This window comes from Saccharopolyspora taberi, assembly GCF_039534165.1.
Classification (GTDB): Bacteria; Actinomycetota; Actinomycetes; order Mycobacteriales; family Pseudonocardiaceae; genus Saccharopolyspora_D; species Saccharopolyspora_D taberi.
Genome location: NZ_BAAAUX010000011.1, coordinates 599,110 through 711,309, shown reverse-complemented (window position 1 = coordinate 711,309; position 112,200 = coordinate 599,110). Strand labels below are relative to the sequence as shown.

Here is a 112,200-nt window from a genome sequence, read left to right as displayed (position 1 = left end):
TGACCGACTACTTCAGCGCCACCGTCTCCAGCGCCGAGGTGCCCAGCGGCAAGCCCAGCCCGGACGTCTACCTGGCGGCCGCGGGCAAGCTCGGCCGGGACGCGGCCGAGTGCCTGGCGGTGGAGGATTCCAGCAACGGGTTGCGCGCGGCAGCGGCCGCGGGCATGACCGTGGTGGCCATCCCCAACTCCGACTACCCGCCCGCCGAGGACGCGCTGGCCGGGGCCAGCCACATCGCCACCGACCTGGACGACGTGCGGCGGCGGCTGGTGTCGTCGCTGCCCGAACCGGTCGGCAACTGACCCCGCTCGCACGCCGGAAGACAAAGGAGTCCTCATGACCAGTGTTCTCGCCGCAGGCGACCACTTCGTCGCTCCCGAGGTGTTCGTCGAAGCGCTGCGCAACCGCGCGGGCGACCACTCGCTGGAGTTCAGCGAGCTGAAGCTGCCGTGGCCGGTGGAGCCCTTCGGCCCGGTCGGCAACGTCCAGGAGGCCAGCGGCACCGAGCAGCAGCTGCTGGAGGCGCTGGCCGGGATCGAGGTCGTCGCCACCCAGATGGCGCCGTTCACCGCGGACGTGCTGGCCAAGAGCCCCGACCTGAAGTTCGTCGGCGTCTGCCGGGGCGGCCCGGTCAACGTCGATCTCAAGGCCGCGACCGAGGCCGGCGTGGTCGTCAGCTACGCGCCGGGCCGCAACGCCGCTGCCGCCGCCGAGTTCGCGGTCGGTTTGATCCTGGCCGCGCTGCGCCGCATCCCGGGCTCGGACGCCGAGCTCAAGTCGGGCAACTGGCGCGGGGACTACTACGCCTACGAGAACGCCGGGATCGAGCTGGAGGGCTCCACCGTCGGTCTCGTCGGGTACGGCGCGATCGGCCGGATCGTCGCCCGGGTGCTGGCCGCCTTCGGCTCGTACGTGCTGGTGGCCGACCCGTTCGTCAAGGCCGAGGACGCCGCGCGCGACGGTGTCGAGCTGGTCGGGCTGGACGACCTGCTGCGCCGCAGCTCGGTGGTCAGCCTGCACGCCCGGCTCACCCCGGAGACCAAGCACCTGCTCAACGCCGAGAACCTGGCGCTGCTGCCGGAGGGCGCGGTGCTGGTCAACTCCGCCCGCGGCGGGCTGCTGGACTACGCGCCGCTGCCCGGGCTGCTGAAGTCCGGCAGGCTCGGTGCGCTGGCCGTCGACGTCTACGACATCGAACCGCCGCCGCGCGAATGGCCGCTGTTCGACGCCCCCAACGTGATCACCACCCCGCACCTGGCAGGCGCGACCCGCCAGACCGCGCACCGCGCCGCCGACATCGTCGCCGGCGAGGTCGCCCGGTTCCTGTCCGGCGAGCAGCCCCGCTTCGTGGCGAACCCGGAGGTGCTGGACCGGATCGAGGGTCTGCGCCCATGATCCTCGGAGTCGACGTCGGAACGTCGGTGACCAAGGCGTCGTTGCTGGGCCGCGACGGCGCGGCGACGGTCACCCACGGTGTGCGCAGCACCCTGCGCAGGCTGCCCGGCGGTCGGGTCGAGCAGGACCTCGACGAGGTCCTCGAGACGGTCCTCAGCGTCGTGCGCTCGGTGGCCGCGGAGGCGACCGAGCCGATCGAGGCGCTGGCCATCACCGGTCAGGGCGACGGGCTGTGGCTGCGGGACCGGGCCGGTCACCAGGTCGGTCCGGCCATCTCGTGGCTGGACGCGCGCGCCTCGGGTGTGCTGGACCGCTGGCACGACGCCGGTGTGCTGCGCCGCGTGCACGAGCTGACCGGGGCCGGCATGTTCCCCGGCTCGGCCGGTCCGCTGCTGGCGCACCTCGCCGAGCACGATCCGGAGCGGCTGGAGCGGGCCGAGGTCGCGGGCTACTGCGTCGACGCGATCATCCAGCGGCTCACCGGGGAGATCACCGTCGACGCCTCCGACGCGTCGCTGCCGTTCCTGGACGTGCCCACCCGCACCTACTCCGCCGAGGCGCTGGCCGCGTGCGGGCTGGAGTCGCAGCGCAGGCTGCTCGCCGAGCCCGCGCCTCCGGGCAAGCTGTTCGCGCTCGACAGCGCCATGGCCCGCCGGCTCGGACTGCCCTCGGGGCTGCCGGTGTCGGCAGGCCCGTTCGACCTGCCCGCGTGCGCGCTCGGCTCCGGCATCGCCGCGGTCGGCGACGGCTCGCTGGTGATCGGCACGACGCTGGGCTGCCAGGTGCTGCGGGACGAGGTCGGCATCGACCCGGGCGAGGAGATCGCAGGCATGTGGCTGGCGACCCCGCGCGCGGACCGGTTCCTGCGGGTCATGCCCGCGATGGTCGGCACCGCCAACCTGGACTGGGTGCTGTCGATGGTCGGCGCCGAGGTCGGCGAGCTGGAAGCGCTGCTGGCGGCCAGCGAGCCCGGCGCGGGCGGGGTGTCGGCGCTGTCGTTCCTGTCCAGCTCCGGCGAGCGCGCGCCGTTCGTCGAGCCGCGGGCCCGCGGCCAGTTCACCGGGCTGTCGCTGGAGACCAGGCCCGCCGACCTGGTGCGGGCGATGTGCGAGGCGGTGGCCTACGCCGCCCGGCACAACCTCGAAACCGCCGGTCTGACCGGCACCGTCTCGGCCTGCGGTGGTGGGGCCCGTTCCGCGGCGTGGAGCCAGATCTTCGCCGACGTGCTGGGAAGGCCGCTGCACGTGCCGGACGAGCAGTGCGTCGGCGGCCGCGGTGCGGCCATGACCGCGTGGGACTCGCTCGGCGAGCCGGTGGACCGCGCTCAGTGGGCCGCGGACCGGCACGTCGTGCAGCCGCACCCGCGCGCCGTCGAGTTCTACGAACGCGGTTACCGCGAGTACCTGGCGGCCATCGACCGGGCGCGGCCGGTCTGGCAGGAAACCCAGAAGGAGGCGGGCGAATGACTCGCTTGTACGACGACCCCGCGTCGTTCACCGAAGACATGGTGGCCGGATTCGTGGCCGCCCACCCCGGTCACGTCCGCGCGGTGCCCGGCGGCGTGGTGCGCTCCCGGCGCGCGCGGCGGGGCAAGGTCGCCGTGGTCACCGGCGGCGGTTCCGGGCACTATCCGGCGTTCTGCGGCGTGGTCGGCCCCGGCTTCGCCGACGGTGCGGTGATCGGCAACATCTTCACCTCGCCGTCGTCGGAGGACGCCTACTCGGTGGGCCGCGCCGCCGACAACGGCGGTGGCGTCGTGTTCTCCTTCGGCAACTACGCCGGGGACAACATGCACTTCGGCCTCGCCGTGGAACGCCTGGAGCGCGCAGGCATCCGCGCGCACAACGTCGTCGTCACCGACGACATCGCGAGCGCCCCGGCCGAGGAACGCGCCAAGCGGCGCGGTGTGGTCGGCGACTTCGTGGTCTTCAAGATCGCCTCCGCCGCGGCCGAGGAGGGCTACGACTTCGACGAGGTCGTCCGCGTCGCCGAGCACGCCAACCACCGCACCCGAAGCCTCGGCGTGGCCTTCGACGGCTGCACCCTGCCCGGTCAGCGCGAGGCGCTTTTCCACGTGCCCCAGGGGAAGATGGGCCTCGGGCTGGGCATCCACGGTGAACCGGGAGTGTCCGAGCGGGACATGCCGTCGGCCTCGGAGCTGGCGAAGATCCTCGTCGACGGCGTGCTCGCGGAGGCGCCGGAGGGCGTTCCGCCGCGCGTCACCGCGATCCTCAACGGCCTCGGCGCGACCAAGTACGAGGAGCTGTTCGTCGTCTGGGCGACCGCGTCCCGGCTGCTGGCCGAGGCCGGGGTCGAGGTCGTCGAACCCGAGGTCGGCGAGCTGGTGACCAGCCTGGACATGGCGGGCTGCTCGCTGACGCTGACCTGGCTGGACCCGGAGCTGGAGCGGCTCTGGAGCGCCCCGGCGGACACCCCCGCCTACCGCAAGGGCAACGCCGTGACGGTCTCGGAGCCGGACAGCGCCGAGGTCGTCGAGTCCGCGCCGGTGGACGAGCCGGTCGTGGTCGTGGCCCCGGAGGAGGGGCAGGCGACCGCCGCGACCGTGGTCCGCGCGCTGCACTCGGTGGCCGACGTGCTGCGCGCGGCGGAGGACGAACTCGGGCGGCTCGACGCCATCGCCGGCGACGGCGACCACGGCCGGGGCATGACCAAGGGCAGCAGCGCAGCGGTCGAGGCCGCGGACGCGGTGGTCGCGCAGGGTGTCGGACCTTCCGCGGTGCTGGTGGCCGCGGGTGACGCCTGGGCGGCCAAGGCCGGCGGAACTTCGGGCGCGCTGTGGGGAGCCGCGCTGCGCTCCTTCGGCGATCTGCTTCCGGACCACCGCCCGGCGACCGCCGAGGACCTGGCGGCCGGAGCCGCCGCCGCGCTCAACGCGGTGCAGCGCCTCGGGCGCGCGGAAGCGGGGGACAAGACCCTCGTCGACGCGCTGATCCCGTTCGTCGAGGCGTTGCGGAGCGCGGTCGCCGACGGTTCGCGCGGGCGCGACGCGTGGCAGCAGGCCGCGCGGGAGGCGACCCGGGCCGCCGAGCGGACCGCCGAGCTCACCCCGCGCACCGGCCGGGCACGGCCGCTGGCCGAGCGCAGCGTCGGCACCCCCGACCCCGGAGCCACCTCGCTGGCGCTGGCCCTCAACGAGATCGCCGGTGTGCTGACCGGCGAGGGCGCGCGCTGAAGCTTTGTCCACAACGGACATTCGAGATGTGATACGAGGAGTGCGAGCATGACCGAGCAGGCGACCTGGCGGATCGTAGTCGGTTCCGACGACGCCGGACTGTCCTACAAGGACGCGCTGAAGAAGGACCTGGAGAACGACCCGAGGGTCGCCGAGGTCGTGGACGTCGGGGTCGGTACCGACGACCACACCGCGTACCCGCACGTCGCGGTCAACGCCGCGCGGATGGTCGCCGAGGGCAGGGCGGACCGGGCGCTGCTGGTGTGCGGGACCGGGCTCGGGGTGGCGATCAGCGCGAACAAGGTCCCCGGGATCCGGGCGGTGACCGCGCACGACAGCTACTCCGTGCAGCGCTCGGTGCTGAGCAACAACGCACAGGTACTGTGCTTCGGCGAGCGGGTGATCGGCCTGGAGCTCGCCAGGACGCTGGCCTCGCAGTGGCTGGACCACCGGTTCGACGAGTCCTCGGCCTCGGCGGAGAAGGTCGCCGCGATCGGGTCCTACGAGTCCACTTCGGACTCATCGGGAGTGGCGTGTTGAGCGAGTTCGAGGAGCGGCGCCGGGAGGTCATCGACATCGCCCGGCGGATGACCGCCGACGGCCTGGTCGTCGGCACCTCCGGCAACGTGTCGGTCCGCTGCGGCGATCTGGTCGCGGTGACGCCGTCCGGGGTCGGCTACGACCGGCTGGCGGTCGAGGACATCCCGCTGGTGGATCTCGACGGGACCGTGGTGTCGGGTGGTCTGAAGCCGACATCGGAACTGCCGATGCACCTGACCGCCTACCGCGACCACGACGCCGGAGCGGTGGTGCACACCCATTCCCTGCACGCGACCGCGCTGTCCCTGCTGCGCGACGACGTGCCCGCGGTGCACTACCAGCTCGCGGAGTTCGGCGGCAGCGTGATCGTCGCCGACTACGCCACCTTCGGCAGCGATCGCCTGGCCGAGACGATGTCGGCGGCGCTGACCGGCCGCGGCGGGTGCATCCTGCGCAACCACGGCACGGTCACGGTCGGCGCGACGCTGTCCCAGGCGTACGGGCGCGCGCAGCAGCTGGAGTGGCTGTGCCAGCTGTGGCTTACGGCGTCCCGGGTCGGCGAGCCGAAGGTGCTCGACGACGCCGAACTCGCCCGGTGCGCCGAGCGGTTCTCGACCTATGGTCAGAAGCGGTGAACCTGGTCACCGTTTAACAGCTGCGTCACCGCGGGCGAAGTCGCAGCAACAAGCGCCGCCGATGATGGCGGCATGACTCCCAGGAAGAACTCGCACGACACCGACGTCCACTCGGCGCAGCGGGGCCGGGGAGACTGGACCCGCGAACTCGTCGAGCTGGCCGCGCTGTTCCTCGCGGCGGGTGCGGCGCACCTGTTCGTCGCCGGGATGCAGACGCATTCCAGCGGTTCCTACGCGCTGATGGCGCTGGGCGGGGTGCTCATCGTCGCCGCGCTGGTCCGGCGGCTGTGGCGGCGTCGCCGGCGCCGCCCGGTCGCGCGGCCGGTCGAGGTCGAGGACGTCCACGACCGCTCCCGCAGGCTGTGGCGCCTGCGCGCCTCGGTGACCGACAGCCCCGGTCGGCTGGCGCACCTGGCGGCCGGTCTCGCCGCGCTCGGCGGCAACATCCGCACGGTCCACGTGCACCCGACCATCGACGGTGCGGTGGACGAGGTGCTGCTGCACGTCCCGGCGAGGGTGACCGAGGGCGAGCTGATCGCCGCCGTCATCGAGGCAGGTGGCCGCGACGCGACCGCCACCCCGGCCGACGTGCACGAGCTCGACGACGTGCCGACCCGCGTCCTGAACCTGGCCGCCGACCTGGTCAACGGGCGCTCCGAGCTGGTCCGGGTGCTGCGCCGGGTGCTCGGGGAGATCGACGTCCACTGGCAGGAGGAGCAGTCCGCCGACGAGCTCGACGACGCGACGATCACCCTGCCCGCCCCGGGAGGTGGCGTTCTGGTGCTGGAGCGGGCCGGGGCCGCGTTCACCCCCGCCGAGTACGCGCGGGCGCGGGCGATGGCGGAACTGGCGCAGGACTGCCGCACCCGGATGCGCAGGGACGCTGACCGGATCACCGTCGGCGGCGCGGACCTGGCGGTGCGGGTCGCGGACCGCGACGATCTGCCGCTGGTGTCGGAGTTCCACGAGCGCTGCTCCAGCGCGGCCCGCTACCGCCGGTACTTCAGCCCCGGACCGTCCGGGGAGAAGGGCCTCCAGCGGCTGCTGACCCCGGCGCTAGGGCGCGCCCTGCTGGTCCAGGCGCCGGACGGCGACGTGATCGCGCTCGGGAACCTGATGTACGACGACGACATCGGCGAGCTCGCGCTGATCGTCCGCGACGACTGGCAGCGCAGGGGCGTCGGCTCGGCACTGGCCGAGAAGCTGGTCGAGGAGGCAGCGGCCATGGGCATCAGCACGCTGAGCGCCCACACCCACGTCGACAACACCGCCATCGCCCGGACCCTGCGCAAGGCGGGCCTCAAACTGGTCGGCGCTCCCGAACCGGGGGAGTGGGCCTGGATGAAGGCCACCGCTCCCGCGGTGTAGTCAGGACGTTTTCGCCGCCGTGGTGCGGGATTTCCGGGGGGAGACGCGCATCGTGATGTCGGCGGTGACGACGGTTTTGTCGGCGGTGTCGAGGATGCGGACCGGGACGACCCAGTCGCGGGCGGTGTCGTCGGCGGCGGGTAGCGGGTCGAGTTCGGCGACCGCGCGGAGGTCGGTGGCGGCCTTGGCGACGTAGCGCACCGTCATGCCGGTCGGGATCCAGCGGTGGGTGGTGGGGATGCTGGCTTCGGTGAGCACGCCCGCTGCGACCTCGGCCATGTTGCAGGCGGCGATGGCGTGGAAGGTGCCGATGTGGTTGTGCACGCGCCTGCGCTTGGCGGCGTGGACCTCGCAGTAACCGGGGCGCAGTTCGGTGATGTGCGGGCGGATCGTGCGGAAGTAGGGGGCGCGCCAGCTCACCCCCCAGGAGAAGATCCTGGTTCCCAGCGGCAGTTTCGCCAGTTTCCGCCACAGCGCCAGTGTTGTCCCGGTGGTGCTCATCGCCGAATCCTTCGTTTCGCCGGCGGGCGCGGTGCCCGCCCGTGTTACTGGCCGGTAACTTACGGGGTCGGGGTGCTCCGGTCAACCACGCCCGGACGAGTGGTGGCACCACTGCCGGGGCGATGTCAGGATGACCCGATGGACGAGGAAATCATCCCGATCCTGCGGGTGGAGGAAGCCGACGTCGCGGTCAAGTGGTACGAGCTGCTGGGCTTCACCGCCCAGTGGGAGCACCGCTTCCAGCCGGAGCTGCCCGCCTTCGTCGAGATCGCCCGCGGGAACCTGCGGCTGTTCCTGTCCGAGCACGAGGGCGACGCGCAGCCCAACACCCTGGTTTATCTCCGGGTGCACGATGTCGAGGCCATCGCCGCCGAGTTCGGCATGACGCCCGAGGATGCGCCTTGGGCGCGCGAGATCGAGCTGCGCGATCCGGACGGGAACCGGCTTCGGATCGGCACTCCGCTGGGGTGAGGCCGGGTGAGCCCGGGTGGGTTCTGGGCTGTGGCAGCCCTGGGGCGGGCCGAATCCCGGCTGGCTGAGCTCCGGGCTGGGGGGCCTGGCTGGACTCGGGTTGGGCTGAGTCCGTGCCGTGCCGTGCCGTGCCGTGCCGTGCCGTGCCGTGCCGGGCCGGGCCGGGCCGTGCCGGGCCGAGCCGAGCCGGGTTGGGCTGGGCGGCCGTGCCGGGCTGGGCTGGGCGGAGGTGCCGTGTCGGGCCGGGCGGCTGTGCCGAGCCGTGCGGAGCCGTGTCGGGCTGGGCGGCCGGATTCAGTCCGCTGGCGCCGGAATCAGCACCGGGGCTGGAGCCGGACTCAGGTCCAGACCCGGGCCGGGCGCCGGGTTCAGGCCCGGGCGAGACGGGCCGGGCGCCGGAATCAGCTCCTGGCCGGGTTGGACACCGGATTTGGCTCCGCAGTGCGGGAAATCGCTGTGCGGGAAATCGCGGTGCGAAATCAGTGCGCGCGGGCGGTTGCCGCGACGATCAGGGTGCCTAAGACCTCGCGGACGTCGTCGGGCACCGGCATGTCGTGCAGGGCCCGCCAGGCGGCGTCCACGTGGCGGTCGATCAGTCGCTCGGACTCCGCCAGGGCGCCGGTGTCGGTGATCAGCGACTGCAACCGCGCGGTCTGCTCGTCGTCGAGGTCCGGGCCGGTGAACAGCCGGTCGATCTCGGCTGCCTGTGCCGCGTTCGCGCGCTCCCGCGCGGTGGCGACCAGGACGGTCGCCTTGCGGGTGCGCAGGTCGTCGGCGACCGGCTTGCCGGTCACGGCCGGATCTCCGAAGGCGCCCAGGACGTCGTCGCGCAGCTGGAACGCCTCGCCGAGCGGCAGTGCGTAGGCGGTGTAGGCGTCGAGCAGTTCGGCGGGCGCACCGGCCAGCACGCCGCCCAGGTGCAGCGGGCGTTCGATCGTGTACTTGGCGGTCTTGTAGTGGATCACCGTGCGGGCGCGGTGCACCGAGTGCTCCGAACCGGCCTGCTCGGCCACGTCGAGGTACTGGCCCAGCACGAGTTCGTTGAGGCTGTGCGCCAGCAGCGGCCGGGCCTCGCGGACCCGCTCGGCGGGCAGCCCGCTGGTGGCGAGCAGGTCGTGGAACCACGCCAGGCACAGGTCGCCGAGCAGCAGCGCGATCGAGGTGCCGAACAGCTCCGACGAGCCCCGGCCGCCGGACCGGCGGTGCAGGTCGGCGTGGTGGCGGTGCAGCGACGGGGCACCGCGGCGGGTGTCGCTGGCGTCGATGATGTCGTCGTGCACGAGCGCGAACGAGTGCAGCAGCTCCAGCGCCGCCGCCGCGCCGACGATCCCCTCGTCGTCGGCCGCACCGCCCGCTCCGCGCCAGCCCCAGTAGCAGAACGCGGGCCGGATCCGCTTGCCCCCGGCGAGGAATCCGCGCAGGCTCGCCGTCGCGCCGCGCCACTGCGCGCGGCTTCCCGGATCGGTGATGAGGTCGTCGAACCGCCCCTCCTGCTCGTCGAGGAAGCGCATCAGCGCGGTGTCCACGCGGTCGCGCAGGTCGTCGACGTCGATCGGGTGCGTGGTGGGGGAGTAGGCGACGGTCATCTCGGGCTCCTCGGAAGTGGGCTGACACTCCCAAGGTAGGGCCGATGATCAGCGGACCGGATCGGCCGAAACGACCTGACCTGGTCCGCCGATGGGCCAAACGGTCAGCGCCGGCCTCGTACTTTCGGCCGAGGCTGAACGCCGGTCAGCGCGCCGCGGCGGGCAGTTCCGCCTCGGACCCCACCGGCCAGCCCGCCGGGTCGCCGCCGAGCCCGGCCAGCTCGCCGACCTGCTGCGCGCACCACGGCGAGACGTCGGTCTCCGCCGCCAGGACCTCGTCGCGGAACCGCGCCCAGTCCGTCCAGTGGGTGTCGGCCACCTCGTCGGAGTTGGGCCGCGGCTCGCCGTCGGCGAACGCGACGAACACCGGGCACATCTCGTTCTCCACCACGCCGTTGGGCATGACCGCCCGGTAGCGGAACCGGGGCAGCGCCAGGGCCAGGCCGTGCACCGACAGCCCGAGCTCCTCGGCCAACCGCCGGGTGATCGCCTCCGGGAGCGGCTCGCCGGGGGCGGGGTGTCCGCAGCAGGTGTTGGTCCACACCCCCGGCCAGGTCCGCTTGTGGTGCGCCCGCTGGGTCAGCAACAACTCGCCGCGGTCGTTGAAGACGTAGCAGGAGAACGCGAGGTGCAGCGGTGTGTCCTCGTGGTGCACGGTCGCCTTGTCGGTGACTCCGATCGCCTGCCCGGATTCGTTGAGCAGGACCACCTGTTCCAAGGGAAACTACCTCCCGCCGACGCCGAAGCGTCCCGTGTGCCGCCGGCAGCCGATGCCCTGCCAGGCCCGGCAGCCGATGTCCGGTTCACCCTTCACTCTAGGAGCTCTGATCCACTTCACGGATCGGCCGATGGGCCGATTGGTCCAGTGGAGTCCGCACACGCAGGGTGACCATCCGGTCAGGGCCGCAGCACCAGCTTGCCGAACGTCCGGCGGTCCTCCAAGGCGGTGTGCGCGGCGGCGGCCTCGGCCAGCGGGAACGGCGGCCCGACCAGCGGTGCGAGCCTGCCCTCGGCGAGCGCGGCCATCGACTCCTCCTCCAGCGCGCGCATGCCGCCGGGCACCCGGAGCAGATTCGGCCCGAGGGCGACGGTCGCGGTCAGCGCGCGGGCGATGAGGTCGTCGGTGGTGAAGGCGCGCTCGCCGAACGGGCGGCCGAACAGCACGATCCTGCCTCCCGCGCCGAGCAGGTCGAAGGCCGCCCGGCCGGGAGCACCGCCCGCGCCGTCGAGGACCGCGGTGACGTCTCGGCCGTCGAGCGCCTGCCGGACCTGGTCCGGCCAGTCGTCGCGGGTGTAGTCGGCGGCGATGTCGGCACCGGCCGCGGTCACGTGTTCGAGCTTCGACCCGCTCGCGGCGCCCACGACGGTCGCGCCGATCGAGTGCGCGTGCTGCACCGCCAGGTTCCCGATCCCGCCCGCGGCGGAGGTCACCACGACCACGTCGTCGGCGGTCAGCTCCGCCTGGCGCAGGATCGACATCGTGGTCCGGCCGGTGCCGATCATCGCCACCGCCGCCTCGAACCCGACAGCGCCGGGCAGCTCGTGCAGCGCCTCCACCTCGCGGACGGCCAGCTCGGCGTAACCGCCGCTGGCCGGGCCGAGGTGCGCGACCACGCGCCGCCCCAGCCACACCGGGTCCACGCCCTCGCCGAGCTCGTCGACGACCCCCGCGACCTCGCGGCCCGGCGTCATCGGCAGCTCCGGCCGCGGGAACGGGCCCGGCTCGCCCCGGCGGATGGCCGTGTCGACCAGGTGGACCCCGGACGCGGCGACCGCGATCCGGACCTGGCCGGGGCCGGGGTGCGGGTCGGCGACCTGCTCGTAGCGGAGGGTCTCGGCCGGGCCGAAGGTGTGCTGGACGATCGCGTGCATGGTGGTTCTCCCAGGTGTTGGTGCTTGCGGAACCGAACCTAGGAGTTCCACTTATGTGGAGGTCAAGGCTGCGGGTCGTCCTCGAGGCGGAGATCGGTGCGGTCGCGGGAGTCCGGGACGTCACCGGGCAGCCGCAGCGACTTCGGCAGCGGTCCCGGTGACCAGTTGCCCCAGTGGGTCTCGGTGTGCGTCTTCATCGCCGACTGCGCGGGCAGCGCCTCCGGCGCGTACGGGTCGACCACGTACAGCGAACCCCAGTCGCGGTTGATGTCGTTGCGCAGGTAGGTCGGCAGTTCGCGCACGCTCGCCGCGACGTTCATCCAGCCGAACGGCCCGCCCGCGTCCGGTGAGGACCAGCCCTGCCCGACCGCGCGGACGTCGCCGCCCCCGGCGACCCGGAACCGGGGCACCTCGGCGATCCCGTCGCGCTGCCGCACCGTGTGCAGGCACGGGTGCAGCAACGCCGCGGGCCACTCCACGAAGGTCGGCGCGTCCCCGACCACGTCGGTCATCCTGGTCAGCTGCGGCACGCGCGGCGCGCTGACCGCGAGCCAGCCGTTGGGCCCGAGGGCCTGGTCGGTGGCCACCACCCGCAGCTTGGTCGCCCCTTCCGACGGGCCGCCCACCAGCACCCGGTGGTCCCGCCAGTGCGGGGCGTTGCCCTGCGCGACCGGGTAGCGCTGCATCGTCTCGAAACCGGCGTCGGTGTCCCGGCCGAACTCGACGTACACCGAGTTCGCGCCCAGCTCCCAGCCCGCCAGGGTGAGCACCACCGGCACCTCGCCGGAGGCGGCCCGCTCCGGGATGTCGTACCAGGGCGTGCGCAGTTCGCCGGTGCCGGTCGCGGTGGGTTCGTAGCTGCCCCAGAGCGGCGCGCGGTCGTCGCCGAAGCCGGACGGCGGCCGCCAGTCGGGCTCGCCGGGATCGGTGCCGTCGCCGGGAGGGAGGCCGTTGCGGCGGAATCCCTCGGTCCTGCCGCGCAGGTACTGGTCGGCGTTCTCGGCGTTCTCGTTGCGCTTGGGCACCTTCGAACCCGGGACCGCGGTCTGCGGCTGCTGGGCCGAGGGCGCCAGCATTCCGGTGCGCGGGTTCGTCTCGACGTAGACGTAGTCCGACAGGCCGCAGCTGGAGCCGGTGAGCTGGCGGATGTTGTCCTGGCCGAGGCTGTAGCTGCCCCACTGCTCCTGGATGACCTTGCCGAAGGTCGCGACCTCGCCCAGCATCAGCAGCGCGCAGATGATCGACAGCGGTGCGGTGCCCAGCCGCAGCGCGCGGCTGTGCTTCTCGGCGGCCACCTCCGGCCGGTGCTCGTCGATGCGCACATGCTCGACGAACGCCACGACCAGCGCGACGCCCGCGGCGGCGAGCAGCAGGGTGCTCGCCTGGTAGCCCATGATCGACGGCGGCTTGTCGAACCACGGCACGCCCCAGCCCGAGACGTACCACCAGGCGTTCGTGCTGGTCGCGGCGAAGGCCAGGATCACCATCAGCCCGGCGAAGAACACCGCGCGGTTGCGGCGGGAACGCAGCACGGTGCTGCTGGTCGCCAGTGCGGTCAGCGCCGCCACGGGGCCGCCGACCGCGGCGAACACGCCGAAGTGGTGGGTGTGCTTGGTCGGGGTGAGCGCGAGGATGACGAACGACAGCGCGGCGATCGCGAGCATCCGCTGGCTGGGGCCGAGGGCCGCGCCCCGGATCCGGCCCCGGCGCAGCAGCACCACCAGGCAGGTCACCAGGCACAGGATCACCAGCAGCACCGGGAAGCGCCGGGTCAGCGAGCCGTCCTGGGTGGGGCTGAACAGCAGGTTGTAGCGGTGCAGCTCCTGGAACCACTTCAGGCTCGGCCCCAGTTCGGTGCGCAGCTCCATCGAGTCCAGCGTGGACTGCCAGGTCTGGTCGGCGAACATCACGACCAGGACCGCCAGGCCGCTGGCCAGGATCGGCGGGAGCACCGTCGCCCAGCCGACGTCGCGCGCCCGCTCGCGCAGCAGCCGCAGCAGCGGTTTGAACGCGACGACCAGCGGCAGGACCGCCACCGCGCCGTGCGGGTTGACGCCGACCGACAGCGCGGCGCCCACCAGCGCAAGCACGGCGGGCAGCAGCCGCCTGCCGGCCACCGCCCGTTCCACGCCGCACATCACCAGCAGGGCGAGGACGACGACCACCGGTTCCGGCCGCAGGCCGTTGTTGTACGGCATCCAGAACGCCATGAACACCGCCGCCGCGGCCCAGCCCGCCGCGCTGCTGCGGCGGACCTGCCGCCCGAGCCGGGGCAGGATCTCCCGGCTGATCAGCAGCCAGCTCAGCACGCCCATGCCCAGCGCGGGCAGCCGCACCCACGGCGTCGACGTCGAGATCTGCACCCACCACGAGTAGAGCTCGATGAACCAGCCCATCGGCGCGTAGGCGGTGGAGAACCAGCGGTAGAAGTCGCTGACGTAGCCCAGGTCGTCGCGGGCGCGGGCCATGGTCAGGAAGTAGCCGTCGTCGGCGGTCATCGCGCCGATCAGCCACCACGCGACGAGCGCGGCGACCACGGCGACGTCGCGGGAGGTCGGTTTCCACCAGCCCGCCGCCACGAGCTTGCGGGGCTTGCGCGGGGAGCGGGCGTCGATGCGGTGGACCGCGACGAGCGAGGCGAGGAACGCCAGCACCGCGAGGACGATGGCGACGAGCTTGAGCGGGGTCGCGTAGCTCTGGTAGCGGTTGTCCAGCCGGGCCTCGAACGACACACCGCGGACGTCGTCGATCCGCGCGTCGAGGTCGGAGTGGATCCCGGTCAGCTGCGGCCTGCTGTCCCCGGCGACGTCGATCAGCTTGTGCTCGCCAGCGTAGGACTTGATGCCGTGGGCGTCGGACCGCACCGAGATCGAGCAGCCCTCGGGCAGCGGGACCTGCCCCAGCTGCTTGCCGCGCGACAGCAGGCTCAACTGTCCGTTGTCGACTTGCAGGGTCATGCCGGTCAGGCCGCCGTAGTGCGACGACGGCGGATTGGTGCTCAGCAGGACGGCGGGCCGGTCCAGGCGCGCGTCGAGCCCGCGCGCGGTGTCGCACGGGACGTCGATGGCCAGCTCGACGGGGGAGTAGTCGACCAGCGGGGCCGAGATCGGCTTGGTGCCGTTGGCCGTCGGCCACTTCAGCGTCGTGATGTCGTAGTGCACGGGGAGAAACGGCACCGCGACGGCGAGGACCGCGCCGAGCAGCCCGGCGACGAAGGCGAATCGTTTCAACCGCCGCTCCGGCGGCGCGGTCGTTTTCTCTTCCCCAGCAAGCACGTCGCGAGCTTACGTGACGGCTTTGCCTTGTCCTTTCAGGGTCAATGCACCTGAAGGGTGGTTTGTCCGCGCAGCGCACAGCAGTTTGCGGACGTGCGCTGCGCGGACCGGGTTCAGGCCACCAGGATCCCGGCGATGGTGGCGCTGACGAGGTTGGCCAGGGTGCCCGCAGCGACGGCGCGCAGGCCGTACTTGGCGATCATCGGCCGCCGGGCGGGGACCAGACCGCCCAGGCCGCCGAGCAGGATCGCCAGCGAGCTGATGTTGGCGAAACCGCACAGCGCGAAGGTGATGATGGTGGCGGTCTTGTCGCTGAAGTTCCCGATCTGCGGGCCGAAGTCGGCGAACGCGACGAACTCGTTGATCACCAGCTTCTCGCCGAGGAAGCTGCCCGCCGCGACCGCCTCGTGCCACGGCACCCCGGTCAGGACCATCACCGGGGAGAACACGTAGCCCAGGATCTGTTCCAGCGTCAGGTCCGCGACCCCGAACAAGCCGCCGACCATGCCGATGAACAGGTTGACCAGCGCGACCAGCGAGACGAACGCGAACAGCATCGCCGCCACGTTCAGCGCCAGCTTCAGGCCGTCGCTCGCGCCGCTGGCCGCCGCGTCGATGAGGTTCTGCGGCTTGTACTCCGGCTCGCCCGCGGCCTCCTCGGCCCCGTCGGCGTCCTCGCCCGCCACTTCGGCGTCACCGGCGGTCTCCTCGGTCTCCGGCATGATGATCTTGGCCATCAGCAGGGCGCCCGGGGCGGCCATGAAGCTCGCGGCGATCAGGTGCTGGAGGTTGGCGCCGAGCGCGGCGTAGCCGACCAGCACGGTGCCCGCGACGGTCGCGAGCCCGCCGACCATCACCGCGAAGAACTCCGACTTCGTCATCCGCGCCAGGTACGGCCGGACCACCAGCGGCGCCTCGGTCTGGCCGAGGAAGATGTTCGCGGTCGCGTTGAGCGACTCGGCCTTGCTGGTGCCCAGCAGCTTCTGCAGGCCACCGCCGATGATGCGCACCACCCACTGCAGGACGTGCAGGTGGTACAGCACCGCGGTCAGCGAGGCGATGAACACGATCAGCGGCAGCACCTGGAAGGCCACCACGATCCCCTCCGAGGGGAGGATCGGCCCGAAGAGGAACTCGATGCCCTCCTTCGAGGAATCGATCACCCGCTGCACCGCACCGGCGACGCGGGCCAGCACCATCCGGCCCGTTTCCCAGCGCAGCACGACGAAGGCGAACACCAGCTGGATCGCCAGCGCTCCGATCACGGTGCGCGGCTTGATCGCCCGCCGGTTCGTCGACATCGCGAACGCGATCAGCAGCAGCACGAGCATGCCGCCGAGACCCCACAGGACCTGCAACCCCGACCCCTTTTCTCCTCGCCGCGCGCTCGTCATCGGGTGAGCGGATTCACCGCGGCGCCATCTGCCGTTCGGGTGATGCTCGCACCCGCTCAGGTCAGAGCACGCACCGGGCACGGCCTCGGTATCGGCCGTGTGAGCTGGGTCTCCATCGATATCTGGGAAAAGGCGACTTTCCGCCACGGAGGCCGACAGATCGTCGCTCACAGTTACGTTCCCGACACCGGATTGCGTGAACCGAACGGGAGCGGAGCATGCGGAAACGACCTCTTGCGATGACTGTGACCGCGCTTGCCGCGGTGTCCGGGGTGGCGCTGCTGCCCGCGTACGCGGTGAGCGCCCCGGCCCCGACCGGGGCCGCGGCGGCGCAGGAGCACCTGCAGGAGCTGCAGAAGATCGCCGAGGCCAACGGCGGCAACCGGGCCTCCGGCACGCCGGGTTACCAGGCGTCTCTCGACTACGTGAAGTCGAAGCTGGACGCGGCCGGGTTCGCCACCACGGTCCAGGAGTTCGACTCCATGGGCGGCAAGACCTTCAACCTGATCGCCGAGACCAAGGGCGGCGACGCCAACAACGTCGTGATGGTCGGCGCGCACCTCGACAGCGTCAGCGACGGCCCGGGCATCAACGACAACGGCACCGGCAGCGCGGCGATCCTCCAGGCGGCGCTGGACCACGCCGCCGGCGGCGCGCAGCCGAAGAACAAGCTGCGCTTCGCCTTCTGGGGTGCCGAGGAGGAGGGCCTGGTCGGCTCCACGCACTACGTCAGCGAGCTGCCGCAGGCCGAGCGGGACAAGATCGCGCTCTACCTGAACTTCGACATGGTCGGCTCCCCCAACGCCGGCTACTTCACCTACGACGGCGACGACTCCGACGGCGAGGGCGCAGGCCCCGGCCCGGAGGGCTCGGCGCAGATCGAGAAGGTGCTCAACGACGCCTTCGGCGGCGCCGGGGTGCAGACCGAGGGCACCGACTTCGACGGCCGTTCCGACTACGGCCCGTTCATCGAGGTCGGCATCCCGGCGGGCGGCACCTTCACCGGCGCCGAGGGCACCAAGACCCCGGAGCAGGCGCAGAAGTGGGGCGGCGAGGCCGGCCAGGCCTACGACTCCTGCTACCACAGCTCCTGCGACACGGTCGACAACGTCAACCAGGAGGCGTTCGACCGCAACCTCAAGGTGATCAACCAGGCCGTGGCGTCCTTCGCGGAGCAGACTCCGGTCAGCTGAGCCGAATTCCGGCCCACCGGACCCGTGCGCCCACGCGGCGCACGGGTCTTCGCTTGTCCGGTGGCGGTTTCGCGCGGCGGGTTCCACGATGCGGGAGCTGGGTTCAGGAGATCAGCTGCGCTAGTATCCCCGCGCGGGCAGGGCCACGAGGACGGTGACATGCGGACAGGAAGCGGCGGCCATTCCGGTGGAATGGTGAGCATCCGGGACGTGGCCGAGCGTGCCGGTGTCTCGGTGGCGACCGTGTCCAACTCGATCAACCGGCCCGACCGGGTCTCGGACTCCACGCGGGACCGTGTGCTGGCCGTCATCGACGAGCTCGGCTACGTCCGCAGCGAGTCGGCCCGGCAGCTGCGCACCGGCCACAGCCGGATGGTGGCGCTGCTGGTCCTCGACATCGCCAACCCCTTCTTCGTCGACGTCGCGGGCGGCGTCGAGGACGCCACGCGCGCGCAGGACCTGGGTCTGATGCTGTGCAACAGCGGGCAGGACGAGGACGCCGAGGCGCTCTACCTGTCGCTGTTCGCCGAGCAGCGGGTGCGCGGGGTGCTGGTGACCCCGGCCGACGTGGCAGGCCGCAACCTGGATTCCTTCCGCCGGCACGGAATTCCGCACGTGCTGGTCGACCGCGAGCTCGACGTCGAGCTGGGCTGCTCGGTGTCGGTCGACGACGTCAGCGGCGGTGCGATGGCGGTGGGGCACCTCATCCAGACCGGGCACACCCGGATCGCCTACGTCAGCGGCCCGGCCAGGCTCACGCAGTGCCGCGACCGGCACGAGGGCGCGCTGCGGGCCCTGCGCAACGCCGGGATGGACGAGTCGGTGCTGTCCGTGCTGGAGGTGCCGTCGCTGGACGTCGCGTCCGGCCGGGACGCGGGCGCGCGGGTGCTGGGCATGCGCAACCGCCCGACCGCCGTGTTCTGCGCCAACGACCTGCTCGCGCTGGGCGTGCTGCAGGCGATGTTCAGCGCCGGGGTGCGGGTGCCCCAGGAGATGGCGCTGATCGGCTACGACGACATCGAGTTCGCCGCGGCCGCGGCGGTTCCGCTGACCTCGGTGCGCCAGCCCGCGTTCCGGATGGGCCGCACCGCCGCGGAGCTGCTGCTCAACGAGACCTCCGGGGATCCGCACACGCACGAGCGGGTCGTGTTCGAGCCGGAGCTGGTGGTGCGTGCCTCGACGCTGATCGACCGCTCCTGAGGACGGGTCCTGCGCGGCGCAACCTCAGCCGCCCTCCGGCATTGCCCTTCTGGCGTCATTTTCCCGTCGCCGGCTCCTCCTCCGCGCGTTGCTCGGGTATACCCGCAGAAACGCCTGAGGGGAGAACGTGATGACCACTGGTCCCGACGACGGCAGACCGACCCGGCAGCACTGGCGGTGGGCCGCGCTGGCGGCGATGGCGTCCTACATCGACGCGGGGTCGATCGTGGCCGCCGCGGCCGGGCTCCCGCTCTGGGAGTCCTACCTCGGCCTCGGGTCGACGACCGTGGGGCTGCTGGCCGCGTTCAGCTCCAACGCGATCTCGGCTGCGGTCGGGGCGCTGATCGGCGGCAGGCTCGGCGATCTGTTCGGGCGCAAGCGGATCTACGCGTGGGACCTGCTGGTGTTCGCCTTCGGCATCGCCTGGATCGTGTTCGCGGTCAACCTGCCGATGCTGTTCGTCGGTTACGTGATCGTCGGTCTCGCGGTGGGCGCCGACCTGCCGACCTCGCTCGCGCTGGTCGCGGAGTTCTCGCCGGGGCGCTCGCGGGGCAGGCTGCTGGGGCTCGCGCAGTTCGCCTGGACCCTCGGGCCGATGCTGACCCTGCTGCTGGCGTTCGTGTTGGCACCGCTGGGTTTGCTCGGCATCCGCATCGTCTTCGCGCACCTGGCCGTGGTCGCGGTCGTCACCTGGTTCCTGCGCCGGGGAATCGTCGAGTCCGCGCGGTGGACCGAGGCGGCCGGTGCGGACGCGGTGGCCGCGAGCAGGCTGCGCGACCTGCTGACTCCGCGCTACCGCAACGCCCTGCTGTTCACGGGCTCGGTGTACCTGCTGTGGAACATCGCCGCGGGCACCAACGGCGCCTTCCTGCCCTACATCCTGCAACGCGCGGGCGCGGTCGATCAGGCGACGAGCGTGGCGTTGCAGAGCCTGAACTCCGCGGTGACCATGCTCGCCGTCGTCTTCCTGTTCATGCCGCTCAGCGACAGCCGCCACCGCAGGCCGGTGTTCGTTGTGGGTGCGCTGCTGCAGGTGGTCGCGCTCGGTGCGTTCGTGCTGTTCCCGGTCGGCGTCGGCGTCGCGGCGGTCAACGTCGTGCTGTTCGGCGTCGGCGCGGCGTGCGCGGGGGAGTCGTTCTACAAGCTCTGGTCGCAGGAGATGTTCCCGACGATGCTGCGCGGCACGGCTCAGGGCCTGACCTTCGCGGTGTCCCGGATCGCGCTCGGGTTCTGGAGCATGCTCGTGCCCGCCATGGTGACGTCGTCGTTCGGCGTCGCGGGCATGTCGGCGGTGATGATGGCGATGCTGGTCCTGTTCGGAGTGATCGGCGCGGTGTTCATGCCGGACTCCGCGGGGCGCTCGCTGGACCAGCTGCACGGCGGCGAACGCACCGATCCACAGCGGATCTGACGGGTTGAGCCGCCGTTCGGCGCAATCGGCCTCGTTCCGGCGGCGGGCGCCCCATGGCGCCGTTGCCCGCCGGGAACCGGGCGTTACTGGCGGGTATACGCCAAGTTCTCCTGGATGATCGGAAATTCTCGTTCAATCGGCGCGTCCCGTTTGTTCTTCCCGTTTTCCGAATCCCGGAGGCTGTATGCGCTACTTACGGGAGACCCTGTGCGCCACCGCGGCGGCGACCATGACGCTCGCCCTCGCCGCCCCGGCGCTCGCCGCCGAAGCCGCCCCCAACTACGTCGCCCTCGGTGACTCGTACTCCTCCGGCGTCGGCAGCCGGGAGTACTTCGAGGACAGCGGGGACTGCCTGCGCAGCCCCAAGTCCTACGCCCAGCTGTGGGCCGACGCCAACGGCGCGGCCCTGACCTTCAACGCCTGCTCCGGTGCGACCACCGACGACGTCAACGCCGACCAGCTCTCCGGCCTCGGCGCCGACACCACGCTGGTCACGATCTCGGTCGGCGGCAACGACGTCGGGTTCTCCGGCGTGGTCCAGGACTGCCTGCTCGGCAGCGACGACAGCTGCGACAGCGCGGTCTCGGCGGCCGAGGAGAAGGGCCGCTCGGAGCTGCCCGGCAAGCTCGACACCACCTACGCCAACATCAAGCAGGCCGCGCCCAACGCCCAGGTCGTCGTGCTCGGCTACCCGCGGCTGAACCAGCCGACCGGGGACTGCGGCATCCCGGGCTTCTCGGAGGCCAAGCGGCAGCGCATCAACGCCGGTGCCGACGTGCTCGCGGGCGTCATCAGCGAGCGGGCCGAGGCGGCGGGCTTCACCTTCGCCGACCCCCGCGAGGTCTTCGACGGCCACGGCGTGTGCAGCGACTCGGAGTGGATCAACGGCCCGAGCAACCCGTTGCAGGAGTCGTTCCACCCCAACGCCAGCGGCTACTCGGAGGGCTACCTGCCGACCCTCACCGCCGCCATCGGCTGAGGGTTGAATCTCGCACCCGTCTTCGGTAGCGGTGCGGGTAGCGGAACCTCAGGCGCCCTCTGGCTGCGGGATCTTTTGCGCACGTATGTCCGATACGAGCGAAAAAGCTGTCCTCGCCAGAGGGCGCCTGAGAACCCGCGGCGGTGCCGGTTGCCCGGGTGGGCCAAGCGGCTGCGCCGCTTCACCAGCCTTCAGTCCGATGCGGTGCCCGGTTCGGATTCGCGGGACCGGGACGGCCGGTCGTCCTGGTCGGTTTCGGTCGCCGTGCCCGGCTCGTCGAGCCAGCGGCCGAGCCGGTACGCGCCCGCGTACCCGGCGAGCGCCACCGCGAGCACGCTGGCCACCGGTACGAGTTTCCTCATCACTGCGCCACAGCCTTCACGTTTCCGGGTCAGGTCCGCGAGGAACATACAGCCGGAAACCGCCGCGGAGACCGCTCTCGAACCTCAGTCACCACTTCGGATGAAGCGCAGGTAGCGCTCGGCGGAGCGGTGGACCGCCTGCTTGGCGTCGGAGTCCACGACCTTGCGCCACCACGCACCGTAGAGGCGTTCGAACGCCAGCGGCTCCAGCCTGCGCACCGCCTCGCGGACCACCTCCGGGCGTTCCGGGATCAGGTTCGGGTAGCTGTACATGAAGCTGACCCACCTGCGGTCCTCGACCACCTGCACGATGTCGCCGGTGAGCAGCGCGCCGCGCCCGCCCTCGCCGTCCCGCCAGTGCAGGACGCTGCCGCCCGCGAAGTGCACGCCGAGGTTGACCAGCGTGAGGCCGTCGGCGATCTCGCGGCTGGTGCCCTCCCAGAACACCACGTGGTCGTCGACGCGCGGCGCCCACTGCCGGTCGGCCGCGTGCAGGTAGACCGGCACGTCGAAGGTCTGCGCCCAGTCCACGATCGCGCTGTAGTAGTGCGGGTGGCTGATCGCGATGGCGGTGAGACCGCCGAGGTCGCTGATCCGCTCGATCATCTCGTCGTCGAGATAGGGCACGCAGTCCCACAGCACGTTGCCGCCGTCGGCCCGCACGAGCAGCGCCCGCTGTCCGATGGCGAACCTCGGTTCGACGCCGACCCCGATGACGCGGTCGCCCTCCGGTTCGATCCGGGGGCGGTGCTCGCCCGCGTGCAGCTCGCGCAGCGAGGTCCACAGCTGACCGTCCCAGCGGACGTACTGCCGTTCCTCGTCGCAGATGAAGCACGTGGACCGGGGGCTCGGGTACTGCACGCCGCACTGGGCGCAGAGCGGGAAGTCGACCCCGCTGACCGTGTTCTCCATGGCCGCGATTATCGCCCGTACGGGGCTTGTGACGAGGTGCGGCGGGAATGGCCTCCACTTACCTTGACGTCGACCTGATCAGCACTTTTTCCGGGAGGAACGGATGATTTCTGCGCTCCGGACGGCGGCGGTGGTGGCGGTGGTGGCGGGCAGCGCGCTGGTGCCTCAGCCGGCGATGGCGGCGGCGGGCGACCCGATCGTGTTCGTGCACGGCTACCTGGGCAACGCCGCCGCGTGGAACGACATGAAGGGCTGGTTCACCGAGGCCGGTTACGGCCAGGACCGGCTGCACGCGTTCGAATATCCCAGCGACATATCCAATGTGGACATCGCGAACCGGCTTTCCACGTACGTACGCGACGTGCGGGCCAGGACCGGGGCGGACAAGGTCGACGTGGTCACGCACTCGATGGGTGGTCTCAGCTCGCGGCACTGGGTGAAGTTCCTCGGCGGCGCCGACGTCGTCGACGACTGGGTGAGCCTGGGCGGGCCGAACCACGGGACGGACTCGGCCCTGCTGTGCAACGCGGTGCCGTGCCAGGACATGCGGCCCGGCTCGGCGTTCCTCAACGAGCTCAACGCCGGTGACGAGACCCCGGGTGCGGTGCGCTACGGCGCGTTCTGGTCCTCATGCGACGAGGCGATCCGCCCACCGGAGAGCGCCAAGCTGGACGGCGCGGAAAACGTCGAGGTCGGCTGCGTGACGCACGTGAACCTGATCCGCGACCGCGGTGTCTACGACCGCGTCCGCGAGTTCGTCAGCTGAAGCCTGGCGGCGTCGATCATCGCGTTGATCCGCCGCGCGTGCGCACCGCGCCAGTAGACGCGCCCGCACGCGCGGCACCGCGCGTAGTCGTCGTAGAACCGCCGGGTGCCCGGCCTGATCTCGGCGACCACTTCGGACTTCGCGACCGCGTCGAGCTCGCCGTTGCACGACGTGCACCGCGTCCACGGCGCCAGCGGCGGTGCGAACCGGTCCAGCACGTCGGCCAGCTGCTCGGCCGGGTCCGCCCCGCGCACGTACGCGCCCGCGCGCAGCGCGCGGCGGCAGAGCAGGCCGCGGTCCTGGGTGAGCAGCATCCGCCCGTCGTCGGCGGCCTCCTCGATCAGCTCGTCGTCATCGGCGTCGTTGCGGTAGGCGGTGTCGACGCCCAGCAGCCGCAGGCGCCGGGCGAGCTTGCCCAGGTGCACGTCGAGCAGGAACCGCGACGCGGGCTGCGGGCGGGGGACCGGGCGGATCTCGACGGTCGTCCCGGCCTCGCAGCGCTGCCGGGGGCCTGCGGGGACGTCGTCCACCAGCAGCGCCCCGACCTCGGTCAGCGGCACGCCCAGCGACTCGGCGAGGTGCCCCAGCGTCGCGGTCGGGTCGTGCGGCAGCCGGACCGGCCCGCCCCGGTTCCGGCGCGAGGTGAACAGCCGCAGCTCAGGAGCGATCCGCACCCGCAGCGTCGGCCTGCCTGCCGTGCCCACCGGACCATTCTCGCGCGAGCTTGCTGTGCTTGACCGAGTAGCCGAAGTACCAGGTCAGCGCCACCGCGAGCCAGATGGCGAACATCAGGTAGGTCTCGACGGGCAGCTCGTAGATCAGGTACAGGCAGGCGGCGATGCTCAGCACCGGGACGACCGGGCCGCCCGGGACGCGGAACCCGCGCTCCAGGTCCGGCCGGGTGCGGCGGAGCACGATGACGCCCGCCGAGACCACGGTGAAGGCCACCAGCGTGCCCATGCTGGTCAGGTCGGCCAGGGTGCTCAGCGGCACCACGGCGGCCAGCAGCCCGACGAAGGCGGACACGATCAGCGTGTTGCGCACCGGGGTCCGCCTGCGCGGGTGCACCTTGTGGAAGCTCTCCGGGAGCATGCCGTCGCGGCCCATCGAGAACAGCACCCGGGTCTGGCCGTAGATCGTCGTCAGGGTCACGCCGAAGATCGAGATGACCCCGCCCGCCGCGATCACGATCGCCGCCCAGCCCGCGCCGGTGAGGTTGCCCAGGATCGCGGCCAGGCCCGCGTCCTGGCCCTCGAACAGCTGCCACGGCTGGGCGCCGATGCCCGCGACCGCGACCAGGATGTAGACGGTGGTGACGATGACGATCGACCAGAAGATCGCCAGCGGCAGCGTCCGCCGCGGGTTGCGGACCTCCTCGCCCGCGGTGGAGACGGTGTCCATGCCGATGTAGGAGAAGAACACCGTGGACGCGGCGGTTCCGATGCCCGCGACGCCGAACGGGGCGAAGGGCCGCGCGTTGTCGTCGGAGAAGGCCATCAGCGCGACCACGACGAACAGCATCAGCACGGCGAGCTTGATGAACACCGTGACGGCGTTGATCGTCGCCGACTCGCGGGCACCCCGGACCAGCAGGAAGCAGCAGAGCAGCACCAGCACCGCGGCGGGCACGTTGACGATCCCGCCCTCTCCGGGCGGCGCGCTGAGCGCTTCCGGCAGCTGCCAGCCGACTGTGTCGCCGAGGAGCCGGTTGAGGTACTCGCCCCAGCCGACGGCCACCGCTGAGGCCGCGACGCCGTATTCGAGGACCAGGCAGGCGCCGACGACGTAGGCGACGATCTCGCCGAGCGTGGCGTAGGCGTAGGTGTAGGAGGCGCCGGAGACCGGGATGCTGGAGGCGAGCTCGGCGTAGCACAGCGCGGTCAGCGCGGCGGTGACGCCCGCGAGCACGAACGACAGCACGACCGCCGGTCCGGCCTTGGGGACGGCCTCGTTGAGGACGATGAAGATGCCGGTGCCGACGGTGGAGCCGACGCCGATCATGGTCAGCCGGACCACGCCCATCGAGCGCCGCAGTTCACCGCCACCGGTGTCGGTTCCGGTCTCGGCGTGCAGGGTGCTGATCGGCTTGCGACGCAGCAGCATGCGTGCATCCAGCGGCATGCGGTACTCCTCGTCGTGGTGAAGGTTTCCGGCGGCGGGACAGATGGTGAACCAGTGGTGCCGGCGCCCGAGCACCGGGTCCCCCGTGTGGTGGATCACAATCGGTGCGCAGACCTTACGAATAGGAAGAATGGCCGTCAACCGACGATTGCACGGAAATTAAGTCCACTCTGGCGCTGTGTGGCGGGAATTTCTTCTTCTGAGCGCCAGCGTTCGGCATTGCTCCGAGCGCGGGCGGTGCTCGGGCTGTCGCTGGCGGAGCTGCGCCCGGGCGGCCCGGCGGAGTTGCTGGCGGTTCGCGCGGGCGACCTCGGTGCGGCCGTCGCCCACGCGACGGAGGACCGCGTGGTGTTCCACAAAGGACGGTTGGTCGCACGCACCGCGGTCACGAGCGAACTGCGCCGCCGCTAGCGGAAGGACCAGACCCGCCGGGGGCCGGGGGCTGGCGAGAGCCCCGGAAGCCCACTGCACCCCGGAACCCACTACCTCGAAGGCCGAGCCCGGAACCGGGGAACCGAAGGAGGGCTGACCCACCAGGTCAGCAACGGCCCGGCGACTGCCAGCACCAGCACGTAGGCCGTCGCCAGCGGTCCCAGCGGTCCCAGCGGACTGCCGGGCAGCGCGACCAGCCCGACGATGATGATCGAGAACTCGCCCCGGACGCTCAGCACGGTCCCCGCGCGCAGCTTCCCGCGCAGCCCCGACCCCTGGCGCGCAGCCGCGTACCACCCGGTCAGCATCTTGGTCCCGGTCGACACGACCGCGAGCAGCAACGCCACCGGCAGCAGCGGGACCAGCGAAGCCGGCGGCACCGAAAGTCCGATGGCCAGGAAGAACGCGGCGGCGAACAGGTCGCGCAGCGGAGCGATCACGGTGCGCAGGCGGCCTGCCAGCGGGCCGGTCACCGCCAGGCCCACCAGGAACGCGCCGACGGCGGCGGAGGTCCCGGCCAGCTCCGCGGCGGCCGCGACGATCAGGGCCAGCCCGACGATCCGCAGCAGCAGCTGCTCGGTGTCGCGGTCGTCGACGAGGTGGCCGACCCGGTGCCCCCAGCGGTGCGAGGCCACCAGCGCGACCGCCAGCACGCCGAGCGCCACCGCGACGCTGGCCACCCCGCGCAGCACCCCGCCGCCCGCGGCCAGCACCGTCAGGACCGGCAGGTAGACCGCCATCGCGAAGTCCTCCAGCAGCAGGATCGACAGCACCACCGGCGTCTCCCGGTAGCCCAGCCGGTGCAGGTCGTCGAGCAGCCGGGACACGATCGTCGACGACGACACCCAGGTCACCCCGGCCAGCGCCACGATCCCGGTGCCGCCCAGCCCGAGCAGCCAGCCCGCGACCGCGCCGGGCGCGGCGTTGGCGACCAGGTCCACCAGCCCGGACGGCACGTGCCTGCGCAGCGTGACGGTGAACTCCTCGACGGAGAACTCCAGCCCCAGGCTGAGCAGGAGCAGCACCACCCCGATCGACGCGCCGACCTCCACGAACTCGCCCGCCGCAGGCAGCGGCGCCAGCCCTCCCTCGCCCATGGCCAGCCCGACCAGCAGGTACAGCGGCACCGGCGACACCCCGAAGCGCCGGGTCAGCGTGCCCGCCGCGCCGAGTGCGGCCAGCACGATGCCGAGTTCCATCAGCAGGGCGACCGAGGTGTGCACCGGACTCAGCTCGCGAGGATGTGTTCCACACCGGTGATGCCCTGCTGGGTTCCGATCACCACGAGGATGTCCCCGGCCCGCAGCCGCTGCTCCGGTCCGGGCGAGGCGATGACGTCCTCGCCGCGCACGATCGCGACGATCGACGAGCCCGTCCGGGTCCGGGCGCGGGTCTCGCCCAGCGTCCGGCCCGCGAACGGCGATCCGGCGGTGACCTCCACCTGGCCCGCGTTGAGCCCGGGAACCTCGCGGGTCAGGTCGGCGAAGCGCTCGGCGATCCGCGGCGCGCCGAGGATCTCGGTGACGGCGTCGGCCTCCTCCGGGCCGAGCCGGAACAGCGACAGCACCTCGTCGGGGTCGTCGCCGGAGTAGGCGACGAACTCGAAGTCGCCGGACCGGCGGGCCACCACGCCGAGGCGCTGCCCCTCCTCGGTGGTGAACTCGTAGCGCAGTCCCACCCCGGGCAGCAGGACCTCGGTAACGTCCATCCGCCCATCATCGCCTCGGGGACCGGCCCCGGCTCGGTCAGCGCGGGCGCCCCGGACGGCGAAAAACCCGCTGACCTGGGTCAGGTCAGCGGGTCTCCCACGCGGGTGGCCGGGGCGACGGTGGCGCCGCCCCTCCCTTTTTGGCCACCCCGAAAGCCGCTCGTGGGCGTCAGGTGGCGCCGACACCCCTCGCGGCCAGCTCGAGGTCCGCCGTGATTCTAGCCGCTCCGGGCCCGCTGGATCACGACCTGATGGCGACTATCTCCGCGCGGCCCAGCCCGCGAGGTCCATGGCGTACTCGACCTCGCCGTGCTCGCTGCCCTCGATCGGCTCCGGGAAGTCGCCGTCGAAGGTGCGCACGTGGTGCAGGCCGATCTTCTCCATGACCCGCCGGGAGGCGTGGTTGACCACCATGGTGTGGGCGTAGACGCGGTGCGCGCCCAGCTCGTCGAAGGCCTTGCGGAGCAGCGCCAGCGAGCCCTCCGTGGCGTAGCCGCGGCCCCACGCGGACCGGTGCAGCCGGTAGCCGAGCTCGACGTGGCCGGGCTCGTCGGTGTCCTTCGGGCGGAGCAGGAACCAGCCGAGGAACGCGCCGGTGGACCGCTCGATCGCGGGCCAGTACCCGTAACCCTCGTACCGCGCGTACAGCTCCCGCACCCGACCCAGCCAGCTCTCGATCTCGGCGCGGCCGACCGGCTTGCCGCCGTTGAGGTAGCGCATGACGTCGGGGTCGTTGTGCAGCGCGGACAACTCGTCGAGGTCGTCGTCGGTCATCCGGCGCAGCAGCAACCGCTCGGTTTCCAGGAACAGCTCCATCGGCGGCATTCTGCCGAACCGGGGAGCCTTCCCGGTAGCGGATTTCCGCTGTCCACAGAGGACTGGCTGCGTGCGGTCCGCTGAGCTGCGACGCTGGCCGGATGCGGAATCGGTGGCTCCGGCTGGCCGTTGCCGTCGCCGTGCTGGCCGCGGTGGTGCTGGTGGTGTGGGCCAACCGCAAGGACGTCCCGGCAGCGGCGCACGCGCTGCGCACCGCCAACGGCTACTGGTTGTCGGCGGGCCTGGGACTGCTGGCGCTGTGGTGGCTGGACTGGACGCTGCTGCACGCCTCCGCGCGGCGGATGGTCGGCACCGGCGGTTACGCCGAGCTCGGCGGGCTGGTGCCGGTGACGCTGATGTCGATCGCGCTGAACCTCGCGATCAAGTCCGGCAACGTCGCGGGGCTGGCGGCCTTCACCGTCGACGCCCGCAGGCGCGGCTCGCCGACCGGGCGGGTCACCGCGGCCTACCTCGCGGCGGCCCAGCTCGCCGAGGTCGCCTTCGTGGTCACGCTCGCGGCCGGGCTGGTCGTGGTGTGGGCCGACGGCAGGCTGACTCGCCCGGAAGTGGTCGCGGTGGTGATCTTCCTGGCCGGGCTGGTGGTGCGGATCGCCGCGCTGGTGGCCGCCGTGCGCAGCCGGGAGGTCGTGCGCAGGCTGTGGACCCTGCCCGCCCGGACGTTCGACCGCCTGCTCGGCAGGCCGCCGCGCCCGCACAGCACCTCCGGTGCCGACGAGCTCTACGACGCCGTCGCCGCGATCCGCGCCCGGCCCCGCGCGAGCGTGCCCGCGCTCTGCTTCGCGGTGGCGGTCGACGTGCTGGGCGCCGCGCTGCTTTGGGCGTCGATGGCCGCCGTGGGTGCGGGCAGCGAACCGCTCGTCGCGCTGGTGGCCTACGCGGTGTCGACGTTGTTCGGGATCGTCGGGGTGATGCCGGGCGGGATCGGCTTCGTCGAGTTCGGGGCGGTGGCCGTGCTGGTCTCCTACGGCACGCCGATCGGGATCGCCGCCGCGGCGGTCGTGGTGTTCCGCGTGCTGGTGTTCTGGATCCCCCTGGTGGCGGGCGGGCTGATCGGCTGGTGGTTCCGGCGGGCGGGCTGATCCCGGTGGCGGTCCGGCGCGGGCCGGGGCACGGTACTGGCATGTCCACCGTGAAAGCGCAGAGCCCGGGCGTGTTCTACCGCAGGCCGTCGCCGGACGCCGCTCCCTACGTCTCCGAGGGCGGCCACGTCGACGCCGGCCAGACCATCGCGCTCATCGAGGCGGTCAAGACCTTCAACCCGGTGCGGGCCGAGCACAGCGGCACCGTCACCCGCATCCCGCTCGACGACGGCGCCGAGGTGTCGGCGGGCCAGATCGTCGTGGAGATCGAGGACGAGCAGGACTAGCACCGGAAACGCCGGCCCGTGCGGCCGATCCGGCGAAATTGCCCATCTGGTTGATCTTGATCACCGGGCGGCCAATATCATGTGCCCGCCGGTTCTGGGAGGTGGGCGAGTTCGTGCGCGGAGTCGACTATTACGAGCTCTTGGGCGTGGACCGCGGGGCCACGCCGGCGCAGATCAAGTCGGCGTACCGGACCCTCGCCAGGACGATGCACCCGGACGTGGGCGGAACCGCCGGCACCTTCCGGCTGCTGCGCGAGGCGTACGAGACGCTCAACGATCCGGTGCGCCGCGCGGACTACGACGGCGCCGGGGACGTCCCCGCGGCGCCGGTGCGCGTGCGTCCGGCGCGTCCGGCCCGGCGCCGGGAGTTCGGCGACGACCCGAACTTCACGCCGGGGCTGCCGAGGCTGAGCCCGGACGACATCCCGTGGTGGGACCAGGTCGACCCGGACCAGCGCGTCCGCTACGTCCCGGTCACCGGCCCGGACCGCGCGCCGCTGCTGGCGCTGGTCGGCGGCTGGACGGTGCTGCTGCTGGCCGGCCTGGCGGTGGAGCTGACCTCCGTCCTGCTGGCGGGATGGCTGGCGCTGCTGGTCGCCGCGGGCGTGGTGGTGCTGTTGCTGCTGCGCCGGTTCCTGGCCGCCCGCAGGGTCGACCGGCTGTTCGCCGCCGAGTTCCGGCACCGCCGGGTCTTCGGGCGCCCGGACGACGAGCACGACGCCCAGCCCAAGCGGCTCACCTCGGAGCTGCTGACCACCTACCTGACCCGGCTGCCGGGGGTCCGGATCTTCCACGGACTGGCCTGGCCGGACTCGGTGTTCGCCGACATCGACCACGCCGTGCTGTGCGGGCACCGGCTGGTGCTCATCGAGTCGAAGCGGTGGCTGCCCGGCCACTACGCCGCCGACGAGGACGGCGGCCTGTGGCGCAACGGGCATCCGTTCCGGGGCGGCGGAACCCGGCTGCCGGAGGGGGTCGCGGCCTTCGCCGAACTGCTGCCCGAGGTCGAGATCCGGGGTGCGGTGCTGATCTACCCGAGCCGGGCGGGCGAGGTGACCACCGGCGAGCAGGTCGACCCGGCGGGTTCGCCGCTCACGCCCGAGCAGTTCGTCCGGGAGATCGGGCAGTGGCTGGCCGAGGACTCGGCCGTGGTGGACCGGGACGTCTTCGGCGCGGTGCTCGGCCAGGTCGTCAGCTGACCGTCCACTGAGGATCAGGAATCGCCGTGGCCGTTCGGGTCCTCGGGGATCGGCGGATCGGCGACCAGCTTGCCCGCCTCGACGCGGAGGGTGTGCGGCGACGGGGTTCCGCTCGGGCAGCAACCGGGACCGCCGGGCGCGTACCGGGGCAGTTCCAGCGAAACTTGGGTGCCGTTCTGACCGGTGATCCGCATCAGGCCCGCGTGCACGCTGCCGACCAGATCGCGGCTGTGGAAGACGAAGACCTCCTGGCACCGGCCATTCGCGCTGCCGGTGCAGGTCGAGTGGATCGCCCGGACCGGGCCGGGCAGCGGGCCCTCGGGCGGAGCCGGGGTGAACCCGGAGGACTCGATCCGCGCCATCGCCTCGGCCAGGTCGAACGTGTCGGCCGGAGGTGGCGGCGGAGGAGCAGTCCCGCCGCCACCGTCCGGTTCCGCACTGCCGCACCCCGCGAGCGGCAGGGCGACCAGTGCCAGCACGGCGATCAGACGTCGCACCGGATCTCCTCATCTTCGTGGTCGGTTCCGCAACCGCCCGCGGGCGGTGAACTCATCCCGTGCGACGCCCACGGCCCCGGATCGGTTCCAGCCGATTGACAGAGAAGATGGCGCGCGCACAATATGGGCGCCTGCAATTAATTTGTCTGCCGTGCAGGAGGACTCATGCGGGTGTTCGTCACCGGGGCCACCGGATTCATCGGGGGGACCGTCGCGGTCCGGTTGGTCGAAGCCGGTCACCAGGTCGTCGGGCTCGCGCGCACCGAGGACAAGGCTGCCGCGCTCCGCGGCTTCGGCCTCGAGCCCGTGCTGGGCCATCTCGACGACGCCGAGGTGCTGGCCGGTGCTGCGCGGGAGGCCGACGCGGTGGTCAACGCCGCGAGCAGCGACCACCGCGGCGCGGTCGAGGTGCTGGTCGAATCCCTTGCCGGAACGGGGAAACCGCTGCTCCAGACCAGCGGTTCGAGCATCGTCGGGGACAACGCCGGGGGAGAGGCGTCGGACCGGGTGTTCACTGAGGCCGACGTGCTGCCCGGTGGTGGCTGGGAACCGACGCCGGACAAGGCGCACCGGGTCGAGATCGACCGCTTCCTGCTTGCGGCGGCCGACCGGGGTGTCCGCACGGTCGTCCTGTGCAACACGCTGATCTACGGCCACGGGCGCGGTCCCGCGCGCGACAGCGTGCAGGTACCGCGGCTGGTGTCGCAGGCCAGGCGCAGCGGCGTGGTCCGGCACGTCGGGCCGGGCCGCAACATCTGGTCGAACGTGCACGTCGACGACGTCGCCGAGCTCTACCTGCTGGCGCTGGAATCCGCGCCCGGCGGCTCGTTCCACTTCGTCGAGAGCGGCGAGGAATCCTTCGGCGCCATCGCGCAGGCCGTCGCGGACCGCCTCGGTGTCGGGCAGCCGGAGGCGTGGGACCTCGAATCGGCCATCGCGGAATGGGGTTACGAGCGGGCCGTCTACGCCCTGGGGTCCAACAGCCGGGTCCGCTCCACCCGCGCGCGGGAGCTCGGCTGGCAGCCCCGGCACCGGTCGGTGACCGGGTGGATCGGCGAGGTGTCCGAGTTGTGAGACCGCGTTGACCGCGCCACTGCCCGATGTTGGTATGAGCGGGTGCGAAGCGCCAGCCTGACCAAGCGCCGTCACGTCGACTTCCTGCGCGTGACGGCGCAGGCGTGTTGCCGGTGACCCGTCCCGGAACCCGTCTATCCACAGTGGATTAACCACTGGCGCTTCCCAGGAGGACCGCGTGTCCAGCCCGCTCACCTTCCACTGGTTCCTGCCCACCTACGGCGACAGCCGCTACCTCGTCGGCGGCGGTCACGGCGTGGCGGTGACCAGCGCGTCCAGCTCCCGGCCCGCCACCCTGGGCTACCTCGGGCAGATCGCGCGCAGCGCCGAGCAGCTGGGCTTCGTCGGCGCGCTGACCCCGACCGGTGCGTGGTGCGAGGACGCGTGGCTGTCGACCGCCATGCTCACCGAGGTCACCGAGCGGCTGAAGTTCCTGGTCGCCTTCCGCCCCGGGCTGCTTTCGCCGACGCTCGGCGCGCAGATGGCCGCGACCTTCCAGCGCCACTCCGGCGGCCGGTTGCTGCTCAACGTGGTCACCGGCGGGGAGAGCCAGGAGCAGCGCGCCTACGGCGACTTCCTGGACAAGAACGCCCGGTACGCCCGGACCGACGAGTTCCTGCACGTCGTGCGCGGGCTGTGGCGCGGCGAGCGGGTGGACCTCGACGGCGAGCACGTCCAGGTCGAGGGCGCCGAGCTGCGGCGGACCCCGGACCCGGTGCCCGAGATCTACTTCGGCGGTTCCTCGCCCGCCGCCGGTGACGTGGCGGCCAAGCACGCCGACGTGTACCTGACCTGGGGCGAGCCGCCGGCGCAGGTCGCCGAGAAGATCGCCTGGGTGCGCAAGCTGGCCGCCGGGCAGGGCCGCGACCCGCGCTTCGGCATCCGGCTGCACGTGATCAGCCGCGACACCTCCGAGCAGGCGTGGGCCGAGGCGCGGCGGCTGCTCGACGCGATCGACCCGGAGACCATCGCGCGGGTGCAGGGCGGGCTCGCGCGCAGCGAGTCCGAGGGCCAGAAGCGGATGCTGGAACTGCACGGCGGTTCCACCTCGAACCTGGAGATCTACCCGAACCTGTGGGCCGGTGTCGGGCTGGTGCGCGGCGGCGCGGGCACCGCGCTGGTGGGCAGCCACGCCGAGGTCGCCGAGCGGATCGAGGAGTACCACGCCGTCGGCATCGACGAGTTCGTGCTGTCCGGGCATCCGCACCTGGAGGAGGCTTACTGGTTCGGCGAAGGAGTTCTGCCGATCCTGGCCCGCAAGGGCCTGTGGCAGCACCCCGCGGGCGATGCCGAGGCGACCCCGGCCGTGCCGTTCGCCCCGGCCGCCAGTTCCTGACCAGGTGCGGCCACCACGTGGGCGTGGTGGCCGCACGGCGGGTCAGCAGACCTGGATGCCGTAGGTGCCCAATCCCCTGTCGTCGTCCCGGATTTCGAAGGCGGTCGAGCGGTACTGCTCGATCCAGGGGCCGGTCGGGTTCGCCGGGTCCGGGCCGTGGAAGGCGGCCACCGTCCCGTCGGTCTGGTTGTTGACGAAGGACCCGACCCGGCTCAGCCCGTGGCGCTGGACCTCCTCCCACTGGCACACGTAGAAATCAACGCGCTTGCCCTGCCCGTTGGCCCCTTCCCACACGCAGAGCTTCCCCTCGTCGCAAGCCTCTGCCATGGCCTGGACCGGGTCCTGCGGCTGCGCGGACGCGACGGCACCGCTGAACATCGCGGCCAGCACACCGGCGGCCGACACCGCGAAAACGCGCTTCGTGAACATGGCTCTCGCCTCCCAGATCGGTTGCGGGGTGCCGCCTTTCCTCCCAGACCCCAAGGTGTTTTGCGGCGGCGTACCTTCCACGCTGCGGGACCTGTCCGGGTTGCCTCGAATTCAGCGCGCCGGCGGTGACAGCCTGCTCGCGGTGCGCGCGATTTAGTCCTTTGTGGACGTCGGCTGTTCGCGGAGCGCGTCGACCGGCGGCGTGCGGTAATCCGGATGCACCAGCCGCGGTGCTCGGGCATGGTGAGCCCGGTGGAGATCCGGATGAACGAAGCATCCCGCCTGGGCAGCACCCGCCTCGCGACCGGAAGACGGCTCGGCTGGGCGGAATGGGGCCCGCCGGACGGGACGGCGGTGCTGTTCTGCCCCGGCGCGGCGCAGAGCCGCAGCCTCGGTTTCGGCACCGACGTCGTCGGCGAGCTGGGCGTCCGGCTGATCTCGGTCGACCGGCCGGGACTCGGGATCTCCGATCCGGTGCCGGGGCGGACCCTGCTCGACTGGGCCGACGACATCGCCGCCCTGGCCGACGAGCGGGCCTGGGGCCGGTTCTCGGTGGTCGGGTACTCCGCCGGGGCGCCGTTCGCGCTCTCGTGCGCCGCGAGCGGACTCGTGGCGTCGGCGGCGGTCGTCGCGGGCGGGGACGAGATGCCGAGGTTCGTCGACGTCCTGCCGGAGCACGTGCGGGACGCGGTGCGATCGGCCCACTCGGATCCGGTGCGGGCGGAGGAGTTCTTCGCCGCGTTCGGCGAAGTCGACGCGCTGTGGAAGATGATCCTGTCCAGCAGCTCCGATCTCGACCTCGCGGTGTACCGGCAGCCCGCGTTCGAAGCCGTGCTGCGGCGGGCGATGCGGGAGGGGCTGGCGCAGGGACCGGCGGGATACGCCCGGGACGTGGTGCTGGGCATGCGGGACTGGCCGTTCTCGGCCGAGGACATCGCGGTGCCGGTCGACCTCTGGTACGGCGAGCAGGACACGAGCCCGGTGCATTCGCCCGATTCCAGCGCCGATCTCGCCGCGCGGATCCCCGGAGCGGTCCGCCACCTCCTTCCGGACGCGGGCGGTTCCGCCTTGTGGACGCACGCCTCGCGGATCCTGCGAACGCTGTGCCAACGGCGGGTTGCGTAGCGTTCAACAGTCCTTTATGGACAAGCATGGGAGCACTTCTCCGCCGCGCGGGCGGAAATCGGCGGCGTTGTGTGTTGCATTACACGTCACGGATGCGTAACTGTCCCTGGTGCCAACACGATGTACCGTGCGAGTGGAGCGTTCTTCGACAAGCTCAGAACGGGGAGGTCTCGTGGCTGCCGACCGACCGGAGCGTCGGGCATGGTGGATCTGGAGTGCTGCGGTTCTGGCCTACCTGGCCGCGGTGTTCCACCGGGGCAGCCTCGGGGTGGCCGGACCCCTCGCGCTCGAACGCTTCGACGTCGGCCCGGCGGCGCTGAGCGCCTTCACGGTCCTGCAGGTCGGCATCTACGCCGGGATGCAGATCCCGACCGGCCTGCTTGCCGACCGGTTCGGCCCTGGCCGGGTCATCACGGCGGCGGTGCTGCTGCTCGGCAGCGGCCAGCTGCTGTTCGCGGTCGCGGCCTCCTACCCGCTGGCGCTGGTCGCCCGCGCGGTGCTCGGCGTCGGCGACGCGCTGATGTTCGTCAGCCTGCTGCGCCTGGTCGCGACGCGCTTCTCCGCCCGCAACTACGCCCTGGTGGCGACCATGTCCAGCGCGCTGGGCGCGCTCGGCGGCGTCGCGGCGACCTTCCCGCTCGCCCGCGCCCTCGACGACCTCGGCTGGACCACGACGTTCCTGCTCGCCGGTGCGGTGACCGCGGGCTACGCGGCGGTGACCGCGGCCTTCGTCCGCGACGCCGCGCCGCCGTCCGGCGGCCGGGACGGCGCCGCCGCGACGCTGCGCAAGGTCCGCGCGGCCTGGGCGATCCCCGGCACCCGGCTGGCGCTGTGGGTGCACTTCTGCACGATGTTCACCTCCGGCGCGCTGTCGCTGCTGTGGGGTTTCCCGTACCTGGTCGAAGGGCTGGGGATCGCCCCGGGCGTGGCGAGCGTGGTGCTGAGCCTGCTGATCGTCGGCCAGGTCGTCGGCGGTCCGGTGGTGGGGGCGCTGATCGGGCGGCGGCCAGCCTGGCGCGTGCCGCTGGTCGTCGGGTACCTGCTCGTCAACGGGCTGAGCTGGGTCGTGCTGCTGGCCTGGCCCGCCGGAAACCCGCCGCTGGCGGTCGTGGTGGTGGCGTTCCTGGTGTTCGCCTTCGGCGGCCCGGCCTCGACGGTCGCGTTCGCGCTGGCGCGCGACTACAACCCGATGTCGCAGGTCGGCACCGCGACCGGCGTCGCCAACGCGGGCGGCCACTCCGCGACCGCGCTCGGCGTGCTGCTGGTCGGCCTGCTGCTCGACGCGGTGCAGGGCCTCCACCCCGCCGACGGCTACCGGATCGCCATGCTGGCGCTCCCGGCGATGCTGGTGGTCGGGCTGTGGCGGACCCTGGTGTGGTGGCGGCGCGCCCGCGCGCTCGTGCTCGACGCCCAGGACCGGGGCGACGACGTCCCGGTCTCGCTGCGCCGCCGCCGCTGGGACCTGGTCGCGGCCTACTCCAGCACCACCGGCAGCCGGTCGACCCCGCGCAGCACGGTCCCCGGATAGCGGTGCGTCGGTTCGCCCGCGAGCCGCATCCGCGGGAACCGCCGCAGCAGCAGCGGAAGCAGCACCTCGGCCTCCATCCGGGCCAGCCGCGCCCCGACGCAGGTGTGCGGACCGGCGGCGAAGGCCAGGTGCGACGGCGAACCGCGGGTGACGTCCACCGTGTCCGGTTCGGCGACGTAGGCCGGGTCGCGGTTGGCGGAGCCGAGCAGGACCCACACCGGGGAACCGGCGGGCACCTCCTGCCCGCCCAGGCACACCGGCTGCGACGCGATGCGTCCGCCCATGTGCACCGGCGGGTCGTAGCGCAGCAGCTCGTCCACCGCCCCGGAGGCCGCGTCCGGATCGTCGCGCACGATCGCCGCCTGCTGCGGATGCTCCAGCAGGATGCGGATGGCCGAGCCGAGGAAGCTGATCGACGAGTCGTAGCCCGCGGTGAACAGCAGCAGCAGGTTGCCGAGTAATTCCCGCTCGTCGAGCACGCCGCTGTCGGCGGCGCGCACGAGCGTCGACAGCAGGTCCGCGCCGGGCTCCCGCCTGCGTTGCCGGACCGGCTCGGTGAAGAACCCGACCAGCTCGTCGGCGGCCTCGTCGACCCGCCGTTGCAGGGCCGGGGTCTGCACCGCTTCCAGGAAGCAGGACAGCGTGCGGCCGGACCAGGCGAACCGCCGGGCCGCCCGGGGGTCGACGCCGAACAACCGGCAGATCACCCCGAGCGGGAACGGCAGCGTGATCGCGTCCACCAGGTCGACCACCCGGCCGGACGCACCGAGTTCGGCGAGCTCGGACACCTGCCGCTGGGCCAGCTCGGTCATGAACCCGCGCAGCTCGGCGAGCTTGCTGCGGCCGAAGTGCGGGTTGATCGTCCTGCGGACCTCGAAGTGCCGTTCCTGGTGCTGGAACAGCACGCTGCGGTAACCCAGCCTGCTGGCGCTGCGGGTGCGCCAGTTGGGCATGAGCCGGTCCAGGTGGTCCTCGCTGAACGGCATCAGCGCGCGGTTGCGCAACGCCGCCGAGCAGTCGGAGTGGCGGCTGAGCACGTAGCCGCCGAGCAGGTTCGGCAGCGGACTGCGCAGCACCGGTGCCTGCTCGCGCAGCTGCGCGTAGAGCGGGAAGGGGTCCCGATTCCGGGAGAACAGCAGTTTGCGGTAGGCCGTCAGCGCGGCCCGTTCGGAACTCGTGGCGGGGGAGATCAGCGCTGTCATGCCGGTGCCGGATCCAGTTCGGCCCGGGCGCCCGCCGGGTCGTCGACGGTGTCCCAGAAACGGGTGAGCATCTGGCACACGGCGCGCGGGTGGGTCACGGTGGCCGCGTGACCGGCGCCTTCGATCTCCGCCACCGACGCGCCGATCCGCGCGGCCAGCTCGCGCTGCTCCTGCGGCGTCCACATCTCGTCGGCGGTGCCGTAGCCGACCAGTACCGGCGGCTCGAACCGCGGCGGGCAGCGGTGCTCGGCGACGGACCGGCTGAAGGCGGTGAGGAACTCCGGCCGGATGGCCAGGTAGCTGTCCCGCACCCGCTCCACGCTGCGCGTGCTGAGCCCGGCCTTCTCGGAGTCGTCCCGGATCCGGTCGAACACCGCGCGGATCCCTTCGGTGCGCAGCGCCGTCTCGACCTGGTCGGGCAGCAGCGGTGCCGCCGAGGTCGCCAGGCTGCGGCCCGAGCCGAGCAGCACCAGGCTGCGCACGCGGTGCGGCGCCCTGGTGACCAGCTCGCGGGCCACGAAGCCGCCGAAGCAACCGCCCACCAGGTGCACCGGCCGGTCCGGCGAGATCGCGTCGAGCAGCGCGAGCAGGTCCGACGCGAGCGAGTCGACGGTGTGCGGACCGGCGACGGGGTCGAACTGGCCGGGGTGGTCGTAGGAGTAGGCGGGCCGCCCCGACCGGCCGAGCCGCAGCATCACCGGACACCACTGCTCCTTGGTCTCGGCGAGTCCGCTGACCATGACGGCGGCGTGGCGGCTGGTCGTGGTCGGAGGATCGTTGCGCAGCGCGAGAACCGTGCCGCGCGGAGTGGGCACGGCGACCCGGTGCATTCCGTAGGGTGTGCGGGATTGCGGAGAGGGCAAAGTGCTTTCCTGACGTGACGGTTACGAGTGGACGGGCGCGAGGGCCAGCGGCGACTCGGCGCAGGCCTCCAGCGCCAGCACGACCTCGCCCGGCGCGGGCATCGACTCGATCTCGGAGCGGATGCGCAGCGCGCACTGGCGGTGCGTCGGATCGGCGAGCAGCAGCCGCAGCTCCTGGGCTATCGCGTCGGGCGAGCGGTCGGCGAACGCGACCGTGCGGGCCGCCCCGGCGGCGACCAGCCGCTCGGCGTTCTCGAACTGGTCGCACATCTGCGGCAGGACCAGCTGCGGCAGCCCGGTCAGCAGGGAGTTCATCGCGGTGCCCGATCCGCCGTGGTGGATCACCGCGTCGCAGGTGGGGAAGACCTGGTCGTGCGGCAGCCAGCCGGCGGCGCGGACGTTGCCCGGCAGATCGGTCAGCGTCGCGTTGCGGGAGCCGGCACCGGTCAGCACGACCTCGACGTCCAGCCCGGCCACCCCGCGCACGACCTCGCGCAACCCGTCGACCCCGGCCGCGATCGGCACCGTCCCCATGGACACGCAGACCCGGGGCCGGGTCCGCGGTTCCCACAGCCATGACTGCGGGATTCCGGTGCCGCCGTAGGGGATGTGCCGCATCGGGAGCCAGCCGGTGTTGTCGAAGCAGACCAGGCTCGCCGGGCACAGGTCGATGGTGATGTCGGCGGCGACGTCCTCCTCGATGAGCCCGAAGCGCTCGCGCAGGAGCCGCAGCCGCTCGCCGGTGTCACCGCTGAAGAGCCGCTCGGCGAGCGGGTCGGACAGGTGCAGGCCCCAGTGGTGGGAGACGCTGGGGACGCCGTGCAGCGCGGCGGCGATCGGCCCGGAGAACTCGGAGTGCTCGGAGATCACCAGCTGCGGATCCCACCGCCGGACCAGGTCGACGGTCTCCTCCACGGTCCGCTCGGCCAGCGCGGCCCACGGCTCGCCGCTGAAGGCGTGGTCGCCCGCCGGTCCGGACTCCTGCTGCCACAGGTCCAGCGGGTTGGCCTCGCCGCCGACCGGCACGTGCTCCAGCCCGGCGGCGCGCACGTATCTGGCGATCGGTTTCGGCGCCGCGACCAGCACCTGGTGCCCGGCGCAGCGCAGCGCCCACGCGAGCGGGACCATCGGGAAGAGGTGACCACAACCGGGCGTGGTGGTGAACAGAACACGCATGTGAGCAAACTGCCCCATCAGACGAAGTCGGCGGACGTGGCGAAGGACGTCGCTGACTCGAAGCAACGCCCCTACGGACCCGTCGACAGACCAGGCGGCAGCCTTGACCATGATCGCCCGATGGTGTGGAGTTTTCGTCGTGCCGCGCCGGGCCGCCCGGGCTAGGGCCGCTCGACGACCACCAGCCCGGGAGCGCCGGTGAAGGGCGCCAGCGCGGCCGGGTCGACCCCGGCCCGCGCGAGCGCGGCGGCGGTGACCGGCGGGCGGGCGCGGTCGGCACCGTCGGCGATCTTGACGCCGATCGAGGTGCCGTCGGGCAGCGCGGCGATCTGGACGGCCTCGAAGCCGTCCTTGGCGATCAGCCCGGGGACCGCCCGCATCAGCGCGGTGACGTCGCGGCGGCTGCCCGCGACCATCTCCGGGTGCGCCCGGATCGCCCGCGCGACGCGGTTCTCCGGCGTCCCGTCCGGCGCGGCGGCGATCCGCCCGGCGGCGGTCGCCAGCCCGCGCAGCGAAACCGCGAACAGCGGTGCCCCGCAGCCGTCGGTGGCGACGTGGGCGATCCGCTGGCCGGTGAGGTCTTCCACCGTGGCGGCGATCTCGCGTTGCAGCGGGTGCCCGGGATCCAGGTAGTCCGCTGTGGACCAGCCGTGCTCGCGGGCGGTGGCCAGCATCGCGGCGTGCTTGCCGGAGCAGTTGTGCGACAGCTTGCGCGCGGCCCGGCCCGCGGCGATCCAGCTCGTCCGCTCGGCCTGGTCGTAGGGCAGATCGGCCGGGTTGCCCAGGTCGTCCTCGGTGAAACCGCCCGCGTCCAGGATGCGCCGCGTGCCGTCGAGGTGGACCTGCTCACCGGAGTGGCTGGCCGCGGTCAGCGCCAGCAGTTCCGGCGGCAGGGACAGCCCGAGCCGCGTCATCGCCACGGCCTGCAACGGCTTGGCCGTCGACCGCGGGTAGAACGCGGTGTCGATGTCACCGGCCTGGTGCAGCACCGAACCGTCAGGGGCGAGCACCACGGCGGAACCGTGGTGCACGCCCTCGACGAGACCGTCGCGCATCAGGTGCACCAGCGGCTCGTGCGCGGGCACGCCGATGCGGGGCGCAGCGGTCATTCCTTCGTCTCCAGGACCGAGGTGTCGATCCGGCTGCGCACGGCGAACCAGCCGACGACCAGTGCGAGGATGATCAGCGGCAGCGCCATGATCGTGTACCGGCCGACCTCGTCGAAGCCCATCAGCACCAGCACCGCGGCCAGGAAGACCAGCGAGACGATCTCGGAGTAGGGCGAGAACGGCAGCCGGAACGACGGCCGGGTCAGCTCGCCGCGGTTGGCCTTGCGGACGAACAGCAGGTGGCTGAGCAGGATGATGGACCAGGTGCCGAGGATGCCCACCGCCGCGAGGTTCAGCACGATCTCGAACGCCTGGGCCGGCACCAGGTAGTTCAGCACGACACCGACGATGCACACGGCGGAGGTGAGCAGGATTCCGCCGTAGGGCACCTGGCGCGAGTTCATCGCGGCGGTGAACTTGGGCGCGGAGCCGGCCATCGACATCGAGCGCAGGGTGCGGCCGGTGGAGTACAGGCCGGAGTTCAGGCTCGACATCGCCGCGGTCAGCACGACCAGGTTCATCACGTCGCCCGCGTACGGGACGCCGATGTGCGACAGCACCGTGACGAACGGGCTCTCGCTCTTGCTGTAGGCCGACCACGGCATCAGCATCGCCAGCAGGACCACCGAGCCGACGTAGAACAGCCCGATCCGCCAGATGATCGAGTTGATCGCCTTGGGCATGACCTTCTCGGGGTTCTCGGTCTCGCCCGCGGCCACGCCGACCAGCTCGATCGCGGCGTAGGCGAAGATCACGCCCTGCATGATCAGCACCATCGGCACCACGCCCATCGGGAAGATGCCGCCGTTGTCGGCGATCAGCTGCGGGCCGGGCGCGACGCCGTCGATCGGGTGCTGGGTGACCAGCAGGAAGACGCCGACCACCATGAACAGCACCAGCGCGGCGACCTTGATGATCGCGAACCAGAACTCCAGCTCGCCGAACAGCTTCACCGACACCAGGTTCAGCGAGAGCACGATCGCCAGCGCGATCAGCGCGAGCACCCACTGCGGGATCGCGGTGAACAGGGACCAGTAGTGCGCGTAGAGCGCGATCGCCGTGGTGTCGGCGATCGCGGTGGTCGACCAGTTCAGGAAGTGCATCCAGCCGGCCGTGTAGGCGCCCTTCTCGCCCATGAACTCGCGTGCGTAGGAGACGAACGCACCCGAGGACGGGCGGTACAGGATCATCTCGCCGAGCGCCCGCACCACGAAGAACGCGATCAGCCCGCAGACCGCGTAGACGATCGCCAGCGACGGCCCGGCCTGCGCGAGCCTGCCGCCGGCGCCGAGGAACAGCCCGGTCCCGATCGCGCCGCCGATGGCGATCATGTTGATGTGGCGGGTCTTGAGCGTCTTGCGGTAACCGGAGTCGCCTGCGTCGACGCGGTCGCCCCTGGGCTCGGCGGCCCGGGTTGTCTGTTCGGTCACGGTGTTCCGTTCTGGTCGTCCGTGCGGGCGGATGGCCCGGTCTGTTTCGTGACGATGCTGGTCAGCGTCTGCTCGACGTGGTCGAGGTGGAACGCCATCGCCGCGGTCGCGGCGTCCTGGGAGCGCCCGTCGATGGCCTCGACGATCCGCCGGTGCTCGACGTTGGACCCGCCGCGGCGGTCGCCGAGCTGGTTGAGGAACGCCGACTGCCTGGCCAGCGCGTCGCGGATCTCCTCTATCACCTTGCCGAACACGGGGTTGCCCGATGCCTGGGCGATGGTGATGTGGAACAGCGAGTCCAAGGCCACCCATGCGGTGTTGTCGGTCTCCCGCTGCATCCGCTCCAGCAGGTGCGTGAGCAGGTCCAGGTCGTCGGAGCTGTGCCGCAGCGCGGCGTAGCCGGCCGCGGGCACTTCGACGTGGCGCCGCACCTCGAAGAGGTCCCGCGCCGAGTACGGCCCGAAGACCGGGTTCTCGGCGGGGCCGTTCGCGGTGACGAACGTCCCCTTGCCGGTGCGCGAGACGGTCAGCCCGAGCGCCTGGAGGGCGCGCAGCGCCTCCCGGACGACCGAGCGGCTGACGTCGAACTCCCGCCCGAGGCTGGCTTCGGAGGGCAGCTTGTCACCGATCGCGTACTCGCCGCGTTCGATGGCCTCGCGCAGGTGCGCCAGGACAGCCTCCATCGCGCTGACCCGCCGGACGACTGGTCCGGCTGTCTGGCTGTCCGACAGGTTCATGGAGCGGAATCGTCAGGTCTGACACGCACGGTTGTCAAGAACGGAGAAGCGCTCACTCGTAATAGTTATCTAACGCTGTGTTGATGCACACAGCGTGTTCAGGGTGCCTTTGCGGAGGCTGATCCGCGTTCGGCGGACTTTCGCGGGTTACCGATCGGTAGTACCGTGTTGTGTTCTAGATCACAAATTTCCGGGGGTAGTGATGACCGCAGTGGATTCCGGCGCCCGGCGGCCGGAGGTGGACGCGCAGCAGGCCCGGCAGGTCGCCGAGGCGGCCAGGCAGACCCGGTGGGACCGGCCGAGCTTCGGCCGCGAGCTGTTCCTCGGGCACCTCCGGCTGGATCTGATCGACCCGCTGCCCGCGGGCGAGGAGCTGCCGGAGGGCGAGCGGTTCCTGGCGCGCCTGCGGGAGTTCTGCGAGACCGAGGTCGACGCGGGCCGGATCGAGCGGGAGTCCCGCATCCCCGACGAGGTGATCAACGGCCTCAAGGACATCGGCGCCTTCGGCATCAAGATCCCGCGGTCCTACGGCGGTCTCGGACTGCCCGCGGTGTACTACCACCGCGCGCTGATGCTGGTCGGCACCACCAGCCCGGCGATCGGCGCGCTGCTGTCGGCGCACCAGTCGATCGGCGTGCCGCAGCCGGTCAGGATGTTCGGGACCGAGGAGCAGAAGCAGCGGTTCCTGCCGCGCTGCGTCCGGGAGATCACCGCGTTCCTGCTAACCGAGCCCGATGTCGGCAGCGACCCGGCACGGCTGGCGGCCAGCGCCGTGCCCAGCGCGGACGGCAGCACCTACACGCTCAACGGGGTCAAGCTGTGGACCACCAACGGCGTGCTGGCCGACCTGCTCGTCGTGATGGCCAGGGTGCCGGAGTCGGAAGGGCATCGCGGCGGCGTGACCGCGTTCGTGGTGGAGGCCGCGAGCGAGGGGATCACGGTGGAGAACCGCAATGCCTTCATGGGCCTGCGGGGCATCGAGAACGGCGTGACCAGGCTGCACGACGTCGTGGTCCCGGCGGCCAACCGGATCGGCGCGGAGGGCGAAGGTCTCCGGATCGCGCTGAGCACCCTGAACACCGGACGGCTGTCGCTGCCCGCGATGTGCGCGGCCTCGGCGAAGTGGTGCGCGCGGATCGCGCGGGAGTGGTCGGCGCAGCGGGTGCAGTGGGGACGGCCGGTCGGCGAGCACGAGGCGGTGGCGAGCAAGCTGTCGTTCATCACGGCCTCGGCGTTCGCGCTGGAGGCGGTGGTGGAGGTCGCGGGCAGGCTGGCCGACGCGGACCGGCACGACATCCGCATCGAGGCGGCGCTGGCGAAGCTCTACGGTTCGGAACTGGCCTGGCAGGTCGCCGACGAACTGGTCCAGGTCCGCGGCGGAAGAGGGTACGAGACGGCCGAGTCGCTGGCGGCCAGGGGAGAACGCGGCGTGCCGGTGGAACAGCTGCTGCGAGACCTGCGGATCAACCGGATCTTCGAAGGCTCCAGCGAGATCATGCGCCTGCTCATCGCCCGCGAGGCGGTCGACACCCACCTGTCGGTCGCGGGCGACATCATCGACCCGAAGGCCGACACCAGGGCCAAGGCCAGAGCGGCGGCCCGCGCGGGCGGCTTCTACGCCCGCTGGCTGCCGGGCCTGGTCGTCGGCAGGGGACAGCTGCCGTCGAGCTTCGCCGAGTACGGGCGGCTGGCCGACCACCTGCGGTTCGTCGAGCGAGCGAGCCGCAGGATCGCCCGCCAGACCTTCTACGCGATGACCCGCTGGCAGGGAGCGCTGGAACACCGCCAGCTGTTCCTGGGCAGGCTGGTCGACATCGGCGCGGAGCTGTTCGCGATGAGCGCCACCTGCGTCCACGCCAGGTCGAGCGGCCACGGCGGATCGGCCCAGGAACTGGCCAACGCATTCTGCGCCCAGGCAAGACTCCGGGTCGAAGACCTGTTCCGCCGCCTGTGGCACAACACGGACGCCAGCGACAGCGCACTGGCCCGCGAGGTGCTCAGCGGCGAGTACCGCTGGCTGGACGAGGGCATCCTGGACGCGTCCACCGAGGGCCCGTGGATCGCCGACGCGACACCGGGCCCGACCCGCAGGGAAGACCACCGCCGAGTGGTGTCCGAAGTAGACGTCCAGGTAGTCCCACCACGCACGGCTTCGCCGTAGGGAGAGAGAACCGCAAGCCGAGCCCACCCAACGCGCCCAGCAGAAAACGAAGTCCCCACCCACAAGGGCGGGCTCGGTTCTCATCCCGTCGACCTGGCGCCAGCCCGATCAGGCCGTGTCAAGGGGGCACACAAAGCCAAACCGCAGCGCCCAAGCAAAACGGCCCCCTTGACGCGGCCTGATAGCCCTTGTGGAGGTCGACGGGATGAGAACCGCCCAACCGAACCGCAGCGGACAACCCCATCTCATCCCGGAGACCTGCCGGGGGTCTGGGGGCGGCGAGCGCCCCAGAACCACGAGCCCAAAAGAACCCGAACCGGCAGAGCCGCTTCGGTCCCGGAGACCTGCCGGGGGTCCGGGGTCGGCGAGAGCCCCGGAAACCACCTACGCAACGGAACCCGAACCGGCAAAGCCGCCTTCTCCTACGAGCCAAGCGTTCGCGGCCCCCGCCCCCGCAACCGCCGGAGCATCCGCCCGTCCTCGAACCCGACGGACCGAGCGGCGACCTCGACGCCGAAGCCCTGCCCGATCAAGTGCTCGGCGCGCTCCAACCGCAGCAGCTGCTGGTACCGCAACGGCGTCATCCCGACGGTCCGCGCGAACAGCCGCGTCACGGTCCGCACGCTGCACCCGACCCGCGCGGCGAGTTCGTCGAGCGGCAGCCGCGCGGTGAACTCCGCGTCGATGATGTCCTGCACCCGGTGCACCGCGTCGCTGAGGTGCGCCCGGTGCCGCAGCATGGCGCTCGCCTGCGGCTCGTCGCCGTTGCGGCGCGCGTAGACGACCATCGCGCGCGCGATGCGCGCCGCCGCGCCCGGGCCGTGCCGGGTGGCGATCAGGTGCAGCGACAGGTCGATCCCGCTGGCGATCCCGGCCGAGGTGATCACGCGGTCGTCGACCACGTACAGCACGTCGCGGACCACGGTCGCCTTCGGATAGCGCTGGGCCAGCTCGTCCTGCAGCTCGTGGTGGGTGGTGCAGCGGCGGCCGTCGAGCAGCCCGCTGCGGCCGAGCGCGTCGGCGCCCGAGCACACGCTGGCAACGGTTCCGCCGCCCGCGTGGTGCTCCCGCAGCCGGTTCATGCTCGCCTCGCCGAGCACCGGTTCGCGGCGCAGCCGGTCGCCGCGCCAGCCGGGGACGATGACCAGGTCGTCCCCGGCCAGCTCCGGCCAGTCGGTCCGGGCATGCACCGGAAGTCCCTGCGCGGTCGGAACCTCCTCCTGCTCGGCGACGTAGCTCAGCGCGTAGTCCATCCCGAGGCCGGCCGCTGTGGAGAACACCTGGGCCGGGCCCGCGAGGTCGAGCAGGTGCAGCCGCGGGACGAGGAGGAAGACGACGTTGCTCACGATCCGGTCAGCCTAGGTGGTGCCACGCGAGGACCGGTCGAGGGCTCACGTCGTTCCGGTGACCTCGGCGACGGTGCTGATCGTGGCGAACCGGCCCGCCAGCGCGTACTCGGTGCGCGCGATGATCTCGTCCGTGCCCAGGGTGCGCGGGTCGGCGAGGACCTCCTCCAGCGGCCGGTCGGCGGGCGCGTCCCGGTGCGGGATCGGCTGGGTCGCGGTCGCGTCGATGACGAAGGTGACCCGGTAGCCGAGGTCGGAGGCGACGCGGGTGGTGGTCTCGCAGCACTGCTCGGTGCGGATCCCGCAGACGACCACCTCGGTCACCCCGGCCGCGGTGAGCGTCTGCTGGAGGTTCGTCGTGGTGAAGGCGTTGTGCGAGGTCTTGGTCAGGACCGGTTCGCCGGCGCGGGGTTCGAGGCCGTCGAGCAGGCGGACGAAACCCCGCTCGGGGTCGAAGACGGTGCCGGTGCCGGGTTCGGCGTGCAGGACCCAGACCACGAGGTCGCCCCGCGAGCGGGCGTGCTGGACCAGCCGGTCGGCGCGCCGGGCGATGTCCGGCGCGGAGATCGCCCGCCAGTTCGGGCGCTGCCGGAAGGATTCCTGGACGTCGATGACGAGGAGTGCTTTGTTCACGCCGTCGAGCTTCGCTGCCGGGAGGCCCTTCCGGAAGGCACCATCACGCCGGGATGCGGACCGATCCGGTCACGGCCGGACGGCGACCGCGTCGGCACCGCCGCGGTGGACCACGATCCGGATGAAGCTGAAGGTGATCAGCGCGGAGTCCGCCACCGGCGAGCCGGTCAGCCGCGCGGTCCCGGGTTCGGTGGTCGTCAGCCGCGCGGTGCGGCCGTGGCTTCCAGTTCCGCCCAGCCAGGAGTGATGCCCGCCCAGTCGCCGGGGCCGCTGAGCACCGCGATGCCCGAGGTCTTCAGCTCGACCATCCGCCCGGTCAGCAGCGAGACGAGCCCTTCGAAACCCGGGTTGTGCCCCACCAGCAGGACCCGCCGCGCCATCGACGGCAGCGCGTTGACCACCGCCAGCAGGTCACCGGTCGTGGCCTCGTAGATCTGCTCCTCGTAGCGCACGGTCGGGCTGGCGGCGAGCTCCGTGCGCAGCAGCTGCCAGGTCTGCTTGGCGCGCTCGGCGGGGGAGCACAGCACCAGCTCGACGCCGGGCGCGTTCTGGCGCATCCACTTGCCCGCCGCCCTGGCGTCGCGCTGACCGCGGTCGGCGAGCGGGCGGTCGAAGTCGGCGATCCCTTCGGGGCGTGCCGCCTTCGCGTGCCTGCACACGACCAGCGTCCGGTTGCTTCCCGCCATGTCTGCTCCATCGCTGCGGTCCGGCGTTTCCGGAATCACCGTAGATCCACGCCGGGTCCGGGGCGCGACCGAGCCCCGGTTCACGGCCGCAGCGCGGCGAAGGTCGCCAGCCGCTCCTCGTGGTAGTCGATGTCGTCGGCGTCGTGGACCGTGCCCCGCTCACGCTGGAGGTGGAAGGCCGCGGCCTCCCGCCGGATCCGGTGGCGGATGAACTGCGCGAGCGCGACGTCGTCCAGCAGCCCCGCCGGTCCGCCCGCTTCGGCGTAGTGGCGCAGGAAGGGGCGCAGCTCGGCCGGATCGTTGCCGAACTCCGGCGCCCACTCCAGCGCGGCCACGGCGACTTCGGCTTCCGGCGCGACGACGCACGCCTCGTCCCAGTCCAGCACGGCCGTCAGCCTGCCTCCGGTCGCGAGGGTGTTGCCGGAGTAGAAGTCGCCGTGCACCACCTGACGACGGCGGTGGGTGCGGTGGAACGACGCGAGCCAGCGGTCGAGTTCCGGGTCCACCAGCGCGGGTTCCGGTGGCGGTGGTGCTTCGCGTTCGAGCCCGTACTCCAGGAAGGACGGCACCGGGCGCGGTTCCGGGGTCATCGCCGCGAAGGCCAGGTGCAGCCGCGCCAGCAGCGTCGCGGCCTGCTCGGCCAGCCGCGATTCGTCGTCCGGCCAGGAACCGGCGACCAGCGGCCAGACCGACATCGGCCGGCCGTCCACCCGGACCACGGTCGCCCCGTCCCGGGTCGCAACCGGCGCGACGGCCTCCGGGACGGAGGCGGCTGCTCGCAGGGCGATGCCGTGGCACCACTCGGCTTCGGCGCTGGTGCGCCAGCGCGGCCCCAGCCGGACGACGTGTTCACCGATCGCGTAGGCCGTGGATTCCTCGCCACCGTGCAGACGTTCCGCGGGTTGCGAACCGTCCAGCGCCCAGTGCGCGGCGAGGGCGTCGCGGGCGGCGTCGGTGAACGGGATTTCGGCGTAGGGCAAGGCTCATCCTCCGGGCAGGATCTTCTCGAACCAGTGGTCGGCGTAGCGCCGTTCGGCGTAGGGCGGGATCTCGGCGTAGCCGTGCTTGGCGTAGAGCGCGCGGGCCTCGACCAGGTCGTGCCGGGTGTCCAGGCGCAGCCTGCGCGCGCCGAGCGTCCGCGCGTGCGCTTCCACCGCGGCCAGCAGCCGTCCGCCGCAGCCGAGGCCGCGGACCTCGCGCGCCACGTACATCCGCTTGATCTCGCCGATCTCCGGGCTCAGCAAGCGCATCGCGACGCAGCCGACGGCCTCGCCGTCGCGTCGGGCGACCAGGAACACGCCATCCGGCGGGGTCAGGTCGTCGCTGGGGTCCTCGGCGAGCGCGCTGTCGACCTCCGCCGGGGTGGCCGGTCTGCCGTAGTAGCGGCTGGCCATCTCGTCGATGTAGGTGCGCAGCAGGCGGACCGAGGTCTCGTCGCCGACCGGTGCGGCGGCGATGTCCCACCGATGATCAAGGGGGTTCACCAGGACATTGTGCCGATGAGCGCAACGGATTTGCGCCGGATGCGAGGACCGATAGCCGCTAGGAAACACGCCGTGCACGCCGGAAGCTGGTTCTCGGTGAACGTTCAACGAGGAGAACCTTGATGACTGAACTGCTCGGTGTGCTGGAGGACTTCTACGCCGCCGAAGCTGCGTACCTCGCTGCGGGCGGACCCGGGAAGGCCGATTTCGGTGACTTCGCCGGGTACTTCCACCCCGACGTCGTGCTGCACCAGGACCCGGGGCTGCCGTATGGAGGAACCTGGCGCGGCCGGGACGGTATCGAGCGCTTCATGTCCGAGATGAGCCGGACCTGGGAGCGCTTCGAGTTCGGCGAGCAGGACCAGTGGCCCGGAGAGTCCACTGTGGTCGTTCGCACCCAGGTCTCCGCAAGGGCCCGCGCGACCGGGACCGAGCTGGAGTTCCCCATCCTCCAGCACATCGCGTTCCGCGACCGGCAGCTTCTGGAGGTGCGCCCGTTCTACTGGGACGTCACCGCGATCGCGGCGGCGTGCTCACGCTGAGTCCTTGCGGACGGTCCAGCCGCCGTCGACCAGCAGGCTGCTGCCGGTGATGTAGGACGCCGCGCCGGAGGCGAGGAAGTGCACCGCCTCGGCGACCTCGGACGGATCGCCGAGGCGGCCGAGCGCGGTGCTCTCCGCGCTGCGGGCGCGGTCCTCCGGCGGCACCCGATCCCACGCCGCGGTGCTGATCGGGCCGGGGAGCACGCAGTTCACCCTGATCCCCGGCCCGTACTCGACCGCGAGCTGCCCGGTCAGCGACAGCAGCGCGCCCTTGCTCGCCGCATACGCCGGATGTCCCGGAATTCCCGCGTGAGCGTGCACTGAGGACACCAGGACAACGCTTCCGCCGCCGAGCATCGGAAGGCAGGTGCGCACCCCGAGGTAGGCGGCGTCGAGGTTGACCGCGAGCTGGTGCCGCCACTGCTCGAAGCTGGTTTCGTGCAACGGCCGCACGACTACGGTGTAGGCGTTGCTGACCAGGGCGTGCACCCGGTCGCAGCGTTCGGCGACCCGCTGCCAGGTCTCCTCGGCCGAGACGTCGCCGGTGACCCAGGCGGCGCCGGGCAGTCCCTCGGTGACCCGCCGCCCGTCCTCGACGTCGACGCCGAGCACCGGGTGCCCGGCCGCCGCGAACCGGCGCAGCGTCGCCGCGCCGATCCCGGAGGCCGCGCCGGTGACGACGGCCCAGCCGGCGGTCACCGGACTTCGTCCAGCGGCAGCCGCAGCTCCAGCGCGGTGTCCACCGGCCGGTTGTCCAGGCGGATCGCTTCGAGCTGGGAGTCCGGCAGCGCCTTGCGGTAGATCCGCGTCTCGTCCAGCGCCCCGAGCCACCGGTTGGCGCCGTCCACCCGTTGTCCGATGTGGACACCATCGATGCCGAACTCCGCGCCGCCGGCCGAAACCGAGCCGAGCGGGGCGTCCTTGCCCGCGACCTCCGCGCCGTCGACCAGCATCCGGAAGCGGCCGCCTCCGCGCTGGAGCGCGATGTGGTGCCACTGCCCGTCGTTGAACGCCGCGGTCGAGGCGATCGTCGCGTGCCCCTCCTCGGCTGCCAGGTGGGCGCGGATGCGGTTGCTCTCCGGCTCCGCGCGCAGCCAGATCTGCGGGGTGTTCTCCGAACCCATCCGGTAGGCCCACAGGATCGTGTGCGCGCCGGTGGTTTCGCCGTACTTGAACCAGGACGTGATGGTGAAGTCGTCCGACCGGAGGTCCAGCGAGTCGGTCAGCGGGATCTGCGCGTACTGGGTTCCGCCGAACTCCATCGCCGGTCCGAAACGCCCCGGCGCGAGCCCGGGTCCACCGCGCACGTACGCGGTGTTGCCGTTGCCGGAGTCGTCCGGGGTGACCGGACCGGGCTCGGGCGGCGGCGGGAAGTTCGGCGGTGTGCCGTTCGGCTCGGCCAGGTAGTCCTCGCCGAAGGCGGCGAACACGATCTCCTCGTACGGATTTCCGTTGCCCCGCTCGTAGATGTGGCCGATGGTGTCCTCGTCCACCGCGACCAGGTCGGAGTAGCCCGCCGGTCCCCAGTGGACGACCTTGCCCTCCTGCCACGGCTGCCAGGTCGCGCCCTCGTCGGACGACGAGCGGATGCTCATCGCCTCGCGGCCCGCCGGGTGCGCGGGCGCGGAGAACAGGATGCGGTCGCCCCAGCGCAGCGTGGACGCCTGGATGATCGGGGCGGAAAGTTCCGGGATGGTGCGGAAAGGCGCGTCGAAGGTGTCGCCGCCGTCGTGCGAGACGGCGAACGCGCGGTGCCCGGGTTCGCTGCCGCCCTGGTCGCGGGCCGCGGCGTAGACCCCGCCGCCGGTCAGCTCGACGACGCTGATCTCCTGCGGCTTGATGACGTCCGGCCGGTTCTCGCTGCTCGCGCCGATGGCCCAGTTCTCGCCGCCGTCGTCGCTGAAGATGAGGTGTCCGCCGGAGCGGCGCGAGTCGGTGGACTCGTGGGAGGCGCCGATCACCAGCCGACCGGCGTTGTCCCCTTGCGACAGCTGGATTCCGTGCACCGGGCCGGTCGCGTACCAGAGGTCCCACGCGGGGTCCTTGACCTGCGCGGTGATGTCCTTCGGCGCCGACCAGCTCTGCCCGTCGTCGGTGCTGTGCTGGACGTGCACGGTCCGGTCCTGCCAGGTCTCTCCGGGGTTGTGCGTGGTCACCAGCACGATCCGGCCGGTCGCGGCGTCGACGACCGGGGCCGGGTTGCCGAAGGTGTTCGGGCCGTTGTCGCCGACGAGCTGCACCGGACCCCAGGTCCGGCCGCCGTCGGTGGAGCGGCGCACCACCAGGTCGATGTCGCCGTCGTCGCCGCAGTCGTTGCGCCGGGCCTCGGCGAAGGCGAGCAGGGTGCCCGCGGTGGTGCGGGTGATGGCCGGGATCCGGTAGCAGGCGTACCCCGCCATGCCCCGGGCGTAGACGGTCTGCTCGGCGGGGCCCGTCCCGGCGGCGTGGGCCGGGGCGGCGAGGGAGGAGAGCACCGCGACCGCGGTGAAGATCGTTCGGAGCTGCGTCATGAAGCCGGAAACCCCTTTGGCGGTCGGGCATTCGAAGCACTTGTCAGCGCCGGTCCTGCCAGCTAGCTTGCACGGGACGGAGGACATCCTACGTCCCATGTGTGGCCTGAACAACAGTCGAGGAGAGCGATGAGCGAGTCCGGCCGGGAACCCGAGATCCGCCTGGCGGGCGGGATCGTCCCGCCGCTGTGCACGCCGTTGACCCCGGAGCGCGAACTGGACGTGCCCTCGCTGGAGAAGCTCACCGGGCACCTGCTCGGCGCGGGCGTGCACGGCCTGTTCGTCACCGGTTCCACCGGCGAGGTCGGCTACCTGCCCGACCGCACCAGGCAGCGGGTGCTCGAAGTCGTGGCCGGGGTCGCGGCGGGCCAGGTCCCGGTGCTGGCCGGGGTCATCGACACCGCGACACCGCGGGTGATCGAGCACGCCCGCGCCGCGCTGGAGCACGGGGCCGACGCGCTGGTCGCGACCGCGCCGTTCTACGTCCCGACGCACCCCGCCGAGATCGCGGTGCACTTCCGCGAGATCCGCGCGGCCGTGGACCTCCCGCTGCTGGCCTACGACATCCCCGTGTCGGTGCACACCAAGCTGGCGCCTGCGACCGTCGCCGAGCTTGCCGAGGACGGCACGCTGGCCGGGTTCAAGGACTCCAGCGGCGACCTGGACGATCTCCGGTCCGTGCTGGAAACCGTTGACACCGAACGGTTCCTGGTGTTCAGCGGGTCCGAGACGATGGCCGACACCAGCCTGCGGCTGGGCGCGCACGGCCTGGTGCCCGGCCTCGGCAACGTCGATCCGGACGGCTACGTGCGGCTGCACCGGGCCGCGGGCGCGGGGGACTGGGCGCGGGCGGAGGCCGAGCAGGCGCGGCTGCGCAGGCTGTTCGAGGTGATCCGGGTGGGCGCGCGGCCGATGAGCCGGTACTCCTCGGCGATCGGCGCGTTCAAGGCCGGGCTGGTGCTGCGCGGCGTGATCGAGCACGGCACCACCAGCACCCCGATGATCCCGCTCGACGACGCGGAACTGGCCGAGGTGCGGCGGCTGCTCGTCGAGGCGGACCTGCTGACCGGAGGGAGCAACCAGTCATGACCGAACCCGAGTCCGTCACCAGGTTGCGGGCCAGGATCGGCGCGGTCGCCTACGGCGGCGACTACAACCCCGAGCAGTGGCCGCGGGAGGTGTGGCAGGAGGACGTCCGGCTGATGCGGGAGGCAGGCGTGTCGATGGTGACCGTCGGGATCTTCGGCTGGGCGCTGGTGGAACCGCGGCCGGGGGAGTTCGACTTCGGCTGGTTCGACGAGGTGCTGGACCTGCTGGCCGGAGGCGGGATCGCGGCGTCGGTCGCGACCATGACCGCCTCGCCGCCGCCGTGGCTGGGCCGCCTGCACCCCGAAACGCTGCCGCAGCGCGCCGACGGAACCGTGCTGTGGCCGGGCGGCAGGCAGGCGTTCTGCCCGTCCAGCCCGGTCTTCCGCGAACACGCGGCCCGGCTGGTGGAAAAGCTCGCCAACCGCTACGCCGAGCACCCCGCCCTGGCGCTGTGGCACATCGGCAACGAGTACGGCTGCCACGTGCGCCAGTGCTACTGCGACACCTCGGCCGCGGCCTTCCGCACCTGGCTGCGCGAGCGCTACGGCGACATCGCGGAGCTGAACCGGGCGTGGTCGACGAACTTCTGGTCGCAGCGCTACGACGACTTCGCCGAGGTGCTTCCGCCGCGCACGGCACCGACCTTCGCCAACCCCACGCAGCAGCTGGACTTCCACCGCTTCTCCTCGGACGCCCTGCTGGAGTTGCTGCGGATGGAGAAGGAGATCGTGCGCCGGGTGACCCCGGAGGTGCCGCTGACCACCAACCACGTCCCGCTGGCCAAGACGCTCGACCTGCACCGGTGGTCGTCCGAAGTGGACGTCGCCAGCTACGACTCGTACCCGGACCCGCACGATCCGCGGGCGCACGTCCTGGCCGGGCTGTCCTACGACGTGTTCCGGTCGCTGCGCGGCGGGCAGCCGTGGCTGCTGATGGAGCAGGCGCCGAGCGCGGTGAACTGGCGTCCCCGCAACGGTGCCAAGCAGCCGGGGCAGATGCGGCTGTGGAGCTGGCAGGCCGTCGCGCACGGCGCGGACGCGGTGCTGTTCTTCCAGTGGCGGCAGTCCGCGGGCGGCGCGGAGAAGTTCCACTCCGCGATGGTCCCGCACGGCGGGCCGGAGACCCGCACGTTCCGCGAGGTCGCCGAGCTCGGCCGGGAACTGGCCGCGGTGGGGGAGCTGGCGGGTTCCCGCTCGGACAACGACGTCGCGCTGGTGCTGGACTGGGACAGCTGGTGGGCCCTGGAGCTGGACGCCCGGCCCTCGCGGCTGAGCCAGGTCGACGCGCTGCTCGCGCACTACGGGCCGCTGTTCGACGCCAACATCGGTTGCGACGTGGTGCATCCGGACCGGGACCTGTCGTCGTACCGGCTCGTCCTCGTGCCGAACCTGTACCTGCTGCGGGACAAGACCGCGGCGAACCTCGCGGACTTCGTGCGGAGCGGCGGAAACCTGCTGGTGTCGTTCTTCTCCGGGATCGTCGACGAGGACGACCGGGTCCACCTCGGCGGCTATCCGGCGCCGCTGCGGTCGGTGCTGGGGCTGCGGATTCCGGAGTTCTGGCCGCTGGCCGAGGACGACGACGTCGCCGTCGAGGTGTTCGGCCGCCGGGCGCGCGGAGCGGTGTGGTCGGAGCAGATCGAGCCGGAGGGCGCGACCGTCGCCGGGACCTTCGAGTCCGGTCCGCTCGCGGGCGGTCCGGCGCTGACCCGGCACGCCCACGGCGAGGGCACCGCCTGGTACCTCGGCACCCGGCTGGACGCCGAGGCGATGCGCGAGGTGCTGGACCGCGTCGCGGCGGAGGCGGGCGTCCGGCCGGTGCTGGCGGACCTGCCCGCCGGGGTGCAGGCCACCAGGAGGGGCGATTTCCTGTTCCTGCTCAACCACAACCCGTTCCCCGTGCGCACCGGCGTTGACGCCGAGGACCTGCTCGGCGGCCGGGCGGACTCGCTGCCCGCGCACGGGGTTGCCGCGGTCCGGGTATGACTGTGGTCCGGGGCTGAGTGCTGGTCCCGGTCCGGGGCGGCTGCGAAACTGGTCGCATGACTGACGCCTGCGAAGTCGCCCACGGTACGGCGGAGGCCGCGACCGAACACCGCACGCTGGTCGCGGTGTTCGCGTCGCCGGTCGCGGAGGTCCTGCTCCGGTACGCCCCCGACCTCGGGTACCGGCCGGTGCTGGTCGAGCCCGACGCCGAGCGCGCCGACGGGGCCGGGATCCCGGCGGAAGCGGTGGTCGGGGAGCTCGACGGCAGCGCCGACGTCGTCGTCACCGACCACCACCGGCCCGAGCTCGGGGCCGTCCTGCGCGACGTGCTCGCGCACCCCGTCCGCTGGGTCGGGGTGCTGGGCAACCCGCGGCACGAGGGACCGCACGTGGCGGCCCTGCGCGAACTCGGCGTCGCGGACGCGGAGATCGCCCGGGTCCACCGCCCGGTCGGCCTCAACATCGGGTCCCGCACCCCGGCCGAGATCGCGGTGGCGACGCTGGCCGGGCTGCTCGCCGACCGCAACGGCAGGCCGGGCGGGTTCGAGTTCTAGGTCCTCACGGGCAGCGCGCGCGGCGTGCCTCGCAGGCGCGCAGCGCGGGATGGTCCGGCGCCAGCCGGGCGCGCATGATCGTCAGGGCGCGGTCCAGCGGCGCCCGGGCGTCGCCGCCCCGGCGAAGGCGCAGCAGCCCCAGGTTGCTCAGCGTGATCGCGACCGCGGGGTGGTGCGGCCCGAGCGCGCGCTCCTTGATCCGCAGGGATTCCTCGTAGCAGGCCGCGGCTTGGTCGACGTGGCCCGCGTCCTGCATCAGCGCGCCCAGATTTCCCAGCACGAACCCGGCTTCGCGATGATCGGTGCCGAAGATCTCCAGCGCTTCCCGGAACATCGCCTCGGCCTCGGCGTACCGGCCCAGTCCGTGCAGGATCGGCGCGAGAGCGGCAAGTTCGGCGGCCACGTCGGGGTGGTCCGGCGATCGGGAGGCGCGGCGGAGCTCCAGCGCGCGCCTCGCGTGCGGTTCGGCGGCGGCCATGTCGCCGCGGGCGTGGGCGAGTCCGCCGAGGTTGTGCGCCAGCACGGCGGTCTGCTCGGACGTCGGCCCGAGCGCCACCGCTCTGCGGTACGCGGACTCGCCCTCGTCGAACAGGCCCGCGAACTTGCAGGAAACGCCCCAGTCGTTGAGGAAGGCGATCAGCGCCGGATCGCGGTTGCGCGTCGCGATCGCCGCCGCGGCACGATGCCACCGCGCGGCGCGGACGTACCGGCCCCGCTCCCGTTCGCGGACGGCGAGCGCCCGAAGCGCGCCCGCCGTCCACCGTCGCCCGTTGCCCACTCCGGACTAAAGGACGGTTTCGTTGTGGTTGTAGCTGAGTCCGGCGTGGGCGAGCGGCCCGAACGTCAGGAACGCCGGAAGCGCGACGACGATGCCCGCCGTCACGCGGCGCCACATGTTCTTCATGGCGATTCCTCCTGCTGCGGTTGGAGAACTGTCTCGTTGTGGTTGAGGCTCAGCCTCGCGCTGGCGACCGGCTCGATCGCCAGGAAGGCCGGAACCGCGACGGCGATGCCGACCATCGCGCGCCGCCAAAGGCTCTTCATGGTTTCCTCCCTCTGTCGTGAGGTGCGACGAACGTTCGCAGGTCGGGAACCCTCCGGCGAGGGTGCGCGCCCCCGGATCGGCCGGGGCCCGCCCCCTCGCCCACCAGGGACATGGGACGTAGGATGTCCGCAAGGGCTAACCTGGGAACCCCGACGGGCGCGGAAGGAGCCGGGATGGCTGGTGGCGGCAGAGTGCTACAGGACCGGGTCGTGGACCTGATCCTCGAATCCGGCCTGCCACCGGGAGCGCCGCTGCCCAGCGAACCGCAGCTGATGGAGAAGCTCGGCGCCAGCCGCAACTCGATCCGCGAGACCCTGCGCGCCCTGCACACCCTGGGCATCGTCGACATCCGGCACGGCTACGGCACCTTCGTCGGCGAGGCCCCGGTCACCGCCCTGATGCCCGGGCTGCTGTTCCGGGCCAGGCAGTCGGCCCGCCAGGACGCCTCGGTGCTGGCCGACTTCATCCAGGTCCGGCGCATCCTGGAGACGGCGCTGATCGCCGAGGTGCCCCGGCACGCCGACGAGGAGTTCCTGGCCGAGCTGGAGGAGTGCGTCGCCGAGATCAGCACCGGTGACGTGGTCGAGGCCGACCGGCGGTTCCACCAGACCCTGTACCGCCCGGTGGGCAACGAGATCGCCGCGCAGCTCATCGACCTGTTCTGGACGGTCTACCACCGGGTCGAGGCCGAGATCGACCCGCCGGAGTGGGTGCGCGCCGAGATCGGCCGCGAGCACCAGCTGATCGTCGACTCGATCCGCTCCGGCGACGCCGGTGCGGCGGCCGAGGCGATGACCCAGCACTTCGCCGACATCGAACGCCGTTCCCGCCGCCTCACCGACCGTCAGGAGTAGCCGGGCAGCCAGGCCGGATCGCGGCCGATGAAGGCCATCAGCCGGTCCTGCGCGGAGGCCCCGTCGGCGACCGGCACGGCGGGACCGAACTGGCCGCTCTCGCGCAGCAGCCGGTCGATCGGCTCCATGGCCGCCAGCGCGGCGCGGCAGCGCTCCAGGCCCAGGTCGGGCTCGCGGCCGAGCGCCTTGGCGAGATCCCAGGAGTGCATCCAGACGTCGGCGGTGTAGAACTCGTCGATCGCCTCGTCCACGGGCTTGTCGCCGGTGTGCGGGTTGCTGAGCACCCGCCCTCCGGGGTCGTCGAGCACGGCCTGGACGTCGCTGACGTGCTGCCGCCACGCGGCGACCGGATCGGCGTCGACGTCCAGGGCCGGGAGCTCGATCCCCGCGCCCCGCAGGAATCCGCGGGACCACTCGACCAAGTGCTTCACGACGTCGAGCGCCGTCCACCCGGCGACCGGGCTGGGACGGGCCCAGTCGGCCGCCGAGGCGGACTCGACCAGCTCGGTGAACCGCGCCGCGTCGCGCGCGTGCCGTTGGGCCGGCGTCATCTCAGCTCTCCCGCGCGAGCAGTTCGTCGAGCTTCTCGTAGCCCTCCTTGACCCCGACCTCCATGCCGCTGGCCAGGACTCCGTCGCGGGTCTCGAAGTCCTCCACCACGCTCAGGATCCGCAGGCGGGTGCGCCCGCCCCCGAGCGCCTCGAAGGTCAGCGTCTCCAGCGCGACCCCGTCGGGCTCGCCCTCGTAGGTGAAGGTCCACACGATCCGCTCGTTCGGCCGCACCTCGTGGAAGCTGCCGAAGAAGGAGGCGATCTCCTCGCCGCCGCGGTCGTTGGCGAACGCCCACTCACCGCCAGTGCGCGCGTCCCACCGGAGGACCCGCGTGGTCAGCGAGCGCGGTCCGATCCAGCGGGCGTAGAGCTCGGGGTCGACGTGCGCGCGGAACACCCGCTCCGGAGCCGCGTCGAACTCCCGGACGATCTCGATGGTCGGGACGTCGGCGGGGGCGTTGATCTCGGTCTGGTGCCTGGTCGTGGTCATGACGCTTCCTCCGTGCGGTTCGGTTTCTGGTCCTCGTCGGCCATCCGGTCCAGCAGGGCGTCGAGGCGCTGGTAGCGCTCCTCGGCGGCTCGCCGGTAACGCTCGATCCACTTCGTCATCAGGTCGAACACCTCCGCGTCGAGGTGGACCGGCCGGCGTTGCGCGTCCCTGCTGCGGGTCACCAGCCCGGCTTCCTCCAACACCTTCACGTGCTTGGAGACCGCCTGCAGGCTCATGTCGTACGGCTCGGCCAGTTCGCCCACGGTCGCGTCGCCCTCGGCCAGCCGGGCCACCAGGTCGCGCCGGGTCGGGTCGGCCAGCGCCGCGAACGCCCGGTTGAGCCGCTCCGCGCTGTCGTTCACCGGAACTCCTCAACTTGTCGGTTGAATAAGAAGGTAGGCGCGTCGCGGGAGTGTTGTCAACCTGTCGGTTGAGAACGGATGGCCATGTGCGCGCTGGCCGCGTCATGCGGAGGGAACCCCCGCCACCGGAAACGGAGACCTCGCATTCGCCGCCCAAGTCCTGGCCGCTCCCGCCGTGAAACTTGCCCGGTAACGCAACGGGCGCGGAGTGCGGAACCGTGTCCGCACCCCGCGCCCGGAGCTACTGGTCCTTCCTAGCTACTGGTCCTCCTGGTCCGTGCTCTGCACGTCGCTGCGGTCGTTGGAGCTCGGCAGGTCGCCAGGGAGCTGGATGGTCTTGCTCATCGGCCCCGGCGACCACAGGCCCCAGTGCGTCTCCGGACGCACCCGCATCGCGGCCTCGGCGGGCAGCGCGTCGGGCACGTAGGGGTCGATCCGGTACAGCGAGCCCCAGTCCCTGGAGATGTCGTTCTTCAGGTACGTGGGCAGCTCGTGCGTTCCGGCCATGACGTTCATCCAGCCGAACGGGCCGCCCATGTCCGGCGACGACCAGCTCTGCCCGATGTCGCGGACCTCCCGGCCGCCCGCGATCCGGAAGCCCGGCGTCTCGGCGATCCCGTTGTGCAGACCGGGGATCTTCAGGCACGGGTGCACCAGCGCCGCGGGCCACTCCACGTAGGTCGGGGCGCCGCCGATGAAGTCGGTCATCCGGGTCAGCTTCGGCGCGCGCGGCGCCGACAGCGCCAGCCAGACCTCCGGCGCGAGCGCCTGGTCCTTGGCCACCAGCCGCAGCTTCGTCGCGCCCTTGGCGTCGCCGTCGACCAGCATCCGCGAGTCGCGCCAGTTCGGCGGCGCGCCCTGCGCGGTGGGCAGCGCCCTGCGCTCCATGATCTCGAAGCCCTGCGGGGTGTCGCGGCCGAACTCGACGACCGCCGAGTTCGGCTCGGCGTCGATGCCCGCGAGCGTGACCACCACCGGGACCTCGCCGCCCGCGGCGCGTTCCGGGATGTCGTACCACTCGGTGCGCAGCTCGCCGGTGCCCAGGCCCTCCGGGTCGAACGAGCCCCACACCGGGACGGCCGGGTCGCCGAAGCCGTGCGGCGGCGTCCAGTCCTGCTGGCCGGGCACCTCGGGATCGCTCGCGGGCACGCCCGGCTGCCGGAAGCCCTCGGACTTGGCCTTCAGGTAGTCGTCGGGGCGCTCCTGCTCGGCGTTGGGACGGGGCACCTTCAGCCCGGGCACGGCGTCGGCGGGCTGCTGCGCCGACACCGCGAGCACGCCGTCGCGCGGCTCGGACTCGACGTAGACGTAGTCCGACAGGCCGCAGCTGTTGCCCGCGAGCTGCTGGATGTTGTCCCCGCCGATGCTGTAGCTGCCCCACTGCTTCTGGATGACCTTGGCGAAGCTCGCCAGCTCACCGACCACCAGCAGCGCGCAGATGATCGCCAGCGGCGCGGTGCCGCGCTTGAGCGCCCGGCTGCGCTGCTCCATGTCCCTGACGTCGACGACCTTCGGGTTGTACTCGTCGATGCGCAGGTGCTCGACCAGCGCCACCACCGCCGCGACCGCGGCGATGCCCAGCAGCGCGGTGCTGGCCTGGAAACCCTTCAGCGACGGCGGTTTGTCGAACCACGGCACGCCCCAGCCGGAGACGTAGAACCAGCCGTTGGGGCCGGTGGCGGCGAAGGCGATGATCACCATCAGCCCGGCGAAGAACGCCGCCCGGTTGCGCCGCGACCGCAGCACCGTGCTGCTGGTCGCCAGCGCGGTCAGCGCGGCCAGCGCGCCGCCGAGCGCGGCGAACAGGCCGAAGTGGTGCGACCACTTGGTCGGCGTCACCACGAGCACCACGAACGACAGCGCGGTGACCGCCAGCAGCCGCCTGCTCGGGCCGAGCGCGGCACCCCGGATCCGGCCGCGCCGCAGCAGCATCACGCCGCAGGTGGCCAGGCACAGGATGACCAGCAGCACCGGCCACCGGCGTACCAGCGAGCCGTCCGGGGTCGGGTTGAACAGCAGGTTGTAGCGGTTGAGCTCCTGGTACCAGTGGTCGTTGGGGCCCAGCTCCTGGCGGATGTCGGTGGCGTCCCGGACGGCCTGGAAGGTCTGGTCGGAGAACACCACCGCCAGGATCACGAACCCGCAGCAGGCGATCGGCGCCAGCACCGGCAGCCACCCGAACTGCCGGGCCCGGCTGCGCACCAGCCGGAACAGCGGCTTGATCGCCGCGACGTAGGGCAGCACCGCGACCAGGCCGGTCGGCCCCGCGCCGACCGCGAGCGCGGCCACCACCAGGCCCAGCGCGGCGGGCAGCAGCCGCCGGGTCGCGACCGCCCGCTCCACCGCGCACAGCGCGAGCAGCGAGAACAGCACCACGACCGGCTCGGAACGCAGGCCGTTGTTGTAGGGCATCCAGAACGCGAGGAACACCGCGGCGGCGGCCCAGCCCGCGGCGTTGCTCCGCCGGACCTGCTGGCCGAGCCTGGGCAGCACCTCGCGGCTGATCAGCAGCCAGCTCACGATGCCCATCAGCAGCGCGGGCAGCCGCACCCACGGCGTGGCGGTCGAGACCTGCACCCACAACGAGTACAGCTCGTAGAACCAGCCGAACGGCGCCTCCGGCACCGCGAACCAGCGGTAGTAGTTGGTGATGTAGTCGGCTTCCGCGCGGGCGCGGGCGATCGACAGGATGTAGCCGTCGTCGGAGGTCATCGCTCCGATGAGCCACCACACGACGAGCGCGAACACCACCGCGCCGTCCCGGAACGTCGGCTTCCACCAGCCGGGCGGCGCCAGCCTCGGGGGCCTGCGGCCCGCCCGCCGGTCCAAGCGGCGCAGGGTCACCACGCAGCCGGCGAAGGCCAGCACCGCGAGCACCATCACGACGATCTTCAGCACCGTCGGGGTGCTCTCGTAGCGGGTGTCGACCGTGGCCTCGAACGACACGCCCTGGATGTTGTCCACGGCGGCGTCGAGGTCGGAGTAGATGCCGGTCAGCTGCGGGCGCTGGTCGTCGTTGACCTGCGCGATCTGCTGGGCGCCCACCGAGGCGGTGGTGCGGTGGCCGTCCGAGTGGACCTTGATCGAGCACTGCCCGCCCGGAACCGGCGCGGTGCCCAGCTGCTGGCCCTTCGACAGCAGCACCAGCCGCCCGTTGTCGACCTGCAGCTTCAGCCCGGTGACGTTGCCGTAGTCCGAGCCGGGCGGCGTCGTGCTGATCAGCGTGCCGTGCCCGTCGCTGCGGGTGTCCAGGGCGCGGGCGGTCTCGCACGGCACGGCCGCGTCGATCCGGATCGGCGAGAAGGTGGTCAACGGCGCCGACACCGCGCGGGTGCCCTGGTCGGTCGGCCACTTCAGGGTGGTGATCTCGAAGCTGACCGGCAGGAACGGCACCGCTAGCGCCAGCACGGTGCCGATCACCCCGAGGATCGAGGCGATCACCCGCAGTTTTCGGGCAGCGGGATCCCGCTTCGGGGGAGGCGCCGCGGCCGGCTGGTCTTCGGGACTCGTGGTGTCGTCCTTGCCCGCACTAAGCACACGAGAAAAATAGTCGCTGCACGCCCTGTGATCTGCAGGGCATCCGGGATGTCGCAACCCCGATCGGGGGTCGGATGCCCTACCCTGCGCAGTTCAGCTTTCTCTCAGCTTCCCGTAACCGGTTAGTGACATCACCCGACCGGACCTGTGCTGAACACTCGGTGCAGCGCACACGCCACGCGCAGTGCACCCCGGGCCCCGACGGGAGTGTCCATAGTGGATGGATGTTTCGGAGGTCCGCTCCCGGGCACCCGACTGGCGTGGAGCCGGTGCTGTGGCGTTCGGTGATCAGCGTGGAGGGACTCGGCCTGGTGCTGCTCAGCGGAGCCGGGCTGCTGATGACCGTGCCGTCCCAGCCCACCGACGAGGTCACGGTGCTGTTCCTGCCGCTGAACCCGGTGCACAGCGGACTGCTGCTGGTCGCGGGCGTGCTGGCGGCGATCGCCGCCCGGTGGTGCCGGGGCCTGGCCGTGTTCGCCGCGGCGCAGGCGGCCGGCTTCGCCGCGCTCTGCTGCTACGGCTCGGCGGACAAGGCGAGCACGGTGTTCCTGCTGGATCCGCCGGAGACGTTCCTGCACGCGGCGCTCGCGTTCGCCGGGTTCGTCACCCTCTGCGGCCTGACCGCGGCCCGGCCGCGAGGTGTCGCGCAGCGCGCTCCCGGGTACTGAAAGGGCTTCGACGCACCTGCTCGGGAGACGGTGATGAAACCCGGACGCGCGGTCGCCTCCTTCGACTCGGCCACCGGCATGCTGCGAGCGCTGTCGCGCTACCTCGCCGGGTACGACGTCCCGGCGATGGGGGCGGTCTCCGGCGCCTGGGAGCCGGTGCTGTCGGCGGCGCTCGGCGGGGTCAACCACCTGCCGCGCCGGCTCGCCGACCAGATCTACGCGATCAGCGGGGTGTCGGAGGCGGTGCCGCGCGACCGGGTCGGCGAGATCGACTCCGAGGCCATCGCCTCCTGGCTGGTCGAGCACTACCCGAAGCGGCGCTACCCGGTGGTGTTCGTCGGCTCGTCCAACGGCGCGCTGGTCCACCTCGCCGCCGCGCTGGACGCGCCGTGGCTGCCGCAGACGCTGCTGATCCCGGTGCGGCGCGGGGGAGTCGACCGCGACGACCCGCGCACCGAGCGCGGCATGGGCGTCGAGCCGGGCCGGGCGCTGCTGGCGGCCAATCCGGACCTGGTGCTGCACCACATGCACGACCCGAACCAGGACCGGCTGATGATCGCCGGGATGTCGTACTTCCGCGTGAAGTGGCGGCGGCTGCCGCTGGCCTACCGGCGGTTCCTCCGCGAGCACCTGGCGCCGGGCGGGGTGCTGGTCAGCTCCGAGTGCGGGTTGCGGTGGCCGGTGACCAGGGTCGGGGACCGGCACCTGTTCCAGTTCGGCGCGCTCGGCGGAGCGACGGCCGACGAGTACCACCGCGGCGGGCCGAGGGTGGCCGACCTGCTGGAGCGCTACGGCGCCACCCGGACCTCGTGGGACCCGCCGGAGGTCGACGGCACCGCGCCGGAAGCGGAGTGGGGGTTCGAACCGGAACTGCTGGAGGGGATGGCGGACCTGGCCGGGCAGGAGGGTTTCACCCTGCGGCGGCTGAGCTTCACCGAGCCGGAACGGCTGAGCCCGGTGGTCGCCGACCTGTACCGGCAGTGGTACGACCGCCGCGGGCTGCCCGGCAACCGGCTGCTGGCGGAGTGCTTCCTGCTGGTGGAACCGTGGTGGACGCTGCGGACGGGCTCGGTGCCGTTCTGGATGGCGTTCAGCACCGAGCAGTCGCACGCGGCCCTGCTGTCCTACCTGGAAGGTTCCCGGGCCTACGACGAGATCCGGATCATGCTGTTCTCCCACGGCGCGGAGTCGATCGGCCTCGCCGACATCCGCTCCTGGCGAGAACTCGCCGCGCACGCCCGCAGCTCCGGCGTCCTGCTGGGCGTCGACCAGCGCGCGTTCCCGCGCGACTTCGCCGGTCTCGTGCGCGCGCACCGCGAGCTCGCGCGCGTGCGCCCGCGCTACGCGATGCCCGAGCCGCTCGGTTTCGCGGAGGTGGAGCCGTTGCTGCGGCACGCGCCCGAAGTGGAGATCGCACCGGGGTGAGAGCGCGGTCAACCGCTGTGCCCCCGAACGGCCCCGGATAGGCTCGGATCATGGTGGGATCGCTGCTGGGGAACGAGGTTCCGAGGGTCGAAGACCCCGAACTCCTCCGCGGTCGCGGCAGTTACGTCGGAAACCTCGACATCGACGGAGCCCTGCACGTCGGTTTCGTGCGATCGCCGCTGGCGCACGCCCTGATCACCTCGATCGACGTCACCGAGGCGCTTGCGGCGCCCGGAGTCGTCGCCGCCTACACGGCGGCCGACCTGGACCTGCCGGTGCCGCGCCCGTTCATCGTGCTCAACCCGGAGTGCGCCCGTCCCGCGCTGGCCACCGACCGGGTCCGCTTCGCGGGCGAACCGGTGGTGGCGGTGGTCGGCGAGATCGAGGCGGCGGTCGCCGACGCGCTGGAGCTGGTCGACGTCGACTACGAGCCGCTGCCCGCGGTGGCCGATCCCGAGCGGGCGCTGGAACCCGATGCGCCCCAGCAGTTCCCCGCCCTCGGGTCCAACGTGGCCAAGGGCGAGCGCGACGCGGCGGGCGCCGAGGTGCTCGACGGCGCCGACGTCGTGGTCCGGCTGCGCATCGAGAACCAGCGGGTGGCCGTGGTTCCCATGGAGGGCAACGCGATCGCGGCGGTCCCCGGTGACGACGGCCTGACCGTCCACGTGTCGACGCAGATGCCGCACGGGCTGCGCGACTCGGTCTGCGACACCTTCGGACTCCCGGCCGAGCAGGTCCGGGTGATCGCCTCGCACGTCGGCGGCGCCTTCGGCGGCAAGGCGGGCCTCGGGGCCGAGCACGCGGTCGTGATCGGCGTCGCGCGCGAGCTCGGGCGCCCGGCGAAGTGGGTCGAGACCCGCTCGGAGAACATGCAGGCCATGCCGCACGGTCGCGCGCAGGTGCAGTACGCCGAGCTCGGCCTGCGCCGCGACGGCACGTTCGTCGGCCTGCGCTGCCGGGTGGTCGGCGACAGCGGCGCCTACGCCGGGTTCGGCGGCGTCCTGCCGCTGACCGCGACCCGGATGATGGCGCAGGGCGTGTACCGGATTCCCCGCATCGGCTACGACGCGGTGGCGGCGCTGACCAACACCACGCCGGTCGGCGCGTTCCGGGGCGCGGGACGGCCGGAGGCCACCGCGATGCTGGAGCGCCTGGTCGACCTCGCCGCCATCGAGCTGGACGTCGACCCGGCCGAGCTGCGCCGCCGGAACTTCCTCGCCCCGGAAGGGTTTCCGCACACCACGGCGGTCGGGACCGAGTACGACAGCGGCGACTACGACCGGCCGCTGACCGAGGCGCTGCGGCTGGCGGGCTACGACGACCTGCGCGCCGAGCAGGCCCGGCGCATCGAGGCGGGCGAGCACCTGCTGCTGGGCATCGGGCTGAGCACCTACGTCGAGATCACCGGCGGTGGCGGGGGAGAGTACGCCGAGGTCGAGGTGCACGACGACGGGCGCGCCACGATCAGGGTCGGCACCTCCTCCCACGGCCAGGGACACGCGACTTCGTTCGCGATGCTGGTCTCCGACGCGCTGGGCATCCCCATGGAGTCGATCGACTTCGTCCAGTCCGACACCGCGGCGGTCCCGCGCGGGGAGGGCACCGGGGGTTCCCGGTCGTTGCAGCTGGGCGGTAGCGCGGTGCGCCAGGCCGGGGAGCTGGTGCTGAAGCGGGCGAAGGAGCTGGCCGCGGAGCAGTTGGAAGCCGCGGTCGAGGACATCGAGCCGGTTGGCGGCGGGCTGGGCGTGGCGGGCGCGCCCGCGGCGCGGGTGAGCTGGCCGGAGCTCGTGGCGGCGGCCGACCGGCCGCTGGCCGAGCACGTGGACTTCAAGCCAGCGGGGGCGACGTTCCCGTTCGGCGCGCACGTGTCGGTCGTCGAGGTCGACGTGGAGACCGGGTTCGTGCGGCCGCTGCGCCACATCGCCGTCGACGACTGCGGCCGGGTGCTCAACCCGCTGATCGTGCGCGGCCAGCAGCACGGCGGCGTCGTGCAGGGCATGGCGCAGGCGCTGTGGGAGCAAATGTCCTTCGACGCGGACGGGAACCCGGAGACCGCGACGCTGGCCGACTACGCGATCCCGTCGGCCGCGGACGTCCCCGGGCTGGAGGTGGCGAGCACCGAGACGCCGACACCGCTGAACCCGTTGGGCGCCAAGGGAATCGGGGAGGCCGCCACGATCGGCGCCACACCGGCGGTGCAGAACGCGGTGGTGGACGCGTTGCGCCACCTGGGAGTCCGGCACGTCGACATGCCCGCCACCCCGCAGCGGGTGTGGGAGGCGATCCGGAACGCGCCGCCGCTGTGGAAGGAGCCTCCGGCCGTGTTCGACACCCTCCCGGTGCGCGGGGCCGAACGCGGCCCGGAAGCCGACCAGGCCGTCGTGTAGCCCGGTGACCGTCCACACCACCTACGGGACCGCAGCGCACAACGCGGGTGCGCTCGCACGGTTGATCGCCGGTCGCCTCGGCGTGGTCTTCGCCGAACACGACAGCTACTACCGAGGTGCCTACCTGCGCGCGGAAACCTCGTCCGGCGTGATCGAGATCCAGCCCAACGCGATCCCCGGTGACGACGGCGAAGACGACCTCTACGAGGCGCGGTACCCGGAGATTCCGACGCTGCTGCTCGTCGCGGCCGAACAGCCGGGCACGGCCGTCCACGCAGCCCTGGAATCCGTCGGCGATCTCCGGAAGCTCGCCGAGGAACCCGTGCCCGGCGACCGGTGACTCACGGCTCCACGCGCAGGAACCTGGTCAGGATCAGCTTCACGGTCGCCAGCTCCCGGTGCGGATCCAGGTCCGGCTCCATGCTCAGCCTGGCGTAGACCGAGTCGACCAGCGCGCTGATCCACCCCGTGGTCTGCCACAGGTCCAGCTCCGCGTCGATCCGGCCGTCGGCCACCGCCCGCTCCAGCAGCTCCACGAGCCCCTGCCGGACCTGGAAGTCGTTGCGCCCCAACTGCTCCGCGAGTTCCGGATCACGCGGGGCCTGCGCGATGACCTCGTTGACCAGGCCCGCGGCGCCCGGATCGTCGAGCAGCGGGCGGGTCATGTGCTCGACCAGCTCCAGCACCGCCGCCACGGGATCGGCGCTGTCGCGCACCTCGGCGATCCGGGCCTCGTTGTCGCGGGCGTCCTGCTCGAAGATCGCCCGGAAGATGGCCTTCTTGTTCGGGAAGTAGTGGAACAGGCTGCCCGAGCTGATCCCGGCGGTCCGGCAGATCTCGGCCGTGGTGGTCCGCTCGAAGCCCTTGCGGGAGAAGCAGTGCGCCGCGGCGGCGAGGATGTGCCGCCGCTTCGCCTCGTGCTTCACGGGATCAACGGTGCGCATGGATCACTCCTGCCCGACGGCCGGTCCCCGCCAGTACTGGTGCTTCTTCTCGTCGCGGACGAAGACGCCGGTCTTGCGCAGCTCCGCCCGCAGGCGCTTGACGTCGTCGGTCCTGCTCTTCTCCAGGGCGTGCTGGCGGGCGCGCAGGAGGGCGTTGGCCCGCTCGGAGATCCCCGGCACCCCGTCGACCCACAGCTGGTAGTCGGCGGCGTGCGGGTCGCCGTCGTCCGACCAGGAGTATCCGTGCTCGCGGAACGCCGTGCGGAGCCGGTCCGCGCTCAGGTCGGAGGTCTCCCGCGCCAGCTCGGCGCCGGCGTTGTCGAGGAGCACCAACTCCTTGCCGTCCACGAAGACCAGGCCCACCGAGGCGCGATCCGCGGACTCGGTCCTGTCGTCGCGCTTCCACTCGACCCGCTCGTCCGACACCGTGACCGCGAGCCGTCCGACCGCCCAGAGCAGGGCGAACGCCAGGCCGGCGAGCACGCCGAGTCCCATCGCGCCGAGCGTTCCCGCGGGTTCGGGGATCGATTGGAGCAGTTCGAAAGGCCCCTGCAACGGTGCCCACGGCAGCGAAACGACCCAGCCCGCCACCGCGCGCAGCAGCCACCCCAGGCCCGCTCCCAGCAGCGGGCAGACAATCCACGAGCCGTAGCGCACCAGCGCCGGCTCCACCACGACCGTTCCCGGCGTCCTCGTCATGCCGCCAATACTAGACCGCGTACTCGGTTTATTAATGACCTGGTCTGGGACGACTGGGAATTCCCAGGTCAGCGGCGCTTCCGGTAGGAGCGCATCTTGTGCCGCGCTCCGCAGATGCTCATGCTGCACCAGACGCTGTTGTTGGCGGGGGAGCGGTCGTAGTACAGCCAGCGGCAGTCGGGCGAGCGGCACACCTTCAGCCGCTCGCGGCGCCCCGCCAGTTCCTCGGTGGCCAGGGTCGCGAGCAGTTCGCCGATCACGGAGCCGTCGGTGGGGATCCGCACGCCGCTCTCGTCCCATTGCGGCGGCAGGAGGAACTTCCGCGCGAAGCGGTTCAGCGCGTCCGCCGCGCCGGACTCGATGTGGTCGCGGATCGCTTCGCGCAGGCGCACGAGTTCCTGTCGAGCGGGCTCGTCGATGTCGGCCGCGTAGCCGTTGTCGCGCAGCCAGCGGTTGGTGTCCTCGGGTGTGCCGAAGGCGTCCTCGTCGTAGAGGAACCGGGCCGAGTTGCAGAAGGACTCGATCTTCTCCAGTGCGCCGGGTGCGGCCGGCCGGTCGTATGCCACGAGAAAAACCTTACCGGCTGAGCGCCTTAGCTGGTAACGTTACTGACTGAGCTGATGAGACGGTAACGGGCAGGAGGCGTCATGGAGCTGACCGAGGTCTACGAGACGGGCCGAGGCGCGGTGCGGTGGACGAGCGTGGGTACGGGCAGTCCGGTCGTGCTGATGCACGGGACGCCGTTCTCCTCCTACGTGTGGCGCGACATCGCCGCAGGGCTCAGCGACCACCACACCGTCTACCTGTGGGACATGCTGGGATACGGCCGGTCCGACAAGCCCGAGGACGTCTCACTGGGCACGCAGCAGGAGGTGTTCACCGGCCTGCTCGGGCACTGGGGTCTCGACCGCCCGGCCGTGGTCGCCCACGACTTCGGCGGCGCGGTCGCGCTGCGCACCGCGCTGCTCGACGGCGTCCCGTACGACCGCCTCGCGCTGGTCGACGCGGTCAGCCTGCGGCCGTGGGGATCGGAGTTCTTCCGCCTGGTGCGCGACAACGCCGAGGTGTTCGCCGCGCTCCCGCCGCACCTGCACGAGGCGCTGGTGCGGCGGTACATTTCCACCGCGTGCCACCGGGAAATGCCCGGGGAAGTGCTCGACGCGCTCACCGCTCCCTGGCTCGGCGAGGCCGGGCAGCCGGCCTTCTACCGCCAGATCGCGCAGGCCGACGAGCGCTACACGCGGGAGGTCGAGGACCGCTACGGCGAGCTCGGGTGCCCAGTCGTGGTCGCTTGGGGGCGCGAGGATCGTTGGCTTCCGGCCGAGCACGCCGATCGGCTGGCCGCGCTGATTCCCGGCGCGCGGCAGGCTTGGATCGCGGATGCGGGGCATCTCGTGCAGCAGGATGCCCCCGGGCGGTTGATGGGGATCATCGCCGGCTTCCTGTCGTGACTCACTCCCAGCGCGTCAGGCCGGAATCCACCAGGGTCCGGGCGTTCGTGCCCAGCAGTTCGAACGGGTCCAGCTCGCTGGTGTCGATTTCGACCACGTGCCACCGAATCCCGTCCGTCACCGCCGCGTCGATCCGGACCCTGCCGGTGCCGATCGGGGTCTGGTGCGCGCCCGGCTCCGCCGGTCCGTCCTTCAGGTGCACGGCGGCCACCCGCTCGCCGAGTCCGGAAAGGACAGTCGCCGGGTCGGCTCCCGCCGCCACCGCCCAGTACACGTCGACCTCCGCCAGCAGGTCCTCACCCGCCCTGGACCAGAACCGGTCGTGGCCGGTGGTGCCGTCGGGCAGCGGGGCCCACTCGAACCAGTGGTTGTGGTAGCCGAGCCGGAGGCCGTGTCCGGCCGCGTTCCGCGCCAGCGTGCCGAGCGCGTCGGCGAAGGCGTCCACCCGGCTGGGGTCGGCGAAGGCGTCGGTGTCGAATCCCGGCACCAGTCGCGGATGCGGGATGAACGCCGTGTCGGCACCGAGGATTCCGCATTCCTCGGCCAGTTCCGCGACGTCGTCCGGCGCCGCGGCGTGCACGGCGGAGACCGCCAGGCCCGCCGCGTCGAGCTCGTCGCGCAGGGCTCGGGCGTCCGCGAGGCGCTCGGCCACCGTCCGTTCCGGCGCTCCGAGGCCGAAGGGCTCGACGTGGCGGAAGCCGATCGCGGCCAGCCGTGCCAGCGTCCCGGCGCGGTCGGCGGCGAGCTGGTCGCGGACGCTGTAGAGCTGGGCGGAAAGCATGGGACCTCCCGGAGTCAGTCGACGATCAGGGGCCGCAACGTGCGGTGCGCGATCTCCAGACCTTGCGTGACCCGCCGTTCGTCGCCGCCCCACACGGGGTCCTCGTGCTCGACCGACAGCGTCCCGGTGAAACCGTGCTCATAGAGCCGGTCCACGACCCTGGGCCAGTCGACCTGGCCGAGGCCGGGCACCCGGTAGCGCCACCAGCCCATGTCCCACGGGTTCCCCTCCTTGAACGCCTTGCCGAAGAACCCGTAGCGGTTGCGCGCGACCGGGTCCAGCTCGACGTCCTTGGCCTGGGCGTGCTCGATCCGGTCCGCGTACGGCGCGATCGTCTCGACCGGGTCGATGCCCAGCCACGTCAGGTGCGACGGGTCCCAGTTCAGGTACAGCCCGAGGCCGAACATCCACTCCCACAGCTCGGGGGAGTAGGCGAGGTTGCCGGGATAGCCGTCCGGGTGCCAGCCCTCCATCACGCAGTTCTCGATGACGAGCTTCACCCCGCGCTCGCCCGCGTAGTCGACGTGCCGGGCGAAGACCTGCTCGGCGTCGGCGAGGTTGTCGGCGACGGACTTGTTCCAGTCGCGGCCGATGAACGTCCCGACCGAGGGCACGCCGAGCAGCTGGGCGGCGTCGATCGCGTGCCGGAGGTGGGTGTGGATCTCGTCGCGCCGCAACGGATCCGGGTGCAGGTTGTTCTCGTAGTAGGCCAGCGAGGACAGCTCCAGCGAGTGCTTGTCGAACAGCGCGAGGGCTTGTTCGACCTGCTCGCTGCCGAAGTCGGCGACCGGCAGGTGGCTGGCCACGAAGTCCCGGTCCCCGGTTCCGGGCCAGACGGCGACCTCCAGCGCCTGGTACCCGGCACCCGCCGCCCAGGCGGCGATCCGGTCGAGCGTCCACTGTGGAAGGCAAGCGGTGAGCATTCCGAGTCGCATGGTCACACCTTCGTCCATGTGCCGTCGTGGGAGGAGCGCAGGACGGCCTCGACCAGCCGGGCCGAGCGGAGTCCGTCCGCGAACGTGGGAAGTCCTTCGGGAGCACCGCCGTCGATGGCGGCGTAGGTGTCGGCGACGAACGCCTCGAAGCACTGCGCGTAGCCCTGCGGATGCCCGGCGGGCAGCACCGAAAGCCGACGCTGCTCGTCGGAGCCGTGCACGGGATCGCGCACCAGGATCCGGTTCCCGCCGGGCGCCCCGAGCCAGACCTGCTCCGGGTTCTCCTGGTCGAACACGGCGCTGCCGAGGGAACCGTCGAGCTCGAACCACAACCGGTTCTTCCGGCCCGCGGCGACCTGCGAGACGGTCGCCGATCCGAGCACACCCCCTTCCGTGCGCAGCAGCAGCGCGGCCGAGTCCTCGGTGCTGACCTCGACCAGTTCTCCGGACGAGGACTGGGAAAACGTGCTGCCACCGGACGCGGGCCTGCGCGGAACCGCGATCGAGGTCGCCGCCAGCAGGTCGGTGAACCGCTCGCCGGAGACCCACTCCACCAGGTCGCACCAGTGCGAGCCGATGTCGGCGAACGCCCGCGAGGGACCGCCGAGACCGGGATCCACCCGCCAGCCCGACGCGTCCGGCGACAGCATCCAGTCCTGCAGGTAGCTGCCGTGGATCAGGGTCCAGTCGCCGAACTCGCCCGCCAGCCGCCGGGCCCGCAGCTCGCGGACCACCGGGTGGTAGCGGTAGACGAACGGCACGGTGGCGACCAGCCCGCTGGACTCGGCGAGCGAGGCCATCCGCGCGGCCTGCTCCACCGAGACCCCGAGCGGTTTCTCGCAGACGACGTGCTTTCCGGCCCGAAGCACCGCTTCGGCGAAGGGCGCGTGGGTCGCGTTCGGGGTGCAGACGTGGACGGTGTCGACCTGCTCGTCGGCCAGCACCTCGTCCAGGTCCCGGTAGGCCCGCGGCACCCGCCAGCGGTCGGCGACCTCGCGGGAACGCTGCGGGGACGACGCCAGGACACCGGCCACCTCGGCACCGGCGAGCAACGCGGCCCGGCGGTGCACCGACGCGATCATCCCGCCGCCGAGCACCGCGATCCGGCGCGGCGGTGGGGTTCCAGGACTCATCCGGTGCCTCCTCGACGTGGTTTTCGGTCGCTGTGGTTTTTGGCAACTTCCGCGGGTGTCTCACGCCCGGATTTCGCACGAACGAAGCTAGAGGTGTGATATTTCGGTCCACAAGAGCTTTGATTTATTTTCTTTTCAGTCATATTCGCGACCGAATTGGTGTGGTGTCGATGGCGTGGAAACCCGTCCGGCTGGCGGTACCCGGGACGTCGGGGCGTGCCGACGGCAACCTCGTGCACAGCGCGCTGGCCCGGCTGATCGCCTCCGGCGCCGCCGACAGCCGGGGCGACCTGGTCCGGGAGACCGGGCTCTCGCGGTCGACCGTCAACCACCACCTCGACGCGCTGATCGCGGCCGGAGTGGTCGTCGAGTCCGGCGTTCGCAGCAGTGGCGGCCGGGGACGTCCGGCGCACCGGCTGGCCCTGGCGCCGCGCGCGGGAGTCGTCATCGTCGCCGACTCCGGTGTGCACAGCGCCCGGCTCGCGGTCGCCGACCTCGGGCAGAACGTGCTCGCCGAGACGCAGGTGGCGCTCGACATCGCGCTCGGCCCGGAGCGGGCGCTCGACGAGCTCACCGGCCACCTGCGCGCGCTGCTGGCCACGGCGGAGGTCGCCGAGGCCGAGGTGAAGGCGCTCGTGCTGGGGCTGCCGGGACCGGTCGACCCGCGGATGGGCATGCCGGTGCGACCGCCGATCATGCCCGGCTGGGACGGGTTTCCCGTCGGAGCCACGATGTCGGAGCGGTTCGGGTGCGCCGCCCTGGTGGACAACGAGGTCAACCTGATGGCCCTCGGCGAGGCCCGCGCGCTGCCGCCGGAGGAGTCCCCGCTGCTGTTCCTCAAGATCGGCACCGGGATCGGCGGCGGGATCGTGTCCGCGGCGGGGGAACTGCACCGGGGAGCAGACGGCGCGGCGGGCGACATCGGGCACATCCGCGTCCCCGGCGCCGACGACGTCGTGTGCCAGTGCGGCAACGTCGGCTGCGTCGAGGCCGTCGCGTCGGCGGGCGCGGTGCTGCGCAGGCTGGAGCACGACGGCGGGATCGAGGACCTGGCCCGGCTGCTGCGGGACGGCGACCCGGCGGCGGTGCGGCTGACCCGGTCGGCCGCCGCGACGATCGGCGAGGTCGTGGCCATGCTCGTGCACTTCTACAACCCGAAGCGGATCGTGCTCGGCGGCCTGATCACCGCCGCCAGCGACGACGTCCTGGCCGGGGTGCGCAGCGTCGTCTACCGGCGGGCGCTGCCGCTGGCCACCCGGCACCTGTCGCTGGCCGCGAGCACCCTGGGCCGGTCGGCGGGACTGGCGGGCGCCGCGGTCGCGGCGATCGAGAACGTCCTTGCACCGCCCGGGATTTCCGACCTGATCCCTTGACACGCGACCGGTGGCCGCCTGATCCTTCTCGCGTCTCACGGCCCGGTTTCCGCGCCCTCGCCCTCGCCAGATGCGGAGACCGCCACCATGACCGACACCCCGGAGACCCTGCGCGTCGGAATCCTCGGCGCCGGAAGCATTTTCGGCGCCTACGCCCGCGGACTGGGCATGGTCGACCACCTCCCCATCGTGCGGGTGGCCGACCTCGACCAGGAGCGCGCCCGCGCGGGCGCGCGGAAGTGGGACATCCCCGCCTGGGGCGACGCCGACGCGCTGCTCGCCGACCCGGACGTCGACATCGTCGTCAACATCACCCAGCCCGCGTTCCACGCCGAGCTCACCGAAGCCGCCCTGCGGGCGGGCAAGCACGTCTACGTCGAGAAGCCTCTGGCGGCCACGACCGCGAAGGCGCGGGAGAACCTGGCCGTGGCGGCCGAAACCGGCAGGGTCCTCGGCTGCGCCCCGGACACCTTCCTCGGTTCGGCGGCGCAGACCGCCCGCGCCGCCGTCGACAGCGGGCTCATCGGGCGCCCGTTCGCCGCGACCTCGTTCGTGCGCTCGTCCCGGGTCGAGACCTGGCACCAGGACCCGTCGTTCCTGTTCCGCGACGGCGGCGGCCCGGTGCTGGACTGGGGTCCGTACCACCTGGCGGCGCTGGTCAACCTGCTCGGCCCGGTCAGCCACGTCGTCGGGGTCACCGACCGGGCGGCCGAGCAGATCGTGGTGACCGCGCCGGAGCGGCGGGTCGACCGCATCGACGTCGAGGTCGACACGCACGCCAGCGCACTGCTGAAGTTCGCCTCCGGCGCGGTGGTCACGGCGATGTACAGCTTCGACGTCTGGGACACCACGCTGCCGCACCTGGAGATCTACGGCACCGGCGGCACCCTGCACCTGCCCGATCCCAACACCTTCGACGGCCCGGTGCTGGTCCGGCGCCGCGGCGACGAGGACTGGTCCGAGGTCCCGCCGGTCATGCCCCGGGTCACGCCCGACCCGCCCACGCCGTTCCGCGCGCTGGGCGTGGCCGACCTGGCGGCGCACCTCGGCGGCGAGCCGCACCGCGCCAGCGGCGAGTTCGCCTACCACGTCCTGGAAGTGCTTTCGGCCTTGGAGGACCGCGACATCGCGGACGGGGTCACCGAGATCACCAGCACCACCGAGCGGCCGGCGCCTGTGACCCAGCGCCCATGATCTGGGAGTCGGATCCCGCCAGTTGGTAGCGGGCGGATAGAGTCCCGCTAGTCCAATCGCGTGATCTAGGAGGTTCGGCGCCATGGCTGTCGACCAAGCCGCCCCCGCGGCACCGCGGAACTCGACCCGCCAGGTCGTGGTCGCCAGCCTGGTGGGAACGTCCATCGAGTTCTACGACTTCTACGTCTACGCCACCGCCGCGGTGCTGGTCTTCCCGCAGCTGTTCTTCCCGGCCGGGGACGCCACCGCGGCGACCCTGCAGTCGCTGGCGACCTTCGCGATCGCGTTCGTGGCGCGGCCGGTCGGCTCGGCGCTGTTCGGGCACTTCGGCGACCGCATCGGCCGGAAGTCGACGCTGGTCGCCTCGCTGCTGACGATGGGCATCTCGACGGTGCTGATCGGCGTGCTGCCCGGTTACGCTCAGATCGGCGTGTTCGCGCCGCTGCTGCTGGCGCTGTGCCGGTTCGGTCAGGGCCTCGGCCTCGGCGGCGAGTGGGGCGGTGCGGCGCTGCTGGCCACCGAGAACGCGCCCGCGGGCAGGCGGGCGTTCTTCGGCACGTTCCCGCAGCTGGGGGCGCCGATCGGGTTCTTCTTCGCCAACGGCCTGTTCCTGGTGCTGGCCGGGGTGATGGACGAGCAGACGTTCCTGTCCTGGGGCTGGCGGGTGCCGTTCCTGGTGTCGGCGGTGCTGGTCGCGGTCGGCCTGTGGGTGAGGCTGACGCTGACCGAGACGCCGGCGTTCACCAAGGTCGTCGAGCAGGACGCGCGGGCGAAGGTCCCGTTCGCCCAGCTGTTCCGCACCGACTTCAAGGCCGTGGTGCTGGGCACCTTCATCATGCTGGCCACCTACGTGCTGTTCTACCTGATGACGGTGTTCACGCTGTCCTACGGCACGTCCGAGGCCGGGCTCGGCTACGACCGCACGTCGTTCCTGGTGATGCTGCTGGTCGGCGTGGTGTTCTTCGGCCTGACGGTGCCGGTCGCGGGCGTGCTCGCCGACCGCTACGGCCGCAGGCCGACGCTGATCATCACCACCGCCGCGATCATCGCCTTCGGCCTGCTGACGGGTCCGTGGTTCGGCGCGGACTCGCTGCTTGCCACGGTGTCGTTCCTGGTCGTCGGCCTCGGCCTGATGGGCATGACCTTCGGCCCGATGGGCGCGGTCCTGCCGGAGCTGTTCCCGACGGCGGTCCGCTACACGGGCTCGTCGGTGGCCTACAACCTCGGCGGCCTGCTCGGCGCGTCCCTCGCGCCGTACGTCGCCACCTGGCTGGCCGGCAACTACGGCCTCGGCTGGGTCGGCGTGTACCTGGCGGCGATGGCCGCGATCACCCTGCTCGCGCTGCTGGCGTCGAAGGAGACCCGCGAGTCCTCATTGGACTGAGTCCAGCAGGTCGCCGATCCGGCCCAGCATCGTCCGCAGCAACGGCACGGAAGTGGCGTGGTTGAACCGGATGAAGCCGTCGGCGACCGCGGAACCCGTTGGCGCGTAACGGGAACCGGGATCGAGGGCGACCCGGGCCCGGTCGAGGACCACCTCCGCCGGGTCCGGGCCCAGACCGGCGTCGCGGACGTCCAGCCACGCCAGGTACCCGGTTTCGGCGGTGTGCCACCGGATCCCGGGCCGGTCGTCGACCCACTTGCGCAGCTCGGCCCGGGTCAGCGCCAGGTAGTCGCGGATCGCGGCGAGCCAGCCGCCGTCATCGCTCCACAGCGCGGCCCCGGCGGCCAGGCTCGGCACCGAAGCCCGCTGCCGCTCGTGCGGCGGGATCGCCGCCGCGACCCGCGCGGTCTCCGGCTGGCAGACCAGCACGGCGCCCTTGAGCCCGGCGACGTTCCAGCCCTTGGTCACGCTGGTGACGGTTACGGAGTGCCCGGCGATCAGCCCGTAGGGCACGAAGTCCGCCGCGAGCGGCGCGTGGATCTCGTCGGAGACCACGTGCGCGCCGTGGGCGTCGACCAGTCCGGCCAGCGTCGTGAGCTCGGCCCGCGACCACACCCGTCCGGTCGGGTTGTGCGGATGGCACAGCACGACCGCCTTCGCCCCACCGGCCAGTGCGTCGGAGATCGCGTCGAAGTCCATCCGCCACCCGTCCGGACCGTCGAGCAGCGCGCATTCGGACAACCGCCGCCCGAGCTTTTTCAGAATCCGCAGGAACGCGGGATAGGTGGGCGTCAGCACCACGACGCCGTCACCGGGCGCGGTCAGGGTGTGCAGGGCGGACTCGATCCCCGCGAGCACGTCCGCGACGGGCGTGAGCTGCGCGGGTTCCACCCGCCACTGCTGGCGCTCCCACGCCCACCGGGCGAACGCCTCGACGTACGCCCGGGCCACCGGGTACCCGAGGTCTCCCTTCGCGACCGCGGCGATCACCGCCTCGGTCGCGGCCGGGGCGACCGGGTAGTCCATCTCCGCGACCCACGCGGGCAGGACGTCGGCGTCGATCGCACCCCACTTCAGCGTGCGGCGCCGCCGGAGGTCCGCCTCCCGCAACGCGTCGATCTCGGCGTGCAGCCGAGCGCTAGCTGAGGACGATCTCGCCACCAGGCCCCTCCAACGTCGCGACCAGCCCGACCCGGTTCCCCGCGACCACGTCGACCCCGGCCCCGAGCGCGTCCAGCGCCGGCCGCACGTCTCCAGGACGCGGATGCACCCCGTGCAGCGACCGCAGCGGGACCACCGGCAGCCCTTCGCTCGGATGCCGGGTCTCGCCCCAGTCGATGAGGAACGGGAACAGCCGGTCGGACGGGAAAGGCGTCAGCCGCCACTCCAGCAGCACGCCGTCCGGCGTGGACCGCGACAGCGGCTGCGGCGCCCCCGGGTCGTAGCCGACCGCGGCAGCGGCCCGCGCCGTCGACTCCAGGTCCGGTGTCCGGACCGCCCAGCTCACCAGCCCGGGTTCGACCAGCCGGTCGATCCCGAACGGGCGAGGCCCCGCCGGCTCCGGAGCCTCCGGATCCGGCCCGATCACTTCCAGGTAGGCGCCCCCGCCAAGCCCGAGCAGGTGGTTGGCGGTCCCGACACGCGGGTGCCGCCCACCCGGCACCGGCCGCACCCCGGTCAACTCCGCCACCAGCGCCACCGCCGCCCCCAGATCCGGCCCGGCGAACACCAGATGATCCAACTCAGCCACGAACCCTCCTGACCTGCGCTTCGGCCACCACCAGGGGGGTGATGATCGCCCATCCGGCGGTGCGCTAAGCTATCCAAGCACCCCACGGAGGGTGCAGACCGGGACGTGGCGCAGCTTGGTAGCGCACTTGACTGGGGGTCAAGGGGTCGTGGGTTCGAATCCCGCCGTCCCGACGGTCGCAACAGCCCGCTGATCATGCGCGAAAGCGCAGGTCAGCGGGCTGTTTGGCGTTCCGGGGTGGATCTTGCGGTGATCGCCCGCGCGGGCCCGCCTCCGATTTTTGGGAGGATTTTGGGAGGATCCGTTCCGACTGGGGCGAAATGGGGTCGCGCGGTGGGAGTGGATCTACGCCGCCCGCCTGGGTGGTCTTTGCGGGGCTCCTTGGTGTGTGGGTTGGTGATCCGCGCGGGAGCACCAGCTGGGGTGAGCGTGGATCGGCGAGCGGGCACGGTGGTACGTGGCCCGGTGCGAAGTTGACCAAACGCGGGCGCCTGCTGGCTGGACAGGAGGGCGGTGAGCGCGGTCGTGATCGTGTCGGCTTGATGCTCGTTGTCGTCGCCGAGCGCGTCAGCGATCCCGGGTCCTATAGCTGGCCCCGCGGCGTCGTCGATGACCGGGCACACAGCCTCGGCGACCGTCACAGGGTCGGTGCGCCAGGCGTCGCTGATCAGGGCAGGAAGGTAGATCATGCCGTTGTTGCCGCTGATCGCCTCGACTGCGGAGAGATTGACGCTGCCGGGTCAGCGACCGGGCTTCGGCTCCAGCAACCCGTTGCGCCTCGGCAGCCGCCTCCCCTGCATCCGTGTTCGATGGTGTTGTCTGCGCGCGGGACATGCCAGACTGGTTCATTTTGACGCGGCAATTACTGGCTATGGTGTAAATTCAGGGTCGTGAGCGAACAGCAGGACGTGATCGCGGAGTTCGAGGATGCCGGGGTTCTGGCCGGCGTGCGCTGGGCGTACCTTTCGGCGACCGCCCGGTCGTTGGAGGCCTACTCCGAGGCCGATGGCCACGATGCAGCGTGGCTGGGCAACACCAGGTTCACCTACTTCCGCAACCGGCTGGATCGAGTCTTTGCCTGTGAGCGCTACGCCGTTCATTCCGGCGACGATGACTCTGATCTCGACCTGCTGTACGCCGAGCTGTCCGAGCGCGACATCGAGACCATGCCGCGGCTGGCACCCGGCCTGGTCCGCCGCTCCAATCTCAACGGCAGCCCCGGCTGGGCCCATGGTCATCATCGGTTCCTGTTGGCCTCGTGCGTGTTCGGCAAGCTGGACCGGATACCTTGGCCTCAGAAGAGCCCGACGAAGCAGCAGGTGGCTGGCCAGCGCAATCCCGAGCCGCCGCAACCGTCGCTCTTCGAAGACTTTGCTGACGAGGAGGTCGGCGGGCTGGAGTTCGCGGCGACCGCTGCGAACGAACTGGGGTTGGTGACGTTTGTCGTCGCCCATAGCCTTGACCCGATCAGCCAGCAGGTCGAGCTGGTTCTCGGCCGTGCCCGGCTGAACTCCGGTGGTGGTCAGGCCTGGCATTGGCGGCACGATCTTCTGGGCACCCCACCTGTGGCTGGGGGACGTCGACAGGGCGATACGCCGCTGCCGACGGGGCCGAGCACGGTGCCGGACGCGCCGGTCCGTTTGCGCCGCCGGTCCGAAGAGGATCGTGGCGATCGTGCTAGTGGTGAGCGGTGAAATCTCGTACGCCGACAACCGACCGGGCAGCCGACGTCGCCGCCCTCTTCGACGGAGCCCGTCTGACCCTGGCCCGCCACCTCGCGGGTCTACGTAAGAGCGAGTTGGCCGCCACGGTAGAAAAAAGCCCGACCGCCGTGGCTGCGTGGGAGTCCGGGGCCAAGCGACCCACCGCCGCCACGGTGGCCCAGCTGGCGCTGAGCCTGTCGATCGAGCCAGGTTTCTTCGCCATCCGTCCGGATGACGTGGCCGCGCTCAGCACCCCGCCGCACTTCCGGTCGCTGCGCTCCACGAGCCAGCTCGCCCGCGACCAGGCCTTCGCCTATGGGCAGGTGGCCGTGGACATCGCGACCAGCCTGGAGAAGCACGTCGAGTTCCCACCATCCGACGTGCCGAGCCTGCCGGTGGCCGTTGACGACCGCGACGGTGACGGACCGGAGCGCGCGGCGCAGCTCGTCCGACAGCAGTGGGGAATTGAGCCCGGGCCGGCTGGCCATCTTGTCCGGCTGCTGGAGAACCACGGCGTGCTGGTGGTCTTCAGCCCGGAGCAGGCGGCATCGGTGGACGCCTATTCCTTCGATAGCCGGTTGCGTTCTGTCGTGGTCCTCAATCCGATCAAGCGGGACTACTACCGCCAGCGCTTCGACGTGGCGCACGAGCTGGGGCACTTGGTCATGCACAGCGATGCCGAGCCGGGCGGCCGGGTTGTGGAGGACCAGGCGCACCGCTTCGCAGCTGAGCTGCTGATGCCGGCCGAGCAGATCCGCGACCTGCTGCCGGCCACCATGGGCGGCAACGTCTGGCAAACCCTGGCACGTCTGAAAGAACAGTGGGGCGTCAGTATGCAGGCCTTGCTATACCGCGCGCGCTCGCTTGGGCGACTCAGTGACGTGTCTTATCGCAACGCCATGACGACCATTTCGACCCGAGGCTGGCGGCGGAGCGAGCCCGGCTTGATCAGTACCATCGAGCAGCCCTCACTGCTCCCGCGCGCCGTGGAGTTGCTGGCTCAGGAAGGCATCGACGAGGCGCAACTGGTCGCACAGTGTCGCGTGCCGGTTGATCTGTTCCGCACCGTCACAGCCCGGTCTCCCGGGAGTGCACAATCCGTGCCGGACAACGCGAGTGCTTATCCACGCGGCAGTCGAGTGGTATCGCTGCTGGAACGACAGCGACTCCGAACGCGCGAATCGCGAGGCGGACAATCATAACGCGCTTCAGACAGATTGCTAGCGACGCTGAGAGGCATCAGCGCAAGATCCCGCAGCAGTCGAGCACGGTAGCGGAACGCCTTGCTCGATCGTCTCATCAGCGGGTTGGGCTGGATGGTCGGCTTCGTTCGAGGCCGGATGGGCACAGAATATGCCGGTCATTGAGCGTTCTGGCGATCGCGGCGAGGTTTCATGCTCTGCTGGGCGTCGATGAACATCTAGCGCAAGTGTGGTGCCGAGAGGCCTGGTTCCAAGCGTTGCAATCGGCGGTCCCACTGGCGGCCGGGGACGTGGGTCTGGGCGCGCATCGCGGTCACGACCCGATGCCGGCCCCTGAGCACTTCCCCTGAGACGGTGCACTGAACATGATCATCAGAGATTGGTGGTTCGGGTCGTCGCGCTCGAACGGTCCGCCGGCCTCGGGAAGCCGCAGTTGTGCATCCCGTTGCTCGCAGATCGAGAGCAGCGATTGGCGAAGGTCTACGGCTTGACCAACTCGATGGCTTCCGGCCGGGAGCCTGGCGCTACGGTTGTCGAGGTCGAGTGGGGGACAGGTCCGCCGAACTCGTCGGCTACCGGTAGATGGCGGCTGTAGGTGTCGCCTGCTCGGCCTACCCCACAGGTATCACTGCATGCGCCATGATGCACACGGACAGTGCTCTTGGTCGTTGGAGGGGTGCGTGGGGTGGCGCGAAGAAGTGATCGAGACAGTGTCTCGGCTGCTTCCGGACCAAACCCGAACCACTGCGGACACCAGGAAACGGCTCGGGGACGCCTACCGCACCGAGCCGGGCTGGTACCGGATTCCGACTCGTAACCGGTCGCTCCGCATCGATGAGTTCACCGATCTTCGGCTGGCTTCGGAAGACAACACCGGGCCGTCCTATCGGGTCATCACGGCAGTCGAAGAGCAGGAAGCCCTCCGCGTGCAGGTGGGCATGCACGCGCCTGAATACGACATGCACCTGTGGGGAACCCAGCGCCCCGCCGGGTTCCTGGTCCAAAGTCAGCTGAAGGCACTGAAAAACTTCGCGGATCCGGGATTGGCGGACCAGCTCGCTGCAGGGCGGGTCAGCAGTCTGCCCGCCGGGGCCGATGGTCTCGGCGGGCTCTCCGGCGCACAGGCCCTGGCGTACTACGCCTGCATCAGCAAGGGACTGCACCTCGTGTGGGGTCCACCAGGCACCGGCAAGACCACCGTGCTGAGTCGCGCCATCGACGACCTCGCCAACGACGGCAAACGCGTGCTGTTGGTGTCGGGCACGAACGTGGCCGTCGACAACGCTCTGCATGCCGCGCTGAAACTGGGCACCAGGGTGCAGGGAGAGTTCCTGCGCGTCGGAACCCCGCAGATGCCGCAGATAGCGATGGACGACCGGGTCGCGCTGCGCAGGATCGTTGCCGACCGAATGCGGCGGATCACCGACGAACGCGCCGAAGTCGAGGCTCAGCTCGTGCGGCTTTCCAGCTCGGCGGTGCTGGAGCGGCTCGAGGTCCTGGACGAGGTTCTCGGAACCTTCGATCCTGATGCCTTCCGCGATGCGTTGGAACGGATCGAGCGCGACAGGCGTGCCGAGAGCCTGCGAGAGCAGCTGTCGGTAGACGAAGCTGCGGTCGCCGAGGCCAAAGACGAACGCAACCGCCGTCGTCTTGAGCGAGCCAAGGAACAGCTTCGTCATAGCGAGCGGGCTCGCGAGCACCTGAACGCCGCAGCGAACGCCGAGAAGACTCTGCGTGCTCGCCAATACGCCGCAAGACGGGCACAGGAAAACGTTTCGATCCTGATCGACCGCCGAGCGCGGATCCAGGCGGAGCAGAAGGAGCTGTCCCTGCGCTCCGGTCTCGGCCGGCTGGGGCGGACATTGGCTCGGCGATGGGAGCTGAGGCGGCAGCTCGGCGAGCTCACACCGCAGCTCGACACCGCCGCCCGCACCGCGGAGGAAGCCCGGGCTCGGTTGGAGTCGCAGCGCGACCAGCTCGAATCCTCGATCGCGAGTGGCCGCGCCTCCGCGAGACTTGGGACGAGGAGTCGATTCGCGCCGCGGAGCGGGAGTTCGTAGCCGCACAGACGGCCCTGACACCTTCCGAGAACGCGCTGGCCGCAGCTACGAGTGCGAGCGAGCGGACCCGGAGCGAACTGAAGAAGATCATGCGCAATCCGGTGCTCTTCCGAGGAAGCAGCACCCTGCATCGGTACGAAGCTGCACAGCTCGTAACCCGTGCTCACCAGCCGGTCCCCATCGCGCTAGAAGACCACCGAGCGGGTCAGCCCCCGCATCCGGAGCGGGACGACGAGCCGGCCGCCTTCGGCAAGCTGATCGGTCCAGGCCGGGGGAATGTCCCATGCGCTGGTCGTGGCGATGATGCAGTCGTACGGTGCATTGGATGCCACGCCCTCAGCTGCGTCGGCGACCACCGCCTGAACCTGGTTGTACCCTGCCGTGTCCAGGTAGCGACGGGTGCGCTCGATGACATCAGAATCGATGTCGACCGTGGTCACCTGACCCGTGTCGCCGACCAGCTCGGCGATCAGCGGGGCGTTGTATCCGCCAGACCCGATCTCCAGGACCCGCATCCCGGGGGCGAGCTGGGCTTGTTCGAGCATCATGGCTTGGATATCCGCCGCGGAGATCATGCTGATCGGCACACCGTGCTCGTCCCGCTTGGTCTGCAGGATGGTCTTGGCGGCGTAGGAACGCTTCAGCGGTTCTCCGGGTGCGAACACGTGCCGAGGCACCACCCCGACCGCACGGGCAACCGCGTCGCTGCGGATGACTTCCAACTTGCGCAACTCGGCCACCATCGCCTCACGCAGCGCGGCAGCCTCAGCATCCTCGCCAGCCGTGCCGGCGTTCATGTCTTGGAGTGTGTTCACGCGACGACCTTCTCAGGGGGATTCGGTACTCGAACACGGCATCACCGCTGTGTCGAGAAGCGATTGGCGCCTCGACACAGCCGCCACAGCTAACTGTGCGTAGTCGTTTGAGTCGAGAGCGGCCGTAAGGCGGCAATAGGGCGGGAATGAGGCGTCAGGCGTGTTGAACTGCGAGAACAGGACTGACGTGCCCCAGCATGTTCACCTGATTGGGGCAGCACTGCAAAGTCGGTTCGCTTGCTCCGACAACTGCTGATCACGTCAGATGCCCTGCCGGTATGGTGGGTGCTCCTGTGGCCAGGAGAGGGACGATGGCGACACGACGGGGCTCCGTCGCCGCTCGACGCGAGGCACTGGGACTTACCCAGGAAGCCCTGGCCCAGCATCCCGCCTTTGCTGAGAGCATCCAACGGCTGACGGGAATCGGGATATCGGTGATGGACCCCGACGCCGTCACGGTGAGAGCCGATGACGGACTCGCAACCTTCGTTTGGGCAGAGATCATCTCGGCGCGAGCGGCCTGAGCAGCCCTCCGTAGGCCGAACGCAAGCCTAGCTCGTCCTGGTCAAGAGGCTTTGAAGAACGTGCCTGACCATCTTCCTATGATCCGCCGTGGCGGCAGAGTGTAGGGAAGGAGTCTCGTGCGGGGGCGGAGTTTTCGACTCTCAATGGAGTTCAACGGGCATGGTGTCGATTTGAGCTCGTCGCAGGTGATCCGCCCGGATGATCACGTTGCTGGAGCGCATCGCCGCGGTCCGGCAGAAGGCGGTGGCCGAGGTCTACGAGCGCGTCGAGCACCTGCTCACCGACCAACGGCGCAGCGAGATGGACGGGTTGCTGGTGGTCGAGCCCGGGGTGACGACCTCGCGGTTGACGTGGCTGTACCCCGGAATGACCATCGCGTCGTCGACGTCGATCCGCGCCGAACTGGGCAAGCTACGCCATCTGCGCGGTCTCGACGCGCACGTCCTGGACCTGTCGATGCTTCCCGCAGCATGGCGCCGGTGGCCGTCACCGCAGCTCAGTTGCTACCACTTCGGCAAAGGGATCGTCACGGTGGCGTCGGATCGTTGAGGTTTCGGGCTTCCTGGAGTTGGTCTTCCAGGGTGACGATGCGGCAGGCGGCGTCGAGACCGGTGCCCTGGTCGACCAGTTCCCGGACGCGAGCGGCCAGGCGCAGCTGGGAGCGGGAGTAGCGGCGGTGCCCGCCGGAGGAGCGCTGCGGCTCGATCAGTTGTGCCTCGTCCAGGCTGCGTAGGAACGCCGGGGTGGTGCCGAGCATCTCGGCGGCGCGGCCCATGGTGTAGGCGGGGTAGTCCTCGTCGTCGAACTTCTCGTCCGCGGTCTGCGGGTCGTGGGTCTCTGGGGTCATCGGCGCCTCCGCATCATGAGGGGCCCCGGTGCATGTGGCACCGGGGCCCCAGGGTTGTGGGTTTCACTTCCATCAGCCGACCGTGAGATCGGCCTTCTGTGTCCGCGTGTTCCGCACTAGAGGCGGAGACTGCGGGGATCGCGTTCGCGTAACCGAAGACCACCTTCCAATCCGATGGGACTGCGGTACCCGCCCGGCGACACTCAGCCGGAGGCAGGCGATCCGATGGTGTGTAACCCTTCCCTTCTCCTCTGTTTCCTGACTTACCTATCCGTGCGCGACTGTCGGCCCCGGTCTTCTTGCATGTACCGGTCGTGTCTTGCCGACTGTCCTTGGTCACCTGCCGGAGCCCCTTCTACTGATCGGCCCCGGCTCGTCTGACCGTCTTGCACTTGCTCACGGGTAGTTCGTCATCTCCCGTGCCACTTGATGTTCTCTCTCTTGCGACGAGCAGAAGATTACACACACTCAGCGGGGAATGTCTACTCCAGCGATCGTAGATTTCATCGATCAGGCGACGTAGCTTTGCTCACCTGCGGGTTTCCGGCATGTTCACTTCATGCGGCTCGGGACGGGACCCCGGGTGCCGCCCGTGCCGGGCCGTGAGCCGCCGACATCAGCGCGGCATCGAGGACGTGCACCTCCGTTCGACGGTGCAAGGTGCTCGTGCGCCGCCGAGCAACAGCAACTGGTGGCGCAGCGACGTAGCCGACGCCCCCGAGTGTTCGAGGCGGCTTTTCTGCGGTCGCTGCCGTAGAAAAGCCACCCCTGCCCTCGTACGATCTCTCGCGGTCCGCGACGGAGACGGGCTGATCATCCCTGTCTGCCCGGAGCGCAGACGTCGCCGTTAATCCCGCCGTCAGCCGCGGCGGGCCAGCCGTGCCCGGGCGGCGACCGGGCACCCCCGGTCGTCGCCGCATGTCGGATCATCAGCCTCGAAGACCCACTCACCGGACCCGCCGAGCCGGGCCCTGGCGTACACACCTGGTTGATCGTCGCGGCGTCCGGGTTGACGGCGGCCGGGTGGCGTGTAGGGTCAGTGGCGGTCGTTGTTTCTGGGTTCGTGTTTTGCGCATGCTCGCAGGATGTTGATGCGGGCGAGCTTCTTTCTTTGGTCGCAGCTGGAGTTAGGCGCCGTCTGAGATCCCCGGCCCGGGCCTCCGCACGATGTGGGCGCCCGTCATACCCCAGCTCCCAGGAGGAGACACGCATGACTAACGGAACCGTGAAGTGGTTCAACGCTGAAAAGGGCTTCGGCTTCATCGCCCCCGACGGTGGCGGGCCGGACGTGTTCGTGCACTACTCGGCGATTGACGGCGGCGGGTTCCGCAGCCTGGACGAGGACCAGCAGGTCACCTACGAGGTCAGCCAGGGCCCCAAGGGTCCGCAGGCCGACCTCGTGCGCGCGGTCTGAGTACCCTCTCTGTTTCTCCGGTGGCTCCTCACCCGCTCGGGTGGGGAGCCACCGGTGCTTTCGGCGAGCGCATCAACCCCGCCTCGCCGCACCCGCACACCGCCCGCACCGATCCTGGATCGGCCACGGGACAAGGAAGGAATGCCATCACCACATCAACATCACTGCACCGCCCGCGCCGCCAGCATCGCGATCTGCCGGCCCCCGATCGGTTCTCCCGACGGGAACCGGCTGCCGGTGGGTCCGCCCGCCCTCCGAGCACGGTGAGTCCGGTCCAGTTCGCCGAACCCGAACACACCCGGGTCATCCCCGAGCAGCACCACCCGATCGCTGACCACAGCGATGCCGGAATGCGCCGGTTGCGCACGCCGTTCGACCCCAACCCGGCCTAGCACGCGCGGCAGCACGCTGCCGCCCTCGCCCGAGACGTCCTGCACTTCGCGTGGGTGGTGGTCAACACCACGCCGCCGACCTGGCCTGGCTTATTTGTGCTCGGGCCGTGACTCGCGTGCTCACTTCCCGCCGACCCGCCGCGCTTGTCAAGCCGAAGCTGCGGGGCTGGATCCACCTGGGGTCGCTGGTTCTGTTCCTCGCAGCGGGTGCGGCGTTGATCGTGGTGGCTGCGGGTTCGCGCCCGGCCGCAGCCACGGCCGGGATCGCGATCTATGTGGCCACGGTGCTGGGCCTGTTCGGAGTCAGTGCCCTCTACCACCTCAAGACCTGGGTCTCGACCGGTGCGCGTACATGGATGCGCCGCCTCGACCACTCGATGATCTTCCTGTTGATCGCGGGTACCTACACGCCATTCGCGATGCTGGCCCTGCCGCCGGCCGTCGGCACCGTCGTGCTCACCGTGGTCTGGGGAGGTGCCCTCGCCGGGGTGGTACTCAAGCTCGCCTGGCCGCATGCGCCGCGCTGGGTCGGTGTCCCCGTCTACATCGCGCTCGGCTGGGTCGCGGTGTTCGTGTTGGGCGACCTGCTGCACAACGCCGGTGTGAGTGCCGATCTCCGCCAGCCGATCCGTCCACTTACCCATGTCAGTCACCCTTCGGTCGCTTCAACTCTTTGACAGTGCGCTGTCGAGTCGGTCCAGGATTTGTTCGAGGTTCGCGGTAGTGGTGGCGAAGTTGAGTCGTGCGTAGGTCGAGCTGGTCAGTTCGGTGTGCTCAGTGAATTCGGCACCGGGGTTGAGGTACACGCGTGCGCGCCGGAGCAGCGCGGCCGCGGGGTCGGGTCCGAGGCCTGCGCGGGTGAAGTCGATCCAGGCGAGGTAGGTCGCCTCTGGGGGGAGGTAGCCGAGCTCAGGGTGGGCGCGGGTCCAGGCGGTGACGCGGTCACGGTTGCGGGTGAGCAGGTCGGTGGTGGCGTGGTGCCAGTCGTGGGATTCGCGCCAGGCGGCGACGGTGGCGATGCGACTGAGGACGCTGGGGGTGCCGAAGTAGTCCAGCGGGGCGCGGTCGAGAGCGTCGGCGGTGGGTGCGTAGCCGAGGTGAGCGACCGCGCACCGGGTGCCGGCGAGGTTGAACGCCTTCGTCGCCGACGTCGCGGTGATGGTCAGGTCCTCCACAGCCGGGTCGAGGCCGGCGAAGGGGATGTGCCGGTGCGGTAGGTAGGTGAGGTCGGCGTGGATCTCATCGGCCAGAACGGGGATGTGGTGGTCGGTCGCGATGTCTGCCAGCCCACGCAGCTCGGAGGCGCTGAACGTGTGCCCGGTCGGGTTGTGCGGGTTGACCAGCACGAACAGCCGAGGCCGTTCGGTGGCGAAGACGGCGTGGTGTCGGTCGAGGTCGAGTTCCCAGCCGCCGGAGGCGCGGTCGAGGGGTAGCGGCACGATCCGGCGTCGTGCGCGGTGGATCGCGGCGAGGAACGGTGGGTAGTTCGGCACGTGCAGGGCGATGGGGTCGCCGGGCTCGGTGGTGTGTTCGATGACGATCTGCAGGATCTGGATCAGGTCGCTGAACACGCGGGTGCGGCCCTCGCGGGGGTGCCATCCGTAGCGGGACCGCATGCGGTCGGTGAACGCGTCGACGACGGGGTCGCCGCCGGGCCAGTAGGGGTAGCCGAGGTCCTGACGTTCGATGGTCTCGCGCATGCGGGCGCGGACGGGTTCGGGGATGCCGATGTCCATGTCGGCGACCCAGGCAGGTAGGACGTCGGCGTCGACGGCGGTCCACTTGGCTCCGTGGCCGGCTCGTAGCCGGGTCGGGTCGAGCTCAGGACGGGGTGGGGTACTCATGCGGTCTCCAGCGGCCGGACGGGCGCGGCGGCGAGGACGTCGCGCAGGGTCTCCATCTGCCCGTGGTGCTGGGCGAGTTCTTCGAACACGTGCTGCAGCGCGCCGCCCTGGGTGAGGCGGGTGGGCGGGCCGAGGAAGTCCGCAGGGGGCTCTTGGAGCAGGAACTGCTCGGGGTGCGCGTTCGCGACGTCGGTGTGCATCTGGGCGCGCACGGTCGCGCAACGCTCGACGAGCAGCTCGACCGGGCCGGTGGCGGTGAACTCGGCGTCGCGGTCGCGGTCGATCGGACGGCCGCGGACGAACCCGCCGACCCAGGTCTCGATCACGCACAGGCAGTGGTGCAGCAGCGCGTACGGCGAGTTCGCGCCAGGGTAGGCGGCCCGGTTCGCGCGCTCGTCGCCGAGCTCGACCACGATGGCGGCCATCCCGTCGAGCGCGCGATCGGTGAAGTAGAGGTAGTCCTCGCGGCTGAGCATGCCACTCCAATCGTCACCAGTTCAGACGGTGACGTAGTTTGCGCGACTCGGCGTCACCTGTCAAGATGGTGACGTGAGATTCGCGTTCGTGAGCGGCAGTGCGGCACTGGATCTGGCGGGCACGCTGAAGTGGCGTCGGACCGAACCGGAAGAGCTGCTGACCGGACCGGCCGACCTGGAGCGCTGGCTCGACGCCTCCGCCGACCTGCCCGGCGACGTCAGCGTCACTCAGGACGCGTTCCGGCAGGCCATCAGCCTGCGCGAAGCCGTCTACCAGCTCGCCACCGACCGGCTCGCCGAGCGCGGGTTCGACCGCCGAGCTCTCGACCTCGTCAACGGCCTCGCCCAAGGCGCGGGCCTGACTGTGCAGCTCAGCGACACCGGAACCCGTCGGACCGGCAACATCGACGCCGTCCTGGCCGAACTGGCCCGCGACGCCGTCACCGTCCTCGCCGACCGCGAGGCTCACATGAAGGAATGCGGCCGCCCCGCCTGTACCCGCATCTATCTCGATCGTTCCCGCGGAGCCCGCCGTACCTGGTGTGGCATGGACGAGTGCGGCAACCGCGTCAAGGCCGCCGCCTACCGGGCTCGCAAACGCCGCACCGACGCTGCGGCCGCCTCCTGAGTCGTCTCCCGACCAACGCCGGCCCCCGTGGCGTCGTCCATGTGGCGGGGTTCTTTGCACGGCTGAAACCGTCACCGCCTTGACAAGTGACGTGTCTCGCTCCGACTATTCGGTGCGTCACCGCTCAGACAGGTGATGTTCATCGATCCGAAGGGCAGCCCGCCTTGGACTCCTCATCCCTGCAGACCCCACCCAGCGGCCGCATCAGCACCGGTGAAGTCGCCGCCCGCCTCGAACGACTGCCCTGGACCAGCTACCAGCGCAGCCTGTTCCTGATCATCGCCACCGCGTGGCTGTTCGACTCGATCGACCTCGGCGCCCTGACGCACCTGCTCGCCCCGATCAGCGCCGAGTTCGGGCTGACCAAGCTGCAGGCCGGCCTCGTGGGCAGCGCCACCTTCGCCGGCATGTTCGTCGGCGCCGTCGGCGCCGGCGTCCTGGCCGACCGGTTCGGCCGGCTCAAGGTATTCAAGTACAGCATCATCATCTGGGGATCGGCCAGCGTGTTGCTCGCGCTGTCCTGGGACTTCGCCAGCCTCGCCTCGTTCCGACTGCTGCTGGGCATCGGGATGGGCGCGGAATTCCCCGTCGCCGCAGCCCTGCTGTCCGAGTTCATGCCGTCGGCCAGGCGCGGCCGCTACGTCGCGCTGATGGAGGGCACCTGGCCCATCGGATTCATCCTCGCCGGCATCGGATCGTTCGTGCTGCTGTCAACGACCCTGGGCTGGCGCGGCTTCTTCCTCGCCCAGGCCCTGCTCGCCGTCGTCGCGCTCATCGTGCGCCGTAACCTGCCCGAATCCCCCCGCTGGCAGGTCTCCCGCGGCCGCCACGCCGACGCTATCGCCACCCTCGAGCACGTCGAACGCAAGACCGAAGCCGCTTTCGGTCGTCCCCTGCCCGCCCCCGGACCGATCGACGACCGCGACACGACAGGGCAGCAGGCAGGGCTGCGGGCGCTGTTCACCGACGGCTACCGCAAGCGGACCCTGGCCAGCTGGACGATGTGGTTCTGCCTGCTCGGCGGCTACTACGGCCTCACCACCTGGATCGGCAAGCTCCTCACCGACGCCGGCCACGACATGGTCGAGTCCGTCGGCTACATCATCCTCATGGCCCTGTGGGGCATCCCCGGGTTCCTTGCCGCCGCCTGGCTCATCGAACGGATCGGGCGCAAGGTCTGCCTGGTCGGCTTCTCCCTGTCCTCGGCAGCAGCAGCGTACGTCTACGGGACCGCCTCCGGCGTCACCGAGCTGATCATCTCCGGGTCGGTCCTGCAGTTCATCTTCTTCGGGATGTTCTCCTCGATCTTCGCCTACACCCCGGAGCTGTTCCCCACCCGTGCCCGCGCCATCGGAATGGGCAGCTCCACCGCCGCCGGACGCCTCGGATCCATCTTCGGACCCGTCGTCGTGCCTCTGGTCATCGCCGCCCAGGGCCCCAGCGTTGTGTTCGCCGCCAGCGCCGTGCTCTTCGTAACCGGATCGGTCGTAGCCATCTTGTTCCTCCCCGAAACCCGCCAAACCGTCCTGGAAGACATCTCCAGCTGAGTCGAAAGGAAACCCGCAATGATGGCGATCAACAGGAACGCGGAGAGCCACGAGGTTCGGCGTCCCGACGACACGTCGATCCGGTACACGGTCAGTGGTTCGGCAGTTGGCCCGGCCATGGTGCTCGTCCACGGCTGGGGCTGCGACCGCCACGACTTCGACGCGATCATCGCCCACCTCCCGCGGCAACTCCGCGTGTTGGCGATCGATCTCGCCGAGCACGGGGACTCACGGTCCACCCGCGGCACCTGGACGATGGAGGAGTTCGCCCGCGACGTGGCGGCAGTGCTGGAAGCCGAGTCGGTCGGCTCGTGCGTCGTCGTCGGACATTCGATGGGCAGGGCGGTCGCGGTCGAAACCGCCCGCCTGCTTCCCCACACGGTCACGCGCGTGGTCGCGCTCGATGCCTTGCACTACCTGTCGTTGTTCCCCGCGCAGGAGGAGCACGCGGCCGAAGCGTTGCTGCGTCCGTTCCGCGAGGACTTCGCGGGAGCGATGCGGGGCATGGTCGAGTCGGGCTCACCACCCGGCACCGACCCTGCTCTGATGGACGCCTACACCAAGAAGATGAGCGCGATGCGCCAGCCCGCGGGCCTGCACGCCCTCGAAGCTCTGGTGCACTGGGACATGGACGCCGCACTGCATGAGGGCAGCCAACCGATCACGCTGTTCGCCGTGCGCACGATCATCACCCAGGAAGCCATCGACCGCTACGGGCACCGCATGCGCATCGACCTGGTCGACCTGGGAAGCCACCACTTCCACGCCGAATCTCCCGAAGCGACCGTCGGACTCCTGGCCGCCGAGATGTCCGATTAGGACACTCGGGCTCGGCCGACATGCGGTTTCGGCTCGACGCAACACCCGTCGTTCGCGCGCTGCGCCCTAGTGCTGTGCTCTCTATTGCCCTGGCGGCGGGCAACAAGCCCGGCGGTGCGGATGCCCCTACGACAGCCCGTTCGCCAGGCGCAAAAAGTGGGGTTGATCTCGAACGAGGTCAACCCCACTTCGCTTACCAGAGCTGGGCGCACTTAAAACTCAAGCTAGGGCGCGTGCCGAAAGTAGATCTTGATCGTGAGATGATCTTGGTTCATGGCGCGTGGAGATTTGACGGACGAGCAGTGGGCGGTGCTGGAGCCCCTGTTGCCGAGGCGTAAGAAGTCCGGCCGACCGCCGATATGGACCAAGAGGCAGCTGGTTGACGGCATACGCTTCCGGGGCAGTACCGGCATCCCTTGGCGGGACTGCCGCAGGAGTACGGGCCCTGGGGCCGGGTGTACGACCTGTTCCGCCGGTGGCAGTGCAACGGCACCTGGCAGCGGATCTTCACTGCCCTGGAGGCCCAGGCCGACGCCAAGGACCTGATCACCTGGGACATCAATGGTGACTCCACCATCGTCCGTGCCCACCAGCATGCCGCCGGGACACGAAAAGGGGAACCTCCAGAAGGAGCCGCCCGGCGGCGCCGCCACCGAGCCGGCCGACCACGCCCGTAACCGCGAGAAACTCAGCTCACGCGGCGGCTGTCCGCCGAAGTTCGACCCGGAGGACTACAAGGCTCGGCACGCGGTTGAGTACGGCATCAATCGCCTCAAACGGCACCGAGCTGTGGGCACAAGGTATGACAAGCTCGCGGTCCGTTACGAGGCGACCGTCCTCATAGCGGCCATCAACGAGTGGCTGTGAACAGGGATAGAGGCATCCCCGGCTCAGGCCCGCGCGCCGCCGTCGACCCGTAGGACCGTGCCGGTCACGTAGGAGGAGCGGTCGCTGAGGAGCCAGGCGGCGGCCTGCGCGATCTCCTGCGGGTCGGCCGCGCGGCGCAGCGGGGTGTGCGCCGTGAGTCGCTCTCGGAGACCGGGTGATCCCTGTTCCCAGGTGCGTATCATCTCGGTCGCCGTGTTGCCGGGGGCGATGGCGTTGACGCGGATGCCTTCCGGGCCGTAGGTGACGGCGGCCGACTCGGTGAGGCTGTTGACCGCCCGTTTCATCGCGCCGTAGGCGGGCAGCTCGGGGTTGCCCGTCAGGCTGCCGACGGATGAGTTGTTGACGACAGCGCCCGTCCCGGCGGTGGTTCGGATGGCGGCGATCTCGGCGACCATGGCCAGCCAGACGCCCTTGAGGTTCACGTCGTAGATGTGGTCGAAGTCGGCCTCCGGCATCTGGTCCATCGGGCCGGGCTGCTGGATCGTCGCGCCGTTGTTGAAGGCGATGTCGAGCCGGCCGTACAGGTTCACGGCGCGGTCCACGGCGGCGCGCACGCTGGTCGCGTCGGCCAGGTCGCACACCACGTAGTTCGCGGTGCCGCCCGCCGCCCGAATCTCCTCGGCCACCGTCTTCAGCTGGGCCTCCGTCCGGGCCGCGAGAAGCACTCGGGCGCCTTCGCGGGCGAAGAGCTGAGCCGCGGCCGCTCCGATGCCGCGTCCGGCACCGGTGATGAAGGCGACCTTGCCGGCCAGCAGGCCCAGGGCGGCAGGGGCGGTGGATGTGCCGGTGATGGGTGTGTTGTCCATGGCAGCGAGCCTGCGCCCGTCCGCGAAGCCGAGCCAGGCACCGGCGGTACCTGGCTGTGCCGGCCGACGTCTGTACACACTGGGGAGGTGGACCGAAGGGAACTGGCGAACTTCCTGCGCAGCCGACGCGAGGAGATCACCCCTGCCGAGGTTGGGCTGCCCGCCGGCCCGCGCCGCCGCACCCCGGGATTGCGCCGCGAAGAGGTGGCGCAGCTGGCGTTCGTCTCGACCGAGTACTACACGCGGCTGGAGCAAGCCCGGGCGCCGCACCCGTCGCACGAGGTGCTGGCCGGACTGGCTCGGGCCCTGCGCCTGTCGGACGCCGAGCGTAACCATCTCCACCACCTCGCCGGTGCACCGCCGCTCCCGTCGGCCGGGCCCTCGCGCGAGGTACGGCAGAGCATCCTCGACCTGCTGCACCGACTGCCGCAGGCCGCGGCAACCGTAACGTCCGCGACCTTCGAGGTACTCGCGTGGAACCATCTGGCGGCAGCCCTGATGGAGGACTTCTCCGCCCTGCCGCGACGCGACCGCAATCTTGTGCGCCGTGTCTTTCTTGGCCCGCACACGCAGGGGCAGCGGCTGTACGGAGTCTCGGACGCGGACGCGTTCGCCCGCCACTCGACGCAGCGCCTGCGCGCCGCCGCCGCCCGCTACCCCAACGATCCAGAAGTGGCCGAGCTGGTAGCCGAACTCCTCGACACAAGCGAAGAGTTCACTCGCCTGTGGGAGTCCCACGACGTGTCCGCCGAGCCCACCCTGTGCAAGACCTTCCAGCACCCGGTGGTCGGCCCGGTCACCGTCAACTGCGACGTCCTCGACATCACCGACCGCGACCAGCAGGTCGTGATCTACACCGCGGTCCCAGGCTCGCCCTCCGAAGAGGCGCTACGGCTGCTGTCGGTCATCGGCACACAGCGCATGGACGTCACCCATTGAGCCACACCGGCCGCACTTCAGCGTCCTCTGATGTGGACCGACGCCGGTCAGAATCGCCCGCGCGCTTCTGAGCCCTGCCCTGCACGGCACGGCCCCTGAGCAACCACCTTCGACACACGCCCTAGCTGCCGCCCGCGGCCGGCGTCCGGCTCGGCCATGACCCCCGAGCAGGTCCGCCACGCCCGCGAGCTGCTCGTCGAGCCGGACAACATCGTGGCATCCATCGCGCGCCTGCTCGGCGTCAGCGGCTCCACGATCTACAAGTACGTCCCGAGTTTTCGGGGGTGAGCCGCCCGTTGCCCTCCCGTGCCGCGGAGTCGGGTGCTGAGATGATCACCATCTCAGCACTCACGCGCCGCAGCGGACTCCCTGCAGACCAGCCCCGCCGAGATCACGGCCACCCGGCTGCTGCTCGAACCCGAGATCGCGTCCCTCGCGGCCCGGCACGCCACGCCCGCCGATCTTGCGCAGATCCGGCACTGCCTGGATCGGGGCGTCGCGGCGAGCACCCACGACGAATTCGAGTCCTGGGACTCCGTCCTGCACCGCGCGATCGCCACAGCGGCACACAACAGCCCGCTGCTCCGGTTGTTCGACACCATGAACGCCGCCCGCGACCTCCCCGTCTGGGGCAACATCAAGCGACGCTCCGCCAGCGCCCAGCGACGCGAAGGCTACGAGACCGGCCACCGGCTGATCGCCGACGCCCTAGCCGACCGCGATCCCGACGCCGCCCGCGACCACTTGCGTGCCCACCTGATCGACGTCCGCACCAACCTGCTGGGCCCAGCCTGACCGCAGAGGCACCCGGACAGCGACGGCAGCCGCCCTCAAATTCCCGCACATCGCTATGCGCGGACGTTCTTTCGGCTCGCTTCCGGGGACGCCGGGCCCCACCTCCAACTCCAGGCGTCGGCCGCGTGCCTCACGTCGCTCAGTCCGCAACGCCGACTGCGACCAGGTGGACCCCGGTTCAACCTTTAGATAACCGCAGGGCTGATGCAGTTCCTGCCCGCCACGTTCGCCGCCTACGACGAACCCATCCCACCCGGCGGCAGCACTCCACCGAGCCCCTTCAACGAGGTAAACGCGATCTACGCTGCCGCTCGATACCTGTGTGACTCCGGTGCTCGCGACGACGAGACGTCTCCAGTGCGATTTTCGCGTACAACAGGGCGGACTGGTACGTCCGCATGGTCCTCGACCAAGCCGAGGATTACCGGGCCGCACTACCCCTGGGCTCGCCGAGCGGTGGGTGGACCGTGCCTGTGGCGGGCTGGTGCAGCGCTGGTTTCGGACCACGGGATGGTGGTTTCCACGAAGGACAGGACGTCGCCGCTGGGATCGGTACGCCGATCCTGGCGGCCAGCGGAGCAACCGTTATCGATTCCGGCCCCGCTACCGGGTATGGCTTGTGGGTACGGATCGAGCACCCGGGAGGCGTGATCACGACCTACGGGCACAACGACCGCAACCTTGTCGGAGGGAGAGCCGTCGTGGGGCAGGTCAGCCGATCGCGGAGGTCGGCAGCCGTGGCCAGTCCACTGGGCCGCACCTGCACTTCCAGATCGAGGTCAACGGTCAACCCGTCGACCCGGTCGGGTTCTATCAGCAGCGGTCAGCGCCACCGCTGTGCGTCGGACACTGACGGGCGAGGGCACTGCCGCACCCGTCGGCACGCCGATCGTGGCTGCCAGCCGGGACCAAGGGAGGTGGTCACCCGCGCGGTGACCTTCGTCTCCGCGCGGCGTTGACAAGCCAACCGCGTCCACGAGGACACGTTCACAAGAGGGCATCGGGACACTCGATACCCGTTCTCCGGCCAGTCCAGAGGGGCGCAGACCCACAGGCCGACGAGAGATTCGTTTCCCGGCACTCGCGGTGTGGGTTCGCTGGAGCGGGTGATCTTGTGGGTGACGCCCCGGACTTCCGGTGGTGGGACCGCAACCACGCCGCAACAATCCCGGTGGTAGTCAAGAGATTACCCAGTGGAATCGTGGAGGTTGTGATGGACGAACGCAGTGAGCAGACGCCGATCGAGCCCTACACGGAGCCGGTGCTGGTCGAGGTCGGCACCTTCAGCCAGGACACGCTGGGCATGGGGTTCCTGGAACCCGACTTCATCGTCGGTACTCAGGGATAGTGAGAGCAAGTTTTTGGTCGGTTCCCCGCACGAACGCCAGCGCCTGTTCCTGGAGTCCGGGTTGTCGAGGATGAGTTCGGGATTCGTGGTGCTGCCGGACACCGCCGCCGCCTCGGCACTGATCGGGCGAGTGCCGTTCGAGGAACCCGCAGTGCTCTCGCACGCCTCGGGGCGGCCGTGGCTGGTCGGCCGGTGGAGACCCGGCCAGGTCGTCGTGACCACTGTCGGCGTGGTCCGGGTCGCGATCGTCGGGATCCGCCTGGTGACCGCCGCGCGGCTGGCGGAGCTTGCCGCAGCGGTCACCACGGTCTCCGACCTCGACGCGGTGGCCTCCCGGATGTCGGGCTCGTGCCACCTGGTGGCCTCGGTGGCCGGCGCGGTGCGGGTGCAGGGCAGCGTGTCCGGGCTGCGCCGGGTCTTCCACACCGTGATCGACGGGGTCGACATCGCCGCGGACCGCGCCGACGTGCTGGCCGCGATGACCCGCGCCGACATCGACGAGCAGTCACTGGCCGTGCGGATCACTGGCGGGTTCACACTCCCTCCGCCGGCAAACGAACAGCCCGTGTGGCGCGGCATCGCCGCGCTGCCACCCGATCACTGCCTGGTGTGGCAGCAGGACCGAGCCCATGCGAGGCGGTGGTGGCGACCCCCGGCACCGGAGGGTTCGCTGGCCGACGGCGCCGAAGCGGTGCGCACCGCGCTGGAACAGGCCACCGGCCCGGACCCCTGCACCGAGGGACGACTCAGCACGGATCTCTCCGGCGGCATGGACTCGACCTCCCTGTGCTTCCTCACCGCACGCCACACCCCGAACCTGATGACGTTCCGGTTGGCCGAAGCCGAGGACGGCAACGACGACGCCCGGTTCGCCGCGCACGCCATCGGCTGTCTACCCGAGGCGGAGCACGTGGTCGTTGCCCAGTCCCAGCTTCCGCCGCTGTTCGCACCGGTGGCCGCGCCTGACCGGGAAGAGCCCTACCTGTGCAGCCGCACCCTGGCCAGGGTCCAGCACAACGCCCGGCTGCTGGCCCGAAGGGGCTCCCGTCGACACGTCGCCGGACACGGCGGAGACGAACTGTTCACCGTCTCGCCCGGCTACCTGCCCGGCCTGCTGCGGCGCCACCCCGTCACCGCACTACGCCATCTCCGCGGGTACCTCGCACACAACCGCTGGCCGCTGCGTCCCACCCTGGCCGCCCTCCTGCGCCCCGACGACACGGCGAGCTGGTGGCACCACCAAGCCGATCACCTCACCGACCCGCCCCCGGCGCGGGCCGCGTCCCTGGGCTGGGGCATGGGGAACCTGCGGACGCCGGCGTGGCTGACCGCCGCAGGGACGGATCTCGTCCGCCAGGCACTCCGCCACACCGCGGAGCAGGCAGCACCGCTGGCCGACGACCAGGCACACCACCACGCCCTGCTCAGGCCGCGTACCAGCACACCGGTGTACCGGTTGCTGGCCCGCCAGTACGTCCACGCCGGTGTCGATCTCGACATGCCCTACCTCGACGACCGCGTCCTGGAGGCCGTGCTCGCCGTCGCACCACACGAACACGCCGGCCCGTGGCGCTACAAGCCGCTGCTGGCCGAGGCGATGCGCGGGCTCGTCCCCGAGACCATCCTGGGCCGATCGACCAAGGGCATCCTCAGCGAAGACCTCCGCGTCGGCCTGCGCCGCCACCACACCACGATCCTGGACCTGTTCGCCGACTCGGCCCTGGCCGCACGGGGCCTGATCGACCCCGACGCGCTGCGCCGGCAACTGGGCAGCCCGCAGCGTGACCATCACACCGCCTTCGCACTGGAAGCCCTGATCGGCTGCGAAACCTGGCTTCGCGGCACATCCCAGCACACCACGCCCTCGGGGAGGCCCGATGCCGCTGCGACTGCGCCCTGACGTGGCCACCACCGAGACCGCCGACGGCACCGTGCTGCTGCAGATGAGCACCGGCCGCTACTTCCAGCTCAACACCACCGGCACCGCCGTACTCCACGCACTGCTGGAGGGACACGACACCGCCGCCATCGCCGAGCGGCTCGCCACCCGCCACGGCATCGACCCCGGCCACGCTCACCGTGACGTCACCACCATCCTCCAGAACCTGCGCGACGTCGACCTCGTGGAGCCGCGATGAGCATTCCGGTCACTCTGGACTCACGCGACCGGCTTCCGCTGCACCGGCGGGGACTCCCGCTGGTAGCGGTCACGATCGCACGCCTGCTGGCCCACACGCGGCCGGCGCGGATCCGCCGGGTGCTGGAGTTCGCCCGCCGCGGCGCGACACCGGCCAGCGCCGACCAAGCCCTGGCCGCACGCCGCGCCGTGGTGGCGGTGAGCTTGCGCTGTGCCGGGCAGGGCTGTCTGCAACGCTCGATCGCCACCGCGCTGCTCTGTCGTGCCCGCGGTTCTTGGCCGACCTGGTGCACCGGGGTACGCACCCAGCCCTTCGCCGCCCATGCCTGGGTCGAAGCCGACGACCAGCTCATCGGCGAGCCTTTCCCCAAAGGCCACTACACGCCCCTGCTGACCATCCCGCCCCTGCGGCGCCACGGCGATCCTGATCCCTCCAGTGATCGGTAACCGATCCGGATGTCCTCGGCCCGGTTAGCTGACTGGCGCCCTCCTTCACACACCGGCGGTACGCGGCTCACAGCGGAGCGAACCGAGAACCGACGTACCGCACATCGACAGAACACTTAAGACAGTCGCAGCGTTAAGACCGTTGACCAGATGAGAAGCATCTGCCGGGCGGATTGGTATGTCCGCATGGTCCTGGCGCAAGCCGGAAAGTACCTGGCACAGCAAGGTATGTCGGCCACTGGGGACTGGGTCATTCCTGTCTCAGGTACGTGTACCTCGGGTTTCGGCCCCCGGGATGGAGAGTTCCATGCGGGCCAGGACATCGCCAACACTGTAAGCACGCCGATCGCCGCCGCAAGGGACGGCACGGTCATTGACTCAGGTCCTGCCAGTGGCTACGGCCTGTGGGTTCGCATCGCGCATGTCGGCGGCGTTGTAAGTCGCCCAAGCCGAGAAGGAATACTTCTCGACGAGCCTGGTTTCCTACCAGCCCGACACAAAGACCCAAACCGCCCTGAAACTGCCTTCCTGGACCTACAAGGCCCGCTGGTTCCCCGAATCCATCATCTGATGGCCTCAGCAGCCGACGCAGGCATAGCCCTGGCGCTGGCTGCTGCCCGAACGTGTGCCAGCACATCCACGCTCGGCATCCCACCAGGCTCTGCCCGTTGCCGTGACCGTGCCCTCGGGAGTGGGTCCGCATATACGGTGCGTGGGACGCGGTCACTCCTCTGCTCGGCGAGGCTCGCACTCGACGAGCCGTGGCTAGAACGTTGTAGGGCCTGGGGGTGGTGCCCGTTCGGAGCGGCCTAGGATCGTTGGCCAGGAAGACTTCGACCAGGAAATGGTGTCATCGATGTCGACGGCCTCGAACGGGAAGCGGCCCACCCTCGCTGATGTTGCGGCGCGGGCGGGTGTGTCCACGGCGTTGGTGTCGATCGTGATGCGTGGTGTCAAAGGTGCCGGTGATGCCACGCGTGAGCGGGTGCTGAAGGCTGCGCAGGAGATCGGTTACCGGCCGGATGCTCGGGCGCGGCTGTTGCGCAGTCACCGTTCGCAGCTGCTTGGGGTGCAGTTCAGCCTGGAGCAGGCTTTCCATTCCGACCTCGTGGAGGGCGTCTACGCAGCGGCTGAGCCGGCGGGTTATCAGGTCGTGCTGAGTGCCGTGGCGGCCAGCCGCGGCGAGCAGCGCGCCGTGGATGCCCTGCTCGCTGACCGCTGCGAGGCGTTGATCCTGTTCGGCCCGCAGGCGCCTGCAGCGCGCCTGGCCGAACTCGCCGAACAGCTCCCGGTCGTCTCCGTCGCCCGCCGGCTGCGGCCGTCGACTTCGCGGGTCGGTGTCGTACGGACCGCCGACGACGAAGGGGTTCGGAGCGCTGTCGAGCATCTCGTCGCGCTGGGCCACCGCGAGATCGTCCACATCGACGGGGGCAAGGCGCCGGGCGCGTCCGATCGCCGCCGCGGCTACCGCACCGCCATGAACCGCCACGGCTTGGCGGATCATGTCCGGGTTCTGCCAGGCGGTCTGACCGAGGAGCACGGAGCCGCAGCCGCGCGCACTCTGCTGGACACCCACCCGCGACCGAGCGCTGTCGTGGCCTTCAACGACCGTTGCGCGGTCGGCCTCCTCGACGTCTTCCTGCGTTCCGGCATCGCCGTGCCGGACGAGATCTCCGTCGTCGGCTTCGACGACAGCCATCTGGCCCGCATGGCTCACGTCAACCTCACGACCGTGGCCCAGGACATTCCTCGCCTGTCCGAATCCGCCGTCGGGCATGTCATTGCACGCTTGGAAGGAAAGCCGGTGGACGAGAAGGAAACCGTCGTTGCACCCAGGCTCGTCGTCCGCGGAACCACGGCCGCGCCACGCTGACCGGGCAGGGACCGGGCCGGACCCAACGGGCAGCAGGACGGCCGGCCGGACCGTCCTGCTGCTGTCGGTCAGGCGTAGCGGGCGCGGAAGTCGTCTTCGAGTTCTTCCAGCGATCGGTCCTTGGTTTCTGGGACGCGGGTGGCGATGAACGCGAGGGCCAGCAGGCCGAAGGCGGCGAAGGCGAAGAAGGTGTTCGCGATCCCCAGGGCCTTGACGACGGGTGGGAAGCCCAGGGCGACCAGGCCGTTGGCGATCCAGAGCACGAAGATGCTGATACCGATGGCCAGGCTGCGGATCTTCAGCGGGAACATCTCGGAGAGGATGAGCCAGACCAGCGGGCCGATGGTGGCCTGCATCGAGAAGACGAAGAGCACGACGAACACGAGGATGAACCACGCCTTGGCGCTGCCGTCGGGCATCAGCATCGCGGACAGGCCGACGAGCAGGTGGAAGGTCGTGGTCAGGGTGAACCCGCCGAGTAGCATGGTGCGGCGCTTGATCTTGTTGATGACTGCGATGCCCACGGCGATGCCGATGACGCTGAAGGCGCCGTTGAGGGTGTTGGCGATGATGGCAGAGTTGCTGGAGAACCCGGCATCGCCGAGCAGTTGCGTGCCGTAGTACATCACCGAGTTGATACCGGTGAACTGCTGGCAGATTCCCAGGCCTGCGCCGATGAGGATGAGCAGGCGGACCCATCGCACTCCGAGGTCCACCGCGCCGGCGGTCTTGGCGGCCCGTTCTTCCTCGGCGAGGCGGTGGACCTCGGCCATTTCGGCGCGGGCGCGCTCGGTGGTACGGACCTGGGACAGGACCGCGAGCGCCTCCTCGTCACGGCCCTGGGCGACCAGCCAGCGCGGGCTTTCCGGCATGCGCAGCATGCCGAGGAACAGCACGATCGCCGGCAGGACGGCGACCAGCAGCATGACCCGCCAGATCCCGTCGATCTCGCCCCAGAGGCTGAAGATGATCGCGTTGACGACGAACGCAGCGAACTGGCCGGACACGATCATCACCTCGTTGCGGGTGACGATGCCGCCGCGGCGTTCGACCGGTGCGATTTCGGCCAGGTAGACCGGCACCGTCGCCGACGCCCCGCCCACGGCGAGGCCGAGAATGAACCGGAACAGGGCGAGAATCTGCCAGTTCGGTGACAGTACGCAGCCCAGGGTGCCGAACATGAACACCAAGGACAACAGGAGGATGTTGTGGCGGCGGCCGTACCGGTCGGACAGGACCCCGCCGATCACGGCACCGAACGCGGCGCCGAACACGAGATTGCTGACCACGATTCCCTCGGACAGCGGGGTCAGGCCGAGGTCGGCGGTGAGCGGATCGAGAGCACCGTTGACGACGCCGGTGTCATAGCCGAACAACAGACCCCCGAAAGTCACAATGACGGCAACCAGGCCCAGACGGCGTGAGTGGGGGCCATGCGCATCCGGAGACAGGGTGTGCGGTGCGGACGAAGTGCTGTGTCTGGTCATGACCGTGCTCCTCGTTGAGCCCTCGGAGTGGGATTCGGTCGTGGCCGGCGAGGGATGTCCAAGGCCGGCCGATGGTAGGCGGACTTCTGGAAGTGCAGCCGGGAACGCGTCTTGCGGCATGCACGGGCCAGTTGACCGCTGGTGATCTCGGTGGCCGGGTCCTTCACACCGGGAACGCGGCGGTGAAGGCGTCGAGCGCCCGGTCCGCGTCGTGTGCGGCCCACCCTTCCAGGGCGGCGACGCCGGTGTAGTCGAGTTCGCGCAGGGCCGCGGCGATGGCCGGATAGTTGATCTCGCCGGTGCCGGGTTCGCAACGGCCCGGCGCGTCGGCGATCTGGATTTCGCCGACGAAGGGCAGGGCCTCGCGGATCAGCGCGATGAGGTTCCCCTCGCCGATCTGGGCGTGGTAGAGGTCCAAGTTCATCCGCAGATGCGGGCTGTCGACCGCGCGGACCAGGGCGAGGGTGTCCTTGGCCGCGGCGAACGGGGTGCCGGGGTGGTCGACGGCCAGGTTGAGGTTCTCCAGGGTGAAGACGCGACCGGCCGTCTCGCCCAGCTCGGCGACCTTCCGCAAGGTATCGGCGGCGGTGAGCCACATCGCCGGGGTGACGACCTCGACCGGCCGCACTGGCAGGCCGCGCCCGTCGAGCCCCGTGCCGTGCAGGTTCAGGCGCGGGCAGTCCAGTTTCTCCGCGACCTCCAGTGAGCGGGCGGCGCTGTCGATCAGTTCGGCGATGCCGTCGGGCTCGGTGAGGTTTCCGGTGAGGTAGCCGGTCATGGACGAGAAGGACGCGCCGGAGGCGGCGAGCGCATCGACGTCCTTGCCGGACCAGTCCCAGATCTCGACCTGCAGGCCCCGGTCCGCGATCCTGCGCACCCGCTCGACGAAGGGCAGGTCGCAGAAGAGCATTTCCGCGCAGGCGGCAAGCGTGTAGGTCATCAAGCCGCTCCCGTGCTCAAGCCGTGCACGGCGGTGTCGACGTCCGCGATGGCGACCGTCGCGCCGGTCTCGACGCTGCGGATGGCGGCCAGGGCGATCGACAGGGCGGTGCGCGCCTCGGCGCCGGTCGCGCGGACCGGGGAACCGTGGAGGATGGAGTCGGCGAACGCGGTCAGCTCGGCGACGTAGGCGGAGCGCAGCAGGTCGGTGTCGCGCCGGGAAGTGTCGGTGTGGATGCCGTCGGCGTCGTAGAAGGTCATGTCGGTGGCCCGGGCGTTGCCAGTGGTGACCATGCCCTTCGAACCGAACACCTCCGCCCGGACGTCGTAGCCGTACAGGGCCGAGAAGTTCGCGTCGGCAGTGGCGATCGCGCCGTTGTCGAACTGGATACTCACAACCGCGGTGTCGAGGTGGCCGCGGCTCCTGGCCTCCGGCGAGACCAGTGCGTCGGCGAACGCGTGCACGCGCTGCGGCGTGGCGCCGGGATTGAGCCAGCACAGGATGTCGAAGTCGTGGATCAGAGTCTCCAGGAAGATCGTCCACTGCGGAACCCGCGCCGGATCGCCTGCGAAGGGTCCCGGGTCGCGCGTCAGCGAGCGCAGGATCTGCGGATTGCCGACCTGACCGTCGTCGATCCTGGCGCGGGAAGCGACGAACCCGGGCGCGAAGCGGCGGTTGAAGCCCACCTGCAACACCACACCGGCCTCCTCGGCAGCACCCACCGCCCTCTCGGCGTCAGCCAGCGTCACGGCCATCGGCTTCTCGCAGAACACGTGCTTGCCCGCAGCAGCCGCGGCCACAACCAGATCAGCGTGCGCACGAGCAGGAGCGCTGATCAGCACACCGTCAACATCGTCGCGGGCCAAGACGTCCTCGAGGCTGGCTGGTTCGGCACCCAGCTCGGAGGCAAGCCGCTGAGCCGCGCTCTCGACCGGATCTGCCACGGCCACCAGCCGAACCCCGGGGATCCGGCGCGCGACGATCTCGGCGTGGTTGGCGCCGATACGTCCGGCACCCACAACGGCAAGACGCAGCGCGTCAACGCCCGGAGAGCGCAGCCCGAACCGCTCGGGCCTGACGTCGTTGTCGTCCATCTCGGTTCTCCCCATGGATAGAACGTTCTAGTTTCGGCGGAACGCTAGAACGTTCTAGCGTCCGGGTCAAGGCCGCCATCCGGATCCGATTGGACTGCTGACATCCGGTGGGCGCACCTTGAAGGCTGCCGGCGCTCTTGTCGTCGTCCGGAAGTCGCTGCTGGCGTGCTTCTCCGAACGACGATTGGCCAGCGGTAGCCACGAGCGATGCTCAGTCGCCTTGGGCCGCTATGGGACGGCTGTCGGCTGTGGTCGTTTGAGATTGGTCGTTGGTGCTGGTGCCAGTGCGGGGTATCGAGTTGGCATGCTCGGAGCAGCAGCGGGTCCTCGCCGGGTTCAGCCGGTTGGTCTGCAGAGTCCGGGCATCTGAAGGGGGGCTCCGCCGGTGGCGCGTTCATCACCAGCTCGACCACAGCGTTGCGGCGAGGAGCGTGTCGGATGCCTGTTCATCTGGCTGGTGCAGAACGTCAAGCCCGGCCCCCTGGGCGTGCTCGTTTTGGCATCGCCGCTGCTGACCATCCCCATCATCGACACAGTCAGGTCCCGCCTCAGCCGGTGACGGCGTGGAGTCTGCACTGTCCAGCGTTGACTGAGGCCATGCGCTGGACCTGGCCGCACGTCGCCGGTGCAGGTTGGGGCTCGGGGTAGACCTGAACATGCGTCATCGACATGCGCTCGCCCATGGTCCGCTGGGGCAGCGGGAGCCGGGGATCCACCCGGATGGCTGCGCGGTCGGCAGGGCTCATCGCGATCACCACGCGGCGGGTGTGTTGGGTGTGACCTCGCGATCACGGCGGCTCGCGGAGTTCTGAGCACGGAACCACGACGGCGAACAGTGGCGCGGTACCGGCTGGTGGAACGGGCGAAATCAAGATCGTGACATCGTCCGGACCAGGAACGATGGGGGCTGAGGTCTTGCCGCGAGCCTCGGCGACGATGGCGGTTTCTTGGAAGCCGTGCGAGCCTGGCGGTCCCTGGCAGTTGATTTGGGCGTCACGTACGTCGGCTCGCCAGGAAGGACCGTCGGCACGCACCGTGGGGCCGGCCCAGTCGGTGAGCAGTTGGACCGCGAAGAAGGCGACCGTCGTCGTCCCGACCAGCCCGGGTACGCCCTCGGGAAGTACGGTCGGGCGGCTGGGAAGTCGGTCCAAGAGCACGACCGCCGCCGACCAGAGCATGAGCACCGGAACGATCGTGTATCGCGAACCCGCGAGACCGAGTTCGTCGCCGTCGAGAAATCCGGACGTGCCGCGGAGGCCGATCGGCACGAAGAGGTACGCAACGGAAATGGCGAGCGACAGGCAGGCGAGATGCCGTGTCTTGCGGTCGGTGTTGAGCACCAGTGCGATCAACGCCGCACCGACCAGAGCACCGGCCACCACGACCAGCGGTGCACCGAGTCTCTCGTGGACCGATCCCAGCAGGTGATCGCCGGTCGCCGAAGCCAGCAGCACTCTGATGGCGTAGATCTGCGGAAGCTCGGAGAAAACGGTCGGGCTCGGACGATGCGGAACCGTCCGTGTCAGGTGCACCCACGCCTGCACGGCCAGTGCGACGACCATGCCGACCGGCGCGATCACGGCGAGACGCCTCCGGGTGGAGGCGACCACTCCCACGACCGCGGCTGGAAGCACCATGCCCGTCAACGGGTCTGACAGCGCGGCCAGCACCACCACGAACAAGGCACCGAGCTGTCCTTTCCAGGATCTCGGCGCGGCCAGCAGCACCCAGAACGCCGCGTAGGCGAGGTACCAGTGCAGGTTGCTCACGGTGGCGTTGACCTCGAAACCCGCTTGTGGCAGCAGGGGCACCAAGGCGGTGAGCAGCGCGCGAGCCCACCACGACCGGACGACCCGAGCGCTGGCGAACCAAACCACCAAGGAGACGAACGCAACGGTGAGCGCGGCAATCCCGGCCAGCCACACGGCCACCCAGGACAGCGGCAGATGCGCCGCCGGTTGCACCACCACGCGGGCGATCACCTGGAGGTAGCCAGCATGCGGTACCACGATGTTGTGCCACAGCGAGTGGCGCATCGCCTGGTTGAAGAAGACTCCGCCGTCCTCGGCCCAGATGACGTCCGTTGCGCGACCGGTACCGCGGACCAGCTGCAGGTAGGTGGCCACCAAGACCCAGCAAGTGCCGAGGACGACCGTACGAAGCCGTTGTAGGCGATTCCGCGTCCGGCCGGGGTGACGCGTCGTGCCACTGGCGCGTGACGACAGCTCCTCCTGTCCGATCACCATCGCCAATCCTTTGCTAGGAAGGAGAATCTTCGGCCGATATCGCGAACCGGCCAGGCGACGTCCCTCGGAACCGGGCCCGGATGCGGTTGGCGACCGTCCGGTTGGCCAGGTCGTCGAGCTGTTGTCTCAACAGGCGGTTCTGCCGCCGGAGCGCCTCCGACTCGGCGACGGCCTCGTCCAGGGCGGTGGCGAGGTTCTGCTTCTCGTTCGATGCGCGGGCGATCTCTTCCGCCAGTCGGTCGGCGTCCACCGCGCGCCCGGCCGCCTCGTACTGAAGCTGGAGGACCCTGGTGTAAAGGGCTATCCGGTTGTTCTCCATAGCCGCGAGCAGACGTGACCGGCCGTAGGGGCGCAGAGCCTCCACCAGGTTTTCGGCGCTGGTGTCCGTGCGCCGGACGAGGAGACCGAGCCCGAAGACCGCGGGTACGAGTACGCAGTGCCACCGGTCGTCCGGTGCCTGCTCCAATGCGTCCTCGACCGCGGTGATGACGCCATTGCGTTCACCGCCCGCGTGCTTCGCGGTGCGGAACGCGCCCAGCCCCACCAAGCCGGCGGGGGTCAGTTCGTCGTGCCAGACGGTGGGCCCGTCCGCACTGGCTGGATGTCTTTCCGCCGGCCGCACGGACGACGGCTCGTAGTAGAGGTCTCGCCGCGCGCATGGCCACAGCACGTCGTGCAGCACGATCACGGCGTCCGGAGCGTTGTTGAGGATCCAGTCAAGTTCCCTGCGCACCACGGCGTAGTTGTGGTCACCGTCCACTATGTACAAGTCGGCGATCGGAATGGTGTCCAGCGCTTCGGGAGAAGGGCGTTCCACCAGGTGGAGGGCGTCTTGCTCGCCCATGTACGACCGCAGCTCGTCGGAAGGCTCTGGTTCGACGCAGTACACGTCGGACGCGCCGAGCTCGGCATACATCGCACTGCCGCGGCCCGACTCGACGCCGATCTCGACGGTCGTGGTGATCCTGCGGTGCTCGAAGACAAGCTCGAACAGCTCGCGGTAGACCGACATGGAATGCAGCAGCAGTTCCTGCTGACGCGCCTCCCGGGTCTGCGCGTGCGGGTCGTGCCTGCTGCCGATGCGATGCGGGCAGTCGAATGAGAAGCTCATCGGACACCTGCCAGCCGCCGGGAGATGATCCGCCCAGCCCCGGCGACCAGACCGGCGAGACCGCGGGCACGGTACTCCGCGCGCGCCCGTTGGGTGAGCCTGCCGATCCGCGCCACGGGCGGGATGCGGGGTTCCAGCCGCGACATCGACCGCGGGAGCATGGCGAAACCGATGCTGATCTGCGCGGAGCTGACCGGCCCTCCGCCGCGCGCGGCCAGCGGCAGCCACACCGCCGAATGCCGCGACTCGAACTCGACGACGTTGCCCCCGAGGTAGATGCACTCGGCCATGACCAGGGAGGCGATGTCCTCGGCGGTGTCCCAGCGCAGCACTTCCGGCGCGTTGCGACCCGCTGGGAGGACCTTGGCCTCGATCCAGTCCACCCGCACGATCGCCGGCCTGCCCGGTATCGCCAGCGCCACCTCCGCGACGTCGTGTTCGTTGAGCAGCAGCCGCGCGTGGGAAAGTCCATTGTGGTTGATCCGCACCGGGCACCGCGGGCCGTCGCACCACTGCCCGTCCGCCGTCCGCCAGCGAAGCCGGGTCTCGCACGGCTCGATCGAGGGCTCGAACATGGCGGCGTCGACCAAGCCGGTGTCCAGGGCACGGGCCGCCGCGCTCAGCCGGGTGTCGGACGCGGCGATGAGCCGGGGCCAGAACGCGTCCCGCATGTCCAGCTCTTCGAGATCGCCGGGCGACAGGTAGGGGATGGCGGCGACGAGGTCCTCGGGCAGGAGCCGCGTGACGACCGAGGACCCGAAGTTGTCCTCGTGCCGCCAGCCGCCGAACAGCCCCGCTTCGTCCGCGGTCGGTGTGCGCAACGCGTGCGCGAGGATCATGCCGAGCTGCCTGCTCGCCGATCCCGCGAGTTCGGGCCAGTTCTGTACCGAGTTCTCGGCGTAGCGGTTCCACATCCGCTGGAAGGACAGCACGCCGTCGCGGACCGCACGGCGTTGCGCGGTTTGCCCGGGGTCGTCCACCCAAGGACCGAGGATCGGCTGCCCGTCGGCTGTGTAGTCGACCAACGAGCCGCACGTGGCGTTGACCGACTGTTCAAGCACCTCGGGGCTGCGGGCGGCAGGAAGGGCGACGTCGGCGGGCTGGCCGGCCTGGGCGAGGTAGCTCTCCAGCCGCAGCCCGGCCAGGTGAACCTGCGAGGCACCTTCATGGGTCGCCAGGTACAGACCCGAGACCTGGACGTCGACTCCGGCCAGGCGCAGCGCCTGCGCCAGCTGCCGCTGGGTCGTGCCTGCCCAGCCGAGGTCGACCAGCACCAGTTCGGGCTGGTCGAGCGCGCCGCAGCCGCGCAGCGCGGTCACGAGGCGGTCCCGGCTCGCCGCGACCGTCGTCGCCAGCCGGTTGCGCAGGTGCGGTGTCTCGGTCAACGTGTGGCAGACCCGGTCGATGGTGTGGTCGTTGTCCAGGACGGTGTCGAGCATGTGCGCCAGACCGGGCACCTCACCCGGACGCAGGCGCAGCATGTCGAGCACTTCGCGCACGCTCAGCCGATAACCGCGCCTGATCAACGCGGCGAGAGCTTCGCAGTCGGCCGAGTCGACGATGGCCATCGACGTCACGTGCCGCGACAACCACAGGGGCTTCGCCTCCACGGCCAGTCCCCGAACGCGGGCGGTTTCATTGACGAGCGTCGACAGCAGCTCACCTTCCCGCATCGGACACCACACCACGGGTGTTCCGGTGTCGTGCGCGGTCCGCGCGACCCACTCAGCGAACCCCGTCAAGACGGGCCCGAGGACTGCGGCCCCGTACCGCCAGCCGGCGCCTTCCGGGGTAGAGCCATGCCGAGCACCGGATCGCAGGGTCTTTGCGCGCAGGCTCGTCATTCCGAAGTCACCGTGCTCGGGATCCAGCAGCGGGTCGAACGTCCCCAGCAGGTCGGTGTCCCGCTGCTCGCGCCGCAGCAGCTCGTCGAAACCGCTGTCGCCCTTCCGGTAGTGGACCGTGCGGATCCCGAGCGCGCTCGGGACCTTGTGGTCCGCTCTGCGGTCATCGCCGACGTGCACCAACTGCTTGGGGCGCAGGTTCAGCTCGTTCAGCACGACCCGCCACAGGCCGTCCGCCTTGCTCACGCCGTGCGCCTGCGACCGGAACACGCGCACGCCTTCCAGCGACTCGAGTTCCGGGCGGGTCAGCAGGTGGGACAGCTGATCCTCGGTGAAGTAGGTGTCCGACACAAGCACGACCGGAATGCTCTGCTTGCGCGCCAGGTCGGCGATGGAAGCGATGTCCAGGTCCACGACCGTCAGCGCGTGTTCGAGCCCGACCTCGGCCCGCACGAGCTCTTCCAGTTCCATCCCGCCGAAAAGAGTGAGCGGCATCCGGCGCCAGATGTCGAACAGCGAGACCTCGCATCCCAGCGAGCCACGACGACTGCGCGCCTCGCGTTCCGCGTCCACGCGCATGCGCCGGAAGGCGGCGTCGCTCAACCACGGCGGGCAGCTGCCCGCTCGGCGAAGTCGGCCGCCCAGCAGTCCGAAAGCGTCCGACGGGCGCGGAACCCGGCGCCACAGCACGGTGTCGAACACGTCCAACGACAGAGCGGAACACGACCCGTCGCTGATGACCCGGCACAAGTCTTCCAACTGCCGGCAGCGAAAGCTTTCTTGATCCGATACCCGAGA

General features: G+C 70.9%; 110 protein-coding genes, 1 tRNA gene and 1 pseudogene (1 of these 112 only partly in view). 58 read left to right on the top strand and 54 right to left on the bottom strand.

The features are described from left to right. The 7 genes from ABD691_RS12375 to ABD691_RS12345 form a co-directional block, all read left to right on the top strand. On the top strand, positions 1–302 hold the 3' portion of the coding sequence (locus ABD691_RS12375; protein ID WP_344679731.1) for an HAD family hydrolase. It extends 391 nt beyond the left edge of the window; the window shows 302 of its 693 coding nt (coding positions 392–693); its start codon lies off the left edge, out of view; it ends in the stop codon at positions 300–302. Positions 303–336: 34 nt separating this feature from the next. Beyond that, the gene (locus ABD691_RS12370) at positions 337–1,395 is read left to right on the top strand and encodes a 2-hydroxyacid dehydrogenase (RefSeq protein ID WP_344679730.1); all 1,059 of its coding nucleotides are present in this window, start codon (positions 337–339) and stop codon (positions 1,393–1,395) included. Beyond that, positions 1,392–2,861, top strand: a complete 1,470-nt coding sequence (locus ABD691_RS12365) for an FGGY family carbohydrate kinase (protein WP_344679729.1) — start codon at positions 1,392–1,394, stop codon at positions 2,859–2,861. Before ABD691_RS12370 ends, ABD691_RS12365 begins: the two co-directional genes overlap by 4 nt. Then, entirely contained in the window at positions 2,858–4,588 is a 1,731-nt protein-coding gene (locus ABD691_RS12360) for a dihydroxyacetone kinase family protein (RefSeq protein WP_344679728.1), read from the top strand. The genes ABD691_RS12365 and ABD691_RS12360 overlap by 4 nt, the downstream gene beginning before the upstream one ends. A gap of 48 nt (positions 4,589–4,636) precedes the next feature. Next, complete coding sequence (locus tag ABD691_RS12355) at positions 4,637–5,128, top strand: ribose-5-phosphate isomerase (protein ID WP_344679727.1); 492 nt, start codon at positions 4,637–4,639, stop codon at positions 5,126–5,128. Further along, the gene (locus tag ABD691_RS12350) at positions 5,125–5,763 is read left to right on the top strand and encodes a class II aldolase/adducin family protein (RefSeq protein WP_344679726.1); all 639 of its coding nucleotides are present in this window, start codon (positions 5,125–5,127) and stop codon (positions 5,761–5,763) included. Before ABD691_RS12355 ends, ABD691_RS12350 begins: the two co-directional genes overlap by 4 nt. Before the next feature lie 72 nt (positions 5,764–5,835). Beyond that, on the top strand, positions 5,836–7,131 hold the full coding sequence (locus tag ABD691_RS12345) for a GNAT family N-acetyltransferase (RefSeq protein WP_344679725.1): 1,296 nt from the start codon (positions 5,836–5,838) through the stop codon (positions 7,129–7,131). Here ABD691_RS12345 and ABD691_RS12340 read toward each other — a convergent pair whose 3' ends face one another. Further along, complete coding sequence (locus tag ABD691_RS12340; RefSeq protein ID WP_344679724.1) at positions 7,132–7,632, bottom strand: hotdog fold domain-containing protein; 501 nt, start codon at positions 7,630–7,632, stop codon at positions 7,132–7,134. A 138-nt stretch (positions 7,633–7,770) separates the two neighbouring features. On the opposite strand from ABD691_RS12340, the gene ABD691_RS12335 reads away from it, so the two are divergent. Further along, positions 7,771–8,103: a glyoxalase superfamily protein gene (locus tag ABD691_RS12335; RefSeq protein ID WP_344679723.1), complete on the top strand. Its 333-nt coding sequence runs from the start codon at positions 7,771–7,773 to the stop codon at positions 8,101–8,103. Positions 8,104–8,582: 479 nt separating this feature from the next. Here the strand turns inward: ABD691_RS12335 and ABD691_RS12330 are convergent, their stop codons facing one another. The 5 genes from ABD691_RS12330 to ABD691_RS12310 form a co-directional block, all read right to left on the bottom strand. Next, positions 8,583–9,689, bottom strand: a complete 1,107-nt coding sequence (locus ABD691_RS12330; protein WP_344679722.1) for a polyprenyl synthetase family protein — start codon at positions 9,687–9,689, stop codon at positions 8,583–8,585. A gap of 145 nt (positions 9,690–9,834) precedes the next feature. Further along, positions 9,835–10,407: an isopentenyl-diphosphate Delta-isomerase gene (gene idi, locus ABD691_RS12325; protein ID WP_344679721.1), complete on the bottom strand. Its 573-nt coding sequence runs from the start codon at positions 10,405–10,407 to the stop codon at positions 9,835–9,837. A gap of 179 nt (positions 10,408–10,586) precedes the next feature. Beyond that, on the bottom strand, positions 10,587–11,561 hold the full coding sequence (locus tag ABD691_RS12320) for a zinc-binding dehydrogenase (RefSeq protein ID WP_344679720.1): 975 nt from the start codon (positions 11,559–11,561) through the stop codon (positions 10,587–10,589). 62 nt (positions 11,562–11,623) lie between these two features. Further along, a complete protein-coding gene (locus ABD691_RS12315; RefSeq protein ID WP_344679719.1) occupies positions 11,624–14,836 on the bottom strand; it encodes an arabinosyltransferase domain-containing protein in 3,213 nt (1,070 codons plus the stop codon). Between the two features lie 113 nt (positions 14,837–14,949). Continuing rightward, positions 14,950–16,230: a NupC/NupG family nucleoside CNT transporter gene (locus tag ABD691_RS12310; protein ID WP_344679718.1), complete on the bottom strand. Its 1,281-nt coding sequence runs from the start codon at positions 16,228–16,230 to the stop codon at positions 14,950–14,952. A gap of 239 nt (positions 16,231–16,469) precedes the next feature. On the opposite strand from ABD691_RS12310, the gene ABD691_RS12305 reads away from it, so the two are divergent. The 4 genes from ABD691_RS12305 (at position 16,470) to ABD691_RS12290 (ending at position 21,013) form a co-directional block, all read left to right on the top strand. Beyond that, a complete protein-coding gene (locus ABD691_RS12305) occupies positions 16,470–17,423 on the top strand; it encodes a M28 family metallopeptidase (RefSeq protein ID WP_344679717.1) in 954 nt (317 codons plus the stop codon). 192 nt (positions 17,424–17,615) lie between these two features. After that, a complete protein-coding gene (locus tag ABD691_RS12300) occupies positions 17,616–18,623 on the top strand; it encodes a LacI family DNA-binding transcriptional regulator (RefSeq protein ID WP_344679786.1) in 1,008 nt (335 codons plus the stop codon). Between the two features lie 130 nt (positions 18,624–18,753). After that, positions 18,754–20,034: an MFS transporter gene (locus ABD691_RS12295; RefSeq protein WP_344679716.1), complete on the top strand. Its 1,281-nt coding sequence runs from the start codon at positions 18,754–18,756 to the stop codon at positions 20,032–20,034. Between the two features lie 184 nt (positions 20,035–20,218). Continuing rightward, entirely contained in the window at positions 20,219–21,013 is a 795-nt protein-coding gene (locus ABD691_RS12290) for an SGNH/GDSL hydrolase family protein (protein WP_344679714.1), read from the top strand. Between the two features lie 191 nt (positions 21,014–21,204). Here ABD691_RS12290 and ABD691_RS12285 read toward each other — a convergent pair whose 3' ends face one another. Then, positions 21,205–21,375, bottom strand: coding sequence for a hypothetical protein (locus tag ABD691_RS12285; protein ID WP_344679712.1), 171 nt, complete (start codon positions 21,373–21,375; stop codon positions 21,205–21,207). Between the two features lie 84 nt (positions 21,376–21,459). Beyond that, entirely contained in the window at positions 21,460–22,287 is an 828-nt protein-coding gene (locus ABD691_RS12280; RefSeq protein WP_344679711.1) for an MBL fold metallo-hydrolase, read from the bottom strand. A 103-nt stretch (positions 22,288–22,390) separates the two neighbouring features. Here ABD691_RS12280 and ABD691_RS12275 point away from each other — a divergent pair, with 103 nt between their 5' ends. Beyond that, positions 22,391–23,053, top strand: a complete 663-nt coding sequence (locus tag ABD691_RS12275; RefSeq protein ID WP_344679710.1) for an esterase/lipase family protein — start codon at positions 22,391–22,393, stop codon at positions 23,051–23,053. On the opposite strand, the gene ABD691_RS12270 is transcribed toward ABD691_RS12275, so the two are convergent. Beyond that, positions 23,023–23,757 (bottom strand): Mut7-C RNAse domain-containing protein, encoded by a 735-nt coding sequence (locus tag ABD691_RS12270; protein WP_344679709.1) that lies wholly within the window; start codon positions 23,755–23,757, stop codon positions 23,023–23,025. The two genes, ABD691_RS12275 and ABD691_RS12270, sit on opposite strands and share 31 nt — an antisense overlap. Further along, on the bottom strand, positions 23,711–25,174 hold the full coding sequence (locus tag ABD691_RS12265) for an amino acid permease (protein ID WP_344679708.1): 1,464 nt from the start codon (positions 25,172–25,174) through the stop codon (positions 23,711–23,713). Before ABD691_RS12265 ends, ABD691_RS12270 begins: the two co-directional genes overlap by 47 nt. Before the next feature lie 219 nt (positions 25,175–25,393). Here ABD691_RS12265 and ABD691_RS12260 point away from each other — a divergent pair, with 219 nt between their 5' ends. Further along, positions 25,394–25,585: a hypothetical protein gene (locus ABD691_RS12260; RefSeq protein WP_344679707.1), complete on the top strand. Its 192-nt coding sequence runs from the start codon at positions 25,394–25,396 to the stop codon at positions 25,583–25,585. Positions 25,586–25,656: 71 nt separating this feature from the next. On the opposite strand, the gene ABD691_RS12255 is transcribed toward ABD691_RS12260, so the two are convergent. The 3 genes from ABD691_RS12255 to ABD691_RS12245 all read right to left on the bottom strand — a co-directional run bounded on the left by ABD691_RS12255 (position 25,657) and on the right by ABD691_RS12245 (position 28,130). Beyond that, entirely contained in the window at positions 25,657–26,829 is a 1,173-nt protein-coding gene (locus ABD691_RS12255; RefSeq protein ID WP_344679706.1) for a cation:proton antiporter, read from the bottom strand. Between the two features lie 5 nt (positions 26,830–26,834). Next, entirely contained in the window at positions 26,835–27,314 is a 480-nt protein-coding gene (locus ABD691_RS12250) for a cation:proton antiporter regulatory subunit (protein WP_344679705.1), read from the bottom strand. Between the two features lie 258 nt (positions 27,315–27,572). Continuing rightward, on the bottom strand, positions 27,573–28,130 hold the full coding sequence (locus ABD691_RS12245) for a GNAT family N-acetyltransferase (RefSeq protein ID WP_344679704.1): 558 nt from the start codon (positions 28,128–28,130) through the stop codon (positions 27,573–27,575). Between the two features lie 101 nt (positions 28,131–28,231). Here ABD691_RS12245 and ABD691_RS12240 point away from each other — a divergent pair, with 101 nt between their 5' ends. From ABD691_RS12240 to ABD691_RS12230, 3 genes are all read left to right on the top strand, one after another. Next, the gene (locus ABD691_RS12240) at positions 28,232–29,230 is read left to right on the top strand and encodes a lysylphosphatidylglycerol synthase transmembrane domain-containing protein (RefSeq protein WP_344679703.1); all 999 of its coding nucleotides are present in this window, start codon (positions 28,232–28,234) and stop codon (positions 29,228–29,230) included. Positions 29,231–29,271: 41 nt separating this feature from the next. Beyond that, complete coding sequence (locus ABD691_RS12235; RefSeq protein WP_344679702.1) at positions 29,272–29,517, top strand: acetyl-CoA carboxylase; 246 nt, start codon at positions 29,272–29,274, stop codon at positions 29,515–29,517. 113 nt (positions 29,518–29,630) lie between these two features. After that, entirely contained in the window at positions 29,631–30,716 is a 1,086-nt protein-coding gene (locus tag ABD691_RS12230) for a J domain-containing protein (protein WP_344679701.1), read from the top strand. Between the two features lie 14 nt (positions 30,717–30,730). Here ABD691_RS12230 and ABD691_RS12225 read toward each other — a convergent pair whose 3' ends face one another. Next, positions 30,731–31,213 (bottom strand): LppP/LprE family lipoprotein, encoded by a 483-nt coding sequence (locus tag ABD691_RS12225; protein ID WP_344679700.1) that lies wholly within the window; start codon positions 31,211–31,213, stop codon positions 30,731–30,733. Positions 31,214–31,378: 165 nt separating this feature from the next. On the opposite strand from ABD691_RS12225, the gene ABD691_RS12220 reads away from it, so the two are divergent. Together ABD691_RS12220 and ABD691_RS12215 are read left to right on the top strand one after the other, a co-directional pair. Next, positions 31,379–32,287 carry an NAD-dependent epimerase/dehydratase family protein gene (locus ABD691_RS12220; protein WP_344679699.1) on the top strand — a complete coding sequence of 303 codons (909 nt, stop codon included), beginning with the start codon at positions 31,379–31,381 and terminating at the stop codon, positions 32,285–32,287. A 178-nt stretch (positions 32,288–32,465) separates the two neighbouring features. Then, positions 32,466–33,623, top strand: a complete 1,158-nt coding sequence (locus ABD691_RS12215; protein WP_344679698.1) for an LLM class flavin-dependent oxidoreductase — start codon at positions 32,466–32,468, stop codon at positions 33,621–33,623. A gap of 42 nt (positions 33,624–33,665) precedes the next feature. Here ABD691_RS12215 and ABD691_RS12210 read toward each other — a convergent pair whose 3' ends face one another. After that, positions 33,666–34,052 (bottom strand): peptidase inhibitor family I36 protein, encoded by a 387-nt coding sequence (locus tag ABD691_RS12210; protein WP_344679697.1) that lies wholly within the window; start codon positions 34,050–34,052, stop codon positions 33,666–33,668. A gap of 264 nt (positions 34,053–34,316) precedes the next feature. Between ABD691_RS12210 and ABD691_RS12205 the strand changes: the two genes are divergently transcribed. Both ABD691_RS12205 and ABD691_RS12200 read left to right on the top strand, forming a co-directional pair. Further along, a complete protein-coding gene (locus ABD691_RS12205) occupies positions 34,317–35,177 on the top strand; it encodes an alpha/beta fold hydrolase (RefSeq protein ID WP_344679696.1) in 861 nt (286 codons plus the stop codon). A gap of 172 nt (positions 35,178–35,349) precedes the next feature. Beyond that, complete coding sequence (locus tag ABD691_RS12200; protein WP_344679695.1) at positions 35,350–36,705, top strand: MFS transporter; 1,356 nt, start codon at positions 35,350–35,352, stop codon at positions 36,703–36,705. Here ABD691_RS12200 and ABD691_RS12195 read toward each other — a convergent pair. From ABD691_RS12195 to ABD691_RS12170, 6 genes are all read right to left on the bottom strand, one after another. Further along, positions 36,651–37,907, bottom strand: a complete 1,257-nt coding sequence (locus ABD691_RS12195) for a cytochrome P450 (RefSeq protein ID WP_344679694.1) — start codon at positions 37,905–37,907, stop codon at positions 36,651–36,653. The genes ABD691_RS12200 and ABD691_RS12195 overlap by 55 nt on opposite strands. Continuing rightward, positions 37,904–38,737 carry an alpha/beta fold hydrolase gene (locus tag ABD691_RS12190; RefSeq protein ID WP_344679693.1) on the bottom strand — a complete coding sequence of 278 codons (834 nt, stop codon included), beginning with the start codon at positions 38,735–38,737 and terminating at the stop codon, positions 37,904–37,906. The genes ABD691_RS12195 and ABD691_RS12190 overlap by 4 nt, the downstream gene beginning before the upstream one ends. 54 nt (positions 38,738–38,791) lie before the next feature. Beyond that, on the bottom strand, positions 38,792–39,946 hold the full coding sequence (locus ABD691_RS12185; protein WP_344679692.1) for a nucleotide disphospho-sugar-binding domain-containing protein: 1,155 nt from the start codon (positions 39,944–39,946) through the stop codon (positions 38,792–38,794). A gap of 161 nt (positions 39,947–40,107) precedes the next feature. Next, a complete protein-coding gene (locus ABD691_RS12180) occupies positions 40,108–41,055 on the bottom strand; it encodes an asparaginase (protein WP_344679691.1) in 948 nt (315 codons plus the stop codon). Beyond that, positions 41,052–42,485 carry an amino acid permease gene (locus ABD691_RS12175; protein ID WP_425565048.1) on the bottom strand — a complete coding sequence of 478 codons (1,434 nt, stop codon included), beginning with the start codon at positions 42,483–42,485 and terminating at the stop codon, positions 41,052–41,054. Before ABD691_RS12175 ends, ABD691_RS12180 begins: the two co-directional genes overlap by 4 nt. Next, positions 42,482–43,168: a FadR/GntR family transcriptional regulator gene (locus ABD691_RS12170; protein WP_344679783.1), complete on the bottom strand. Its 687-nt coding sequence runs from the start codon at positions 43,166–43,168 to the stop codon at positions 42,482–42,484. The genes ABD691_RS12175 and ABD691_RS12170 overlap by 4 nt, the downstream gene beginning before the upstream one ends. A 256-nt stretch (positions 43,169–43,424) precedes the next feature. Between ABD691_RS12170 and ABD691_RS12165 the strand changes: the two genes are divergently transcribed. Beyond that, positions 43,425–45,383, top strand: coding sequence for an acyl-CoA dehydrogenase family protein (locus ABD691_RS12165; RefSeq protein WP_344679690.1), 1,959 nt, complete (start codon positions 43,425–43,427; stop codon positions 45,381–45,383). A gap of 422 nt (positions 45,384–45,805) precedes the next feature. On the opposite strand, the gene ABD691_RS12160 is transcribed toward ABD691_RS12165, so the two are convergent. The 5 genes from ABD691_RS12160 to ABD691_RS12140 form a co-directional block, all read right to left on the bottom strand. Continuing rightward, positions 45,806–46,729, bottom strand: a complete 924-nt coding sequence (locus tag ABD691_RS12160) for a GlxA family transcriptional regulator (protein ID WP_344679689.1) — start codon at positions 46,727–46,729, stop codon at positions 45,806–45,808. A 45-nt stretch (positions 46,730–46,774) separates the two neighbouring features. Further along, a complete protein-coding gene (locus tag ABD691_RS12155) occupies positions 46,775–47,362 on the bottom strand; it encodes a cysteine hydrolase family protein (RefSeq protein WP_344679688.1) in 588 nt (195 codons plus the stop codon). Positions 47,363–47,559: 197 nt separating this feature from the next. Then, a complete protein-coding gene (locus ABD691_RS12150; protein ID WP_344679687.1) occupies positions 47,560–48,048 on the bottom strand; it encodes a SixA phosphatase family protein in 489 nt (162 codons plus the stop codon). An 80-nt stretch (positions 48,049–48,128) separates the two neighbouring features. Further along, positions 48,129–49,028 carry a phosphotransferase enzyme family protein gene (locus tag ABD691_RS12145; RefSeq protein WP_344679686.1) on the bottom strand — a complete coding sequence of 300 codons (900 nt, stop codon included), beginning with the start codon at positions 49,026–49,028 and terminating at the stop codon, positions 48,129–48,131. 3 nt (positions 49,029–49,031) lie between these two features. Continuing rightward, entirely contained in the window at positions 49,032–49,532 is a 501-nt protein-coding gene (locus ABD691_RS12140) for a GNAT family N-acetyltransferase (protein ID WP_344679685.1), read from the bottom strand. A gap of 122 nt (positions 49,533–49,654) precedes the next feature. On the opposite strand from ABD691_RS12140, the gene ABD691_RS12135 reads away from it, so the two are divergent. Beyond that, complete coding sequence (locus ABD691_RS12135) at positions 49,655–50,074, top strand: nuclear transport factor 2 family protein (RefSeq protein WP_344679684.1); 420 nt, start codon at positions 49,655–49,657, stop codon at positions 50,072–50,074. Here ABD691_RS12135 and ABD691_RS12130 read toward each other — a convergent pair. Both ABD691_RS12130 and ABD691_RS12125 read right to left on the bottom strand, forming a co-directional pair. Further along, complete coding sequence (locus ABD691_RS12130) at positions 50,066–50,773, bottom strand: SDR family NAD(P)-dependent oxidoreductase (RefSeq protein WP_344679682.1); 708 nt, start codon at positions 50,771–50,773, stop codon at positions 50,066–50,068. The genes ABD691_RS12135 and ABD691_RS12130 overlap by 9 nt on opposite strands. Next, positions 50,770–52,584, bottom strand: coding sequence for an exo-alpha-sialidase (locus ABD691_RS12125; protein WP_344679681.1), 1,815 nt, complete (start codon positions 52,582–52,584; stop codon positions 50,770–50,772). Before ABD691_RS12125 ends, ABD691_RS12130 begins: the two co-directional genes overlap by 4 nt. A 129-nt stretch (positions 52,585–52,713) precedes the next feature. Between ABD691_RS12125 and ABD691_RS12120 the strand changes: the two genes are divergently transcribed. The 3 genes from ABD691_RS12120 to ABD691_RS12110 are packed head-to-tail and all read left to right on the top strand — an operon-like array spanning position 52,714 to position 56,212. Then, positions 52,714–53,673 (top strand): dihydrodipicolinate synthase family protein, encoded by a 960-nt coding sequence (locus tag ABD691_RS12120; RefSeq protein WP_344679680.1) that lies wholly within the window; start codon positions 52,714–52,716, stop codon positions 53,671–53,673. Then, entirely contained in the window at positions 53,670–55,658 is a 1,989-nt protein-coding gene (locus ABD691_RS12115) for a beta-galactosidase (protein WP_344679679.1), read from the top strand. Before ABD691_RS12120 ends, ABD691_RS12115 begins: the two co-directional genes overlap by 4 nt. A 56-nt stretch (positions 55,659–55,714) precedes the next feature. Next, positions 55,715–56,212: an XdhC family protein gene (locus tag ABD691_RS12110; protein WP_344679677.1), complete on the top strand. Its 498-nt coding sequence runs from the start codon at positions 55,715–55,717 to the stop codon at positions 56,210–56,212. 4 nt (positions 56,213–56,216) lie between these two features. Here the strand turns inward: ABD691_RS12110 and ABD691_RS12105 are convergent, their stop codons facing one another. Both ABD691_RS12105 and ABD691_RS12100 read right to left on the bottom strand, forming a co-directional pair. Then, the gene (locus tag ABD691_RS12105; RefSeq protein WP_344679676.1) at positions 56,217–56,990 is read right to left on the bottom strand and encodes a tetratricopeptide repeat protein; all 774 of its coding nucleotides are present in this window, start codon (positions 56,988–56,990) and stop codon (positions 56,217–56,219) included. Positions 56,991–57,112: 122 nt separating this feature from the next. Then, positions 57,113–57,256, bottom strand: coding sequence for a hypothetical protein (locus ABD691_RS12100; protein ID WP_344679675.1), 144 nt, complete (start codon positions 57,254–57,256; stop codon positions 57,113–57,115). 174 nt (positions 57,257–57,430) lie between these two features. Between ABD691_RS12100 and ABD691_RS12095 the strand changes: the two genes are divergently transcribed. Beyond that, positions 57,431–58,111 carry a FadR/GntR family transcriptional regulator gene (locus tag ABD691_RS12095; RefSeq protein ID WP_344679674.1) on the top strand — a complete coding sequence of 227 codons (681 nt, stop codon included), beginning with the start codon at positions 57,431–57,433 and terminating at the stop codon, positions 58,109–58,111. On the opposite strand, the gene ABD691_RS12090 is transcribed toward ABD691_RS12095, so the two are convergent. The 4 genes from ABD691_RS12090 to ABD691_RS12075 all read right to left on the bottom strand — a co-directional run bounded on the left by ABD691_RS12090 (position 58,102) and on the right by ABD691_RS12075 (position 63,051). After that, positions 58,102–58,662: a TIGR03086 family metal-binding protein gene (locus ABD691_RS12090; protein WP_344679673.1), complete on the bottom strand. Its 561-nt coding sequence runs from the start codon at positions 58,660–58,662 to the stop codon at positions 58,102–58,104. The genes ABD691_RS12095 and ABD691_RS12090 overlap by 10 nt on opposite strands. A gap of 1 nt (position 58,663) precedes the next feature. Further along, positions 58,664–59,152 (bottom strand): SRPBCC family protein, encoded by a 489-nt coding sequence (locus ABD691_RS12085; protein WP_344679672.1) that lies wholly within the window; start codon positions 59,150–59,152, stop codon positions 58,664–58,666. Next, the gene (locus ABD691_RS12080) at positions 59,149–59,514 is read right to left on the bottom strand and encodes an ArsR/SmtB family transcription factor (protein WP_344679671.1); all 366 of its coding nucleotides are present in this window, start codon (positions 59,512–59,514) and stop codon (positions 59,149–59,151) included. Before ABD691_RS12080 ends, ABD691_RS12085 begins: the two co-directional genes overlap by 4 nt. Before the next feature lie 258 nt (positions 59,515–59,772). Continuing rightward, positions 59,773–63,051: an arabinosyltransferase domain-containing protein gene (locus ABD691_RS12075; RefSeq protein WP_344679670.1), complete on the bottom strand. Its 3,279-nt coding sequence runs from the start codon at positions 63,049–63,051 to the stop codon at positions 59,773–59,775. Between the two features lie 260 nt (positions 63,052–63,311). On the opposite strand from ABD691_RS12075, the gene ABD691_RS12070 reads away from it, so the two are divergent. The 4 genes from ABD691_RS12070 to ABD691_RS12055 are packed head-to-tail and all read left to right on the top strand — an operon-like array spanning position 63,312 to position 67,871. Next, a complete protein-coding gene (locus ABD691_RS12070; RefSeq protein WP_344679669.1) occupies positions 63,312–63,719 on the top strand; it encodes a DUF4383 domain-containing protein in 408 nt (135 codons plus the stop codon). Between the two features lie 33 nt (positions 63,720–63,752). Next, the gene (locus tag ABD691_RS12065; protein WP_344679668.1) at positions 63,753–65,144 is read left to right on the top strand and encodes a hypothetical protein; all 1,392 of its coding nucleotides are present in this window, start codon (positions 63,753–63,755) and stop codon (positions 65,142–65,144) included. Between the two features lie 50 nt (positions 65,145–65,194). After that, complete coding sequence (locus ABD691_RS12060) at positions 65,195–67,531, top strand: xanthine dehydrogenase family protein molybdopterin-binding subunit (protein WP_344679667.1); 2,337 nt, start codon at positions 65,195–65,197, stop codon at positions 67,529–67,531. Between the two features lie 4 nt (positions 67,532–67,535). Next, positions 67,536–67,871, top strand: coding sequence for a hypothetical protein (locus tag ABD691_RS12055; RefSeq protein ID WP_344679666.1), 336 nt, complete (start codon positions 67,536–67,538; stop codon positions 67,869–67,871). A 1-nt stretch (position 67,872) separates the two neighbouring features. On the opposite strand, the gene ABD691_RS12050 is transcribed toward ABD691_RS12055, so the two are convergent. The 3 genes from ABD691_RS12050 to ABD691_RS12040 all read right to left on the bottom strand — a co-directional run bounded on the left by ABD691_RS12050 (position 67,873) and on the right by ABD691_RS12040 (position 69,740). After that, the gene (locus ABD691_RS12050; protein ID WP_344679665.1) at positions 67,873–68,475 is read right to left on the bottom strand and encodes a TetR/AcrR family transcriptional regulator; all 603 of its coding nucleotides are present in this window, start codon (positions 68,473–68,475) and stop codon (positions 67,873–67,875) included. Between the two features lie 3 nt (positions 68,476–68,478). Further along, on the bottom strand, positions 68,479–69,174 hold the full coding sequence (locus tag ABD691_RS12045; RefSeq protein ID WP_344679664.1) for a YqeB family protein: 696 nt from the start codon (positions 69,172–69,174) through the stop codon (positions 68,479–68,481). 68 nt (positions 69,175–69,242) lie between these two features. Continuing rightward, the gene (locus tag ABD691_RS12040; protein WP_344679663.1) at positions 69,243–69,740 is read right to left on the bottom strand and encodes a CGNR zinc finger domain-containing protein; all 498 of its coding nucleotides are present in this window, start codon (positions 69,738–69,740) and stop codon (positions 69,243–69,245) included. A gap of 81 nt (positions 69,741–69,821) precedes the next feature. On the opposite strand from ABD691_RS12040, the gene ABD691_RS12035 reads away from it, so the two are divergent. Then, positions 69,822–70,625 carry an alpha/beta fold hydrolase gene (locus tag ABD691_RS12035; protein ID WP_344679662.1) on the top strand — a complete coding sequence of 268 codons (804 nt, stop codon included), beginning with the start codon at positions 69,822–69,824 and terminating at the stop codon, positions 70,623–70,625. A gap of 1 nt (position 70,626) precedes the next feature. On the opposite strand, the gene ABD691_RS12030 is transcribed toward ABD691_RS12035, so the two are convergent. From ABD691_RS12030 to ABD691_RS12020, 3 genes are read right to left on the bottom strand one after another with little or no spacing between them, the layout of a single operon-like run. Beyond that, positions 70,627–71,406, bottom strand: a complete 780-nt coding sequence (locus tag ABD691_RS12030) for a sugar phosphate isomerase/epimerase family protein (protein WP_344679661.1) — start codon at positions 71,404–71,406, stop codon at positions 70,627–70,629. A gap of 14 nt (positions 71,407–71,420) precedes the next feature. Continuing rightward, on the bottom strand, positions 71,421–72,341 hold the full coding sequence (locus ABD691_RS12025; RefSeq protein ID WP_344679660.1) for a sugar phosphate isomerase/epimerase family protein: 921 nt from the start codon (positions 72,339–72,341) through the stop codon (positions 71,421–71,423). A gap of 2 nt (positions 72,342–72,343) precedes the next feature. Further along, positions 72,344–73,474: a Gfo/Idh/MocA family protein gene (locus ABD691_RS12020; RefSeq protein WP_344679659.1), complete on the bottom strand. Its 1,131-nt coding sequence runs from the start codon at positions 73,472–73,474 to the stop codon at positions 72,344–72,346. A gap of 170 nt (positions 73,475–73,644) precedes the next feature. Here ABD691_RS12020 and ABD691_RS12015 point away from each other — a divergent pair, with 170 nt between their 5' ends. From ABD691_RS12015 to ABD691_RS12005, 3 genes are all read left to right on the top strand, one after another. Then, a complete protein-coding gene (locus ABD691_RS12015) occupies positions 73,645–74,847 on the top strand; it encodes an ROK family transcriptional regulator (RefSeq protein WP_344679658.1) in 1,203 nt (400 codons plus the stop codon). Positions 74,848–74,934: 87 nt separating this feature from the next. After that, positions 74,935–76,041, top strand: coding sequence for a Gfo/Idh/MocA family protein (locus tag ABD691_RS12010; RefSeq protein ID WP_344679657.1), 1,107 nt, complete (start codon positions 74,935–74,937; stop codon positions 76,039–76,041). Positions 76,042–76,123: 82 nt separating this feature from the next. Further along, a complete protein-coding gene (locus ABD691_RS12005; protein ID WP_344679656.1) occupies positions 76,124–77,425 on the top strand; it encodes an MFS transporter in 1,302 nt (433 codons plus the stop codon). On the opposite strand, the gene ABD691_RS12000 is transcribed toward ABD691_RS12005, so the two are convergent. Beyond that, entirely contained in the window at positions 77,414–78,586 is a 1,173-nt protein-coding gene (locus ABD691_RS12000) for a MalY/PatB family protein (protein ID WP_344679655.1), read from the bottom strand. The genes ABD691_RS12005 and ABD691_RS12000 overlap by 12 nt on opposite strands. After that, on the bottom strand, positions 78,564–79,175 hold the full coding sequence (locus tag ABD691_RS11995) for a VOC family protein (RefSeq protein WP_344679654.1): 612 nt from the start codon (positions 79,173–79,175) through the stop codon (positions 78,564–78,566). The genes ABD691_RS12000 and ABD691_RS11995 overlap by 23 nt, the downstream gene beginning before the upstream one ends. Before the next feature lie 99 nt (positions 79,176–79,274). Here ABD691_RS11995 and ABD691_RS11990 point away from each other — a divergent pair. The 4 genes from ABD691_RS11990 (at position 79,275) to ABD691_RS11975 (ending at position 84,140) form a co-directional block, all read left to right on the top strand. Beyond that, a tRNA-Pro gene (locus ABD691_RS11990) sits at positions 79,275–79,348 on the top strand. A 717-nt stretch (positions 79,349–80,065) separates the two neighbouring features. Then, positions 80,066–80,869, top strand: coding sequence for a hypothetical protein (locus tag ABD691_RS11985; protein ID WP_344679653.1), 804 nt, complete (start codon positions 80,066–80,068; stop codon positions 80,867–80,869). Next, positions 80,866–82,080 (top strand): helix-turn-helix domain-containing protein, encoded by a 1,215-nt coding sequence (locus tag ABD691_RS11980; protein ID WP_344679652.1) that lies wholly within the window; start codon positions 80,866–80,868, stop codon positions 82,078–82,080. Before ABD691_RS11985 ends, ABD691_RS11980 begins: the two co-directional genes overlap by 4 nt. Positions 82,081–82,760: 680 nt before the next feature. After that, entirely contained in the window at positions 82,761–84,140 is a 1,380-nt protein-coding gene (locus ABD691_RS11975; protein WP_344679651.1) for an AAA domain-containing protein, read from the top strand. Positions 84,141–84,325: 185 nt separating this feature from the next. Here the strand turns inward: ABD691_RS11975 and ABD691_RS11970 are convergent, their stop codons facing one another. Continuing rightward, positions 84,326–84,937: a methyltransferase domain-containing protein gene (locus ABD691_RS11970; RefSeq protein WP_344679650.1), complete on the bottom strand. Its 612-nt coding sequence runs from the start codon at positions 84,935–84,937 to the stop codon at positions 84,326–84,328. A 741-nt stretch (positions 84,938–85,678) separates the two neighbouring features. Here ABD691_RS11970 and ABD691_RS11965 point away from each other — a divergent pair. Further along, positions 85,679–86,029, top strand: a complete 351-nt coding sequence (locus tag ABD691_RS11965) for a hypothetical protein (protein WP_344679649.1) — start codon at positions 85,679–85,681, stop codon at positions 86,027–86,029. Here the strand turns inward: ABD691_RS11965 and ABD691_RS11960 are convergent. Further along, positions 86,007–86,327: a MerR family transcriptional regulator gene (locus ABD691_RS11960; protein ID WP_344679648.1), complete on the bottom strand. Its 321-nt coding sequence runs from the start codon at positions 86,325–86,327 to the stop codon at positions 86,007–86,009. The two genes, ABD691_RS11965 and ABD691_RS11960, sit on opposite strands and share 23 nt — an antisense overlap. Positions 86,328–87,537: 1,210 nt before the next feature. On the opposite strand from ABD691_RS11960, the gene ABD691_RS11955 reads away from it, so the two are divergent. Next, positions 87,538–87,741, top strand: coding sequence for a cold-shock protein (locus ABD691_RS11955; RefSeq protein ID WP_344679647.1), 204 nt, complete (start codon positions 87,538–87,540; stop codon positions 87,739–87,741). A 161-nt stretch (positions 87,742–87,902) separates the two neighbouring features. Here ABD691_RS11955 and ABD691_RS11950 read toward each other — a convergent pair whose 3' ends face one another. Then, positions 87,903–88,178 (bottom strand): hypothetical protein, encoded by a 276-nt coding sequence (locus ABD691_RS11950; protein ID WP_344679646.1) that lies wholly within the window; start codon positions 88,176–88,178, stop codon positions 87,903–87,905. A gap of 62 nt (positions 88,179–88,240) precedes the next feature. On the opposite strand from ABD691_RS11950, the gene trhA reads away from it, so the two are divergent. Further along, the gene (gene trhA / locus ABD691_RS11945; protein ID WP_344679645.1) at positions 88,241–88,810 is read left to right on the top strand and encodes a PAQR family membrane homeostasis protein TrhA; all 570 of its coding nucleotides are present in this window, start codon (positions 88,241–88,243) and stop codon (positions 88,808–88,810) included. Here the strand turns inward: trhA and ABD691_RS11940 are convergent. Together ABD691_RS11940 and ABD691_RS11935 are read right to left on the bottom strand one after the other, a co-directional pair. Next, entirely contained in the window at positions 88,799–89,977 is a 1,179-nt protein-coding gene (locus ABD691_RS11940) for a MalY/PatB family protein (protein ID WP_344679644.1), read from the bottom strand. The genes trhA and ABD691_RS11940 overlap by 12 nt on opposite strands. Then, positions 89,974–90,453 (bottom strand): DinB family protein, encoded by a 480-nt coding sequence (locus ABD691_RS11935; RefSeq protein WP_344679643.1) that lies wholly within the window; start codon positions 90,451–90,453, stop codon positions 89,974–89,976. Before ABD691_RS11935 ends, ABD691_RS11940 begins: the two co-directional genes overlap by 4 nt. Before the next feature lie 73 nt (positions 90,454–90,526). Between ABD691_RS11935 and ABD691_RS11930 the strand changes: the two genes are divergently transcribed. From ABD691_RS11930 to ABD691_RS33720, 5 genes are all read left to right on the top strand, one after another. Further along, positions 90,527–91,081 (top strand): CGNR zinc finger domain-containing protein, encoded by a 555-nt coding sequence (locus ABD691_RS11930; RefSeq protein ID WP_344679642.1) that lies wholly within the window; start codon positions 90,527–90,529, stop codon positions 91,079–91,081. A 164-nt stretch (positions 91,082–91,245) separates the two neighbouring features. Continuing rightward, a complete protein-coding gene (locus tag ABD691_RS11925; RefSeq protein ID WP_344679641.1) occupies positions 91,246–92,628 on the top strand; it encodes an MFS transporter in 1,383 nt (460 codons plus the stop codon). A gap of 21 nt (positions 92,629–92,649) precedes the next feature. Continuing rightward, on the top strand, positions 92,650–93,447 hold the full coding sequence (locus ABD691_RS11920; protein ID WP_344679640.1) for an alpha/beta fold hydrolase: 798 nt from the start codon (positions 92,650–92,652) through the stop codon (positions 93,445–93,447). A 273-nt stretch (positions 93,448–93,720) separates the two neighbouring features. Next, a complete protein-coding gene (locus tag ABD691_RS33725) occupies positions 93,721–93,993 on the top strand; it encodes a transposase (protein WP_425565047.1) in 273 nt (90 codons plus the stop codon). A 36-nt stretch (positions 93,994–94,029) separates the two neighbouring features. Then, positions 94,030–94,314, top strand: a complete 285-nt coding sequence (locus ABD691_RS33720) for a hypothetical protein (protein ID WP_425565046.1) — start codon at positions 94,030–94,032, stop codon at positions 94,312–94,314. 23 nt (positions 94,315–94,337) lie between these two features. On the opposite strand, the gene ABD691_RS11910 is transcribed toward ABD691_RS33720, so the two are convergent. After that, a complete protein-coding gene (locus tag ABD691_RS11910) occupies positions 94,338–95,141 on the bottom strand; it encodes an SDR family NAD(P)-dependent oxidoreductase (protein WP_344679639.1) in 804 nt (267 codons plus the stop codon). Between the two features lie 87 nt (positions 95,142–95,228). Here ABD691_RS11910 and ABD691_RS11905 point away from each other — a divergent pair, with 87 nt between their 5' ends. The 11 genes and pseudogenes from ABD691_RS11905 to ABD691_RS11855 all read left to right on the top strand — a co-directional run bounded on the left by ABD691_RS11905 (position 95,229) and on the right by ABD691_RS11855 (position 102,680). Next, positions 95,229–96,080, top strand: coding sequence for a helix-turn-helix transcriptional regulator (locus tag ABD691_RS11905; protein WP_344679638.1), 852 nt, complete (start codon positions 95,229–95,231; stop codon positions 96,078–96,080). 156 nt (positions 96,081–96,236) lie between these two features. Then, on the top strand, positions 96,237–96,368 hold the full coding sequence (locus tag ABD691_RS11900) for a helix-turn-helix domain-containing protein (RefSeq protein WP_344679637.1): 132 nt from the start codon (positions 96,237–96,239) through the stop codon (positions 96,366–96,368). 81 nt (positions 96,369–96,449) lie between these two features. Next, positions 96,450–96,875 carry a FadR/GntR family transcriptional regulator gene (locus ABD691_RS11895; protein WP_344679782.1) on the top strand — a complete coding sequence of 142 codons (426 nt, stop codon included), beginning with the start codon at positions 96,450–96,452 and terminating at the stop codon, positions 96,873–96,875. Positions 96,876–97,273: 398 nt separating this feature from the next. Next, positions 97,274–97,504: pseudogene (locus ABD691_RS11890) on the top strand (M23 family metallopeptidase); the annotation flags it as partial. Continuing rightward, positions 97,495–97,728 (top strand): M23 family metallopeptidase, encoded by a 234-nt coding sequence (locus ABD691_RS11885; protein ID WP_344679781.1) that lies wholly within the window; start codon positions 97,495–97,497, stop codon positions 97,726–97,728. The pseudogene ABD691_RS11890 and the gene ABD691_RS11885, both read left to right, overlap by 10 nt. Before the next feature lie 360 nt (positions 97,729–98,088). After that, on the top strand, positions 98,089–98,223 hold the full coding sequence (locus ABD691_RS11880; RefSeq protein WP_344679636.1) for a lasso RiPP family leader peptide-containing protein: 135 nt from the start codon (positions 98,089–98,091) through the stop codon (positions 98,221–98,223). Between the two features lie 70 nt (positions 98,224–98,293). Beyond that, entirely contained in the window at positions 98,294–100,123 is a 1,830-nt protein-coding gene (locus ABD691_RS11875; RefSeq protein WP_344679635.1) for an asparagine synthase-related protein, read from the top strand. Beyond that, positions 100,101–100,361: a lasso peptide biosynthesis PqqD family chaperone gene (locus tag ABD691_RS11870; protein WP_344679634.1), complete on the top strand. Its 261-nt coding sequence runs from the start codon at positions 100,101–100,103 to the stop codon at positions 100,359–100,361. The genes ABD691_RS11875 and ABD691_RS11870 overlap by 23 nt, the downstream gene beginning before the upstream one ends. Next, on the top strand, positions 100,358–100,807 hold the full coding sequence (locus ABD691_RS11865; protein WP_344679633.1) for a lasso peptide biosynthesis B2 protein: 450 nt from the start codon (positions 100,358–100,360) through the stop codon (positions 100,805–100,807). The genes ABD691_RS11870 and ABD691_RS11865 overlap by 4 nt, the downstream gene beginning before the upstream one ends. Before the next feature lie 150 nt (positions 100,808–100,957). Continuing rightward, the gene (locus ABD691_RS11860) at positions 100,958–101,620 is read left to right on the top strand and encodes a M23 family metallopeptidase (protein ID WP_344679632.1); all 663 of its coding nucleotides are present in this window, start codon (positions 100,958–100,960) and stop codon (positions 101,618–101,620) included. Between the two features lie 43 nt (positions 101,621–101,663). Continuing rightward, the gene (locus tag ABD691_RS11855) at positions 101,664–102,680 is read left to right on the top strand and encodes a LacI family DNA-binding transcriptional regulator (RefSeq protein ID WP_344679631.1); all 1,017 of its coding nucleotides are present in this window, start codon (positions 101,664–101,666) and stop codon (positions 102,678–102,680) included. A 68-nt stretch (positions 102,681–102,748) separates the two neighbouring features. Here ABD691_RS11855 and ABD691_RS11850 read toward each other — a convergent pair whose 3' ends face one another. From ABD691_RS11850 to ABD691_RS11825, 6 genes are all read right to left on the bottom strand, one after another. After that, positions 102,749–104,167, bottom strand: coding sequence for a sugar porter family MFS transporter (locus tag ABD691_RS11850; protein ID WP_344679630.1), 1,419 nt, complete (start codon positions 104,165–104,167; stop codon positions 102,749–102,751). Between the two features lie 163 nt (positions 104,168–104,330). After that, positions 104,331–105,107, bottom strand: coding sequence for a TIM barrel protein (locus ABD691_RS11845; RefSeq protein ID WP_344679629.1), 777 nt, complete (start codon positions 105,105–105,107; stop codon positions 104,331–104,333). Further along, a complete protein-coding gene (locus ABD691_RS11840; protein ID WP_344679628.1) occupies positions 105,107–106,201 on the bottom strand; it encodes a Gfo/Idh/MocA family oxidoreductase in 1,095 nt (364 codons plus the stop codon). Before ABD691_RS11840 ends, ABD691_RS11845 begins: the two co-directional genes overlap by 1 nt. A gap of 788 nt (positions 106,202–106,989) precedes the next feature. Continuing rightward, a complete protein-coding gene (locus ABD691_RS11835) occupies positions 106,990–108,447 on the bottom strand; it encodes a glucosyltransferase (protein WP_344679627.1) in 1,458 nt (485 codons plus the stop codon). A gap of 13 nt (positions 108,448–108,460) precedes the next feature. Next, on the bottom strand, positions 108,461–109,558 hold the full coding sequence (locus ABD691_RS11830) for a class I SAM-dependent methyltransferase (RefSeq protein WP_344679626.1): 1,098 nt from the start codon (positions 109,556–109,558) through the stop codon (positions 108,461–108,463). Continuing rightward, on the bottom strand, positions 109,555–112,104 hold the full coding sequence (locus ABD691_RS11825; protein WP_344679780.1) for an HAD family hydrolase: 2,550 nt from the start codon (positions 112,102–112,104) through the stop codon (positions 109,555–109,557). Before ABD691_RS11825 ends, ABD691_RS11830 begins: the two co-directional genes overlap by 4 nt. Positions 112,105–112,200 lie beyond the last annotated feature (96 nt).

Coding starts and splice junctions, on each gene's coding strand:
- ABD691_RS11875 (WP_344679635.1), top strand. CDS start 98,294: ATGAGTTCGGGATTCGTGGTGCTGCCGGACACCGCCGCCGCCTCGGCA.
- ABD691_RS12220 (WP_344679699.1), top strand. CDS start 31,379: ATGCGGGTGTTCGTCACCGGGGCCACCGGATTCATCGGGGGGACCGTC.
- ABD691_RS12125 (WP_344679681.1), bottom strand. CDS start 52,584: ATGACGCAGCTCCGAACGATCTTCACCGCGGTCGCGGTGCTCTCCTCC.
- ABD691_RS11965 (WP_344679649.1), top strand. CDS start 85,679: ATGATCACGTTGCTGGAGCGCATCGCCGCGGTCCGGCAGAAGGCGGTG.
- ABD691_RS12305 (WP_344679717.1), top strand. CDS start 16,470: ATGACTGTGACCGCGCTTGCCGCGGTGTCCGGGGTGGCGCTGCTGCCC.
- ABD691_RS11955 (WP_344679647.1), top strand. CDS start 87,538: ATGACTAACGGAACCGTGAAGTGGTTCAACGCTGAAAAGGGCTTCGGC.
- ABD691_RS11900 (WP_344679637.1), top strand. CDS start 96,237: ATGACCCCCGAGCAGGTCCGCCACGCCCGCGAGCTGCTCGTCGAGCCG.
- ABD691_RS12250 (WP_344679705.1), bottom strand. CDS start 27,314: ATGGACGTTACCGAGGTCCTGCTGCCCGGGGTGGGACTGCGCTACGAG.
- ABD691_RS12135 (WP_344679684.1), top strand. CDS start 49,655: ATGACTGAACTGCTCGGTGTGCTGGAGGACTTCTACGCCGCCGAAGCT.
- ABD691_RS11910 (WP_344679639.1), bottom strand. CDS start 95,141: ATGGACAACACACCCATCACCGGCACATCCACCGCCCCTGCCGCCCTG.
- ABD691_RS11830 (WP_344679626.1), bottom strand. CDS start 109,558: ATGAGCTTCTCATTCGACTGCCCGCATCGCATCGGCAGCAGGCACGAC.
- ABD691_RS12245 (WP_344679704.1), bottom strand. CDS start 28,130: ATGGAGCTGTTCCTGGAAACCGAGCGGTTGCTGCTGCGCCGGATGACC.
- ABD691_RS11845 (WP_344679629.1), bottom strand. CDS start 105,107: ATGACCTACACGCTTGCCGCCTGCGCGGAAATGCTCTTCTGCGACCTG.
- ABD691_RS12185 (WP_344679692.1), bottom strand. CDS start 39,946: ATGCGTGTTCTGTTCACCACCACGCCCGGTTGTGGTCACCTCTTCCCG.
- ABD691_RS12015 (WP_344679658.1), top strand. CDS start 73,645: ATGGCGTGGAAACCCGTCCGGCTGGCGGTACCCGGGACGTCGGGGCGT.
- ABD691_RS11880 (WP_344679636.1), top strand. CDS start 98,089: ATGGACGAACGCAGTGAGCAGACGCCGATCGAGCCCTACACGGAGCCG.
- ABD691_RS11940 (WP_344679644.1), bottom strand. CDS start 89,977: ATGAGTACCCCACCCCGTCCTGAGCTCGACCCGACCCGGCTACGAGCC.
- ABD691_RS12210 (WP_344679697.1), bottom strand. CDS start 34,052: ATGTTCACGAAGCGCGTTTTCGCGGTGTCGGCCGCCGGTGTGCTGGCC.
- ABD691_RS12170 (WP_344679783.1), bottom strand. CDS start 43,168: ATGGAGGCTGTCCTGGCGCACCTGCGCGAGGCCATCGAACGCGGCGAG.
- ABD691_RS12095 (WP_344679674.1), top strand. CDS start 57,431: ATGGCTGGTGGCGGCAGAGTGCTACAGGACCGGGTCGTGGACCTGATC.
- ABD691_RS12340 (WP_344679724.1), bottom strand. CDS start 7,632: ATGAGCACCACCGGGACAACACTGGCGCTGTGGCGGAAACTGGCGAAA.
- ABD691_RS11865 (WP_344679633.1), top strand. CDS start 100,358: ATGAGCATTCCGGTCACTCTGGACTCACGCGACCGGCTTCCGCTGCAC.
- ABD691_RS12010 (WP_344679657.1), top strand. CDS start 74,935: ATGACCGACACCCCGGAGACCCTGCGCGTCGGAATCCTCGGCGCCGGA.
- ABD691_RS11960 (WP_344679648.1), bottom strand. CDS start 86,327: ATGACCCCAGAGACCCACGACCCGCAGACCGCGGACGAGAAGTTCGAC.
- ABD691_RS11935 (WP_344679643.1), bottom strand. CDS start 90,453: ATGCTCAGCCGCGAGGACTACCTCTACTTCACCGATCGCGCGCTCGAC.
- ABD691_RS12085 (WP_344679672.1), bottom strand. CDS start 59,152: ATGACCACGACCAGGCACCAGACCGAGATCAACGCCCCCGCCGACGTC.
- ABD691_RS12110 (WP_344679677.1), top strand. CDS start 55,715: ATGACTGACGCCTGCGAAGTCGCCCACGGTACGGCGGAGGCCGCGACC.
- ABD691_RS11855 (WP_344679631.1), top strand. CDS start 101,664: ATGTCGACGGCCTCGAACGGGAAGCGGCCCACCCTCGCTGATGTTGCG.
- ABD691_RS12060 (WP_344679667.1), top strand. CDS start 65,195: ATGGTGGGATCGCTGCTGGGGAACGAGGTTCCGAGGGTCGAAGACCCC.
- ABD691_RS12330 (WP_344679722.1), bottom strand. CDS start 9,689: ATGACCGTCGCCTACTCCCCCACCACGCACCCGATCGACGTCGACGAC.
- ABD691_RS12360 (WP_344679728.1), top strand. CDS start 2,858: ATGACTCGCTTGTACGACGACCCCGCGTCGTTCACCGAAGACATGGTG.
- ABD691_RS11850 (WP_344679630.1), bottom strand. CDS start 104,167: ATGACCAGACACAGCACTTCGTCCGCACCGCACACCCTGTCTCCGGAT.
- ABD691_RS12205 (WP_344679696.1), top strand. CDS start 34,317: ATGAACGAAGCATCCCGCCTGGGCAGCACCCGCCTCGCGACCGGAAGA.
- ABD691_RS11860 (WP_344679632.1), top strand. CDS start 100,958: ATGAGAAGCATCTGCCGGGCGGATTGGTATGTCCGCATGGTCCTGGCG.
- ABD691_RS12310 (WP_344679718.1), bottom strand. CDS start 16,230: ATGACGAGCGCGCGGCGAGGAGAAAAGGGGTCGGGGTTGCAGGTCCTG.
- ABD691_RS12045 (WP_344679664.1), bottom strand. CDS start 69,174: ATGACGAGGACGCCGGGAACGGTCGTGGTGGAGCCGGCGCTGGTGCGC.
- ABD691_RS12035 (WP_344679662.1), top strand. CDS start 69,822: ATGGAGCTGACCGAGGTCTACGAGACGGGCCGAGGCGCGGTGCGGTGG.
- ABD691_RS12285 (WP_344679712.1), bottom strand. CDS start 21,375: ATGAGGAAACTCGTACCGGTGGCCAGCGTGCTCGCGGTGGCGCTCGCC.
- ABD691_RS11870 (WP_344679634.1), top strand. CDS start 100,101: ATGCCGCTGCGACTGCGCCCTGACGTGGCCACCACCGAGACCGCCGAC.
- ABD691_RS11920 (WP_344679640.1), top strand. CDS start 92,650: ATGGCGATCAACAGGAACGCGGAGAGCCACGAGGTTCGGCGTCCCGAC.
- ABD691_RS12235 (WP_344679702.1), top strand. CDS start 29,272: ATGTCCACCGTGAAAGCGCAGAGCCCGGGCGTGTTCTACCGCAGGCCG.
- ABD691_RS12300 (WP_344679786.1), top strand. CDS start 17,616: ATGGTGAGCATCCGGGACGTGGCCGAGCGTGCCGGTGTCTCGGTGGCG.
- ABD691_RS12090 (WP_344679673.1), bottom strand. CDS start 58,662: ATGACGCCGGCCCAACGGCACGCGCGCGACGCGGCGCGGTTCACCGAG.
- ABD691_RS12150 (WP_344679687.1), bottom strand. CDS start 48,048: ATGGCGGGAAGCAACCGGACGCTGGTCGTGTGCAGGCACGCGAAGGCG.
- ABD691_RS12290 (WP_344679714.1), top strand. CDS start 20,219: ATGCGCTACTTACGGGAGACCCTGTGCGCCACCGCGGCGGCGACCATG.
- ABD691_RS11835 (WP_344679627.1), bottom strand. CDS start 108,447: ATGGTGATCGGACAGGAGGAGCTGTCGTCACGCGCCAGTGGCACGACG.
- ABD691_RS11970 (WP_344679650.1), bottom strand. CDS start 84,937: ATGAACGCCGGCACGGCTGGCGAGGATGCTGAGGCTGCCGCGCTGCGT.
- ABD691_RS12320 (WP_344679720.1), bottom strand. CDS start 11,561: ATGCACGCGATCGTCCAGCACACCTTCGGCCCGGCCGAGACCCTCCGC.
- ABD691_RS12180 (WP_344679691.1), bottom strand. CDS start 41,055: ATGACCGCTGCGCCCCGCATCGGCGTGCCCGCGCACGAGCCGCTGGTG.
- ABD691_RS12025 (WP_344679660.1), bottom strand. CDS start 72,341: ATGCGACTCGGAATGCTCACCGCTTGCCTTCCACAGTGGACGCTCGAC.
- ABD691_RS12280 (WP_344679711.1), bottom strand. CDS start 22,287: ATGGAGAACACGGTCAGCGGGGTCGACTTCCCGCTCTGCGCCCAGTGC.
- ABD691_RS12265 (WP_344679708.1), bottom strand. CDS start 25,174: ATGCCGCTGGATGCACGCATGCTGCTGCGTCGCAAGCCGATCAGCACC.
- ABD691_RS12295 (WP_344679716.1), top strand. CDS start 18,754: ATGACCACTGGTCCCGACGACGGCAGACCGACCCGGCAGCACTGGCGG.
- ABD691_RS12240 (WP_344679703.1), top strand. CDS start 28,232: ATGCGGAATCGGTGGCTCCGGCTGGCCGTTGCCGTCGCCGTGCTGGCC.
- ABD691_RS12370 (WP_344679730.1), top strand. CDS start 337: ATGACCAGTGTTCTCGCCGCAGGCGACCACTTCGTCGCTCCCGAGGTG.
- ABD691_RS12020 (WP_344679659.1), bottom strand. CDS start 73,474: ATGAGTCCTGGAACCCCACCGCCGCGCCGGATCGCGGTGCTCGGCGGC.
- ABD691_RS12275 (WP_344679710.1), top strand. CDS start 22,391: ATGATTTCTGCGCTCCGGACGGCGGCGGTGGTGGCGGTGGTGGCGGGC.
- ABD691_RS12115 (WP_344679679.1), top strand. CDS start 53,670: ATGACCGAACCCGAGTCCGTCACCAGGTTGCGGGCCAGGATCGGCGCG.
- ABD691_RS12345 (WP_344679725.1), top strand. CDS start 5,836: ATGACTCCCAGGAAGAACTCGCACGACACCGACGTCCACTCGGCGCAG.
- ABD691_RS12050 (WP_344679665.1), bottom strand. CDS start 68,475: ATGCGCACCGTTGATCCCGTGAAGCACGAGGCGAAGCGGCGGCACATC.
- ABD691_RS12005 (WP_344679656.1), top strand. CDS start 76,124: ATGGCTGTCGACCAAGCCGCCCCCGCGGCACCGCGGAACTCGACCCGC.
- ABD691_RS12165 (WP_344679690.1), top strand. CDS start 43,425: ATGACCGCAGTGGATTCCGGCGCCCGGCGGCCGGAGGTGGACGCGCAG.
- ABD691_RS12335 (WP_344679723.1), top strand. CDS start 7,771: ATGGACGAGGAAATCATCCCGATCCTGCGGGTGGAGGAAGCCGACGTC.
- ABD691_RS12065 (WP_344679668.1), top strand. CDS start 63,753: ATGAAACCCGGACGCGCGGTCGCCTCCTTCGACTCGGCCACCGGCATG.
- ABD691_RS12195 (WP_344679694.1), bottom strand. CDS start 37,907: ATGACAGCGCTGATCTCCCCCGCCACGAGTTCCGAACGGGCCGCGCTG.
- ABD691_RS11840 (WP_344679628.1), bottom strand. CDS start 106,201: ATGGACGACAACGACGTCAGGCCCGAGCGGTTCGGGCTGCGCTCTCCG.
- ABD691_RS12100 (WP_344679675.1), bottom strand. CDS start 57,256: ATGAAGAGCCTTTGGCGGCGCGCGATGGTCGGCATCGCCGTCGCGGTT.
- ABD691_RS33725 (WP_425565047.1), top strand. CDS start 93,721: ATGGCGCGTGGAGATTTGACGGACGAGCAGTGGGCGGTGCTGGAGCCC.
- ABD691_RS12120 (WP_344679680.1), top strand. CDS start 52,714: ATGAGCGAGTCCGGCCGGGAACCCGAGATCCGCCTGGCGGGCGGGATC.
- ABD691_RS12365 (WP_344679729.1), top strand. CDS start 1,392: ATGATCCTCGGAGTCGACGTCGGAACGTCGGTGACCAAGGCGTCGTTG.
- ABD691_RS12190 (WP_344679693.1), bottom strand. CDS start 38,737: ATGCACCGGGTCGCCGTGCCCACTCCGCGCGGCACGGTTCTCGCGCTG.
- ABD691_RS12355 (WP_344679727.1), top strand. CDS start 4,637: ATGACCGAGCAGGCGACCTGGCGGATCGTAGTCGGTTCCGACGACGCC.
- ABD691_RS12030 (WP_344679661.1), bottom strand. CDS start 71,406: ATGCTTTCCGCCCAGCTCTACAGCGTCCGCGACCAGCTCGCCGCCGAC.